General features: G+C 69.1%; 107 protein-coding genes, 1 tRNA gene, 1 other RNA gene and 1 riboswitch (1 of these 110 cut by a window edge). Of the genes, 52 read left to right on the top strand and 57 right to left on the bottom strand.

Annotation, left to right across the window (positions count from 1 at the left end):
- On the bottom strand, positions 1-741 hold the 5' portion of the coding sequence (locus ACS5Q7_RS17735; RefSeq protein ID WP_478340594.1) for an alpha/beta fold hydrolase. The gene continues 147 nt to the left of window position 1, outside the view; only the first 741 of its 888 coding nucleotides appear in the window; its start codon is at positions 739-741; its stop codon lies beyond the left edge, outside the window.
- Positions 742-873: 132 nt separating this feature from the next.
- On the opposite strand from ACS5Q7_RS17735, the gene ACS5Q7_RS17730 reads away from it, so the two are divergent.
- A complete protein-coding gene (locus tag ACS5Q7_RS17730; RefSeq protein ID WP_478340593.1) occupies positions 874-1,626 on the top strand; it encodes an SDR family oxidoreductase in 753 nt (250 codons plus the stop codon).
- A 124-nt stretch (positions 1,627-1,750) separates the two neighbouring features.
- Here ACS5Q7_RS17730 and ACS5Q7_RS17725 read toward each other — a convergent pair whose 3' ends face one another.
- Positions 1,751-2,722, bottom strand: coding sequence for a polyprenyl synthetase family protein (locus ACS5Q7_RS17725; RefSeq protein WP_478340592.1), 972 nt, complete (start codon positions 2,720-2,722; stop codon positions 1,751-1,753).
- Positions 2,723-2,764: 42 nt separating this feature from the next.
- Here ACS5Q7_RS17725 and mtgA point away from each other — a divergent pair, with 42 nt between their 5' ends.
- Positions 2,765-3,520, top strand: a complete 756-nt coding sequence (gene mtgA / locus ACS5Q7_RS17720; RefSeq protein WP_478340821.1) for a monofunctional biosynthetic peptidoglycan transglycosylase — start codon at positions 2,765-2,767, stop codon at positions 3,518-3,520.
- On the opposite strand, the gene ACS5Q7_RS17715 is transcribed toward mtgA, so the two are convergent.
- Complete coding sequence (locus ACS5Q7_RS17715; protein WP_478340591.1) at positions 3,521-4,759, bottom strand: argininosuccinate synthase; 1,239 nt, start codon at positions 4,757-4,759, stop codon at positions 3,521-3,523.
- A 199-nt stretch (positions 4,760-4,958) separates the two neighbouring features.
- Between ACS5Q7_RS17715 and ACS5Q7_RS17710 the strand changes: the two genes are divergently transcribed.
- The 7 genes from ACS5Q7_RS17710 (at position 4,959) to ACS5Q7_RS17680 (ending at position 11,735) form a co-directional block, all read left to right on the top strand.
- Positions 4,959-5,585, top strand: coding sequence for a DsbA family protein (locus tag ACS5Q7_RS17710; protein WP_478340590.1), 627 nt, complete (start codon positions 4,959-4,961; stop codon positions 5,583-5,585).
- Positions 5,586-5,641: 56 nt separating this feature from the next.
- Positions 5,642-6,325 carry a DsbA family protein gene (locus ACS5Q7_RS17705; protein ID WP_478340589.1) on the top strand — a complete coding sequence of 228 codons (684 nt, stop codon included), beginning with the start codon at positions 5,642-5,644 and terminating at the stop codon, positions 6,323-6,325.
- A gap of 237 nt (positions 6,326-6,562) precedes the next feature.
- Entirely contained in the window at positions 6,563-7,135 is a 573-nt protein-coding gene (locus ACS5Q7_RS17700) for a F0F1 ATP synthase subunit delta (protein WP_243957510.1), read from the top strand.
- Positions 7,136-7,194: 59 nt separating this feature from the next.
- The gene (gene atpA / locus ACS5Q7_RS17695; protein ID WP_478340588.1) at positions 7,195-8,727 is read left to right on the top strand and encodes a F0F1 ATP synthase subunit alpha; all 1,533 of its coding nucleotides are present in this window, start codon (positions 7,195-7,197) and stop codon (positions 8,725-8,727) included.
- A gap of 128 nt (positions 8,728-8,855) precedes the next feature.
- Positions 8,856-9,746 carry a F0F1 ATP synthase subunit gamma gene (locus ACS5Q7_RS17690; RefSeq protein WP_478340587.1) on the top strand — a complete coding sequence of 297 codons (891 nt, stop codon included), beginning with the start codon at positions 8,856-8,858 and terminating at the stop codon, positions 9,744-9,746.
- A 42-nt stretch (positions 9,747-9,788) separates the two neighbouring features.
- Complete coding sequence (gene atpD / locus ACS5Q7_RS17685; protein WP_243957524.1) at positions 9,789-11,246, top strand: F0F1 ATP synthase subunit beta; 1,458 nt, start codon at positions 9,789-9,791, stop codon at positions 11,244-11,246.
- Between the two features lie 87 nt (positions 11,247-11,333).
- Entirely contained in the window at positions 11,334-11,735 is a 402-nt protein-coding gene (locus ACS5Q7_RS17680; RefSeq protein WP_478340586.1) for a F0F1 ATP synthase subunit epsilon, read from the top strand.
- A gap of 58 nt (positions 11,736-11,793) precedes the next feature.
- Here the strand turns inward: ACS5Q7_RS17680 and ACS5Q7_RS17675 are convergent, their stop codons facing one another.
- Genes ACS5Q7_RS17675 through ACS5Q7_RS17640 form a run of 8 tightly spaced genes read right to left on the bottom strand, consistent with a single transcriptional unit; the run spans position 11,794 to position 19,269 of the window.
- The gene (locus tag ACS5Q7_RS17675) at positions 11,794-13,032 is read right to left on the bottom strand and encodes a CCA tRNA nucleotidyltransferase (protein ID WP_478340585.1); all 1,239 of its coding nucleotides are present in this window, start codon (positions 13,030-13,032) and stop codon (positions 11,794-11,796) included.
- Positions 13,029-13,286, bottom strand: coding sequence for a DUF6111 family protein (locus tag ACS5Q7_RS17670; RefSeq protein WP_243957530.1), 258 nt, complete (start codon positions 13,284-13,286; stop codon positions 13,029-13,031). The genes ACS5Q7_RS17675 and ACS5Q7_RS17670 overlap by 4 nt, the downstream gene beginning before the upstream one ends.
- Before the next feature lie 57 nt (positions 13,287-13,343).
- Positions 13,344-14,021 (bottom strand): CoA pyrophosphatase, encoded by a 678-nt coding sequence (locus ACS5Q7_RS17665; protein ID WP_478340584.1) that lies wholly within the window; start codon positions 14,019-14,021, stop codon positions 13,344-13,346.
- A complete protein-coding gene (locus tag ACS5Q7_RS17660) occupies positions 14,018-14,602 on the bottom strand; it encodes a DUF1285 domain-containing protein (protein ID WP_478340583.1) in 585 nt (194 codons plus the stop codon). The genes ACS5Q7_RS17665 and ACS5Q7_RS17660 overlap by 4 nt, the downstream gene beginning before the upstream one ends.
- 45 nt (positions 14,603-14,647) lie before the next feature.
- Positions 14,648-15,067, bottom strand: coding sequence for a PaaI family thioesterase (locus ACS5Q7_RS17655; protein WP_478340582.1), 420 nt, complete (start codon positions 15,065-15,067; stop codon positions 14,648-14,650).
- An 18-nt stretch (positions 15,068-15,085) separates the two neighbouring features.
- Positions 15,086-17,539, bottom strand: coding sequence for an ATP-dependent helicase HrpB (gene hrpB / locus ACS5Q7_RS17650; protein WP_478340581.1), 2,454 nt, complete (start codon positions 17,537-17,539; stop codon positions 15,086-15,088).
- A 42-nt stretch (positions 17,540-17,581) separates the two neighbouring features.
- On the bottom strand, positions 17,582-18,091 hold the full coding sequence (locus ACS5Q7_RS17645; RefSeq protein ID WP_342163321.1) for an OsmC family protein: 510 nt from the start codon (positions 18,089-18,091) through the stop codon (positions 17,582-17,584).
- A 56-nt stretch (positions 18,092-18,147) separates the two neighbouring features.
- Entirely contained in the window at positions 18,148-19,269 is a 1,122-nt protein-coding gene (locus tag ACS5Q7_RS17640; protein ID WP_478340580.1) for an aminotransferase class I/II-fold pyridoxal phosphate-dependent enzyme, read from the bottom strand.
- A gap of 81 nt (positions 19,270-19,350) precedes the next feature.
- Between ACS5Q7_RS17640 and ACS5Q7_RS17635 the strand changes: the two genes are divergently transcribed.
- From ACS5Q7_RS17635 to ACS5Q7_RS17620, 4 genes are all read left to right on the top strand, one after another.
- Complete coding sequence (locus tag ACS5Q7_RS17635) at positions 19,351-20,589, top strand: adenosylmethionine--8-amino-7-oxononanoate transaminase (RefSeq protein WP_478340579.1); 1,239 nt, start codon at positions 19,351-19,353, stop codon at positions 20,587-20,589.
- Between the two features lie 119 nt (positions 20,590-20,708).
- Positions 20,709-21,095 (top strand): response regulator, encoded by a 387-nt coding sequence (locus ACS5Q7_RS17630; protein ID WP_478340578.1) that lies wholly within the window; start codon positions 20,709-20,711, stop codon positions 21,093-21,095.
- A 188-nt stretch (positions 21,096-21,283) separates the two neighbouring features.
- Positions 21,284-21,814, top strand: coding sequence for a MarR family winged helix-turn-helix transcriptional regulator (locus ACS5Q7_RS17625; RefSeq protein WP_478340820.1), 531 nt, complete (start codon positions 21,284-21,286; stop codon positions 21,812-21,814).
- A gap of 131 nt (positions 21,815-21,945) precedes the next feature.
- Positions 21,946-24,072: a TonB-dependent receptor gene (locus ACS5Q7_RS17620; RefSeq protein ID WP_478340577.1), complete on the top strand. Its 2,127-nt coding sequence runs from the start codon at positions 21,946-21,948 to the stop codon at positions 24,070-24,072.
- On the opposite strand, the gene ACS5Q7_RS17615 is transcribed toward ACS5Q7_RS17620, so the two are convergent.
- Together ACS5Q7_RS17615 and ACS5Q7_RS17610 are read right to left on the bottom strand one after the other, a co-directional pair.
- Positions 24,056-25,438 (bottom strand): PepSY domain-containing protein, encoded by a 1,383-nt coding sequence (locus ACS5Q7_RS17615; protein WP_478340576.1) that lies wholly within the window; start codon positions 25,436-25,438, stop codon positions 24,056-24,058. The genes ACS5Q7_RS17620 and ACS5Q7_RS17615 overlap by 17 nt on opposite strands.
- Entirely contained in the window at positions 25,435-27,606 is a 2,172-nt protein-coding gene (locus ACS5Q7_RS17610) for a TonB-dependent receptor (RefSeq protein WP_478340575.1), read from the bottom strand. Before ACS5Q7_RS17610 ends, ACS5Q7_RS17615 begins: the two co-directional genes overlap by 4 nt.
- Before the next feature lie 233 nt (positions 27,607-27,839).
- Positions 27,840-28,038: riboswitch (cobalamin riboswitch) on the bottom strand.
- 102 nt (positions 28,039-28,140) lie between these two features.
- Here ACS5Q7_RS17610 and ACS5Q7_RS17605 point away from each other — a divergent pair.
- The 5 genes from ACS5Q7_RS17605 (at position 28,141) to ACS5Q7_RS17585 (ending at position 31,874) form a co-directional block, all read left to right on the top strand.
- Positions 28,141-29,445: an RluA family pseudouridine synthase gene (locus tag ACS5Q7_RS17605; protein WP_478340574.1), complete on the top strand. Its 1,305-nt coding sequence runs from the start codon at positions 28,141-28,143 to the stop codon at positions 29,443-29,445.
- A gap of 121 nt (positions 29,446-29,566) precedes the next feature.
- Positions 29,567-29,941 (top strand): hypothetical protein, encoded by a 375-nt coding sequence (locus ACS5Q7_RS17600; protein ID WP_478340573.1) that lies wholly within the window; start codon positions 29,567-29,569, stop codon positions 29,939-29,941.
- A 13-nt stretch (positions 29,942-29,954) separates the two neighbouring features.
- Positions 29,955-30,605: an HAD-IA family hydrolase gene (locus tag ACS5Q7_RS17595; protein WP_478340572.1), complete on the top strand. Its 651-nt coding sequence runs from the start codon at positions 29,955-29,957 to the stop codon at positions 30,603-30,605.
- Positions 30,606-30,647: 42 nt separating this feature from the next.
- Entirely contained in the window at positions 30,648-31,439 is a 792-nt protein-coding gene (locus ACS5Q7_RS17590; protein ID WP_478340571.1) for an ATP12 family chaperone protein, read from the top strand.
- Positions 31,440-31,571: 132 nt separating this feature from the next.
- Positions 31,572-31,874: a hypothetical protein gene (locus tag ACS5Q7_RS17585; RefSeq protein WP_478340570.1), complete on the top strand. Its 303-nt coding sequence runs from the start codon at positions 31,572-31,574 to the stop codon at positions 31,872-31,874.
- Here ACS5Q7_RS17585 and ACS5Q7_RS17580 read toward each other — a convergent pair.
- Entirely contained in the window at positions 31,871-32,356 is a 486-nt protein-coding gene (locus tag ACS5Q7_RS17580; protein ID WP_478340569.1) for a glutathione peroxidase, read from the bottom strand. The two genes, ACS5Q7_RS17585 and ACS5Q7_RS17580, sit on opposite strands and share 4 nt — an antisense overlap.
- A gap of 62 nt (positions 32,357-32,418) precedes the next feature.
- Positions 32,419-32,967 (bottom strand): hypothetical protein, encoded by a 549-nt coding sequence (locus tag ACS5Q7_RS17575; protein ID WP_478340568.1) that lies wholly within the window; start codon positions 32,965-32,967, stop codon positions 32,419-32,421.
- A gap of 107 nt (positions 32,968-33,074) precedes the next feature.
- Here ACS5Q7_RS17575 and ACS5Q7_RS17570 point away from each other — a divergent pair, with 107 nt between their 5' ends.
- Entirely contained in the window at positions 33,075-34,448 is a 1,374-nt protein-coding gene (locus ACS5Q7_RS17570; protein ID WP_478340567.1) for an aminotransferase, read from the top strand.
- Positions 34,445-35,380 carry a helix-turn-helix domain-containing protein gene (locus tag ACS5Q7_RS17565; protein ID WP_478340566.1) on the top strand — a complete coding sequence of 312 codons (936 nt, stop codon included), beginning with the start codon at positions 34,445-34,447 and terminating at the stop codon, positions 35,378-35,380. The genes ACS5Q7_RS17570 and ACS5Q7_RS17565 overlap by 4 nt, the downstream gene beginning before the upstream one ends.
- Positions 35,381-35,390: 10 nt before the next feature.
- Here ACS5Q7_RS17565 and ACS5Q7_RS17560 read toward each other — a convergent pair whose 3' ends face one another.
- Positions 35,391-39,461 carry a Pls/PosA family non-ribosomal peptide synthetase gene (locus ACS5Q7_RS17560; RefSeq protein WP_478340565.1) on the bottom strand — a complete coding sequence of 1,357 codons (4,071 nt, stop codon included), beginning with the start codon at positions 39,459-39,461 and terminating at the stop codon, positions 35,391-35,393.
- A 143-nt stretch (positions 39,462-39,604) separates the two neighbouring features.
- Positions 39,605-40,192 carry a histidine phosphatase family protein gene (locus ACS5Q7_RS17555; protein ID WP_478340564.1) on the bottom strand — a complete coding sequence of 196 codons (588 nt, stop codon included), beginning with the start codon at positions 40,190-40,192 and terminating at the stop codon, positions 39,605-39,607.
- 96 nt (positions 40,193-40,288) lie between these two features.
- Here ACS5Q7_RS17555 and ACS5Q7_RS17550 point away from each other — a divergent pair, with 96 nt between their 5' ends.
- The gene (locus ACS5Q7_RS17550) at positions 40,289-41,281 is read left to right on the top strand and encodes a polyphosphate kinase 2 family protein (RefSeq protein ID WP_478340563.1); all 993 of its coding nucleotides are present in this window, start codon (positions 40,289-40,291) and stop codon (positions 41,279-41,281) included.
- Positions 41,282-41,812: 531 nt separating this feature from the next.
- Here the strand turns inward: ACS5Q7_RS17550 and ACS5Q7_RS17545 are convergent.
- Positions 41,813-43,030, bottom strand: coding sequence for a serine hydrolase domain-containing protein (locus ACS5Q7_RS17545; protein WP_478340562.1), 1,218 nt, complete (start codon positions 43,028-43,030; stop codon positions 41,813-41,815).
- 82 nt (positions 43,031-43,112) lie between these two features.
- A complete protein-coding gene (locus tag ACS5Q7_RS17540; protein WP_478340561.1) occupies positions 43,113-43,343 on the bottom strand; it encodes a hypothetical protein in 231 nt (76 codons plus the stop codon).
- Between the two features lie 148 nt (positions 43,344-43,491).
- On the opposite strand from ACS5Q7_RS17540, the gene ACS5Q7_RS17535 reads away from it, so the two are divergent.
- Complete coding sequence (locus ACS5Q7_RS17535) at positions 43,492-44,964, top strand: MFS transporter (RefSeq protein ID WP_478340560.1); 1,473 nt, start codon at positions 43,492-43,494, stop codon at positions 44,962-44,964.
- 9 nt (positions 44,965-44,973) lie between these two features.
- Here ACS5Q7_RS17535 and ACS5Q7_RS17530 read toward each other — a convergent pair whose 3' ends face one another.
- Positions 44,974-45,213 carry a hypothetical protein gene (locus ACS5Q7_RS17530; RefSeq protein WP_478340559.1) on the bottom strand — a complete coding sequence of 80 codons (240 nt, stop codon included), beginning with the start codon at positions 45,211-45,213 and terminating at the stop codon, positions 44,974-44,976.
- Positions 45,214-45,445: 232 nt separating this feature from the next.
- A complete protein-coding gene (locus ACS5Q7_RS17525) occupies positions 45,446-46,453 on the bottom strand; it encodes a glucokinase (RefSeq protein ID WP_478340819.1) in 1,008 nt (335 codons plus the stop codon).
- Between the two features lie 224 nt (positions 46,454-46,677).
- Here ACS5Q7_RS17525 and mqo point away from each other — a divergent pair, with 224 nt between their 5' ends.
- A complete protein-coding gene (gene mqo / locus ACS5Q7_RS17520; protein WP_478340558.1) occupies positions 46,678-48,387 on the top strand; it encodes a malate dehydrogenase (quinone) in 1,710 nt (569 codons plus the stop codon).
- 7 nt (positions 48,388-48,394) lie between these two features.
- On the opposite strand, the gene otsB is transcribed toward mqo, so the two are convergent.
- Positions 48,395-49,138 (bottom strand): trehalose-phosphatase, encoded by a 744-nt coding sequence (gene otsB / locus ACS5Q7_RS17515; protein ID WP_478340557.1) that lies wholly within the window; start codon positions 49,136-49,138, stop codon positions 48,395-48,397.
- A gap of 180 nt (positions 49,139-49,318) precedes the next feature.
- Here otsB and ACS5Q7_RS17510 point away from each other — a divergent pair, with 180 nt between their 5' ends.
- Positions 49,319-49,522, top strand: coding sequence for a hypothetical protein (locus ACS5Q7_RS17510; RefSeq protein ID WP_478340556.1), 204 nt, complete (start codon positions 49,319-49,321; stop codon positions 49,520-49,522).
- A 41-nt stretch (positions 49,523-49,563) separates the two neighbouring features.
- The gene (locus ACS5Q7_RS17505) at positions 49,564-49,935 is read left to right on the top strand and encodes a DUF6894 family protein (RefSeq protein ID WP_478340555.1); all 372 of its coding nucleotides are present in this window, start codon (positions 49,564-49,566) and stop codon (positions 49,933-49,935) included.
- 4 nt (positions 49,936-49,939) lie between these two features.
- Here the strand turns inward: ACS5Q7_RS17505 and ACS5Q7_RS17500 are convergent, their stop codons facing one another.
- Positions 49,940-50,383 carry a DUF488 domain-containing protein gene (locus tag ACS5Q7_RS17500; protein WP_478340554.1) on the bottom strand — a complete coding sequence of 148 codons (444 nt, stop codon included), beginning with the start codon at positions 50,381-50,383 and terminating at the stop codon, positions 49,940-49,942.
- 204 nt (positions 50,384-50,587) lie between these two features.
- Here ACS5Q7_RS17500 and ACS5Q7_RS17495 point away from each other — a divergent pair, with 204 nt between their 5' ends.
- Complete coding sequence (locus ACS5Q7_RS17495) at positions 50,588-51,460, top strand: glycoside hydrolase family 25 protein (RefSeq protein ID WP_478340818.1); 873 nt, start codon at positions 50,588-50,590, stop codon at positions 51,458-51,460.
- 129 nt (positions 51,461-51,589) lie between these two features.
- Entirely contained in the window at positions 51,590-52,417 is an 828-nt protein-coding gene (locus ACS5Q7_RS17490; protein ID WP_478340553.1) for a Crp/Fnr family transcriptional regulator, read from the top strand.
- Positions 52,418-52,423: 6 nt separating this feature from the next.
- Here ACS5Q7_RS17490 and ACS5Q7_RS17485 read toward each other — a convergent pair whose 3' ends face one another.
- On the bottom strand, positions 52,424-52,801 hold the full coding sequence (locus tag ACS5Q7_RS17485) for a VOC family protein (protein WP_478340552.1): 378 nt from the start codon (positions 52,799-52,801) through the stop codon (positions 52,424-52,426).
- A 193-nt stretch (positions 52,802-52,994) separates the two neighbouring features.
- Here ACS5Q7_RS17485 and ACS5Q7_RS17480 point away from each other — a divergent pair, with 193 nt between their 5' ends.
- On the top strand, positions 52,995-53,921 hold the full coding sequence (locus ACS5Q7_RS17480) for a DnaJ C-terminal domain-containing protein (protein ID WP_478340551.1): 927 nt from the start codon (positions 52,995-52,997) through the stop codon (positions 53,919-53,921).
- A gap of 107 nt (positions 53,922-54,028) precedes the next feature.
- Positions 54,029-54,853 carry an enoyl-ACP reductase FabI gene (fabI, locus tag ACS5Q7_RS17475; protein WP_478340550.1) on the top strand — a complete coding sequence of 275 codons (825 nt, stop codon included), beginning with the start codon at positions 54,029-54,031 and terminating at the stop codon, positions 54,851-54,853.
- A 75-nt stretch (positions 54,854-54,928) separates the two neighbouring features.
- On the opposite strand, the gene ACS5Q7_RS17470 is transcribed toward fabI, so the two are convergent.
- The 7 genes from ACS5Q7_RS17470 to ACS5Q7_RS17440 form a co-directional block, all read right to left on the bottom strand.
- Complete coding sequence (locus ACS5Q7_RS17470) at positions 54,929-55,570, bottom strand: DUF2147 domain-containing protein (RefSeq protein WP_478340549.1); 642 nt, start codon at positions 55,568-55,570, stop codon at positions 54,929-54,931.
- A 251-nt stretch (positions 55,571-55,821) separates the two neighbouring features.
- A complete protein-coding gene (locus tag ACS5Q7_RS17465) occupies positions 55,822-56,031 on the bottom strand; it encodes a hypothetical protein (RefSeq protein WP_478340548.1) in 210 nt (69 codons plus the stop codon).
- 160 nt (positions 56,032-56,191) lie between these two features.
- Entirely contained in the window at positions 56,192-56,473 is a 282-nt protein-coding gene (locus ACS5Q7_RS17460; RefSeq protein WP_478340547.1) for a hypothetical protein, read from the bottom strand.
- 104 nt (positions 56,474-56,577) lie between these two features.
- On the bottom strand, positions 56,578-57,396 hold the full coding sequence (locus ACS5Q7_RS17455; RefSeq protein ID WP_478340546.1) for a TIGR00282 family metallophosphoesterase: 819 nt from the start codon (positions 57,394-57,396) through the stop codon (positions 56,578-56,580).
- Positions 57,393-57,995 (bottom strand): 5-formyltetrahydrofolate cyclo-ligase, encoded by a 603-nt coding sequence (locus ACS5Q7_RS17450; RefSeq protein WP_478340545.1) that lies wholly within the window; start codon positions 57,993-57,995, stop codon positions 57,393-57,395. The genes ACS5Q7_RS17455 and ACS5Q7_RS17450 overlap by 4 nt, the downstream gene beginning before the upstream one ends.
- Positions 57,985-58,141, bottom strand: a non-coding RNA gene (gene ssrS, locus ACS5Q7_RS17445) — 6S RNA. The genes ACS5Q7_RS17450 and ssrS overlap by 11 nt, the downstream gene beginning before the upstream one ends.
- Before the next feature lie 61 nt (positions 58,142-58,202).
- On the bottom strand, positions 58,203-59,321 hold the full coding sequence (locus tag ACS5Q7_RS17440) for an aminotransferase class V-fold PLP-dependent enzyme (protein ID WP_478340544.1): 1,119 nt from the start codon (positions 59,319-59,321) through the stop codon (positions 58,203-58,205).
- Positions 59,322-59,436: 115 nt separating this feature from the next.
- Here ACS5Q7_RS17440 and ACS5Q7_RS17435 point away from each other — a divergent pair, with 115 nt between their 5' ends.
- On the top strand, positions 59,437-60,651 hold the full coding sequence (locus tag ACS5Q7_RS17435) for a molybdopterin molybdotransferase MoeA (protein ID WP_478340543.1): 1,215 nt from the start codon (positions 59,437-59,439) through the stop codon (positions 60,649-60,651).
- A gap of 70 nt (positions 60,652-60,721) precedes the next feature.
- Positions 60,722-61,594: a 4-(cytidine 5'-diphospho)-2-C-methyl-D-erythritol kinase gene (locus ACS5Q7_RS17430; protein WP_478340542.1), complete on the top strand. Its 873-nt coding sequence runs from the start codon at positions 60,722-60,724 to the stop codon at positions 61,592-61,594.
- A gap of 60 nt (positions 61,595-61,654) precedes the next feature.
- Here the strand turns inward: ACS5Q7_RS17430 and ACS5Q7_RS17425 are convergent, their stop codons facing one another.
- A complete protein-coding gene (locus ACS5Q7_RS17425; protein ID WP_478340541.1) occupies positions 61,655-62,290 on the bottom strand; it encodes a transglutaminase-like cysteine peptidase in 636 nt (211 codons plus the stop codon).
- 390 nt (positions 62,291-62,680) lie between these two features.
- Between ACS5Q7_RS17425 and ACS5Q7_RS17420 the strand changes: the two genes are divergently transcribed.
- Positions 62,681-63,835 (top strand): dimethylmenaquinone methyltransferase, encoded by a 1,155-nt coding sequence (locus tag ACS5Q7_RS17420; protein ID WP_478340540.1) that lies wholly within the window; start codon positions 62,681-62,683, stop codon positions 63,833-63,835.
- A 10-nt stretch (positions 63,836-63,845) separates the two neighbouring features.
- Here ACS5Q7_RS17420 and lptB read toward each other — a convergent pair whose 3' ends face one another.
- From lptB to ACS5Q7_RS17380, 8 genes are all read right to left on the bottom strand, one after another.
- The gene (lptB, locus tag ACS5Q7_RS17415; RefSeq protein WP_478340539.1) at positions 63,846-64,700 is read right to left on the bottom strand and encodes an LPS export ABC transporter ATP-binding protein; all 855 of its coding nucleotides are present in this window, start codon (positions 64,698-64,700) and stop codon (positions 63,846-63,848) included.
- An 8-nt stretch (positions 64,701-64,708) separates the two neighbouring features.
- Positions 64,709-65,344 (bottom strand): LptA/OstA family protein, encoded by a 636-nt coding sequence (locus ACS5Q7_RS17410; RefSeq protein ID WP_478340538.1) that lies wholly within the window; start codon positions 65,342-65,344, stop codon positions 64,709-64,711.
- Complete coding sequence (lptC, locus tag ACS5Q7_RS17405; protein ID WP_478340537.1) at positions 65,341-66,072, bottom strand: LPS export ABC transporter periplasmic protein LptC; 732 nt, start codon at positions 66,070-66,072, stop codon at positions 65,341-65,343. Before lptC ends, ACS5Q7_RS17410 begins: the two co-directional genes overlap by 4 nt.
- Positions 66,073-66,255: 183 nt before the next feature.
- Positions 66,256-68,094, bottom strand: coding sequence for a molecular chaperone HtpG (gene htpG, locus ACS5Q7_RS17400; protein ID WP_478340536.1), 1,839 nt, complete (start codon positions 68,092-68,094; stop codon positions 66,256-66,258).
- 211 nt (positions 68,095-68,305) lie between these two features.
- On the bottom strand, positions 68,306-69,160 hold the full coding sequence (gene nadC, locus ACS5Q7_RS17395) for a carboxylating nicotinate-nucleotide diphosphorylase (protein WP_478340535.1): 855 nt from the start codon (positions 69,158-69,160) through the stop codon (positions 68,306-68,308).
- A 7-nt stretch (positions 69,161-69,167) separates the two neighbouring features.
- Positions 69,168-70,664: an L-aspartate oxidase gene (locus ACS5Q7_RS17390; RefSeq protein WP_478340534.1), complete on the bottom strand. Its 1,497-nt coding sequence runs from the start codon at positions 70,662-70,664 to the stop codon at positions 69,168-69,170.
- Positions 70,661-71,674, bottom strand: a complete 1,014-nt coding sequence (nadA, locus tag ACS5Q7_RS17385; protein WP_478340533.1) for a quinolinate synthase NadA — start codon at positions 71,672-71,674, stop codon at positions 70,661-70,663. The genes ACS5Q7_RS17390 and nadA overlap by 4 nt, the downstream gene beginning before the upstream one ends.
- A gap of 389 nt (positions 71,675-72,063) precedes the next feature.
- Positions 72,064-72,888 (bottom strand): aldo/keto reductase, encoded by an 825-nt coding sequence (locus tag ACS5Q7_RS17380; protein WP_478340532.1) that lies wholly within the window; start codon positions 72,886-72,888, stop codon positions 72,064-72,066.
- Positions 72,889-73,082: 194 nt separating this feature from the next.
- Here ACS5Q7_RS17380 and paoA point away from each other — a divergent pair, with 194 nt between their 5' ends.
- From paoA to ACS5Q7_RS17360, 4 genes are read left to right on the top strand one after another with little or no spacing between them, the layout of a single operon-like run.
- Positions 73,083-73,748, top strand: a complete 666-nt coding sequence (paoA, locus tag ACS5Q7_RS17375; protein WP_478340531.1) for an aldehyde dehydrogenase iron-sulfur subunit PaoA — start codon at positions 73,083-73,085, stop codon at positions 73,746-73,748.
- 10 nt (positions 73,749-73,758) lie between these two features.
- Positions 73,759-74,733: an FAD binding domain-containing protein gene (locus tag ACS5Q7_RS17370; RefSeq protein ID WP_478340530.1), complete on the top strand. Its 975-nt coding sequence runs from the start codon at positions 73,759-73,761 to the stop codon at positions 74,731-74,733.
- A 22-nt stretch (positions 74,734-74,755) separates the two neighbouring features.
- The gene (locus ACS5Q7_RS17365; protein ID WP_478340529.1) at positions 74,756-76,999 is read left to right on the top strand and encodes a molybdopterin cofactor-binding domain-containing protein; all 2,244 of its coding nucleotides are present in this window, start codon (positions 74,756-74,758) and stop codon (positions 76,997-76,999) included.
- Between the two features lie 29 nt (positions 77,000-77,028).
- Positions 77,029-78,555, top strand: a complete 1,527-nt coding sequence (locus ACS5Q7_RS17360; protein WP_478340528.1) for a class I adenylate-forming enzyme family protein — start codon at positions 77,029-77,031, stop codon at positions 78,553-78,555.
- 108 nt (positions 78,556-78,663) lie between these two features.
- Here the strand turns inward: ACS5Q7_RS17360 and mgtE are convergent, their stop codons facing one another.
- On the bottom strand, positions 78,664-80,034 hold the full coding sequence (gene mgtE, locus ACS5Q7_RS17355) for a magnesium transporter (RefSeq protein WP_478340527.1): 1,371 nt from the start codon (positions 80,032-80,034) through the stop codon (positions 78,664-78,666).
- Between the two features lie 462 nt (positions 80,035-80,496).
- Here mgtE and pqqA (ACS5Q7_RS17350) point away from each other — a divergent pair, with 462 nt between their 5' ends.
- Both pqqA (ACS5Q7_RS17350) and pqqA (ACS5Q7_RS17345) read left to right on the top strand, forming a co-directional pair.
- Positions 80,497-80,586, top strand: a complete 90-nt coding sequence (pqqA, locus tag ACS5Q7_RS17350) for a pyrroloquinoline quinone precursor peptide PqqA (RefSeq protein WP_007559225.1) — start codon at positions 80,497-80,499, stop codon at positions 80,584-80,586.
- A gap of 75 nt (positions 80,587-80,661) precedes the next feature.
- Entirely contained in the window at positions 80,662-80,751 is a 90-nt protein-coding gene (gene pqqA / locus ACS5Q7_RS17345; RefSeq protein ID WP_007559225.1) for a pyrroloquinoline quinone precursor peptide PqqA, read from the top strand.
- A 110-nt stretch (positions 80,752-80,861) separates the two neighbouring features.
- On the opposite strand, the gene ACS5Q7_RS17340 is transcribed toward pqqA (ACS5Q7_RS17345), so the two are convergent.
- Positions 80,862-81,479: a TetR/AcrR family transcriptional regulator gene (locus ACS5Q7_RS17340; RefSeq protein WP_478340526.1), complete on the bottom strand. Its 618-nt coding sequence runs from the start codon at positions 81,477-81,479 to the stop codon at positions 80,862-80,864.
- Positions 81,480-81,578: 99 nt separating this feature from the next.
- Here ACS5Q7_RS17340 and ACS5Q7_RS17335 point away from each other — a divergent pair, with 99 nt between their 5' ends.
- From ACS5Q7_RS17335 to ACS5Q7_RS17325, 3 genes are read left to right on the top strand one after another with little or no spacing between them, the layout of a single operon-like run.
- A complete protein-coding gene (locus ACS5Q7_RS17335; RefSeq protein ID WP_478340525.1) occupies positions 81,579-82,430 on the top strand; it encodes an SDR family NAD(P)-dependent oxidoreductase in 852 nt (283 codons plus the stop codon).
- Position 82,431: 1 nt separating this feature from the next.
- Complete coding sequence (locus tag ACS5Q7_RS17330; RefSeq protein WP_478340524.1) at positions 82,432-83,325, top strand: alpha/beta hydrolase; 894 nt, start codon at positions 82,432-82,434, stop codon at positions 83,323-83,325.
- Entirely contained in the window at positions 83,322-84,794 is a 1,473-nt protein-coding gene (locus ACS5Q7_RS17325) for a flavin-containing monooxygenase (RefSeq protein ID WP_478340523.1), read from the top strand. The genes ACS5Q7_RS17330 and ACS5Q7_RS17325 overlap by 4 nt, the downstream gene beginning before the upstream one ends.
- A 3-nt stretch (positions 84,795-84,797) precedes the next feature.
- Here the strand turns inward: ACS5Q7_RS17325 and ACS5Q7_RS17320 are convergent, their stop codons facing one another.
- Positions 84,798-86,759 carry a putative bifunctional diguanylate cyclase/phosphodiesterase gene (locus ACS5Q7_RS17320; protein ID WP_478340522.1) on the bottom strand — a complete coding sequence of 654 codons (1,962 nt, stop codon included), beginning with the start codon at positions 86,757-86,759 and terminating at the stop codon, positions 84,798-84,800.
- Between the two features lie 247 nt (positions 86,760-87,006).
- On the opposite strand from ACS5Q7_RS17320, the gene ACS5Q7_RS17315 reads away from it, so the two are divergent.
- Positions 87,007-87,465, top strand: a complete 459-nt coding sequence (locus tag ACS5Q7_RS17315; protein WP_478340521.1) for a nucleoside deaminase — start codon at positions 87,007-87,009, stop codon at positions 87,463-87,465.
- 21 nt (positions 87,466-87,486) lie between these two features.
- Here the strand turns inward: ACS5Q7_RS17315 and ACS5Q7_RS17310 are convergent, their stop codons facing one another.
- Both ACS5Q7_RS17310 and ACS5Q7_RS17305 read right to left on the bottom strand, forming a co-directional pair.
- Entirely contained in the window at positions 87,487-87,798 is a 312-nt protein-coding gene (locus tag ACS5Q7_RS17310; protein WP_478340520.1) for an ETC complex I subunit, read from the bottom strand.
- Between the two features lie 41 nt (positions 87,799-87,839).
- Positions 87,840-87,916 (bottom strand) — tRNA-Pro (locus tag ACS5Q7_RS17305).
- Positions 87,917-88,085: 169 nt separating this feature from the next.
- Here ACS5Q7_RS17305 and ACS5Q7_RS17300 point away from each other — a divergent pair.
- The 3 genes from ACS5Q7_RS17300 to tgt all read left to right on the top strand — a co-directional run bounded on the left by ACS5Q7_RS17300 (position 88,086) and on the right by tgt (position 90,815).
- Complete coding sequence (locus ACS5Q7_RS17300; RefSeq protein ID WP_478340519.1) at positions 88,086-88,472, top strand: exopolysaccharide production protein YjbE; 387 nt, start codon at positions 88,086-88,088, stop codon at positions 88,470-88,472.
- A 106-nt stretch (positions 88,473-88,578) separates the two neighbouring features.
- Positions 88,579-89,676: a tRNA preQ1(34) S-adenosylmethionine ribosyltransferase-isomerase QueA gene (gene queA / locus ACS5Q7_RS17295; protein WP_478340518.1), complete on the top strand. Its 1,098-nt coding sequence runs from the start codon at positions 88,579-88,581 to the stop codon at positions 89,674-89,676.
- Positions 89,673-90,815, top strand: coding sequence for a tRNA guanosine(34) transglycosylase Tgt (tgt, locus tag ACS5Q7_RS17290; RefSeq protein ID WP_478340517.1), 1,143 nt, complete (start codon positions 89,673-89,675; stop codon positions 90,813-90,815). Before queA ends, tgt begins: the two co-directional genes overlap by 4 nt.
- 4 nt (positions 90,816-90,819) lie before the next feature.
- Here tgt and ACS5Q7_RS17285 read toward each other — a convergent pair whose 3' ends face one another.
- Together ACS5Q7_RS17285 and ACS5Q7_RS17280 are read right to left on the bottom strand one after the other, a co-directional pair.
- Complete coding sequence (locus ACS5Q7_RS17285; RefSeq protein WP_478340817.1) at positions 90,820-91,827, bottom strand: hypothetical protein; 1,008 nt, start codon at positions 91,825-91,827, stop codon at positions 90,820-90,822.
- The gene (locus tag ACS5Q7_RS17280) at positions 91,827-92,300 is read right to left on the bottom strand and encodes a MarR family winged helix-turn-helix transcriptional regulator (protein ID WP_478340516.1); all 474 of its coding nucleotides are present in this window, start codon (positions 92,298-92,300) and stop codon (positions 91,827-91,829) included. The genes ACS5Q7_RS17285 and ACS5Q7_RS17280 overlap by 1 nt, the downstream gene beginning before the upstream one ends.
- 69 nt (positions 92,301-92,369) lie before the next feature.
- Between ACS5Q7_RS17280 and ACS5Q7_RS17275 the strand changes: the two genes are divergently transcribed.
- Positions 92,370-94,157, top strand: a complete 1,788-nt coding sequence (locus ACS5Q7_RS17275; protein ID WP_478340515.1) for a chloride channel protein — start codon at positions 92,370-92,372, stop codon at positions 94,155-94,157.
- Positions 94,158-94,302: 145 nt separating this feature from the next.
- Here ACS5Q7_RS17275 and clpB read toward each other — a convergent pair whose 3' ends face one another.
- Positions 94,303-96,921 carry an ATP-dependent chaperone ClpB gene (clpB, locus tag ACS5Q7_RS17270; RefSeq protein ID WP_478340514.1) on the bottom strand — a complete coding sequence of 873 codons (2,619 nt, stop codon included), beginning with the start codon at positions 96,919-96,921 and terminating at the stop codon, positions 94,303-94,305.
- A gap of 197 nt (positions 96,922-97,118) precedes the next feature.
- On the opposite strand from clpB, the gene ACS5Q7_RS17265 reads away from it, so the two are divergent.
- On the top strand, positions 97,119-97,889 hold the full coding sequence (locus ACS5Q7_RS17265) for an MOSC domain-containing protein (protein WP_478340513.1): 771 nt from the start codon (positions 97,119-97,121) through the stop codon (positions 97,887-97,889).
- Between the two features lie 142 nt (positions 97,890-98,031).
- On the opposite strand, the gene ACS5Q7_RS17260 is transcribed toward ACS5Q7_RS17265, so the two are convergent.
- Positions 98,032-99,213, bottom strand: coding sequence for a pyridoxal phosphate-dependent aminotransferase (locus tag ACS5Q7_RS17260; RefSeq protein ID WP_478340512.1), 1,182 nt, complete (start codon positions 99,211-99,213; stop codon positions 98,032-98,034).
- A 54-nt stretch (positions 99,214-99,267) separates the two neighbouring features.
- The gene (locus tag ACS5Q7_RS17255; RefSeq protein ID WP_478340511.1) at positions 99,268-99,459 is read right to left on the bottom strand and encodes a hypothetical protein; all 192 of its coding nucleotides are present in this window, start codon (positions 99,457-99,459) and stop codon (positions 99,268-99,270) included.
- A gap of 198 nt (positions 99,460-99,657) precedes the next feature.
- Here ACS5Q7_RS17255 and ACS5Q7_RS17250 point away from each other — a divergent pair, with 198 nt between their 5' ends.
- Positions 99,658-99,948, top strand: a complete 291-nt coding sequence (locus tag ACS5Q7_RS17250) for a hypothetical protein (RefSeq protein WP_478340510.1) — start codon at positions 99,658-99,660, stop codon at positions 99,946-99,948.
- 4 nt (positions 99,949-99,952) lie between these two features.
- Here the strand turns inward: ACS5Q7_RS17250 and ACS5Q7_RS17245 are convergent, their stop codons facing one another.
- Complete coding sequence (locus ACS5Q7_RS17245) at positions 99,953-101,329, bottom strand: ATP-binding protein (protein ID WP_478340816.1); 1,377 nt, start codon at positions 101,327-101,329, stop codon at positions 99,953-99,955.
- Positions 101,330-101,578: 249 nt separating this feature from the next.
- Here ACS5Q7_RS17245 and ACS5Q7_RS17240 point away from each other — a divergent pair, with 249 nt between their 5' ends.
- The 4 genes from ACS5Q7_RS17240 to ACS5Q7_RS17225 are packed head-to-tail and all read left to right on the top strand — an operon-like array spanning position 101,579 to position 104,247.
- Positions 101,579-101,902: an XdhC family protein gene (locus ACS5Q7_RS17240; RefSeq protein WP_478340509.1), complete on the top strand. Its 324-nt coding sequence runs from the start codon at positions 101,579-101,581 to the stop codon at positions 101,900-101,902.
- A complete protein-coding gene (locus tag ACS5Q7_RS17235) occupies positions 101,902-102,603 on the top strand; it encodes an XdhC family protein (protein WP_478340508.1) in 702 nt (233 codons plus the stop codon). The genes ACS5Q7_RS17240 and ACS5Q7_RS17235 overlap by 1 nt, the downstream gene beginning before the upstream one ends.
- Positions 102,600-103,625 carry a molybdopterin-binding protein gene (locus tag ACS5Q7_RS17230; protein WP_478340507.1) on the top strand — a complete coding sequence of 342 codons (1,026 nt, stop codon included), beginning with the start codon at positions 102,600-102,602 and terminating at the stop codon, positions 103,623-103,625. The genes ACS5Q7_RS17235 and ACS5Q7_RS17230 overlap by 4 nt, the downstream gene beginning before the upstream one ends.
- Positions 103,618-104,247 (top strand): nucleotidyltransferase family protein, encoded by a 630-nt coding sequence (locus ACS5Q7_RS17225; RefSeq protein WP_478340506.1) that lies wholly within the window; start codon positions 103,618-103,620, stop codon positions 104,245-104,247. The genes ACS5Q7_RS17230 and ACS5Q7_RS17225 overlap by 8 nt, the downstream gene beginning before the upstream one ends.
- Here the strand turns inward: ACS5Q7_RS17225 and ACS5Q7_RS17220 are convergent.
- The 6 genes from ACS5Q7_RS17220 to ACS5Q7_RS17195 form a co-directional block, all read right to left on the bottom strand.
- Entirely contained in the window at positions 104,202-104,354 is a 153-nt protein-coding gene (locus ACS5Q7_RS17220) for a DUF2256 domain-containing protein (protein ID WP_478340505.1), read from the bottom strand. The genes ACS5Q7_RS17225 and ACS5Q7_RS17220 overlap by 46 nt on opposite strands.
- Entirely contained in the window at positions 104,354-105,514 is a 1,161-nt protein-coding gene (locus ACS5Q7_RS17215) for an OpgC family protein (protein ID WP_478340504.1), read from the bottom strand. Before ACS5Q7_RS17215 ends, ACS5Q7_RS17220 begins: the two co-directional genes overlap by 1 nt.
- 3 nt (positions 105,515-105,517) lie before the next feature.
- Complete coding sequence (locus ACS5Q7_RS17210) at positions 105,518-106,441, bottom strand: alpha/beta hydrolase (RefSeq protein WP_478340503.1); 924 nt, start codon at positions 106,439-106,441, stop codon at positions 105,518-105,520.
- Between the two features lie 115 nt (positions 106,442-106,556).
- A complete protein-coding gene (ettA, locus tag ACS5Q7_RS17205; protein ID WP_478340502.1) occupies positions 106,557-108,209 on the bottom strand; it encodes an energy-dependent translational throttle protein EttA in 1,653 nt (550 codons plus the stop codon).
- A 152-nt stretch (positions 108,210-108,361) separates the two neighbouring features.
- Positions 108,362-108,634 carry a hypothetical protein gene (locus tag ACS5Q7_RS17200; RefSeq protein ID WP_478340501.1) on the bottom strand — a complete coding sequence of 91 codons (273 nt, stop codon included), beginning with the start codon at positions 108,632-108,634 and terminating at the stop codon, positions 108,362-108,364.
- 7 nt (positions 108,635-108,641) lie between these two features.
- A complete protein-coding gene (locus ACS5Q7_RS17195) occupies positions 108,642-109,535 on the bottom strand; it encodes a DNA/RNA non-specific endonuclease (protein ID WP_478340815.1) in 894 nt (297 codons plus the stop codon).
- Positions 109,536-110,110 lie beyond the last annotated feature (575 nt).

Genomic DNA, 110,110 nt, shown 5'->3' with positions numbered 1-110,110 from the left:
CTGGAGGGCGTGGTCGCGCTTTCCCCACAGGATCAGCGTCGGCATGCGGACGCGCGGCGCATCCCGGCGCGGCAGCTTCACCAGGGCGCGGTACCACGCGAGCATCGCGGTCATGGCGCCGGGCCTGGTCCATTCCCAGGCATAGGCGTCGAGGTCGGCCTTCGAGAACGTGTCCCTTCGGCTGGTGCTGACGAGCGCGCGGCGCAGCGCCTTCGCATCGTCGGCGATGAGCCATCGTTCCGCGACGCCTCGGAACTGGAAGAACCCGACATAGAGGCTGCGCAGCCACTGGCCGGGATGCTGGCGGATATAGGCGCCGACCACGCCCGGATGCGGGGCGTTCAGGATCGCGAGGCGGAGTATGTGTTCGGGGTGGAAGCTCGCCACCCACCACGCGACGAGCCCGCCCCAATCATGGCCCGCGAGATAAAGCCGTTCGGCCCCGCAGGCCCGTCCGAGGGCGACGACATCCTCGGCCAGACGGTCGAGGTGATAGGCCTCGATGCGCTTCGGTCTATCGCTGAGGCCGTAGCCGCGTTGATCCGGCACGATCACGCGGAACCCTGCTGCGGCCAGCGGCCCGACCTGCCGGTGCCAGCCGGCCGCGCTTTCCGGGAAGCCGTGGAGCAGGATCACCACCGGGCCGTCCGCCGGTCCGGCTTCGCCGACATTGAGCGTCACCGTGCCGAGGTCGACGCGGCGGAACGCAAGGCCGTGGGTGGTTGAAGGACGAGGTGTCATCACCCCTCTCGACGCGTCGTCCCGCCAAGCGTTCCAGCGGGCGACAATCCGGACCGTTCGCGACTCCAGGCGATTGCGTGCCGCGCAAGGCTCGCTCTACAGCCAGTCCATAACGAGAACCGGGAGGACGGAATGAGCGCAACGGGCAAAATCGCGATCGTGACGGGCGCGGGCACCGGCGTCGGTAAGGCAGCTTGCGTCGCACTGGCCGGCGCCGGCTGGAAAGTCGTGCTCTCCGGGCGCCGCCGCGAGCCCCTGGAAGAGGTCGCCGGGTTGATCGGCACAGAGAACGCCCTCGTCGTCCCGACCGACGTCACCGATCCTGCCTCGATCAAGGGTCTGTTCGACGCCACGGTCGAGCGCTTCGGCCGGCTCGACATGCTGTTCAACAATGCCGGGATCGGCGCACCCGCCGTACCGCTGGAGGATCTGCCGCTGGAATCATGGCGCCAGGTCGTGGACACGAACCTGACCGCGATCTTCCTGTGCACGCAGCACGCGTTCCGCATCATGCGCGATCAGACCCCACGCGGCGGACGCATCATCAACAACGGCTCGATCTCGGCCCATGCCCCACGCCCGAACTCCATCGCCTACACGGCGACCAAGCACGCGGTGACGGGCATCACCAAGTCGACCTCGCTCGATGGCCGCGCCTACGACATCGCCTGCGGCCAGATCGACATCGGCAACGCCGACACGGCAATGGGCGGCCGGATGAAACAGGGTGTCCCGCAGGCCGATGGGAGCGTCCGCGCCGAGGCCGTGATGGACCCGCTGCACGTCGGAGACGCCATCCTGATGATGGCCAACCTGCCCATCGAGGCGAACGTGCAGTTCATGACCGTGATGGCGACGAAGATGCCGTTCGTCGGGCGGGGGTGAACGATACCCGTCATCGCGAACAAAGTGACGCGATTCAGGGCAGCGGGACGGTTCCGAACCGTGGCGGATCCCTGGATTGCTTCGCTGCGCTCGCAATGACGACAGCGCGCGGGGAGGTCGACCCTCAGGTCTTCCGCGCCACGGTGAACCGCGCCGCGTCGCGCAGGACGCGGGCGCCCTCGCCCCACTGGGACACCGCATCCTCGCAGACCGCCACCAAGCGGTCGCACTCCGCGCGGGCGCCATCCAGGCCGAGGCGGTCCACCAGGGTCGCCTTGCCGGCATCCTTGTCCTTGCCGGTCGCCTTGCCCATCGCCTCGGGTGAGGCCTCGCGGTCGAGGATATCGTCGGCGATCTGGAAGGCCTGGCCCAGGGCGTGGCCATAGCGCAGCAGGGCGGCGCGCTGCGCCGTGTCGGCCCCGCCGACCAGGGCGCCGGCTTCCACCGAGAAGGCCAGGATCGCGCCGGTTTTCATCGCCTGCATCCGCAGGGTGTCGTCCACGTCGAGGTTCACGGCGCCGAAGCGGCCCTCGGCCGTGAGATCGAGCAACTGTCCGCCGACCATGCCGCCGAGGCCCGACGCGCGGGCGAGACCGAGGACCAGGTCGGCGCGGATCGCCGGATTAGGCTGCCACGCCGGATCGGCCACCACCTCGAAGGCCAGCGTCTGAAGGGCGTCGCCGACGAGGATCGCGGTCGCCTCGTCGTAGGCCTTGTGCACCGTGGGCTTGCCCCGGCGCATGTCGTCGTTGTCCATCGCCGGCAGGTCGTCGTGGACGAGGGAGTAGCAATGCACCAGCTCGACGCCCGCGCCGGCCGCCAGCGCCGCCGCCTCGGCCCCGCCGAGCATCTTCGCCGTCTCGATGGCGAGGAAGGGCCGCAGACGCTTGCCGCCGCCGAGCACCGCGTGGCGCATCGCCTCCATCAGGCGCGGCGGGCGGGTGATCTCGCCGGGACCGGTTTCCTCGCCCAGCCGCTCCACAAGGAAGTCTTCCACTTGCTGCGCAACCTGCGCGAGCCTGTGGGAAAAGTCGTTCGCGGAAGAGTTCGCCTTGACCGGACGGGCGTCCGAGGGCGTTGAGGGGTTCGGGTTCATCGGGCGTCGCGTCCGGATCTGGCCGTGCGGAGTGAGTCGAGCATCGGCGTGAGGGAGGAAAAGATCAGGGCCGAAAGGCTGTTGGAGGAGGCGCAACCGGGGCGACCGCTCGCCCGGCCGCGACGGGCGGCGCCGTTGCGGCGGCTGGTCGGGCTGCTGCTGCTGGTGCCCGCGCTAATTGTCGTCATCGTGCTCACGTTGGCGCTCGTCTATAGCGCGGTGACGCCGCCGTCGACTCTCATGCTTGGCCGTTGGTTGACGCTGCAACCGGTGGACCGGCAGGCCGTCCCCCTGGCGCGGATCGCGCCCGCCCTGCAACTCGCGGTGCTCACGTCCGAGGATCAGCGCTTCTGCCTCGACCACGGCGTCGATTTCGGCGCCATCCGCGATGTCGTGGAGGACGAGGATTCCCCCTCGCGCGGCGCGTCGACCATCGCCATGCAGACGGTGAAGAACGTGTTCCTGTGGCCGGGGCGGTCCTACATCCGCAAGGCGGTCGAGATCCCGCTGGCGCTCGCCCTCGACACCCTGTGGGGCAAGCGGCGGATGATGGAGATCTACCTCAACGTCGCCGAGTGGGGGGACGGCATCTACGGGGCGCAGGCGGCGAGCCGCTACTGGTTCCACAAGGACGCCGCCGACCTCACCCGCCAGGAGGCGGCCCTGCTCGCCGCCGTGCTGCCGAACCCGATCCTGCGCAGCGCCGGCCGCCCCTCCCCCGGCGTGCGCCGACGGGCGGCGCGCATCCAGGGGATGATGGGGCGGACGGAGGGTCTGGCCGCCTGCCTGCGGCGGTGATCAGCCCTCGCGCTTCTTGCGCTGGGCCAAGGTACGCAGGCGCAGGGCGTTGAGCTTGATGAAGCCCGCCGCGTCGCGGTGGTCGTAGGCCACGGCGCCCTCCTCGAAGGTCACGAGGTCCTGATCGTAGAGGGAGTGCGGGCTTTCCCGGCCGATAACGTGGATGCCGCCCTTGTAGAGCTTCAGCCGCACGGTGCCGGTGACCTTCTCCTGGCTCTTGTCGATGAGCGCCTGGATCATCTCCCGCTCCGGCGAGAACCAGAAGCCGTTGTAGATCAGCTCCGCGTATTGCGGCATCAGCTGGTCCTTCAGATGCGCCGCGCCGCGATCCAGGGTGATCGATTCGATGGCCCGGTGCGCCGGCAGCAGGATCGTGCCGCCGGGCGTCTCGTACATGCCGCGGCTCTTCATGCCGACGAAGCGGTTCTCCACGAGGTCGAGGCGCCCGATGCCGTTCGCGCGGCCCAATTCGTTGAGCTTGGCGAGCAGCGTGGCGGGCGACATCGCCTCGCCGTCGATGGAGACGGCATCGCCCCGCTCGAAGCCGATGGTGACGATGGTCGGCTGGTCGGGCGCTTCCTCCGGTGAAAGCGTGCGCGAGTAGACGTAATCCGGCACCTCGACGGCCGGATCCTCCAGCACCTTCCCCTCGGAGGAGGCGTGGAGCAGGTTCGCATCCACCGAGAACGGGCTCTCGCCGCGCTTGTCCTTGGCGATCGGGATCTGGTGCTGCTCGGCGAAGGCGATCAGCTGCTCGCGGGAGCGCAGGTCCCACTCGCGCCAGGGGGCAATGACGATCACGTCGGGCTTCAGGGCGTAGTAGCCGAGTTCGAACCGGACCTGATCGTTCCCCTTGCCGGTGGCGCCGTGGCAGACGGCATCGGCGCCGACGCGCTCGGCGATCTCGATCTGCTTCTTGGCGATGAGCGGCCGGGCGATGGAGGTGCCGAGGAGGTAGACGCCCTCGTAGACCGCGTTCGCCCGGAACATCGGGAACACGTAATCGCGGACGAACTCCTCGCGGAGGTCCTCGATGTAGATGTTCTCCGGCTTGATGCCGAGCAGCTCGGCCTTGCGGCGGGCGGGCTCGAGCTCCTCGCCTTGGCCGAGATCGGCGGTGAACGTCACCACCTCGCAGCCATAGGTGGTTTGCAGCCACTTCAGGATGATGGAGGTGTCGAGGCCGCCCGAATAGGCGAGCACGACCTTCTTCACGGCAGGCTTGGCGGGATCGGTCATGCGACGTCCGGTAACGGGAGGGCGTGGATCGCGGCGGCTTATCGCGGGCGACACGCGCCTGCAACCGGCATGCCGTCTTGAGCGTATGCCCCTGTGAGGATGGGCGCGAATCGACACGCCGGACGCCTTGAGCCCTGGCGTCGACGGCCCAACTTGGCCAGAGCGATACCCTTGAGACGCACACCGAGAGGCCGAACAGATGGCGCGCCAGCCCGTGTTGGAGTTCTGGTACGAATTTGCCTCGACCTATTCGCACCTCGCGGCACAGCGCATCGAGGCGGCGGCGGAGAAGGCCGAGGTGAGCGTGCGCTGGCGACCGTTTCTCGTCGGCCCGCTCTTCGCCTCGCAGGGTTGGACGACGTCGCCGTTCAACCTGTTCCCGGCCAAGGGCCGCAACATGTGGCGCGACCTCGAACGCCAGGCGGCGACCTACGGATTGCCGCCGATCACCAAGCCCGACCCTTTCCCGCAGAACAGCCTGAACGCGGTGCGGGTGGCGATCTTCGGGCAGGATCAGGACTGGCTGGTGCCGTTCTCGAAGGCGGTGTTCTCCGCGAGCTTTTCGCAGGGGCGCTCCATCTCCGAGCCGGCGGCCGTGGTCGCGATCCTCGATTCGCTCGGCCTCGACGGGACGCAGGTCCTGAAGGCCGCCGCCTCCGACACGAACAAGACGAAGCTCCGCGTCAGCGTGGAGGAGGCCCGCTCGCGCGGCATCTACGGGGCGCCGACCTTCCTGACCGACGATGGCGAATTGTTCTGGGGCAACGACCGCCTCGAACAGGCTTTGGCCTGGGCCAGCGGCGACCGGCCGCCCGGCTTAAGGTGATGCGAACCGGCCGATGGCCATAAATGCGCCATCTGACGCCGCTCGGTTCCGCAGCCATGATGATGACCCGTCGCCGCCTCCTCGCGGCCTCCGCCGGCCTCGCCCTCGCGGGCCCGGCCGCCGCACAATCCTACGGCCAGCGCGTCGCCGTCACGGGCGATGACGGGAAGGCGGTGGCTAACTCGATCCTCCCCGGCGAGATCACCGGGCAGATCCCCGCCCTGCGCGGCGTGACCTATGCCGGGCCGAAGGACGGCGAAACGGTCCTCTACGAGTTCTTCGATTTCAATTGCCCCTGGTGCCGGAAGGCCGCTGCCGACGTGGTCGCCCTGCACGAAACCGATTCGACCCTGCGCATCGGCCTCGTCCACAACCCGATTCTGTCCCCGGAATCGGCGCAGGCCGCCAAGGTGACGCTCGCCGTGCAGCGCAAGCTCGGCTCGGCGGCGGCGTTCGGCTTCTACCGGACGCTCCTGTCGAAGCCCGGCCGCATCGACGGCCCCGGCGCGCTGACCGCCGCGACGGCCCTCGGCGTGCCGCAGGCCGAGATCGAGGAGATCGCCGACAGCGACGAGGTGCGCCTCGCCCTGCGCAGCCACATGCGGATGGCGGCCGATCTCGGGCTCTACGCGACGCCCTCCTACGTCCTCGGCAATTCCGGCATCCTCGGCCATCCCGGCGCGAAAGCGATGGCCAAGATGATCGCCAGCACCCGCCGTTGCGACCGGCTGGCGTGTTGAAAACAACGTAAAACCCGTCGTCACACTTCTGCCGCCCTGTCGCGCAGCCGCCAGCGTCGCCTTGCGCCCATCCGCTGAGCCATGCTAGGCGGTCGCCGCGCCGGACGGGGGTGATGGAAGTCCTGTCCGATCCCGGCGCGATCCAAAAACCATTGCCCAGGGCCGAAAGGTCTTGCGCAGCGCGCGGACGGGCTTCAAACACCCGGCCACGCGGGCAACGAGAGAAGAGAGCGACGGGTGGCGCAGAACGGTTCCGAGGCTGGTCCCCTGGTCGCAGGCGTGTCGGGCCGGTACGCTTCCGCCCTCTTCGAGCTCGCGCGGGACGAGCGCCAGCTTGACGCGGTGGCCGAGGCCCTCAATCAATTCGACGGGTTGCTCAAGGAGAGCGCGGATCTCCGCCGCCTCGTGCGCAGCCCGGTCTTCAGCGCCGAGCAGCAGGAAGCCGCGATCAGCGCCATCCTGGAAAAGGCCGGCATCACCGGGCTCGCCGCGAACTTCATCCGCCTCGCGGCCGCGAACCGCCGGCTCTTCGCCCTGCCGGGCATGATCGCCGCCTTCCGCTCGCTGGTTCAGGATTCGAAGGGCATCGTCCGCGCCGAGGTGCGTGTCGCCGAGAAGCCCTCCGATGCGCTGATCGAGGAGATCAAGGCGTCGCTGAAGGACGTCGCGAAGGCCGATGTCGACATCGACCTCGTGGTCGATCCGAGCCTGATCGGCGGCCTCGTCGTGAAGATGGGCTCCCGCATGGTCGACGCCTCGCTCAAGACCAAGCTCAACGGTATCCGCCTCGCGATGAGGGCTGCGCGCTAAGCGCGCCACCACCCCGCGACCCGCAATTCGACAGACGCTAAAGCCACAGGGGCACGAGCATGGACATCCGCGCCGCCGAGATCTCCGCGATCCTCAAGGACCAGATCAAGAACTTCGGTGAGGAAGCCGAAGTCTCCGAGGTCGGTCAGGTTCTCTCCGTCGGTGACGGCATCGCCCGCGCCTACGGCCTCGATAACGTTCAGGCCGGTGAGATGGTCGAGTTCGAGTCGGGCGTCCGGGGCATGGCCCTGAACCTCGAGCAGGACAACGTCGGCATCGTGATCTTCGGCTCCGACCGTGAGATCAAGGAAGGCCAGACCGTCAAGCGCACCGGCTCCATCGTGGACGTGCCGGTCGGCAAGGGCCTGCTCGGCCGCGTCGTTGACGCCCTCGGCAACCCGATCGACGGCAAGGGCCCGATCCAGTCCACCGAGCGTCGCCGCGTCGACGTGAAGGCGCCGGGCATCATCCCGCGCAAGTCGGTGCATGAGCCAATGGCAACGGGCCTAAAGGCCATCGACGCCCTGATCCCGGTCGGCCGTGGCCAGCGCGAGCTGATCATCGGCGACCGCCAGACCGGCAAGACCGCCATCGCCCTCGACACGATCCTGAACCAGAAGCCGGGTCATACGGCGGGCGGCGACGAAAAGTCGAAGCTGTTCTGCATCTACGTCGCCATCGGCCAGAAGCGCTCGACGGTGGCCCAGTTCGTGAAGGTCCTCGAGGACCAGGGCGCCCTGGAATATTCCATCGTCATCGCCGCCACCGCCTCGGACGCCGCGCCGATGCAGTTCATCGCCCCGTTCGCCGGCTGCGCCATGGGCGAGTACTTCCGCGACAACGGCATGCACGCCGTGATCGTGTACGACGATCTGTCCAAGCAGGCCGTCGCCTACCGCCAGATGTCCCTGCTGCTGCGCCGCCCGCCGGGCCGCGAGGCCTACCCGGGCGACGTGTTCTACCTCCACAGCCGCCTGCTCGAGCGCGCCGCCAAGATGGGCGACGCCGCCGGCAACGGCTCGCTGACCGCCCTGCCGGTCATCGAGACCCAGGCCAACGACGTCTCGGCCTACATCCCGACCAACGTGATCTCGATCACCGACGGCCAGATCTTTCTAGAGACCGACCTGTTCTACCAGGGCATCCGCCCGGCGGTGAACGTCGGCCTCTCGGTGTCGCGGGTGGGCTCCTCGGCCCAGACCAAGGCGATGAAGAAGGTCGCCGGCAAGATCAAGGGCGAGCTGGCGCAGTACCGCGAGATGGCGGCCTTCGCGCAGTTCGGCTCCGATCTCGACGCCTCGACCCAGCAGCTGCTGAACCGTGGCTCGCGCCTCACCGAGCTCCTGAAGCAGCCGCAATTCTCGCCGCTGAAGATGGAAGAGCAGGTCGCGGTGATCTACGCTGGCGTGAACGGCTACCTCGACAAGATGCCCCTCGCGAAGGTGCGCCCGTTCGAGGAGCAGCTGCTCAGCACCCTGCGCAGCAAGCACAAGGACCTGCTCGATTCGATCGCCGCCTCGAAGGACCTCTCGGACGAGAACGCCGGCAAGCTGAAGAGCGTCGTCGAGAGCGTGGCCAAGTCGGTCGCCTGACCCAAGACCCTCTGATCCCGGGATCGCCCGGGATCAGGTTTGCGCTCGCCTGACCGGGGCGGGCACGATCCGCCTCCTCCCTCCGCGAGGGAGGAGAGGCCCCTAGGAACGGACCTGGACCTCACTCGATGGCGAGCTTGAAGGACCTGCGGAACCGCATCACCTCGGTGAAGGCGACGCAGAAGATCACCAAGGCCATGCAGATGGTCGCCGCGGCCAAGCTGCGCCGCGCCCAGATGGCCGCCGAGGCAGGCCGCCCCTTCGCCGAGAAGATGTCCGGCGTGCTGGGCAACCTCGCCGGCAACATGATCGGCGGGAACAACGCGCCGAAGCTCCTCTCGGGCACCGGCGCGGAGCAGGTGCACCTGCTCGTCGTCTGCACGGGCGATCGCGGCCTCTGCGGCGCGTTCAATTCCTCGATCGTCCGCCTCGCCATCCGCGAGCATGCCCTGAAGCTTCAGGCCGAAGGCAAGACGGTCAAGTTCATGACCGTCGGCAAGAAGGGTCTCGACCTCCTGCGCCGCCAGTACCGCGACCAGATCGTGGAGAGCATGGACATCCGCGGCAACAAGCCGGTGGATTACGCCTTCGCCTCCGAGATCGCGCAGAAGATCGTCGCGCGCTTCGATGCGGGTGAGTTCGACGTGGCGACGCTGTTCTTCGCCGAGTTCCGCTCGGTGATCTCGCAGATCCCGACCGCGCAGCGCCTCATCCCGGCCGAGCTTCCGGCCACGACTGAGACGACGGCCAAGCCCGGTGGCAACGCCGCGCTGGAGTTCGAGCCCTCCGAGGAAGCGATCCTGGAGACCCTGCTGCCGCAGAACCTCGCGGTGCAGGTGTACCGGGCGCTCCTGGAGAACGCCGCCTCCGAGCAGGGCGCCCGCATGAGCGCGATGGATTCCGCCACCCGCAACGCGGGGGAGATGATCAAGAAGCAGACGCTGGTCTACAACCGGACCCGTCAGGCGATGATCACCAAGGAGCTCATCGAAATCATCTCCGGCGCCGAGGCCCTCTAAGGGTATCGGCACCGTCCGCACAGATTGAAGGGTAGGCAGACAATGGCGAACACCGCACTCCCCGGCGCCGGCTCGAACAAGGTCGGCAAGATCACCCAGGTCATCGGCCCCGTGGTCGACGTGCAGTTCGAGGGCCACCTGCCCGAGATCCTGAACGCCCTGGAGACCAAGAACAACGGCGCCCGCCTCGTCCTCGAGGTCGCCCAGCAGCTCGGTGAGAACACCGTCCGCTGCATCGCCATGGACACGTCCGAGGGCCTGACCCGCGGCCAGGAGTGCACAGATACCGGCGAGCCGATCAAGGTGCCGGTGGGCATGAACACCCTCGGCCGCATCATGAACGTCATCGGCGAGCCGATCGACGAGCTCGGCCCGGTGCAATGCGACACCTACCGCGCCATCCACCAGCCGGCCCCCTCCTACGCCGACCAGTCGACCGAGGCGCAGATCCTTGTCACCGGCATCAAGGTGGTGGACCTGCTGGCCCCCTACTCCAAGGGCGGCAAGGTCGGCCTGTTCGGCGGCGCCGGCGTCGGCAAGACCGTGCTCATCATGGAGCTGATCAACAACATCGCGAAGGTGCACTCCGGCTACTCGGTGTTCGCCGGCGTCGGTGAGCGCACCCGCGAGGGCAACGATCTCTACCACGAGATGATCGAGTCCAAGGTGAACGTCGATCCGAAGGAGCATGGCGGCTCGGCCGAAGGCTCCAAGTGCGCCCTGGTCTACGGCCAGATGAACGAGTCCCCCGGCGCCCGCTCCCGCGTGGCCCTTACCGGCCTGACCATCGCGGAGCAGTTCCGCGACGAGGGCCAGGACGTGCTGTTCTTCGTGGACAACATCTTCCGCTTCACGCAGGCAGGTTCCGAGGTGTCGGCGCTTCTCGGCCGCATCCCCTCGGCGGTGGGCTACCAGCCGACGCTCGCCACCGACATGGGCGCCCTGCAGGAGCGCATCACCACCACCAACAAGGGCTCGATCACCTCGGTGCAGGCCATCTACGTGCCGGCCGACGATCTGACCGACCCGGCGCCCGCCGCCTCGTTCGCCCACCTCGACGCCACGACCGTGCTGTCGCGCTCGATCGCCGAGAAGGGCATCTACCCGGCCGTGGATCCGCTGGACTCCACCTCGCGCATGCTCTCGCCCGCCATCCTCGGCGAGGAGCATTACGACGTGGCCCGCCGCGTCCAGCAGACCCTGCAGCGCTACAAGGCCCTGCAGGACATCATCGCGATCCTGGGCATGGACGAGCTGTCCGAAGAGGATAAGCTCACCGTGGCCCGCGCCCGCAAGATCGAGCGCTTCTTCTCGCAGCCCTTCACGGTGGCCGAAGTGTTCACCGGCTCGCCGGGCGTGCAGGTGCCGCTCGAGGACACCATCAAGGGCTTCAAGGGCCTGGTGAACGGCGACTACGACGACCTGCCCGAGGCCGCCTTCTACATGGTCGGCACCATCGAGCAGGCCCAGGAGAAGGCCAAGAAGCTCAAGGCGGCGTAAGCCGGCAAGTCGTCCCCTCCCCGCTCACGGGGAGGGGCCACGCTTCCCGTGATCGGGAAGAGAGCTTGAGGCGGGAATTCTGAGACGATGGCCACCTTCCACTTCGATTTCGTCGGCCCCGAGCGGACGCTGTATTCCGGCGAGGTGAACGCCGTTCAGTTGCCCGGCATCGAGGGCGAGATGACCGTGATGGCGGGGCACGCCCCGGTCCTCACCTCCCTTCGGGTCGGCGTCATCGTCGTCACCGAGAGCCAGGGCTCCGGCAAGCGCATCTACGTCCGTGGCGGATTCGCCGATATCGGGCCGAAGGGCGTAACGGTCCTGGCCGAGCGCGCCGCTCCCATCGAGGAGCTGAACGCCGCGTCCCTCGATCGCGACATCGAGGCGGTCCAGATGCAGTACGACGCCACCGAGGATCTGCAGAAGCGCGAGGATCTGAATGCTCAGATCGTGCAGCTGCGCGAGACCAAGGCGCTCCTGAAGCTCTGAGCTTCGCCGCATCGTCGGATTTTTGTAGCGTCCCCGTCCAATCGGCGGGGACGTTTTTTTATGGGCGCGCGGCCTTCAGCGCCCGCGCCAGCAGGGCTTGGCGCGCGGCATCATCCTCCGGGCATCCGAGCGCCAGCCATTCGGCCTTCGCCGCCGCGAGGCCCTTTCCGATGGCGCGGCCGGGGGGAAGACCCTCTTTGATCAGATCACCGCCGGTCAGGGGGAAGACCGGATCGCTCGTCCCGTCCGCCAAGCGCGCGGCTTCCGCCAAGGCGGCTTCGTCGGGGCGCGGGCGGGGCTCGCCCGCGAGAATCGCCAACGTCTCCGCCACCATGCGTCCGCCATGGACGGACGCGAGGGCACGGACGTCCTTCGGGCCCAGCGCCTCACGCCCGTGGAGTGTCGCGAGGAGCGCGGCGTAGGTGTCCAATTGCGCCGTCTCGGCATTCGAGAGGCGCAGGCTGTCGCGCAGGCGCAGCTCGTCGTGGGCGGCGTGCACGCACAGCGCCGAGAGCCGCATCGTGGCCCCCTGCCCTGCCGCCGTGCTGCGGGCGAGGCGCCCCAGTTCCGCGACGCCGCCACTGATCCGCTGCAACAGACCCGTCCCGGACAGCAGCGTCACCACGGGGACGCAGCCGGGGGCGAGCAGCAGCTTCAGGAATTCGCTGCGCACCCGCTCGCGGGACAACCCGTCGATTGCATCACGGGCGGCGATGCAGGCGGCGAGCGCCTGCCGATCCGGCTCGGCCTCGGCGAAGCGGGCGTGAAAGCGGAAGAACCGCAGGATGCGCAGGGCGTCCTCGCGGATGCGCGTCGCCGCCTCGCCGATGAAGCGGACGCGGCCGGCGCGCAAGTCGTCCAGACCCCCCACCGTGTCGTGCAGCGTCCCGTCCGCGCCGAGGGACAGGGCGTTGATGGTGAAGTCGCGCCGGGCGGCGTCCTGCGCGAAGTCGCCGCCGAACCGCACCACCGCGTGGCGCCCGTCCGTCTCTATATCCTCCCGGAGGGTCGTGACCTCGATGGGCTCCTGCGGCGTCACCACGGTGATCGTGCCGTGCTCGATGCCGGTCGGCACGGCCTTCAGCCCGGCGCGGCGCGCGTGCTCCATCACCGCCTCAGCCCGGAGCGTCGTCGCGAGGTCGATGTCGGAGACCGCCGAGCCCAGCAGCGCATCGCGCACGCAGCCGCCGACGAGGCGTGTCTCCTCACCGGGCGCGGCAAGGGCGGCGAGGGTGGCGCGCACGCCGGGCCGGGCGAGGAGCGCCGCCGGACCCGCCGTGTCGAGGCTGCGGCTCACCGGAACTGCCCCGGCACGAGGCGCCCGTTCTCCATATGCGGCGGCACGTAGCCGGTTTCGCTGCGGGTCGAAAACAGGCCCTCGTAGACGAGGGAGGCGATCACCACGAACAGCCCGGCCAGGACGAGCCGCGTGCCCTGCCTGGTCCAGTGGTGCAACCGGAACGGATTGTGCCCCGTCACCACAAGCAGGACGAGGAACAGGCCGAAGGGAATCAGGAAGAGGCCGAACTCTTCGATGAAGCGGCGAAGCATGGATGTGTCGGCTTGAGGATGTTTCGCGGGGCGAAAGGCTGCGATACGAAAGCGAGACTAGCGCGGCCGGTCTCCGCTGTCGCCGGAAACCGGTGGATCCTCGGGATAAAGCCGCTCGCGCAGGTTATTGAGGATGCCGGCGGTGACGCCCCAGATCAGCCGCTCGCCGAACGGCAAGGCGTAGAACCAGCGCTGCCGCCCCTTCCATTCCCGCGATTGAAGGACGTACCGCTCCCGGTCCATCAGGAAGGAGAGCGGCACCTCGAACACCTCGGCGACCTCGGTGGGGTTCGGGCGGAACGGCGCGGAGGGCGCGGCGAGGCCGATGACCGGCGTGACGAGGAATCCCGTGCCCGAGAGATAGGGGTCGAGATAGCCGAGCACCCGCACGTCCTGCGGCGCCAGGGCGATTTCCTCCTGCGCCTCGCGCAAGGCGGCCTCGGCGGGTCCCGGATCGGTCGGGTCGATCTTGCCCCCCGGCAGGGCGACTTGGCCGGAATGGTCGCGCAAGCCGCTGGCGCGCTGCGTCAGCACGAGGGCGGGGCCCTCGGGACGGTGGAGCACCGGTAGCAGCACCGCCGCCCGGCGATGGGGCGGGGGTGGAATCACCGCCGCGCCGTCCGGATCGATGCTGTGGTCGCCGCGCGGGTTCGAGGTCGGATCGTCCGGGCCGGGCGGCACGCGCGAGAGGCCCGCCTCGGCACGGGCCAGGAAGTCGGAGAGGGCTGCGGTCACGCTTGGTCCACCGGAGCGATCCGGTGGAACGTGCCCCCGGCCGCGATCCCGAGCCAGGCTTGGCCGTCGATCTCACGCTCCTCGGCGAGCTCCACGAGGTCGTAGGTCAGGGCGCGGGTCACGAGCGCCCAGAGGCCGCGCCGGACATGGAGGTAGGGCTTCAGCCCGCCCTCCGAATCCTGCTCGAAGCGCAGGGCATGGTCGGCATCGAGGCGCACGAGGTCATCGACGTTGGTGCGGAAGGCGATGCTGCGCTCCGGCCCCTCGCCCTCCACCGCCATCTCGACGGCGAGGAACGGCGCGTCTTCCACAACGATGCCGACGCTTTCCACGGGGGTGACGAGGACGGTGCGTCCGTCCTCCTCGCGCCGCAGGATCGTCGAGAACAGGCGGACGAGCTTCTCCCGGCGGATCGGGGAGCCGTTATGGTGCCATGTCCCGTCGGCGGCGATGCGGATGTCGATCTCGCCGCAATAGGGCGGGTTCCATTGCTCGACCGGCGGCAGGCCGCGCTTGGGCAGGGTGCCGAGGGCCGCGCTCAGGCGGCTGAGGGCCGGATCGGGGGCGGCGTCTTCGCTCATCGCTGCAAGATAGCGCCGAGCGGGCGCCTCAACCATGGGCGAGCCTCAGCCTTTGCGGCTGCGGAGGATCTTCCACACGCCATCCGCCGTGGCGACGAGGCGTTCGCCGTCGCGGACTTCGCCGCGCATGAAGACCAGGGAGCCGGTGCGCTTCACGACAATGGATTCGCAGGTGAGCCAATCGTCCATCCGGCCCGCCTCGAGGAACTTCATCTCGAGCTGGATCGTCACGCAGCTCGCCCCGTCCGCCGCCGCCATGGCGGTCACGCCCATGGCGCGGTCGGCAAAGCTCATCAGCATGCCGCCATGCACGACGCCGATGAGGTTGGCGTGCTTCTGCGAGGCGCGGAAGGCGTAGACGCCATCGCGCACGTAGAGCGGCCCGACCGTGGCGATGAAGCCCTCGTCCTCGATATGGACCCAGCCCGAGGCGGCGGGGTCGTCGCGTTCCGTCGTGTCGGTCATCGCATCCTCGTGGGTGACTCAGGTGCCCCGTGGCTTTGCCCGGCGGGTCGGCGCCTCGGCCAGGGGATCCTCCGGCCAGGGGTGGCGGGGGTAGCGCCCGCGCATCTCGGCGCGGACGGCGGCCCACGATCCGCGCCAGAAGCCCGGCAGGTCGCGGGTGATCTGGATCGGGCGCTGGGCCGGCGAGAGCAGGTGCAGCACCAGCGGGCGCCCCCCGGCGCTCGGGTGCCTGTCGAGGCCGAACAGCTCCTGCACCCGCACCGACAGGGCGGGCTCCTCGGCGGCGTAATCGATGGCGATGCGCGAGCCGGTCGGCACTTCGACATGGGTGGGGGCGGCGGTGTCGAGGCGGGCGCGCAATTCCCAGGGCAACAGGCCGTGGAGGGCGTTGGCGAGGTCGTCGGCGGTGATCGCCCCGAGGCTCGTGCGGCCGACGATCGACGGCGCGAGCCATTCGCCCGCTGTGGCGGTGAGCGTGGCGTCCGAGAGGTCCGGCCACGCCTCGCCTTCAGCCGCGTGAAGGAAGTTCACGCGGGCGCGCCATTGCGAAAGGGCCGATGTCCAGGGCAACCGCTCGATCCCGAGCCGGGCGATGCCCTCGGCCAGGATCGCCGCCGAAGCCTCGTCGGCCGGAACGGGCAAGGTCTTCTCGCCGAGATTCACCGCGCCGAGGCGGCGCACCGAGCGGGCGCGCAGCGAGGCGGCTTGCGAATCGAACGTGACTTGCGTGACCGCCTCGATCCGCTCCGCGAACAGGGCCTCGATTTCCTCGGCCGCGATGGCGGCGGCGGCCAGGATACGCGCGTTGGCGGCACTTCCCGCCAGATCGGCCACGACGATGTATTGTCCGCGCGCCAGCGGGCTCGCGGCATCGAGCCGCCCGGCCCGGCCGCTCGCCATCACGAACTCGCCCTCGCGGCCCCTGGCGCGGGCGACGCGATCCGGAAAGGCCAGCGCCAGGAGCGGCCCCGCCGGGCTGGGCTCGGACGGTCCGCCCGCGCCCGCGATGCGCGCCCAGTTCTCCGCGAGGCGGCGCATGTCCGTCGCCCGGCCGCCCCGGTCGCGGGCGAACCGCTCGACGCGCTCATCGAGATCGACGGCATCGCCGCCGAGGCCGCGCTCCACCAGCACCGCCGCCAGATTCGCCGCCGCCCGGCCGCGTCCGTCTTGCGCGGCCGTCGCCACCATCCGCGCGAGGCGGGGCGGCAGCGGCAGGGCGCGCAGGCGCCGGCCGATCTCGGTGAGGCGCCCGTCGGCATCGAGGGCGCCGAGCCCGTCGAGCATGGTGCGCGCCTCGGCGAGCGCCGGGGCCGGCGGCGGATCGAGGAAGGCGAGGTTGCGCGGGTCGGGCACGCCCCAGGCGGCGCAATCGAGGAGCAACCCGGCGAGGTCGCTCGACAGGATCTCCGGCTTGGCGAAGGCCTCCAGGGCGCCGTTGCCGGCCTCGGCCCACAGGCGCCAGCAGATGCCGGGTTCGGTGCGGCCCGCGCGGCCCCGGCGCTGGTCCACCGCCGCCCGCGAGGCCCGCGCGGTGACGAGGCGGGTGAGGCCGAGGCCGGGCTCGTAGACCGGCACCCGCGCGAGGCCGGAATCGACCACGATGCGCACGCCCTCGATGGTCAGCGAGGTTTCGGCGATGGAGGTGGCGAGCACCACTTTGCGCTGGCCGGGGGGCGCGGGGCTCACCGCCCTGTCCTGCTCGGCCGGGGTGAGCGCGCCGTAGAGGGGCGCCAGGATCACCTCCGGCCCGACCTTTCCGGCCAGAGCCTCTGCCGTGCGGCGAATCTCGGCCTGACCCGGCAGGAAGACCAGAACCGATCCGGGATCGGCCCGCAGCGCCCGCAGCACCGCTTCCGCGACGCTGTCCTCGATCCTGCGATTCGGATCGCGGTCGAGGTAGCGGGTCTCCACCGGGAAGGCGCGGCCCTCGGAGGCCACGACCGGCGCGTCGTTCAGGAGCCCCGCCACCCGCGCCCCGTCGAGGGTCGCAGACATGACGAGGATGCGCAGATCCTCCCGCAGGCCGCCTTGGGCGTCGAGGGCCAGGGCGAGGCCGAGATCGGCATCGAGGGAGCGTTCGTGGAACTCGTCGAACAGCACCGCGCCGATGCCGGTGAGTTCGGGATCGTCCAGGATCATCCGGGTGAACACGCCCTCCGTGACCACCTCGATCCGGGTGCGCGCGGAGATCTTGGAGCCGAGGCGCACGCGCAGGCCCACCGTGCCGCCGACCTCCTCGCCCAGCGTCTTCGCCATTCGGGCGGCGGCGGCCCGCGCCGCGAGGCGGCGGGGCTCCAGCAGCACGATCTTGCCCTTGCCGAGCCAGGGGGCGTCGAGCAGGTCGAGGGGAACGCGCGTGGTCTTGCCGGCGCCGGGGGGCGCCACGAGCACGGCGGCGTTGCGGGCCGCGAGGGCTTGTCGGAGATCGGGAAGCGCCGCCTCGATCGGCAGCGCGTGGTGCGGGTCGGCCATCGCCGCCGCTGATGCAGCGGCGCGGCCGTCCGCGCAACCTCCTCAGGCGGTGGTGAGCGCCACCGACAGGGCCGGCTTGTGGTTCAGGGTCTGGAACACGACGCAGTAGCGCTCGGTGAGCTTCAGGAGCTGCGCCAGCTTCTCCTCCGAGGCGTCGGTGTCGAGGGTGAAGGACAGGCGGATATCGCGGAAGCCGACCGGGGCCTCCTTGTCGACGCCGAGCGTGCCCCGGAAATCGAGATCGCCCTCGGCCGAGACGGTGCCCGCGCGCAGGGGGATTTCGAGGGCGGTGGCCACGGCCTTCACCGTCACGCCCGCGCAGGCGACGAGGGCTTCGAGCAGCATGTCGCCGGAGCAGAGTTCGGCGCCGGATCCGCCGGTCGCCGGGTGCAGACCGGCCACGGCCAGGGCGCGGCCGGTCTCGACCTTGCAGGCGATGCTGCTGTCGTCCAGCGTGCCCTTCGCCTTCAGGGTGATGACGGCCGAATCCGGGGCGTTGCGATACTGGTCCTTGAGGGGGGCCTGGAGGCTGCGCAGGGTCGTGGCGTCCATGGGGTTCGTTTCCTCTCTCTGGTTGGTGCCTCGCGTAGCGCCTCGCGAAGCCGGGCTCAACCGGTGGTGAACCGCGCCACCGCCTCCGCGAGGGCGTCGACCTGCGATTCGCTGTGCGCCGCCGAGAAGGCCACCCGCAGCCGCGCCGTGCCGGCGGGCACCGTCGGTGGGCGGATCGCCACCACGAGGAAGCCCTCCGCTTCGAGCTTCGCCGACAGGTCGAGGGCCTTCTGCGCGTCGCCGACGAGAACCGGCACCACGGCGCTCTCGGCCTCGGGCAGGCCGAGCCGGGTGGTGAAGCGGCGGGCGAGCAGGATCGGCCTGGCGCCGCGCTCCGGCTCCTCTTCGAGGATCGCCAGGGCTTCCAGCGCCGCCGCCGCCGAGGCGGGGGGCAGGCCCGTCGTGTAGACGAAACTGCGGGCGCGGCTGGTCAACAGGTCGATCACCGGCTGCGAGGCGCAGAGATAGCCGCCATAGGAGCCGAGCGACTTCGACAGCGTGCCCATTTCGAGGGGGGCACGCGGGCCGTCCTCGACCATGCCGAGGCCGTGCGCATCGTCCACCAGGGTCCAGGCCTCGTGGTCCCGTCCCACGGCGAGGATGTCCTGCATCGGCGCCCGGTCGCCATCCATGGAGAAGACGCGCTCGGTCAGGATCAGCGCCCGTCCGTGGGCGGCCCGCTGGGCGCGCAGAATCGCCGCGAGGTCGGCGACGTCGTTGTGGCGGAAGGTGAGCACCGTCGCGCCAGAGAGCCGCGCCCCCGCCCACATGCAGGCATGGGAGAGTTCATCGAGAAGGACCAGATCGCCCCTGCCCGCGAGGGCCGGGGTGATGCCGAGATTGGCGAGGTAGCCGCTGCCGAAGACGAGGGCCGCGTCCTTGCCCTTGTGCGCCGCGAGCCGGGCTTCGAGGGCGGCGAGCACCGCGTGGTTGCCGGTGACGAGGCGCGAGCCCCCCGCCCCGGCGCCATGCGCCCCCAAAGCCGCCTGCGCCGCCGCGATGACACGGGGATGGTGCGACAGGCCGAGATAATCGTTGCACGAGAACGAGACGAGCGCCCGCCCTCCCCGCGCGGCGGCGGCCTCTGGCCCGCGCCCGGTGATCGTGAGCCGCCGACGCAGGGCGCCGGCTTCGAGCGCGGCGAGCTTGTCCTGCGCGAAGGCATCGAGGCTGTTCATGGGGGCGAGAAGCCAGGGCGGCGGGGTGGCGTCAAGGCTCCGGCGGTTGACCCCGGCGGCGGCTCTGTCCATCCCCCGCCCATGACCACGCATCTCTGGCGCCCCTACACCCAGATGAAGCACGCCGCCCCGCCGCTGGAAGCGGTGGCGACCGAGGGCACGCGCATCCGCCTCGCCGACGGGCGGGAACTGGTGGACGGCATCGCCTCGTGGTGGACGGCGGTGCACGGCTACAACCACCCGCACATTGCCGAGGCGGTGTCGCGCCAGCTCGCCGCCATGCCCCACGTGATGTTCGGCGGTCTGACCCATGCGCCGGCCGAACGGCTCGCCGCCCGCCTCGCCGCCCTGCTGCCGGGCGATCTGAACCACGTCTTCTTCAGCGATTCGGGCTCGGTGGCCGTCGAGGTCGCGCTGAAGATGGCCGCGCAATACTGGCTGAACCGGGGGGTTGCCGGCCGTACCCGGGTGCTCGCCTTCCGGGGCGGCTACCACGGCGACACGATGGGGGCGATGTCGGTCTGCGATCCCGACGAGGGGATGCACCGCCGCTTCGGCGCGTACCTGCCCGAGCAGATCTTTTGTGACCTGCCGCGCACCGCCGACCAGACAGACGCTCTCGATGCCGCGCTGGCCCGGCACCGCGATACCCTCGCGGCGGTGATCGTGGAGCCGCTGGTGCAGGGGGCGGGCGGGATGCTGATGCATCCGCCCGAGGTACTGGCGACCATCGCCCGGCTCGCGGCCCGGCACGGACTGCCGCTCATCGCGGACGAGATCTTCACCGGGTTCGGCCGCACGGGCACCCTGTTCGCCTGCGAGCAGGCCGGCATCGTGCCCGACATCCTCTGCCTGTCGAAGGCGCTGACCGGCGGCACCATGGCGCTCGCCGCCACGGTGGCGCGCTCCGGGATCTTCGAGGCCTTCTGGTCCGACGACCCGGCGGCGGCGCTGATGCACGGCCCGACCTTCATGGCGAACCCGCTGGCCTGCGCCGCCGCCAATGCCAGCCTCGACCTGTTCGAGCAGGAGCCGCGCCTTCCCCAGGCCCGCGCCATCGGCGCGCGCCTCGCGGCGGGGCTCGCGGACCTGAGGGGCAAGCCGGGGGTGGCGGATGTGCGGGTGCTCGGCGCCATCGGATGCGTGCAATTCGCGCAAGCGCCGGACCTCGCCGCCCTCAAGGAACGGCTGCTGGCGCGGGGCGTCTGGGTGCGCCCGTTCGGCGACATCCTCTACCTGACGCCCGCCCTCACCATCGCCGAGGCCGATCTCGACCGGCTGATCGCGGCCGTGGTTGAGACCGTGCGCGAAAATCGCTGATCTCGTACGCGAGAGGTGCCTCGGGCCTGCAACTACAGGGCGTTTGTCCCGTTGGGCTTACGGCCGGGGAGGCCGCGAACCGGCTGCGCCGGAGGGTTGGCGGCGGGGAGGAGCATGACGTGACGAGTGAGCAGACGGTAGTGGACGACCGGCCGGTGATCCTCCTCGTCGAGGATGAGGCGTTGACCATCATGGACCTCGGCGACGTGCTCGAGGAAGGCGGCTACGATACCATCCAGTGCGCCTCGGCCGAGCGCGCCCTGAGCATTCTCCAGACGCGCCCGGACATCTGCGGCCTCGTCACCGACGTGCAGCTCTCGGGCAAGACGGACGGGTTCGACCTCGCCAGCTCCGTCGCCGAGGCGCGCCCGCAATTGCCGATTCTCATCGTCTCGGGACGCGCCGCGCCCGATCCCGACCGGATGCCGCAGCACGCGGAATTCATTGCCCGGCCATGCAGCGGCGAGGATATCCTGCAGCGGCTCCGCCACCTCATGCATTGCTGACCGGCGAACGCGCCGCCGCTCTGTCATCCCATCGTCACCGGTTTTCCGCCAAGAGCCACGGGCTGGCAGAAGAACGGGAATCGAAGGTGCAGGTCTACGATCTTCCGGTGCTTGTCGCCGGGTCCGACGCAGCCTCGCTCGCGGGCGAGAAGGCCAAGCCCGACCGCGAGGCGGATACGGAAGGTGCCGTGTTCGATCCGGATTCGAAGAAACTGCGCCCTCCGGGGTCGCGCAGCGTCGGCTGGGCGCTGGTCCAGGCGGCGCGCCTCCATCGGGCGCGGACCGGCGACCGGCTGGCCAAGATCGGCCTGTTCGCGGGCCAGGAGCAGGTGGTTCAGGTGCTCGCCGCCGCCGGCACCATGACGATGGGCGATCTCGCCGCCCTCCTGCGGGTGCGCCCGCCCACGGCCTCCAAGACCGTCACGCGCCTCGCGGCCCTCGGCATCGTCGAGCGCCGTGCCGAGGCCGGCGATGGCCGCGTGGTTCGGGTGCGCTTGACCGAGGTGGGCCTCGTCAAGGCCCAGGCCATCGAGGCGATCCAGGAAGAGGTCGAGGCGGAACTGCTCGACCATCTCGACAAGGGCGACCGCCGCCGCCTGCGCAAGCTGCTGCGCAAGGCCGCGAAGGGCCTCGCCGAAGCGGCGGGCGCGGCAGGACAGGCGACGGAGATCGACGCCGAAATCGAAGGCGAGGACGAGGCCGACGCGCTGGCGCCGTAAGCGCCACAGGCACAGCAAATCTGTTGCAACTGTGTAACGTTTCACAGCCATTTACGCCACGTCCCCGAAGCGGCCTTGCGGGGACAACGTGTGGCGCGGCATTGAAACGTTATAACACGTTGTGAGTCTCTATGTCTGCGCCGCGCCATTCCGTCGTCCCTGCCCTCGCCTGCGCCGCGCTGCTCGGCACCGGGCCTGCCCTGGGTCAGAGCGCCGTCACCCTGGACCAGATCAGCGTCACCAGCCCGACGCCGGTCCAACCGAGCCGCGCCGCCGTCACGGGCGACGCGACCTTCCCCATCGGCATTCTGCCGGTGGCGACGGACACGTTCTCGCCGGTCACGGTGGTCACGCAGCAGCAGATCCAGCGGGACCAACCGCGCACGTTGGGCGACGCGCTATTCGACCGGCCGGGCATTTCCGGCACGACTTACGCCCCCGGCGCCGCCTCTCGCCCGATCATCCGGGGCCTCGACAATGCGCGGGTGCGCATCCAGGAGAACGGCATCGTCAATGGCGGCGTGTCGGACCTCGGCGAGGACCACGCGGTGCCCGTGAACCCGCTGGTGTCCGACCGGATCGAGGTGATCCGGGGTCCGGCGACCCTACGCTACGGATCGGGCGCCATCGGCGGTGTCGTCTCGGCCGACAACAACCGCGTGCCGACCTTCATCCCGGCGAACGGCGTGCAGGGGCAGGTGACGAGCGGCTATTCGACGGTCGACAACGGGCGGCTCGGCGCCGCAACGGTCGATGCGGGCGGCGACGGCATCGCCGTGCACGCGGACGGGTTCAAGACCGCCGCCGACAGTTATGCCATCCCCGGCGGCATCCAGCGAAACTCCTACAACGAATCGCAGGGTGGGGCCTTCGGCATCTCGGCCATCGGCGACCGAGGGTTCGCCGGCATCTCGTTCAGCCATTACGATGCGATCTACGCCATCCCCGGCGGCGTCGCGGAGCAGGACCGCACCCGCCTCACCCCGAACCAGGACCGTATCCTCAGCCGGGGCGAGTATCGCCCGCTGGACGGCCCCATCGAGGTCATCCGCTACTGGGCGGGCTACTCGGTCTACAAGCACAACGAGATCGGGATCGGCGGGGACGGGATCGAGGGAATTCAGGCCACCTTCAAGAACCGCGAGGCCGAGGCTCGGCTCGAATTCCAGCACGTTCCCGTCTTCACCGAGATCGGCAAGCTGACCGGCGCGCTCGGCTTCCAGTCCGACCGGCGGGTCATCAACACCGCCCTCGAAGCCTTCCTGCCGAAGACGGAATCCCGCGCCAACGCGGTGTACCTGTTCGAGGAACTGGAATTGCGGCCCGGCACGCGGCTGCAGGCGGCGGGCCGCTACGAGGTCGATCGCATCTCCGGCACGGCGGCGCAGTTCCCCGGCGATTATCTCCCCGTGAACGGCGAAGACCCGCTGCAATACGCGCGCACCCGGCGCTTCGCGCCGAAGAGCGTGAGCGTCGGCGCCCTCCAGGATCTGCCCTTGGACTTCGTGGCGAGCCTGACCGGCTCCTATGTCGAGCGCGGCCCGAGCGGCTACGAATTGTTCTCGCAGGGGCCGCACGACGCCACGGCGACGTTCGAGATCGGCAACCCGAACCTGAAGCGCGAGCGCGCCCGCACCATCGAGGCGAGCATCCGCCGCGCGGTCGGCCCGCTGCGCCTCGACGCCACCGGCTACTACACACGCTACACGGGCTTCATCTACCGCAACTACACGGGCGTGTTCTGCGACGACGACTTCGCCTCCTGCGGTACGGGCACCGACAATCGCCAGATCGTCTACCAGCAGCAGAACGCGACGTTCTACGGCGCCGAGATCATCGGCCAGTACGACATCCTGCCGATCGGCGACGGGTTCGCCGGTGTGGAGGCGCAGTTCGATGCCGTGCGCGCGCAGTTCGACGACGGCACCAACGTGCCGCGCATCCCGCCCTACCGCGTCGGCGGCGGCGTCTATGTGCGGGCGGATGGGTGGTTCGCGCGGGTGAACCTGCTCCACGCCTTCGACCAACGCCGCATCGCCGCGTTCGAGACACCGACCGCCGGCTACGACGATCTGCGCGCCGAGGTGAGCTACACCGCGCCCCTCGATCCGAAGGTCTACGGTGCGACTTCCGTCACCCTCGGCCTGCAAGGGCGCAACCTCCTCGACGCGGATATCCGCAATGCGGCCTCGTTCAAGAAGGACGAGATCCTGCTGCCCGGCCGCAACGTGCGCCTGTTCCTCACCGCGCGGTTCTGACGAGCCGCCGCCAGCCGGCGACGACGCTGGTCGCCGCGATGCCCATCGCGAACAGATTCAGCAGCCATTGCGTCGCTTCGCGGCCCGAGGGGCGCAGGGTCAGGCCCGGCAGGTCGAGCCGGTGCGGTGCATCGAACAGCCAGCGGTTCACCCGGCCCGAGCGATCGAGCCGGTTCAGCATCGCGCCGTCGCGCGGGTCGATGTGGAGCCATGTCGCGGCCGGGTCGTCGTAGACGAGGCGCAGGATCGGCAGCGGGCGAGCGTCGCCGTGGGGATACCAATAGGCATCGTAGGCGGTGATCCGCTCGGCCGAGACGAGCCTTCCACCGTGTACGGATGCGGCCGCGACGATGGCGGCGTCATCCAAACCGGCGGCGACACCATCACGGATGACGAACCAGCGCCCGCCGATGGCAGCGACCCGCAACGCTCTGGCTCCCGCCCCCGCGATCCGCCGCAAATCGTCGGCCGAGAGACCAATGCCGCCGGGTGTGCCGGCATAGGCGACCTGCACCGCGTCCGGCACGGACAGCGAGGAGAACCAGCGGTTCGGGTTCATCGAGAGCCAGCCACTCACGATGAAGCCGACGAGGCCGATTCCGCCGACGAGGCCGAAGGCGTGGTGCCAGAGGGCGAGGCCGCGATAGGGGCTCACCGCGCCACCGCGATAGCGCCGCCGCAGGCGCATCCGCCAGATCCCGATGGCGAGGCCGGTGAGCGCCGTGACGCTCGCCGCACCGGAGAGCCAGAGCACCACCTGCCGCCACGTCTCCGGCCGGGCGCGCAGCGGCGTGAGGTAGACCCAGTGAACCACCGACCCGACCCAGTTCCATCCGCGCTGCCAGCGCGTGGTGACGAGGGCGATCTCGCCAGTCGGTTCGGAGACGTAAATTTCGGTGCCCGCCGCATCGTCGGCGGCCACCTTCAGGAACGGGCGCAGGGGATCGTACCGCGCCGTGACCGTCCACTGGTCGCGCCACACCCGCTCGACCTCCCCGCCGCCCGCGATGGACGCGGCTTCATCCGGGCCGATGGCCCCCAACCGCTCGCCCGTCTCGGCCGAGACGGTGACGCGCCCTCCATCGGGGGCAGCGAGGCGATAGACCGGCCTGTCGCCGCGCATTTCCAGCCGGATTTCCGTCGCCCTCACCAGCGCGAGGGCGGCGTCGGGGCCGAGCTTCACCCTGTCCCAATCGAGGGGCGCGAGGCGGGCGAGCCGTTCCGCCTCGTCGAGGCGCGGGAACGGCATGTAGAGCATCACCAGCCCTGAGCCGATCCACAGGGCGAAGAGCAGGGCCGTGCCGATCCCAAGCCAGCGATGGCCCAGGATCAGCCAGCGCTTGGCGCGTTTGCCGAAGGCCCTCACCAGCTCACCGTGTAGGCGACCTCGACGGAGCGCGGGCGGCCGAGCAGCCAGTTGGTGCCGACACCGTCCACGGCGTTGCCGCTGATGGCGTAGACCTTGTCGAACAGGTTGTAGACCCGCAGCGACAGGCGCGAGTCCGCCGTGACCTGCCGGTCGAGGACGAGGTTCACGAGGTTGTAGCCGGGGCGCCGGGCCGTGTTGCCGAAGTCGCTGAAGACCTCGCCCACGTTCTGAAGGCCGACGCGCACGGCCCAGTCGCGTGTCGGCTCCCAGGTGAGCCACAGGTTCGCCACCCGCTCCGGCACGTCGATGGGCTGCCTCCCGGCATAGGAGACGGCCGCGCCGTTCACCACCTGGGTGAAGCTGTCGTATTGCGCGTGCAGGAGGGCGAGGTTGCCGTCGAGCCGCCAGCCCGGCGTGAACCGCCAGCCCAGCGCCAGCTCGACGCCCTGCGAGGATTGGCTCCCCACCTGCACGCCGACCGCCGACGAGCCGGGCAGGCGCGAGATCAGGTTGTCCTTCACGATGCGGTAGCCGGCAAGCGTCCATTCGAGGGCGCCGTCGAAGGCCAGCCCCTTGGCGCCGACCTCGATCTGGTCGCCGGTCGCGAGCTTGAAGCCGGCGAGCGACTGCGACAGCGTGATGAGGCTCCCCACCGGATCGGTGGCGTAGCTGTATTGCGCGTAGAGGGCGCTGTCGGGGGTCGGGTTGTAGACGAGGCCGAACCGGTAGCCGAGCGCCTGGAAGCTGCGGTCGAACTGCGCGCCGGTCTGGAGGTCCTCTCGGTGCAGCGTCGGCAGGTCGAGGCGCGCGCCGGTCAGGAACGACAGCTTGTCGGTGAGGACCAGCCTGTCCTCGGCGAAGAACGAGGCCTGATTGGTCTGCGTGGCATAGGCCGGGATCGCCCGGCCGTTCTGCGGGAACAGGCCGGGATCGTAGCCGGTGAGGGGCACGCTCGTGGTCTGGTCGAAGTAGAAGTTGTTCGTGTGCCGGAAGTCGATGTGGTTCACATCGAAGCCCGCCGAGAAATCGTTCGGCCGCCCGAACAGGGCGCCCCGGAACGTGGCGTCCAGGCGGTTACCGACCTGCTCCTGATTGTGGTAGATTTCCAGGTAATCGGAGCGGTCGACGAGGCCGGTGCCCCGGTTGAACGCGTATTGCTCGACATCCAGCCAGTGGCGACGGCTCGTGAGCCTGTAGGCCGTGTTGCGGATGGTGATGTCGGCGGTGGGCGACCATTCGGTCTTCAGCGCGGTCCAGTTGTCGGCCCAGGTGATCTTCGGATCGCGGACGTTGTAGTTGTTGAACCGGATCAGATCCGGGATCCGGCCCTCGACCAGCGGGGTGCCCCAGTAGCGCATCGGCTCCTGATAGCCGAGGTCGTGCGAGAGGGTGATGGCGAGGTCGGGGCTCGGCCGGAACAGCAGGGCCGCCGACACCGCGAGGTTGCGGAAGTCACCCGCCTGATTGAGCCAGCCATCCGCCCGGTTGCCGCTGACGTTGAGCCGGTAGGCGAAGGTGTCGCCGTATTCGGCCTGCGCGATGCCGCCGCCCGAATCGAGGGCGAGCCGGGCGATCCCGTCCGAGCCGACCACCGCCCGCGCGGTGTTGATGGGCACGAAGGTCGGCTTCTTCGGCACGACGTTGATGATGCCGCCGATGGCCCCATCGCCGTAGAGCACGGAGGACGGGCCGCGCAGAACCTCGATGCGCTCGACGTTCCACGTATCGAACGGGAACGTCACCGTGCCGGCGCCGACGTAGAAGCGCGTGCCGTCATAAAGCTGCTGGATCGAGTTCGGCCCGGCAAAGCCCCGGCTGGTGAAGGCGCCGTTGCCGTTGCCGGGCGAGGCGATGGTGGTGATGCCGGTGGCGTCCTGTGTCACCGCCTCGGCGATGGTGTCCTGGCCGCGCAGCCGCGCGGTTTCGCCGGAGACGATATCGACGCTGGCCGGCGTTTCGAGGGGCGTCAGGCCAAGTCGGCTCGCCGTGCGGTCCGGGGTGCGCAGGTTGAGGCCGGTGGGCGAGGCGCGGGTGAGGCTCACCTCGCCCTCCCCTTCGACGGACAATTGATCGAGGGTCACGGCCTCCTGCGCCGAGGCGGGGGACACGATGGCGAGGGGGGCGACAAGAGCCAAGAGGCGGCGTCTGGAACGGGAAACGGACATCGATGGACGGACTCCGGCGCGGCGGATGCCGGCCTCACCCCAAATGCAATGTAACAACATTACATGTCTAGCCTGTCGCGAAGGCTTGGGCAGAACCTTGGCGGATGGCTGGAATGCGGGCATGGCGGACGCGGGCGCGCTGCTGTGGCACGTCACCGCGAACGAGGCCTCGGCAGCGCCGCTGAAGGCGCTGCGTCGACACCCGCCAGGACACCCCGCCCGGCGCGTTTCGCGTGTGACCACGGCTGAAGGCAGGTCTCCTGGCTCACGGGTCGTCGCCGTTCCACCGTCTTCCCGGGCGGACTGGCCCAGTGACGTGAATGGTGGAAAAGCTCGCCGCTTACAGTTGCGGGGGCAGCCGCGGCTTCGGGTTGCCCCTCACCGCGTTCCCTTTTGATCCCCGGAAGGGGAACCGTCACGGCCAAGCTAGGCGACGGGGCGGGCCGGCGTCAACGCGCGCGAGGGTGCTATCCCGGGCGAAGGCTTTGCCGGGTGCGGCCAGCGATGCTATGCGGCGGGCATTCCAGGAAGATCATGACCACACGACCTCCCCGCCGCGGCGGCCCTTCCGGCGGCACTGGCCGCCCCGATGGACGGCCGGGCCGCAAGCCGCCCTTCGGCGCCAACCGCGCCCGCACCGGCCCGCGCACCAGCGCCCACGATGCCGCCGAGCGCGCCGCCCGCGCCCGTGGCGACGATTCGAGCGAGCGCTCGCCGTGGATCCCAGCGGCTGCGCCGGAGCCGCGCGAGCCGCGTAAGCCCAAACCGAAGCCCGAGCCCGTGGCCCCTCCCCCCGGCCCGAGCAAGCGGGAGCAGCGCGCCGAAGCCTCGGCGACCCTCGCCTCCGGCGTGCAGACGCTGACGGTGGAGGCGGACGAGGCCGGGATGCGCATCGACCGCTTCCTCACGGTGCGGTTCCCGCAACTGCCCTTTACCCGCGTTCAGAGCATCGTCCGCAAGGGCGAGCTGCGCGTCGATGGCAAGCGCGCGAAGCCGAACGACCGGCTTGAGCCGGGGATGAGCGTGCGCGTGCCGCCGCTGCGCCTCGACCAGCCGAACGACCGCCCGCGCAGCGCCGCTCGCGATTCGGACGATGCCGCCTTCCTGAAGAGCCTCATCCTCTATGAGGATGCGGAGATGATGGTGCTGAACAAGCCCTTCGGCCTCGCCGTGCAGGGCGGTTCGGGCACCGTCCGCCACGTCGATGGCCTTCTCGAATCGCTGATCGGACCGGATGGGCAGAAGCCCCGCCTCGTCCACCGGCTCGACAAGGACACGGCGGGCTGCCTCATCATCGCGAAGACGCGGCTCGCCGCCTCGACCCTGGCCAAGAGCTTCCGCTCGCGCAACGCCCGCAAGATCTACTGGGCGCTCTGCGCCGGGGTGCCGCGCGTCAAGCAGGGCCGGGTGTCGACCTATCTCGCCAAGGACGAGCCCACCGATGCCGACGCGCGGATGCGGATCGCCAAGCACGGCGATGAGGGTGCGAGCCACGCGCTCACCTACTACGCCACGGTCGATCAGGTGGCGCAGAAGCTGTCCTGGCTGTCGTTCAAGCCGGTCACGGGGCGCACGCACCAGTTGCGCGCCCACGCGGCCCATATCGGCCATCCCATCGTCGGCGATCCGAAATACTTCTCGGTCGAAAACTGGGAGCTGCCCGGCGGCATCCAGAACCGCCTGCACCTCCTGGCGCGCCGGATCGTGATCCCGCATCCGCGCACCGGGAAGCCGGTGGACGTGAGCGCGCCGCTGCCGCAGCACATGTTGCAGAGCTGGAATCTGCTCGGCTTCGATGCCGGCCGCTACGATCCGGTGGTCGACGCGCCCGAAGATTGAACGCGCCCGCATCCCTCCGGCGGGCGGCCAAGCCTTGGCAACCGCGCCGCCTGCCTCATATGCTGCTGTGCTCGGCCGCGCGCCTGCCTGCCGGGACATCCGACGGTCGAGACCCTGGGACATGAAGCTCGCGACTTTGGCCTGCCTCGCCGCCCTGTGCCTGACGGCGCCCCTCGCGCACGCCGCGCAGGGCGATGGCGCATCAGCCCCGCAGAAGCCGGCGGCCAAGCCGGAAGCTCCGAAGGCGGAGGCCCCGAAGGCGGAAGCGCCCGCCGCCCGCGCCGAGGCGCGGCCCGCCGGAGCGGCTGTATCCGTCGGACGCGACAAGCGGCGGCGCTCCTACGCCGCCTGCAACCGGGCCTCGCACCAGCGCGGCCTGCGCGGCGGCAAGCGCCGCCGTTTCCTCATTCGCTGCCGCCTCGGCTACGAGCGCACCCGCCATCCGCAGCAGCAGCAGGCGCCCGCCCCCGCGCCGGCGCCGGTCCGCAAGCCATGAGATGGGGCTGCCGATGAGGCTCGTCGTCTTCGACGTGGACGGCACCCTCGTCGACAGCCAGCACCTGATCGTCGCCGCGCAGGGCGTCGCCTTCGCCGAAGTCGGCCTGCCCGCGCCGGAGCGGCGCATCGCCCTGTCGGTGGTCGGGCTGTCACTGCCGCAGGCGTTTCGCCGCCTCGTCGGCGAGGACGGGCCGGTGGCCGAACTCTCAGAAGCCTACAAGCTCGCCTACAACCGCCTGCGCCTGGACCCCGATTACGAGGAGCCGCTGTTTCCCGGCATGGCCGACCTGCTCGACCGGCTTCAGGCGAATCCGGGGGTGATGCTCGGCATCGCGACGGGCAAGTCGCGCCGGGGCGTGGACCGGCTGATCGAGCACTACGGCTGGGAGGGCCGCTTCGTCACGACGCAGACGGCGGACGACGCGCCCTCGAAGCCCGATCCCGCCATGCTGCATCAGGCCATGAAGGACGCCGGCACCGGCCCCGACGGCACGGTGATGATCGGCGACACGACCTACGACATCGGCATGGCGGTGGCGGCGGGCGTCGCGCCCATCGGGGTCGCCTGGGGCTACCACGCGCCGGGCACCCTGCTTCGCGCCGGGGCGGTGACGGTGGTGGAGAGCGCCGCCGCGCTGGAACCCCTGCTCGGCCTCGCCTGAACCCCCTCGCGCGCGGGCGGTGAAACGCCTATGTGCACGCCCATGAGCGACGTGACGCGAGACTGGCTCGGCGAACCGGGCGACGAGGCCCGGCCCGATCCAATGCGGGCCGCACGGTCGGGTGCCAAACCCGCCCTCCCCCGCCGGTTCTATAAGGAAGCCGGCTTAGCCCCGGCCGAGGGCGGCTTCCGCCTGACCCTCGACGGGCGGTCCGCCAACACCCCGGCCCGCAACCCCCTGATGCTGCCCTCGCAGGCGCTGGCCGAGGCCGTCGCGGCGGAATGGGGTGCGCAGGAGACGCAGATCGATCCGGCGATGATGCCCCTCACCCGGCTCGCCAACACGGCGATCGACGGGGTGACGCACCGCCTCGATGCCGTGGCCGACGATCTCTGCGCCTACGCCCAGACCGACCTCCTCGCCTATCGCGCCGCCGAACCGGACCGGCTCGTGACCGCGCAGGGACAGGCGTGGGATCCGGTTCTGGAATGGGCCTACGAGGCATTCGGCGCCCGGATCATCCTCAGCGAGGGCGTGATGCACGTCGCGCAGCCGCCTCAGGCGGTGGAGGCGCTGTCCGCAGCGGTGCGCCGGGTGCGCGACCCGTTCAAGCTCGCGGCCCTGCACACGCTGACGACCCTGTCCGGCTCGCTCATCCTCGCCCTCGCCGTCCTGCACGGGCGGCTCGATCCGGAGGAGGCCTGGACGGCGGCGCACGTGGACGAAACCTATCAGGCCGATGTCTGGGGCCGGGACGAGGAGGCCGAGGCACGGCTCGCGGTGCGCCGGGCCGAATTCGAGGCCGCCGCGCGGGTCATCGCGACATTGCCGTGAGCGCTGTCACGGCGATGCAATCCAGCAACATCGTAGCCCGGTTTTCACCATAATCGGCGGCCCGCAAAACAACCCCTGGCGGAACCGGCCCGCATCGTATTAGCATCGTGGCATCAAGTTTTCGGTCGCCCAATGTCCGCCCTCTCGACTGACGAAATCTCTATTATCGAGGACCTCACCGAGATCTTTCGCCTTGCGCGGGGTCATCGGGAACGCGAATCGCGCATCGCGCTGTTCGAATCGCTGTCCCTTCTTGAAAAGCAAGCATATCTGCGTGGTGCGTCGGACTGTATCGTGAAGCGGGTTGCCGAAAGCCGCTTCCTGGCGGGCATCCTGCGCGAGGCGGTCTCCCCCGTCCGCTACCAGAGCGTGCGCGGCGCGCGGCAAGTCTGGACGGCCGCGCCCGACCTGCGCACGAGCCACGAGCCCGCCTAACCCTTCAGCGCCGTGTCGATGGCGCCGACGAGCCCGGCGGGCCGATCCTTCGGCGCGAACCGCGCGATCGGCACACCGTCGCGCCCGACGAGGAACTTGGTGAAGTTCCACTTGATCGCCGCCGTGCCGAACAGGCCCTTCTTGGCGCGGGTGAGATACACGAAGAGCGGATCGGCATTCGGCCCGTTCACCTCGACCTTGCCGAGGACGGGGAACGTCACGTCGTAGCTCAGCGAGCAGAACTTCGCGATCTCCGTCGCGTCGCCGGGCTCCTGCTTGCCGAACTGGTTGCAGGGGAAGCCGAGGACCGTGAGCCCGGCATCGCGCCGCTCGCGCCAGAGGTCTTCGAGGCCGGCATATTGCGGGGTGAAGCCGCAGCGTGAGGCGGTGTTGACGATGAGGAGCGCCTGACCCCGGTATTGTGCCAGCGGGTGCGGAGTCCCGTCCGCCGCGCGGACGGTGAAATCGTGGATCGTGGTCATTCCGGCCCGCTTCCGATGGCTTTCGCGATGCATAGAGCATCGTGCCACCCGGCCGAAGAGGTTCAGGCCGGCTGCGGCGACGGGCGCATCTTCTCCACATCGAAGGTGAGGCCCTGGGGCGTCATCCGCTCGCGGGCGACGATGCGCTCGTCGGGCGCGACAACGCCCAGCGGCACGTCCCTATCGGGCAGGACCACCGTCGTCGTCTTGTTGACGTGGACGAGGACGTGCCGACCCTTGGCCGCCGAGGCCACGGCCCAGCGGCGCAACTGGCCGTAATAGGGCTCGCGCTTCCACGCATTCGCCTGCCCCGGATCGACCTGCACGTTCATGTTGCGGGAGGCGGGATCGAGGCTCAGCACCATCTTGGCGCGCTCCGGCTTCCATTCCGGGCCGAGCCAGGCTTCGGTCATCCAGAGGCAGTGGAAGGCGCGGCAATGGTCGGGCCGGGTCTCATGGATCGCGCAGCCCCGGCCGGATCGGGTGTGCCGACACCATTGCCCGGCGACGCTCTCCACCGCCGGCACGTCGTAGACCTTGCAGCACAGGGTGCAGGTGCCGCATTCGCGGCCGGGAGCGGGGTGCGCGACAACGAGGTCGGGACTTTGCATCGGATGGTCCGGCATGCGTCCGGTGAGGAGGAATGCCGGACAACGCATCTATCTGCGCATCCATCGTGCCGGTAGTGTGGCACGGCCCACTCGTCAGGAGCGCCTGCATGCTCTCGAACCTCGCGACCCGCGACGTCGAAACTCTGCTCCACCCCTACACGCACCTTGCGAACCACCGACGCACCGGCCCGCTCGTGCTGGAGCGCGGCGACGGCGTGCATGTCTACGACACGGAAGGGCGGCCCTATATCGAGGGCATGGCGGGGCTGTGGTGCACGGCGCTCGGCTATTCGAACGCCGAACTCGTCGAGGCGGCGCGGGTGCAGATGGGCCGCCTGCCCTTCACGCACCTGTTCTCCGGCCGCAGCCATGACCCGGCCATCGAGCTGGCCGAGACGCTGAAGGAGCTGATGCCGGTTCCGACCTCGAAGATCTTCTTCTGCTCGTCCGGGTCCGAGGCGAACGACACGCAGGTGAAGCTTGCGTGGTACTACAACAACGCCCTCGGGCGGCCGAACAAGAAGAAGATCATCGCCCGCAAGAAGGGCTATCACGGCGTGACCATCGCCAGCGCGTCGATGACCGGCCTTCCGGCCAACCACATGGATTGGGACCTGCCGCTGCCGGGCTTCCTCCATGTCTCGACCCCGCACCATTACCGGGGCGCCGAGCCGGGCGAGAGCGAGGAGGCCTATTCGGCCCGGCTGGCCGCCGAGCTCGAGGAGACGATCCTGCGCGAGGGGCCGGAGACGGTCGCCGCCTTCATCGCCGAGCCGGTGATGGGCGCGGGCGGGGCGATCGTCCCGCCGAAGGGCTACTTCCCGGCGATCCAGGCCGTGCTGACGAAATACGACGTTCGCCTCATCGCCGACGAGGTGATCTGCGGCTTCGGCCGCCTCGGCACGTGGTTCGGCTCCGAACCCCTGGAGATGCGGCCGGACACGATCTCCTTCGCCAAGGCCGTGACCTCGGGCTACGTGCCGCTCGGCGGCCTCAGCATCGATCCGGCCCTGTACGACGTGTTAGTCGGCCAGAGCGAGAAGCTCGGCGGCTTCGGCCATGGCACGACCTATTCCGGCCATCCGGTCGCCTGCGCCGTCGCGATCAAGGCCATCGAAATCTACAAGCGCGATCGCGTCATCGAAGGCGCCGCCGAGAAGGCCCCGCAATTCCAGCGTCGTCTTTCGGCGCTGGTCGAGCACGATCTCGTCGGCGAGGCCAAGGGCATCGGCCTGATCGGCGGCTTGGAGATCGTGGCGGACAAGACGAGCCGGCGCCAGTACGACCCGAAGATGGGCGTCGCTGCCCGCTGTGTCGCCTTCGCCCAGGAAGAGGGACTGATCGTCCGCTTCCTCGCGGGCGACCGGGTGGCGGTTTGCCCGCCGCTCATCATCACCCCGGACGAGATCGACACGCTGTTCGACCGCCTGACGCGGGCGCTCGACCGGACCCGCGACTGGATCCGGGCTGAGTCGCCGTGACCTTCGTCCCTCGGTTCGCGTTCTCGACCGACGACGTCCCGGAGCGGGAGCGCCTCGATGCATGGCGCTCCATCTTCGCCGCCCACGCGCTCGATGCCGATCCGCTGGGTTTCTCCGGGCGGATCGAGTCGACTCAGGTCGGCCCGATGTCCCTGCGCATCATGAACGCGGCGACCCAGGCACCCGCACGCTCCCGAATGCAGGTCCGGCGCGATGGGCTGGATTCCTTCGTCCTGCACCTCAGCCGGCACAATTACAGCGTCGAGACCGAGCGCGGCATTGTCGACGTGCCGGCGGGATCGATCAGCTTCAACGACATGACGCAATCCTATCGCCGCTCCCTGGTGGCGGAAACGGATTCGGTGATCCTCGTGCTGCCGCGCGCATCGATTGCGGCCGTGCTGCCCAACGAGGATGTGCTGCACGGGCTGGTGATGCGGGGCGGCGCCGGCCTCCTGCTCGCCGACCATTTCCGCAGCCTCGCGGCGCACAGCCACGCGATCACCACGGTGGATGCGGGCCATATCGCCCAGGCGACGCTGCATATGCTCGCGGCCTGCGTGCGTCCGAGCCTGGACGCCTTCGCACAGGCGAGCGCGCCGCTCAACGCCGCCCGCCTCAGGGCCGCGAAGCGGTTCGTCCGCGCCCACCTCGCCTCGCCGATCCGGATCGACGCGATGGCGAAGGCGCTCGGCATGTCGCGCTCGCAGCTCTACCGCCTGTTCGAGCCGGAGGGCGGGGTGGCACGCTACGCGACCCGCCAGAGGCTCGAATCCGTGCGCTCCGCCCTGGACAATCCGCTGGAGCGACGGTCCATCGGCGAGATCGGTGAGGCCTTCGGCTTCACCAACGGCGCCGTCCTCGCCCAGGCCTTCCGCCAGGCCTTCGGACTGTCCCCGCGCGAGTACCGGGCGGGCGTTCGGGGCTTCTGACCGGCGCGGCCTATCTCGCCGCGTGAATCACCGGCACGGCGGGGGCGCCCTCCCACTCGGTGTTGGCCGGGATCGACTCGCCCTTCATGACGATGGTGAGCGGGCGCAGCCGGGCGAAATCGCCGACCTTGGTGTCGTAGAGCACCGTCGAGAACGACCCGACCGAAACGCCGCGCCCGACCACGACGCGGCCGATCTTCATGATGCGGTCCTCGTAGAGATGGGTCTGCAACGCCGAGACGCGGTTGATGGTGCAGAAATCGCCGATCTCGACGCAGTCGAACTCGGTGATGTCGGTGGTGAGCATGCACACCCCCTGGCCCACCTTCACGCCGAACAGGCGCAGGACCCAGGGCAGGAACGGCGTGCCCTGCAGGTGTTCGAGCAGGACCTTGCCGGCGAGCCCCCAATAGGCCACCGCGATGGCCTCGGTGCGCATGGCCCACCACGACCACATCGGCTGCATGCCGGGGCGGTAGACGCCCATCAGCACCCACTTCATCGCGATGACGGCCGAGGATTGGATCAGCGCGATCACCACGCTCACCGTGATGAAGCTGACCGCCAGTCCCGACCAGTCGCGCTCCAGGATCGCCGGGTAGAAGTACCAATCGATCGAGGTGATCGCGAGGGTGATGTAGAGCATCGGCGAGAACGAGGTCGAGAACGCCTCGAACACGCCGCGCCGCACCTTCGGCCACAGGCCGGGCTCGTAGGTCTGCGCGGCCGAGCCGAGATCGACCCGCTGCCGCGCCGGCAGGCGGATCGGCGGGGAGCCGAACCACGTCTCGCCGGGCGCCATCGCGTCGTTGGCCGGGGGCTTCGACTTGATGCCGATGAGCACGTCGTCCGGGATCACCGCGCCCGGCGGCACCACCGCGTCGTTGCCGACGAAGACGCGCTTGCCGGTCTGGACCGGATCGAGATGCATCCACCCCCGGCGGATCTCCTCCTCGCCGAACACCACCTCGTCGGCGATGAAGTTGCGGGCGCCGACCTCCGCGAGGTCGTAGCGGCCCGCGAGGTTGGTGGAGATTTCCGCGCCCTCGCCCATCCGGGCGCCCATCAGGCGGTACCACGCGCGCATGTAGACGGTGGCGAAGAGGGAGGCCAACGTCTCCAGCGTCACCTCGACGGCGAGCGCCAGCGACCACTTCCGCAGGTAGAACAGGGAGTGGATCGAGTAGGTGCCGTGCCGGGTGCGCGGCAGGATCGACCAGCGCAGGCCGGTGATGAGCAGCACCGTTCCGGCCGTCATCAGCATGGCGGTCGGCCATGTGAGGATCGGCAGGTAGAAGTGGTAGTCGATGTCCGTGATGTCGGAGAGCGAATCCGAGATCTGGTCGAAGATGAAGAAGGCCGGGAAGATCGGCAGCAGTCCCACCGCCGGGATCGCGCCGAGCAGCAACACGTAGATCAGCCCGAAAGCCAAGCGCCGCCGTGGGCTCGCCATCGAATGCGCGGGCAACTCGTCCGTCTCGGCCATGCCGACCTTGCGGCCGGGCGACCCGTCCCACCGTTCCCGGGCGCCGACGCGGGTGCCCGAGGGGATGGTGGTCAGGTCGGCCACCTCGGCCTGAGGTCCGATCACCGTGTCGTGCGAGATCACGCAGGACGTTCCGATGGCGGAATCCGCGCCGATCTCGACCTTCCCGATGACGAGTTCGTTGCCGACGATCTCGGCATTGGCGATGACGAGGCGGCCCCCGAGCGACGCGCCGTCGCCGATGGTGAGGAGATCGGGGGCGCCGATCTCGATATCCGAGATCAGCGTGTCCTTGCCGACCTTGGCGCCCATCAGGCGCAAGTAGCTGGCGATGGCCGGTGAGCCTTGAAGCCACTTCACGTGGACCAGCGGCGCGAGGCGCTGCGCCAGCCACCAGCGGTAATAGTACACGCCCCAGAGCGGGTAGCGGCCGGGTTTCGTCCGCCCGAGCACCAGCCACTTGCCGGCCACCGCGATGGCCGCCGTCACCGCGTTGATGGCGATGTAGACGAGCAGCAGCACGCCGAGTTCGGCGAAGAAGCTGAGGCCGCCGCCGGTCAGCAGCAGGTAGGTCACGAAGATGCCGAGCCACTGCACGGTGGCCAGCGCAATGAGGAAGGGCAGCGCGACAGCCTGGGCGAGGCCGCACAGGGCCCGGCGCAGGAGCGGCGGCGGCGCAAAGCTCAGATCCCTGATGGCGGCTTCGGCACCGACGCCGCCCGTCCGCTCGATCAGCGCGTCGGCCATCGCCCGCAGGGTGCGCTTGGCGTAGACGTCCGGCAGGGTGATGCCGGCGAGCGCGGGCGTCTCCCGCACCGCCGACACGAACCGCGCGGCCAGCAGCGAATGGCCGCCGAGATCGGCGAAGAAGTCGCCCTCCAGGGGGATTGGCTGCGCGCCGAAAACCTGCTTGGCGGCGGCAAGCAACGCCGCCTCGGTGTCGTTCTGCGGCGGCTCCTGGTCGCTATCGGCCGAGACGACCGTCAGGGGGGCGATCTTCAGCGCCTTGCGGTCGACCTTGCCGGAGGTGAGGCGCGGCAGGGTCTCCGCCACCTCGAAATGGCCGGGCACCATGTAGGGCGGCATCTCTGCCGCCAGCCGCTTGCGCAGCGAGGGCGTGTCGAGGCTCTGGCCGCGCTCGGGGATGAGAAAGGCGACGAGCCGGTCCACCCCGTCATCCGAGCGCAGCACCACCGCCGCCTGATTCACTTCCGGAACGGCGCGGATGCGCGACTCGATCTCGCCCAGCTCGACCCGGAACCCCCGGATCTTCACCTGATCGTCGATGCGCCCGTGGAAGAGGATGCGCCCGTCCGCGTCGAGGGAGACGGCATCGCCCGAGCGGTAGAGGATCGGGTCGGACCCGTCCGAGGCGAAGGGGTTCGCGATGAACTTCTCCGCCGTCAGTTCCGGCCGCTTCAGGTAGCCGGCCGCGACGCCGGGGCCGCCGATGAGCAGTTCGCCCTGCTCGCCGTGCCCGAGCAGGCGAAGGTCCTCGCTCGCCACGTAGACGGAATAGTTCGGGATCGGGCCGCCGATCGTCACCGGCTCGCCGGCATGCATCTCGGCGGCGGTGGCCACCACGGTGGCCTCGGTCGGCCCGTAGGTGTTGAACAGCTTGCGCCTGGCCGTCGCCCATTTGGCGATCAGCGGCTCGGGCAGGGCCTCGCCGCCCAGCAGCACGAGGCGGACCTTGGGCAGGTCCCCGGTGATCATGGCGAGCAGGGTCGGCACCGTGTCGAGAACGGTGATGTTGTTGTTGGCAATGATGCCGGGAAGCGCCTCGACATCGCCCATCATCGACGGGCTCGCGACGAACAGCGTCGCGCCGACGAGGTAGGGAACCCAGATCTCCTCCATCGACAGATCGAAGGCGACGGAGGCGCCCTGGAACACCACGTCGTCCGCCCGCATCCCGTAGAGCGCGTTCCCCGAGCGCAGGAAGTGGCAGATGTTGGCGTGGCTGATGACGATGCCCTTCGGCACGCCGGTCGAGCCGGAGGTGTAGATCAGGTAGGCCGGATGGCCGGGGGTCAGGCCCTTCGCCCGCGCATCGGGCACGGCGGCGTCGGCGGGCGTGTCCCTGTCGAGGGCGGCCGGCGTCAGGGCCGGGGTGCCGGCGGGCGCCTGGGCTTCGAGCGCCGGGGAGACAAGGAGCGCCTTCGCGACCGCATCCCCGAGGCAGATGCCGACCCGGTCGGCGGGGGCCTCGGCGTCGAAGGGCAGCCACGCGGCGCCCGAGAGGGTGATGCCGATCTGCGCGACGAGGAGATCCGGCCCGCGCGCCATCCAGAGGCCGACCACGTCGCCCGGTCCGATGCCGCGATGGGCCAGCCCGGCGGCGATCCGCTGCGCCCGTGCCACCACCTGGGCATAGCTCAGGTGCGGATGCAGCCCGCCCGCGCCGACGCTCGCTCCGTCGATCAGGCAGGGATGATCACCCCGCGACCGTGCGGACGCGAGGAAGATTTCGCCGAGCACTTCATCGCGGATCAGGTCGGGACGCCGGTCCCCGTACAGGACCGCCCCATCCTTCGACGGCCGCGCGCCCATGGCCGCCGTCGCGGGCAAGGACTTCTCGGCGAGGTCGCTCATGCGCTGCTCCGCTGCCCGGCCATACCCGCCGGCGCTCATCATCCTCGCGCCCTATAGCCCGTGGATCGTGCCGTTAGCGAGGCGGCTTTCCATGCGATGGCCCCTGCGGTGATGATGAATTCCCGACCGTTGCTTGTGGGTCATCAGGCCCAGCGCCAGCCCGCGGCATCGACCACCAGCACCTCGCCCTGGCGGATGCCGAGGCGCGGGGCGGCGTAGATGTCCAGCTGATCGAGGGCGACCAGCATGGCACGGGCGACGCCGCCATGGGCGACGATCACCGAAACCGGTGGGAGTTCCGCGAGGAACGGCGCCACGCGCTCCACCAGCATCGCGTAGCTCTCGCCGCCGAGGCCCGGCGGACGGTGGTGCCAGCGGTTCCGGTCCCGCTGGCTGGCCCCCGCCGCGTCGCGCCGCCGGATCTCCGCCCAGGTCGAGCCCTCCCAGGCACCGAAGCCGATTTCGCGCAGGCGCGGATCGGTGGCGTAATCCTTCGGCGGCAGCCCGAGCGCCTCGCGGAGAATCTCCATCGTGCGCCGGGTCCGGATCAATGGGCTCGCGATGTAGGTCGCCTCCGCCAGGGCTGTGCCGGCGACGGCCTTGAGGCGCGGCGCCACCGCCGCAGCCTGCGCCTCGCCGATGGCGTTCAGGTCGATATCATGGGCACCCTGAAGACGGCCCTCCGCGTTCCAGCCGGTCTGGCCGTGCCGGATGAAATAGATAGTTCGCAAACCGAACGTTCCTTACGAGGAACACGGCGACCGGAACGAGGCCTCAGCCCAACCGTTCCGATGCCGCTCAGCAACGCCCCCCACAGGCCTCACCGGATGTCCAAGAAGCACGGCAAGCATGATCGCGGCCAGCCCGTTTCCGGCAGGCAGGTATCAGACCGGGACGAACTCTCCCACGGACATTTGCTCCCACCCTCGACATCCCTGTGGGCGAACGCCGCCGGGATGATCGCCGGGGAACGGCCAGACGCGCTCGGCGGGCAGGTCTCCGGCTCGGTCGTGCCGGCGCAGGGGATCGTCGCCGTGCCGCCGGGTGCGCCCTTCGATCTGGCGGGTGTCGACACGCGCGAGGATGGCGGGCTCGACAAGACGTGGGCCGAGGAGCACCTGCGCAAGGAGCGGGCGCGGATCTCCGACCTTCAGGAGAAGCTCTATGCGGAGCGGCGGCGCAGCCTGCTCATCGTGCTCCAGGCCATCGACACCGGCGGCAAGGACGGCACGATCCGCGCCGTCCTGAAGGGCGTGAACCCGCAGGGCTGCGCCATTGCTTCGTTCAAGGTGCCCTCGCCCGAGGAATTGGATCACGATTTTCTCTGGCGCTATCACCGCCGCACCCCCGGCAAGGGGATGATCGGGGTGTTCAACCGCAGCCATTACGAGGACGTGCTGGTGGTCCGGGTGAAGGGCCTCGTGCCCGATGAGGTTTGGCGGGCGCGCTACGGGCTCATCAACGATTTCGAGCGGCTGCTCACCGAAAGCGGCACGACGATCCTGAAGTTCTTCCTGCACATCTCGAAGGCGGAGCAGAAGGAGCGGCTGGAAGCCCGCATCGCCGATCCGTCCAAGCATTGGAAGTTCGACCCGGCCGACCTCGTGGAGCGCAAGTCTTGGGATTCCTATCAGGACGCCTTCGCGGACGCGCTCGGCCGCTGCTCGACCCCGCATGCCCCCTGGCTCGTGGTACCGGCCGACCGGAAGTGGTTCCGCAACTACGTCGTGGCCAAGACCGTGGCCGATACGCTCGAGGCGATGGACCCGCAGTTTCCCGAGGGGCCGAAGGACATCGCGGGCCTCAAGGTGCCGGATTGAGCCTGTGACCTCCCGGCGTCGCGTGTTCGCTCGCGATGGCGGCGTGGGCGGTGGAAACGCTGTAACCTCGGACTCGCCTCCCGGCGGGTTCTGTAGTCAGTCGAACTGCAATCACACCGCGCCGCACCAACATCGAGCGCAAGCCGTTCAATCCGCTGCACGATGCCTCTGTGAAGGCGCGCTACTCACGCCATTACACGATCACCCGCGAAGAGTTGGACTAGATCGTGGAACGCCCGACATCGGCCTCAGCCTAAGTCTCCGGCCGAGAGGTTCGAACTCCCCTCTCCCCGCTTGCGGGGAGAGGGCCGCGACGACCCCGTCGTCGTCGCGGCGAGGCGGCAGCCGATGGTGAGGGGGCGTGCCGAACGAGGCTCCTCCGGTAAGCCCCCTCACCGCCGCTTCGGCTTCGCCTCCGCTTCCGGCTGGCACGACAAGGTGCCAGCGGGCCTCTCCCCGCTTGCGGGGAGAGGGGTTTCCCGCGCCTTTTCGGCCAGTCTTACAGAATGAAATCGGCGACGGCGCGTTCGGTCAATCCACCAGCGCCGCGTAGGTCAGCACGCGCAATTCCTTGCGGATCGGCAGGGCCGAGGACGGGACGAGCTGCGTCATGAGCACGACGGCCAGATCCTCCTTGGGGTCGATCCAGAAGGCGGTGGAGGCCATGCCGCCCCAGGCGACCTCGCCCGGCGTGCCGACGATCTGCGCCTTGGCCGGATCGAGCATCACCGAAAAGCCGAGGCCGAAGCCGATCCCCGTGTAGGAGGTTTCCGCGAAACGCGGCGTGCCCATGGCCGCCAGATCACCCGGCAGGTGGTTCGACGTCATCAGCGCGACGGTCTTGCGGCCGAGGAGCCGGCGCCCGTCGATCTCGCCGCCATTGAGGATCATCCGGCAGAAGCGGTGATAATCCGCCGCCGTCGAGACGAGCCCGCCGCCGCCCGAGGCGATGGCCGGCGGCTGCGCGAAACTGCTCTCGACGGAGCCGTCGAAGGGCCGCAGCTTGCGCTCGCGGTCATAGGCGTAGCAGGCGCAGAACCGGTCCAGCCATTCCGGGTGAACGTGGAAATCCGTGTCGACCATGCCGAGGGGCGCGATCACCTCCTCGCGCAGGTAATCCGCGAAGGGTCGGCCGGAGACGATAGCGACGAAATGGCCGAGCACGTCGGTGGCCACGCTGTAGTTCCAGGCCGCGCCGGGCTGGGCCAGCAGCGGCGCCGAGGCCGCCCGCGCCGTCATCTCGGCCAGGGTGCCCTCGCGAGAGAGGAAGTCGATGCCCCTCTCGCGATAGACCGCATCGACCAGGGTCGCTTCCATGAAGCCGTAGGTCAGGCCGGCGGTGTGGGTGAGGAGATCGCGCACGGTGATCGGCCGCTTGGCCGGTTCGGTCTCGATTCTGGCGCGGTTGCCGCCGACCGCGACGCGCATCTCCGCGAATTCCGGCAGGAAGCGGGAAACCGGGTCATCGAGCTGGAACAGGCCCTGCTCGTAGAGCTGCATCACCGCCACCGAAGTGAGCGGCTTCGTCATGGAATAGATGCGCGTCACCGTGTCGAGGGTGAAGGGCGTGCCGCGCGCGAGGTCCGCCTGCCCGCAGGCGCGGGCGAAGACCGTCTTGCCGCGCCGCTGCATCGACACCGAAAGGCCCGCGAGCCGCCCATCCGCCACGAGCCGGTCCATCCACGGCGCAATCCGGGAAAGTCGCTGCGGGCAAACGCCCGCCTCGCGCAGGTCCGTGTCGGTGGTCATGCCCATCCGCTGCTCCTTCCGCTCGTCGTCCTCCCCGACGCTGTACGCGCTCCGATGGGCCGGCGCGAGCGCAAGAGCGGTCTCAGCGCGGTTCGACGAGCGGCTGGTAGACGATGCGGACGGCGCGTCGGGGCGCCTCTCCGGCAGACGCGAACAGCGCCGTCACCGAGTCGGACGGACGCAGCGTCCAGCGCTCCTCCGCGCCCACGAGGATGCGGGGCTTGGGAGCGGGCAACGCGGAATCCGCCGCCCCGGTCGGGAAGGAGGCGAAGCCGGTGACGACGACAAGAGCGAGAAGCAGGCGGTTGGACATGGCGACCACGCGTTGCGAGCGAAGCCAGGGTGACGCGCGCCAATGAAGACGAGATCGAACCGAATCGGTCGGGTGATTGTTGCGAACAGCAATTCGGAGTTGCGGTTTATCGCTTCTCACGACTTTTGGTGAATGAGGAACGCGCGGAATGGCGACCAAAGTGGAGGGGGTGGCCGGCACGCCCGAGCGCGCCGAGGTCGGCAGCGTCGTCGATACGGACATCGCGGGGCGCCTCGACCGCCTCCCCTGGGGTCGCTTCCACGTTCTGGTGATCGTAGCGCTGGGCATCACCTGGGTGCTCGACGGCCTCGAGGTGACGCTGGCCGGCTCCCTCGTCGGGGCGCTGCGCCAGCCGCCGATGTCCTTCACGGAGTTCGATGTCGGCCTCGCGGCCTCCTCCTACCTCGTCGGCGCCGTGACAGGCGCGGTGGGCTTCGGCTGGCTGACCGACCGCATCGGCCGCAAGAAGCTCTTCTTCATCACCCTGGCGCTCTATCTCGTCGCCACGGCGGCCACCGGCCTGTCCTGGAACGTGGTGAGTTTCTGCTTCTTCCGCTTCCTCACGGGCGCGGGCATCGGCGGCGAATACACCGCCATCAACTCGACCATTCAGGAACTCGTGCCGGCGAGCGCACGGGGCTGGACGAACCTCGTCATCAACGGCTCGTTCTGGATCGGCGCGGCGCTTGGCTCCTTCATGTCGATCGTGCTGCTGAAGCCGGAAGTGATCGACCCCGCCTGGGGCTGGCGCGTGGCCTTCCTCACCGGCGGCGCCATCGGCCTCGTGATCCTGTTCCTGCGGCGATGGATTCCCGAAAGCCCACGCTGGCTCGCGACCCATGGCTATGTGGCCGAGGCCGACCGCGTCGTCACCGGCATCGAGAAGCGCTTCACCGATGCGGGCGTGACCCTGCCGCCGCCGGACCCGAAGAAGCACACCAAGGTTCGCGTCCGTCACCACACGCCCATCACGGAAGTAGTGAGATCGATGTTCGTGACGAGCCGCAAGCAGACGGTGGTGGGCCTGTGTCTGATGGTGGGGCAGGCGTTCTTCTACAACGCCCTCTTCTTCACCTACGCCCTGGTGCTGGAGAAGTTCTATCAGGTGCCCGGCGGGCAGGTCGGCTGGTATCTGCTGCCGTTCGCGCTGGGCTCGTTCCTCGGGCCGGTCGCCCTGGGGCGGCTCTTCGACACGGTGGGCCGGCGTCCGATGATCGCCTTCACCTACGGCATCTCCGGCGTGATGCTGGCCGGGGCCGGCTACCTGTTCCTCATCGACGCCTTCGGCCCCGTGGGCCAGACGGCGGTGTGGATGGCGGTGTTCTTCTTCGCCAGCGCGGCGGCATCGTCGGCCTATCTCACGGTGGCGGAAACCTTCCCGCTGGAGATCCGGGCGCTCGCCATCGCCGCCTTCTATGCCATCGGCACGGGAGTCGGCGGCGTTTCGGGCCCGCTTCTGTTCGGCACGCTCGTCGAAAGCGGCTCGCGGGAATACGTCTTCGTCGGCTACCTGCTCGGCGCGGTGCTGATGATCGTCGCCGCCGTGGTGGGCGGCATCTGGGGGACCGCCGCCGAAGGGCGGTCCCTCGAAGATGTGTCAAAGCCGCTGGCCGCGGCCTGACCCGTCGGCTTAGCGGTTGGCGACGTCGATCCGGGACGCGGCGGCCGAGAACGGGCGCGGCGTCTCGGCGGTCGGGACCGGCTGGGGCGTTACGGTGAAGTCGCCGGCCGGGTGGACGGCGCGAATCTCGCGGGCATGTTCGCGGCTGATCGGCGGGGTCACGTTGATCCGGTCGTCGGCCGTGGCGACGCCGGCCGCGAAGGTCGCCGCGGCGATAGCGGACGACGCGAGAACGATAATCGTGCGCATTGTGTGCTCCGATGCGACACCGGGGAATTCCGGCACGCAAAAGAAAACACAGATTTGGTGCGCTGCGGTTTGAAAAATTCGCAATGCAACAAAACGCGGAGCGTCAAGCCGCCCTGCGCTATGGTTCCCATTGCCGAGGCAAACAGACTGCCGCCCTTGTAACAAGATATGCGTTCAGCGCATGAGTTGCGCTATGTCAAATGTATGACATGTCCGACGCGGGCAGCTTGGATCACGCCGGGCGACGCCAGACCTGGCCGTGATAGACGAACTTGTCGCCCTCGCTCGCCAGGGCGGACAGCCCGTTGAACGCCGGATCCTGCACGGTGATGACGCTGGTGGGGATGCCGCGCATCATCGCCGCGAAGGGGGCCTTCCGCTCGAAGGCAGCACGAAATCCGCTTTCTTCCAGCACCCCAATGATGCGGGGCGCGATGCCCCCGCCGATATAGACTCCGCTCGTGGCGAGGAAGGTTAGGGCCAAGTCGCCACACACGCGCCCAAGCAGACGGGCGAACAAGGTCAGTGTCTCGACCGCGTGGGGATCGGAGGCGTTCAGACCCGCCTCGGTGACGGCGGCGGGATCGATCTTGTCATGGGGACGCCCGGTGCGGACCTGAGCCACCGCCGCGTGCAACCGCGCGAGGCCGGGCCCTGACAGAACCGTCTCGACGGTGATGCGATCCTCGACACGGTCCAGGGCGTGCCAGACCTGTTCCTCGAAGTGATCGGCCGGGCCGATATCGGTGTGTCCCGCCTCGGTCGAGACGATGGCGAGGCTGGAGGCGTAGGGCACCAGGGCCGCCGCGCCGAAGCCGGTGCCCGGGCCGAGGACGACGCGGGCGCCCCCCACGACGGGCGGGCAATGGCCGATCGGCGTCAGGTCGTGCGGCTCGATCTCGGCCGCGCCCGCCGCCACCGGCACGTAATCGTTGACGATCACCGCCGAGGACAGGTCGAAATCCCCCGCGATGCGTTCGCCGCTCACTTTCCAATGGGCGTTGGTGAGCTGGATCTCCGGTCCGTCGACGCGGCCGGCGATGGCGAGGATGCTGGAGCGCGGCGCGGGCGCATCCTGCCCGGCTTTGCCGAGGGCGGCGCGGATCGCGGACGAGGGATCGGGATGGTCCGCCGTCGCCTCGTGCGAGAGCGTGCGTGGCTTCGCGCCCTTTCGCTCCAGAAGTCCGAAGCGGGCATTCGTGCCGCCGATGTCGCCGATGAGCACCGGGAACTCGAACATCGACATGATCCTCTCCACCGCACAGTCGCGGCTACCCACGACCTGTGTGGCAAATGACGCCCGCCACGGGAAGAGCACGGGCCAACCCTTGCGCCCGACGCGGCCCCCCATTGCACCGCACAAGGCTTGAGCATTGCGCCGCGTTCGGCGAGGAGCGCGGCTGTAAATTACGCTTTCAGTGTCTGAAAATAAAATTTAACTCTCGCAGAGATTCACCGGTAGCAATGATCGAGAACGGCACCTGCTCTCCCTCGCGTTATGGGAACGATAGTTCCGCAGACATCAGCCGCCGGCAACTTATCGGTACTGCGCTGACCGGGGCAGCCGTCGCCGCCGTGCCCGCGACGATTGCGGAAGCAGCCGGCAATACTCGCAGGGTCGACGTATTGCTGATCGGCGGCGGCATCATGAGCGCCACCCTCGGCGTGTGGCTGCGGGAGCTCGAGCCCGACTGGTCGATGGAGATGGTCGAGCGTCTCGACGGCGTCGCGCTGGAGAGTTCGAACGGCTGGAACAACGCCGGCACCGGCCACTCCGCCCTGGCCGAACTCAACTATACGCCCGAGGACACGAAGGGTCGCGTCACGATCGACAAGGCGGTCGCGATCAACGAGGCGTTCCAGATCTCCCGGCAGTTCTGGTCCTGGCAGGTCAAGAACGGCGTCCTGAAGAATCCGCGCAGCTTCATCAACTCGACGCCGCACATGAGCTTCGTGTGGGGCGAGGAGAACGCCTCGTTCCTCAAGCGCCGCTTCGAGGCGCTGAAGGCGAGCCCGCTCTTCGCCAGCATGCAGTTCTCGACGGATCCCGAGCGCATCAAGGCCTGGGTGCCGCTGATGATGGAGGGCCGCGATCCGCAGCAGAAGATCGCCGCCACCTGGGCGCCCATCGGCACCGACGTCGATTTCGGCGAGATCACGCGCCAGTTCGTCGGCCACCTTACGAGCGGGCCGAAATTCGATCTGAAGACCGGCACCGAAGTCGAGGCCCTGACCCGCAACGGCGACGGCTCCTGGCGCGTGACGACCCGCAACGTGAAGACCGGCGCCGAGGATACGGTCGATGCCGCGTTCGTCTTCATCGGCGCGGGCGGGCGGGCGCTGCACCTGTTGCAGAAGTCAGGTATTCCCGAAGCCGAGGATTACGCCGGCTTCCCCGTGGGCGGCTCGTTCCTGATCAACGACAATCCGGACGTCACGTCGCTGCACCTCGCCAAGGCCTACGGCAAGGCCTCGGTCGGCGCCCCGCCGATGTCTGTGCCGCACCTCGACACCCGCATGCTCGGCGGCAAGCGCGTGATCCTGTTCGGACCGTTCGCGACCTTCTCGACCAAGTTCCTGAAGGAAGGATCGTATCTCGATCTGCTCTCCTCCACGACCACGAGCAACGTGTGGCCGATGGTGCGCGTCGGCATCGACCAGTACCCGCTGGTGGAATACCTCGCCGGCCAGCTCATGCTGTCGGACGAGGACCGCTATCAGGCCCTGCGTGAGTACTTCCCGAACGCCAAGAAGGGCGACTGGCGCCTGTGGCAGGCGGGCCAGCGGGTGCAGATCATCAAGCGCGACCCCGAGAAGGGCGGCGTGCTGAAGCTCGGCACCGAGATTGTCAGTGCGAAGGACGGCAGCATCGCGGGCCTGCTCGGTGCCTCGCCGGGCGCCTCGACCGCCGCGCCGATCATGCTGTCCGTGTTGGAGAAGGTCTTCGCCAAGAAGGTCGCGACGCCGGAATGGCAGGAGAAGATCCGCCGCATCGTCCCGAGCTACGGCACGAAGCTCAACGACGATCCGCAGAAGGCCTTCGAATCCCTCGCCATGACGAGCGAGACGCTGCAGCTCACCCCGCCGCCGCGCATCGAGGCTTCGGTGCCGGTGCCTGTCGAGGCCCCCGCCGAGGACGCGGTGGTGAAGCCCGTCCCCGACATGGCGCCGTAAGCGCCGCTCAGGCTGGCGGCAGCGCGTCCGGGTCGATCGGCGCGCCGGCGGCCCAGGACGCGAGGAGCGCCCGCACCGCCGCCGGGTCCGGCAGGCGGCGGGCGGCGGCGGTCTCGCCGTCGCCGACGCGCACCGCCACGCCACCATCCTCGCTGACGCTCGCGAAGGCGATCTCGTCGGTCTTGTCGTCGCCGAGGAAGATGGCCCGTCGCCCCGCGTAGGGCGGCTCTTCCATGAACGTGCGAATGGCGACGCCCTTCGTCGCGGTGGCTGGGACGATCTCGCCCACCGCCTTGCCGAGTTGCAGCCGGTAGGCACTGGTCAGCACCCGCGCCGCCTCCTTCACCAACGCCTCGGCCCGCTGTGCGTCATCCGGGCTGGCCAGCCGCCAGTGGACGGCGACCGACGCGCCCTTGTCCTCGATCAGCACGTTCGCCAGAGCTTCCGAATCCGCGTGCAGGCGCGCGACCTGACGGCGCAGCTCCGGGTGATCCTCCGGCCGGCCGCCGACGATCTCGCCTTCGCGCCTCCGCTCGACCCCATGCAGACCGGCCGCGTCCAGCACGGCGGGGCTGAGGAAGCCGTCGATCTGCGTGATCGGGCGGCCGCTGACGATCGCGAGCGCTCCGCCCAGCCGCGTCCGCAGCGCTTCGAGGTTGTCGATCAGCCCCGTTTCGACCGTCACGGCATCGGGCCTGGGCGCGATGTCGACGAGGGTTCCGTCGAAGTCGAGGAAGAGGGCGAAGTCCATCGCTGCGGTCCTGAGCGTTGAGGGCGGCCGGTGCCGGAGGTAGCGCGCAGGCCGGAGGGCGCAACAGGAAGCGTGATCGAGCCGGCGATCCCCTCAATCCACAGCAATTTACCGGCCGAAGACACGACATGGTAACGAGACCGGCCGAACCTGCCCGCATTCCTTCGCCGGACAGCGGACATGATGACAAGCCAGCAACTCGCCGAGGAACTGAAGCGCATCGCGACGGCCCAGGTGAGCGACATCACGCGGGCTGTGAAGGAAGGCCAGAAGTCGATCGCCCTCAACGAGGTGCGGGACATGGCCCGGCGCATCGGCCTGCTCGCCGACGCCTTCGATCCCAAATCGGCCCCCGAACCCACCCAGGACGTCGAGGCCGCCTGAACCCGGCCGCCCGGCCTCACTCGTAAGAAAGCCTCGCCCTCATGCGTGCCTTCTTCAACATCGTCGTCAACGGAAAGGTCATTTCGGATCGCGTCGGCCAGGACGTCGCGGATGCGGCCGCCCTGCGCTTCGTCGCATCGACGGTGGTGCGCGGCCTCGTCCAGCGCCATGGCGGCGAGGCCAAGCTCCTCGACGCCGCGCTCCTCGTCACCGACGAGGCCGGCGCGCGGCTGATGGAGATCTCGTTCTTCGAGGCGCTCTACCTGCCGGTGGCGCCGGAGGCCGATCCGAACCGGCGCCGGCCGGAGGCACGCGCCGAGCGCCCGAACGCGCTGCTCGGCGCCGCGCTGAAGCCGATGCGGCGCTTCGCGGACGCCGTCAGCGCCCGCGTCCAGGCGATCGCGCAGCCCTGAGGCTTCAGCCGAACAAGTCCTCGACCACGAAGCCGCGCGGCGCCAGCCGCTCGGCCAGCAGGCGGCGATGGCAGCGCGACGGATCCCGCTCGAAGCAGAGCAGGCACGTCGGTGCCTTCTCCGCGAGGATGGCCAGTTCGTCGAGCGCCGCGATGCCCGCGGACGTTTCCAAGACTTCCTCGCAGTAGATGCGCTTCAGGAGCGCGGCATCGTCGGCGCGGGCGGCCTCGCGGCCGGATTTCGGCGTGCCGAGCGCCCGCAGATGCGCATAGCCGAGCCCCGCCTCCTCCAGCCCCGCCTTCAGGGCCCCCTTCGAGAAGCCGCGCTTGCGCGAATTCGCCACGGCCCGGACATCGGCCAGCACGGCGACCCCGGCCGAACGCAGCGCATCGCGCAACCGCTCCGGGTCGAGGCCTTCGTAGCCGATGGTAAACACGGTGTTGCTCACGCCGAGGCGTCCCGACTTCCCTTGCTTTGCCGGGACTTAGGCGCTTCCGGCGCCGTCTCCAAGTCCAACAGGCTGTGAGTATGTCGCTGGCCGGCAACGCATCCCGGAATTCCGCCGCATTGATCGCAAAGGTCCGTTAACTGCACAGGGGTCATCGAATAGGCCTGTCGTAAGCGCTTTTCTGAGAAACGGGCGGTGGCGCTGATGTCGCGGGATCGAGTTTCTGCACCGTACTTCGGGGACGCTCTGGGGGCGTCGCTGTCGGCATGGGTGCGGACGGCACGTCGGGCGCTTGCGGTGGCGACTTTCGCCGGGCTCGCCGCCTGTTCCAACAACCCCGATTTCTACCCCACCAAGGGCGACGTGAAGCCCCACCCGGGCGTGGCCAAGGCCAAGCTCCACCCGATCCAGGGCATCGACATCTCCAAATGGCAGGGGAACGTCGATTGGGCGTCCGTCCGCGCCGCAGGCACTCAGTTCGCCTTCATCAAAGCGACCGAGGGTGGCGACCACGTGGACGAGCGCTTCCGCGCGAACTGGGATGGCGCCGCCGCCGCCGGCATCCCGCGCGGGGCCTACCATTTCGTGTTCTGGTGCCGTTCGGCGCGGGAGCAGATGAACTGGTTCAAGAAGAACGTCCCGAACGACCCGACCGCCCTTCCCCCGGTCCTCGATGTCGAGTGGAACGGCCACTCCCAGACCTGCCCGCGCAAGCTCCCGAAGGAGCAGGCCTTGGCGATGGTGCAGGAAATGCTGGAGGAGATGGAGCGCTATACCGGCAAGCGCCCGATCATTTACACCGACATCACGTTCCACAAGGACGTTCTCGAGGGTGAGCTGCCGGATTACCCGCATTGGCTGCGCTCCACCGCCGCCGAGCCGGAACAGCGCTTCGTGAACCGTCGTTGGATGCTGTGGCAGTTCACCTCAACCGGCCGCGTCCCAGGCGTTCGCGGAGACGTCGACCGCAACGCCTTCTACGGGACACCCTCCGATTGGGCGTCCTTCCTTTCAACGGACTGTGATCCGAGAGAACACAAGCGTTTGTCGTCGCAGGGCGTTTGCACGGATAAGTAGCATTCAGGTGACGACTTGCCAAAACTTTTATGAATTAGCAAAATTTGTCAGTTCATGGTCTAATGTTGAACAGACGCCACTCTGCGGGATGGCTAGGGAGTAGGAATTACAGACGCCAAAAACAACGCGATGCCCGCCGAACCGACCGCCCGCCTCGAAACCAATCTGCTGCTGAAGGCGCTGCGCGGCTTCGACCGCGAACTCTTGGTGCCGCACCTCGAACCCGTGAGCTACGCCAAGGGCGCCACGATCTTCGAGGCGGGCGCGCCCGTGACGCACATCACGTTTCCCTGCGACCACGCCGTGGTCACTCTGGTGATCATTACCCGAGACGGCCGGAGCGCCGAGACGGCGACCATCGGGCATGAGGGGGCGGTCGGCGGTATCGTCAGCCAAGGCTATGTTCCGGCCTCCACGCACGCCGTCGTGCAGATCGCCGGGCCGATGCTGCGGATCGAGTCCGCGGCCCTTCAGGAGGCGAAGCGCCAGTCGCGCTACATCCGCGACCTGTTCGCCCGCTACTCGGATTGCCTGCTCGCCCAGGTGCTGCAATCCTCGGCCTGCAACGCCCTGCATCCGATCGAGCAGCGCTGCCTCCGCTGGCTTCAGACCCTCCACGACCGGATTGGTTCTCCGGTCCTGCCGATCACGCACGAGCTCCTGGCGGCGATGCTCGGCGTCCAGCGGACCTATCTCACCCGTATCCTGCGGATCCTGCAGGAGCAGGGGCTGATCAAGGTCGGTCGCGGTCGCATCACCATCCTCGACCGAACCCGGATGGAAGCCATTTCCTGCGACTGCCATGCCCGTGTGAGGGATCATTACCAGACGGTGCTCGGCGCCATTTACAGCGACGCCGGACTGGTGGAGATCGACCCACCCCAGAACCGCTTCGTCGCGACCGATCCCGAGAGCGAACGGCGGACCCGCTGCGTCGAATCGAGCACGGGCGGGTAGCGGCGATCAGCGCCGTTCGAGCAACTCGATGACCGCCCCGTCGGGGGCGTCGAGGAAGGCGATGCGCAGGTTGGGGCCGCGCTCGATGATATCGGTGCGGAACGCCACGCCGCGCCCTTTCAGCTCCGCCATCGCGGCCTCGATGTCCTCGACCGCCAGGCCGATATGCTCGATGCCGAGACAAGGCGACGTCAGCGGCGGATGAACATCGGCGGTCGCCTGCTCGATGAAGATCGTCAGGCCGCCGAGGTCGAGGATCATCCGCTGCACGGGGTCGTCACCCACCCGGCCGGTCTCCCGCGCGCCGAACATCGCGGTGTAGAAAGCGGCGGCCGACACGGGATCGCGGCTGCGCAAATGGACGTGATCGCAACGGTAGGTCATGGCTTCCGGCATCGATGGTGGATCGGAAGAGCTTACGCCTGCACACCCACCATGGCGATGCGCGGGAGGCGCTATTCCGACGCTTGACGGCGGCCTGTTTCGCGCAGACTTTCGCTGATACGACCGTTGCAGAGATGCAACACGCGTCTTACATGCGTGGCAATCCCGCTTCGCCGAAAGCATTCTACGACCGATGCGCAACCCATACGACGTTCTGGGCGTGCCGAAGGCCGCGAACGAGGCCGACATCAAGAAGGCCTATCGCAAGCTCGCCAAGGAGTTCCACCCCGACCGCAACAAGACCGATGCGAAGGCCAAGGACCGGTTCGCGGAAGTGAACTCGGCCTACGAGATCCTGGGCGACGCCGAAAAGCGCAAGCAGTTCGACCGTGGCGAGATCGACGCCGATGGAAAGCCCCGTGCCACCGGCTTCGAGGGGTTCGGCGGCTTCGGCGGCGGTGGCGGGCGCGGCTTCGATTTCGAATCGATGGCCCGCAGCCAGCGCACGGGCGGCATGGGCGCGGGCGGCATGGGCGAGGATATCTTCTCGCACATCTTCAGCGAGGCCTTCCGTGCCGGCGGCGCCGGACCGGGGCCGCGTCAGGCCGCACGCGGGGAGGATGTCTCCGCCGAGTTGATCGTGAGCCTGGAACAGGTCGGCGGCGAGGAGAAGCTGCGCCTCAACCTGCCGACCGGCCGCGAGGTTGACGTGATGATCCCGAAGGGCGTGGTGGACGGTCAGACGATCCGCCTGCGCGGCCTCGGCCATCCCGGCGGCCCGCGCGCCGAGCCGGGCGACGCGCTGCTCACCATCCGCATCCAGCCGCATCCGCGCTTCAAGGTCGAGGGGGCGGACCTGCGGGCGAGCGTGGACGTCCCGCTCGACGATGCGATCCTCGGCGGGACGATCAGGGTGCCGACCTTGACGGGCGCCGTCGAGATGAAGATGCCGCCCATGACCAGTTCGGGCCGGACGTTCCGCCTGCGGGGCAAGGGCCTGCCCAAGAAGGACGGGACACGCGGCGATCTCTTCGCCACCACGGCGATCGTACTGCCGGCCGGTGACGACGAGGCCCTGGCCGAGTTCGCCCGCGCCCGCCGGGCCGCCAGAGTCGGCTGAAACCTTCAATCCGGCCCGCTCCGTTGCGGGCCGGACTTCCGTCACCGACGCGCCTCCGCTAAGGGAACCCCCGGCGCTACCGGCGCCGCGTTACTCCGGGAAGCGTCATGGCGGAACACGGGCACGGGATTCTGGCAGGCAAGCGGGGGGTGATCCTTGGGGTCGCCAACAACCGTTCGATCGCCTGGGGCATTGCCCGAAGTGCCCGCGCCCATGGCGCCGAACTGGCCTTTACCTACCAGGGGGACGCCCTGCGCAAGCGCGTGGAGCCCCTGGCGAAGGAACTGGACGCGCAGGTCATCGGCCATTGCGACGTCACCGACGCCGCCTCCATCGACGCGGTCTTCGCCGAGGCCGGGCGCATCTTTCCCGAGGGGATCGATTTCGTCGTCCACTGCATCGCCTTCTCCGACAAGGACGAACTGACGGGGCGTTACCTCGAAACCTCCGAGGAGAACTTTACCAAGTCGCTGCTGATCTCCTGCTACTCGTTCACGGCAGTGGCGCAGCGGGCGGAGAAGATCCTGCGGCCGGGCGGCTCGCTGCTGACGCTGACCTATTACGGCGCCGAGAAGTGGATGCCCCATTACAACGTCATGGGCGTGGCCAAGGCGGCGTTGGAAGCCTCCGTCCGCTACCTCGCTGCCGATCTCGGCCCGAAGAACATCCGCGTCAACGCGATTTCGGCCGGGCCGATCAAGACGCTGGCCGCCTCCGGCATCGGCGACTTCCGCTACATATTGAAGTGGAACGAATACAACGCGCCCCTGCGGCGCACGGTGACGATCGGCGAGGTCGGGGAAACGGCCGCCTACCTCATCTCCGGGATGGCCGCCGGCATGACCGGCGAGATCCTGCACGTCGATGCGGGGTACCACGTCGTCGGCATGAAGAATCCCGAGGCGCCGGACATGTCCCTCGACAAGGACTGATCGCCCGGCATCCGCGCAAACGAAAAGGCCTGCCCCGGGGGACCGGGGCAGGCCTTTTTCGTGAAGCGCGGTGGCTCAGTCGTCGTCCTGAGTGGCGGCCGCCGGAGCCTGAGCGGGCGCGCCCGCAGCGGCGGGCTTGGCCGCCGGAGCCTTTGTGCCCGGCTTCGGGGCAACGGCCGCCTTCGGCATGTACTCGGGATCCGTGCGCGGGCCGTTCGGGCCGTTGGTCGGCCCGCCGAGCTGGCCGGGGATGAGATCGCTGACCTTCGTCCAGGTCTGCGACTTGCACAGGAAGGCGATCAGGCAGCCCTTCACGGTCAACTCACCGGGCGCCTCGGTCCAGATCGTGACCTTGTAGAACTTGCCGTCCTCGGAATTGTAGATCTGCCCTTCGTAATGGGCTTCGTCATTGGGCTTCAGGCCCATGATGAGCTGGTGGCCGAGCGACGGACGGGCCTGCTTCTTCGGATCGGGATTCTTGAAGTCGGTCCGGGGCTCGCCCTTGTCGTTCAGCGGAACCTTCAGCCACACGACATAGCCGCAGAGCTTGTCGTTGGCGGCGCCGCACTTCTCCAGGCGAACGCGGGCGCGCCCATCCTCGGTGAGATAGGTGCCGCTGGGATCGGTCGGTGTGGCCGCACGGGCCGGGCCGGCGAAGGCTGCCAGCGCGAGCAGCGCGACAGGCGCGGCGCGGCGACTGAGGGTACGAAACATCATCCCTGAACTCTCCTCCATCGCGAGCCGCGGGCCATGGGGAGGCCCGGCCGGGAGGCCGGCGGGCCAGATGCCAAAGCCGACGCGCGGCGCCGATGCTGCCGGTGCCGTCTCACGCCCGAAGTTGGCCGGATGATGACAGCAAGCGCGGTTCGGCACGCCATCCTGCGTCAGGCGCAACCGTGGCTGCTCAAAAGCGAAGGGGCCGGTGCGTTGGCACCGGCCCCTTCAAACACGTTCCCGTGACGCGCCGCTTACTCGGCGGCGGTCATTTCGGCGGTGAAGTGGCCACACCAGTCGCTCGTGGCGACGACGGGCCAAAGACCCTTGGTGTCGGGACCCGGCTGGCTGATCGGCGGGTTGAAGCGGCAGAGGCCTTCGTCGGCCTTGGCAACGGCGCCGTTGCCCTTGTGCTCGTCGTAGAAGCGGCAGCTCTCGCAGGACGCATTCGCAGTACCGGCCATGCCCACTCTCCCTGAAAATGTCTGGCGAAGCCGCTCCCGGCGCCGCCCGTAGTTCTTAATTAGAACAACTCTAATGACAGGTCAATGACAGGCCGGAACGCAAAAGGCCCGAGGCGGTGAGCCCCGGGCCAACGGCCATCTGGTTTGTGCTAGAAACGGATCAGGCGGCGGTGCGCGCCGCCTCGACCGGCTTGTCGCGGAACAGGGCGGTGCAGCCGGAGCCGCGGTGCATGCTGAGAATCGAGGCGCGGTCGATCTCGGAATGCCGGGCCAGCACGCCCTGCACGCAGGAGACCACCTTCTCGTATTGCACGGGATCGAAATTCGGCTCGAGGGGGCTCACCGCGATGTAAGTCTCGACCACGAGCACGCGCTCGGCCCGCTCGCGCCCGACCTCGACGGCGATCCACGACGACTTGATGAGGCTCGTGCTCTGAAGCATGAGACTTTCCTCCAGCTGCGCCGTCCATCCGCATCTGGCGTGTGCGGTTCGGCACTTGCCGGCATAGTACGCCCTTGGGCCGATCTGCCAAGGGCCGGACGGGACTACTCCCAGAAGGAGGGTCGACACTCTTCGAGATTCGGACCGATCCGCACGGCCGCGACCTTCGTCGCGAGGCCATTCGGCCCCGTTTCGATCGCGATTCCGCTGAGCGTACCGGAGCCGGTGGCGACCTCCCAGCGGGAGCCGGGCGTCTTCTGGATCAGCCGCCGGATCGGCTCCTCCTTCTGCATGCCGATGACCGAATCATAGTCGCCGCACATGCCGGCATCGGACATGTAGGCGGTGCCGCCGGGCAGGATCCGGTGGTCGGCCGTCGGCGTGTGGGTGTGGGTGCCGACGACGAGGCTGACCCGCCCGTCGAGATAATGGCCGATCGCCTGCTTCTCGCTCGTCGCCTCGGCATGGACATCGACCACGATGGCATCCGCCGCCGCGCCGAGCGGACAGGCCGAGATTTCTCGCTCAACCGCCGCGAAGGGATCGTCCATCGGGTCGAGGAAGACGCGGCCCATGACGTTGACCACCAGCACCCGCGCGCCGTTGCCCGTTTCCACGATGGTCGCGCCCCGCCCCGGCGTGCCGGGCGGGTAGTTCGCGGGCCGGATCAGCCGCTCCTGACGGCCGATGAAGACCAAGGCCTCGCGCTGGTCGAAACTGTGATTGCCGAGGGTCACGGCGTCGGCGCCCACGCCGATCAACTCGTCGCAGATCGCCTCGGAGATGCCGAAGCCGCCGGCCGCGTTCTCGCCGTTCACGACGACGCAATCGAGGCGCCACCGTTCGCGCAGGTCCGGGAGCCGGTCGAGCACCACGGCCCGGCCGGGCCGCCCCACCACGTCTCCAAGGAACAGGAGCCTCATCCGCGCGCGCCCTCGAAATGGAACGCCCCAGCCTCGGTGACGATGGCCGAGAGCGATTTGTCGTGAGGCTCCACCGGCACCTCCTGCACCTCCTGCGCGGCGTAACAGATGCCGATGGTCAGCAGGTCGCGTCCTTCGGACAGCCGGGCGATGGCGCCGTCGTAATAGCCGCGCCCATATCCGAGGCGACGGCCGGCTCGGTCGAAGGCGGCTAGCGGAACCAGAAGCGCGTCGGGCGCGACCTCCGGCAGGGACGGATCGGGCTCGCTCAGGCCGAAGCCGCCGCGCACCAGCGTCGCGCCGGGTGTCCATTCGCGGAAGACGAGGCCATCGGGGGTGACGTGCGGCAGGGCGATGCGCGTGCCGCGCTCGGCCAGGGCATTCATCACCGGGCGGGGATCGACCTCGCTGCGGATGGGCCAATACCCCGCCACCAGCTTCGCGGCGAGGAGCGGCGCCATGGCGAGCAGCGTGGTGGCGATGGTCGCGCAGGCCTCGCGCCGTGCGTCGGGATCGAGGGCGTCGCGGGCGGCGAGCGCCGATCGGCGGATCTCGGCCTTGCGGCCCGCCAGGGAGGTAGGATCAGGGTGCGGAGCCACGTGAGCCGTTGGAGGATCGATCCCGGGAAACCTACAGCGTAGGTGGGCGCCGTGTTGGCCAAGTCCAGGGACGAGGCCAGTGACAGCTCCCGAGGGAGTCGATAAGGCCCCGGGGATAGTGCTCCTGACGAACTCTGCAGCCCCGCTCCCACTATGTAGCCTCGCACCCATCCCGGCACCAGTGCCGCGTGCGAGAAAACGCGGTGTTCACAGAAGCGCGCCGAGCGCCGCGATGCAGGACTCGATGTCGTCCGCGTTCGCCCAGACATGCGGGCTGAAACGCAGGCCGCCGCCCCGCGCGCTGGCATAAACGTGACGCTCGGCCAGCCGGGCGATCATGGTTTCCGGCAACACGTTCGGCAGCCTGACCCCGAGGATGTGCGGCACACGGCCAGCGCGGGGCGGCACGCGGAGACCGAGGGTCGCGCACCCGTCCGCGAGGCGCTGCGTGAGGTCGCCGAGAGAGCGTGAGATCGGCTCCGCGCCCCAGTCCACGATGAGCGCCATGCCCTCGGCGGCCATCGGCAGGGCGACGGGATCGTGCAACTCGCCCCGGTCGTAGCGCCGTGCGCCCTTCGCCGGAGGACGGTTGCCGCTGTTCTCTTCCAACGGAAGCCCATCCTGGCGATGCGGCGCCGCGTAGAGGAAGGCGAGGCCATAGGGGCCGAGCGCCCACTTGTAGGTCGGGAAGGCCAAGAAGTCCGGCCGCCAGCGGGCGACGTCGACGGGCATCGCGCCGGCGGCCTGGGTCGCGTCGATGACGAGGCTCGCTCCGGCCGCATGCACGGCGGGCGCGAGCCGGTCGAGATCGATGAGCGTGCCGTCCGTCCAATGGGCGGGGGTGAGCGTCGCGATTGCGAGCGGTGGCGCGCCCTCCCGGGCGATGGCGGCGAGCAGGGCCGCCGTCCAATCGCCATCCGGGGGCCGCGCGATCACCTCGACGGTCAGGCCCAGGCGTTCGGCCAGCCGGTCGAAGGGCAGGCACAGCGAGGGAAACTCGTCATCCACGCGCAGGATGCGCCCGCCGGGCTCCGGCTTCAGGTTTTGGGCGACGGTCGCCATCGCGTGGCTGACCGAGCCGACGATGGCGATGTCGTCGGCCGAGGCGCCGATGAGCCGCGCCGCGAGCGCACGGGCCCGCTCGGTCTGCTCGGGGAAATCAAGCCGGGAATGATCCCATGGCTGGGTCTTGGCGTGGATGCCGGCTTCCCCGGCCGCCTTCACCGCGCGTGGCAAAGGCGACCAAGCGGCGGCATCGAGGTAGCTCACGCCGTCCGGCATCGCGAAGTGATGTCGTTGGCAGGCGAGGACGGAGACCGATTTCATGGGTTGAGCTTAAGGGATTGTCGCGATGGCGCGATACCCGCGCCGGGCTTGATCCCCGGTTGCGCATGCCGCAATCCGTGGTGACACCACCCGGCCCCTCTGTCAGTTCCGTGCCATGACCTCTCGGAGTTGCGACGCCCCCGCGCCGATGCGGGTCTCCGACGCCCTCGCGCTGATCCGCGAGCGGCTCGCGGTCGTCGCCGAGGCCGAGACCGTGCCCGTCAGCGAGGCGGTGAACCGCATTCTGGCGGCCGACGTGACGGCGCCGCTCGCGCTGCCGCCCTTCGATAATTCCGCCGTCGACGGCTACGCCTTCCGTTTCGCTGACCTCGGGGACGAACCTCTGCCCGTCGCCGCGCGCGTGCCGGCCGGCAAGGCCGTGCCGGAGATCCCGCCCGGCAGCGCGGCGCGGATCTTCACCGGGGCGCCCCTGCCCCCCGGTGCCGACACCGTCGCGATGCAGGAGGATGTTCGCCTCGATGGCGAGAGGGTGAGGCTCCCGGCGGGGATCGCGCAGGGCGCCAATCGCCGCCGCGCCGGTGAGGATGTCGCGCGCGGCAGCATCGCCCTCCCCGCAGGCCGGCGGATCGGCCCGCGCGACCTCGCCCTCGCGTCGGCCCTCGGTCTTCGCGAGATGATGGTGCGTCGGCGGCTTCGGGTCGGCGTCTTCTCGACGGGCGACGAAGTGACCGCCACCGGCCACAGTCTCTCGCCGGCCGGCATCCACGACGCCAACGGCCCGATGCTGGCCGCGCTCCTCTCACGATGGGGCGCCCTGCCCCACCCGCTCGGCATCCTGCGGGACGAGCCATCGGCCCTCATGACCAGATTGGCCGAGGCGGCGGAGGAGTTCGATCTGATCGTCACCTCCGGCGGCGTCTCCGTCGGCGAGGAGGATCATGTCCGCTCGGCGGTGAGCGAGGCCGGCGCCTTGACCCTGTGGCGCCTCGCCATCAAGCCCGGCCGCCCCCTGGCCTTCGGTGACGTCGGCGGCACGCCCTTCATCGGCCTGCCCGGCAATCCCGGCGCGGCCTATGTGACGGCGCTGGCGATCCTGCTCCCGGTGCTCCGGCACCTGAGCGGTGCGGGGGCGGAACCGCCGCTCCCCCTGGTGCGCAGCGGCTTCGCCATGACGAAGCGCCTCGGGCGGCGGGAATATCTCCGGGTCTGCCTGCGCACGGGCACGGATGGCCTATCCGAGGTCGTGCCCGCCCCCGGCGGTGCCCTCTCGGGACTAGCGGCGAGCGATGGGCTCGCGGAACTCACCGAGGAGATCGAGGCGGTGCGCCCCGGAGACCTGCTGCCCTTCCGGGCGCATCCCCTCGACTGAGACAACCTTGCCGCCGGTCCCTCCGGCCTGTACCCCGACCGCGCCTGACCACTTTGCCGGCGGACTCCCCGTGACCCTCCTGACCGACCGCGCCCCCGCCAAGGTGAACCTGACGCTGCACGTCCTCGGACGGCGCCCGGCGGATGGCTACCATGTGCTCGAAAGCCTCGTGGCCTTCGCCGGCATCGCCGACCGGCTCACCCTGCGTCCGGGCGCGGACTTGTCCCTGACGGTGAGCGGTCCGACCGCCGGCCCGGCCGGGCCGGACGCGGACAACCTCGTGATCCGCGCGGCGCGCGGCCTCGCGGCCAAGGTGCCGGATCTGAAGGTCGGGGCGTTCCATCTCGTGAAGCGCCTGCCGGTGGCGGCGGGGATCGGCGGCGGATCGTCCGATGCGGCGGCGGCCCTGCGGCTCCTTGCCCGCCTCAACGGGCTCACCCTCGACCATCCCGCGCTCGTGGAAGCGGCGCGGGAGACCGGCGCCGACGTCCCGGTCTGCCTCGACCCGCTGGCGCGCATGATGTGCGGCGCGGGGGAGGATGTCGGCGTCGCCCTCGGCATCGCGCCGCTGCCGGCGGTGCTGATCAATCCCGGCGTGCCAGTGCCGACGGCGCCGGTCTTTAAGGCGCTCGGGCTCTCGGTGGGCCAGACCCTGAGCGGCACCAACCATCCGTTCATCCCGGCCGATGCGGATGCCGATACGCTGCTGGCGTGCATCGCCCCGGCGCGAAACGACCTCGAAGGGCCGGCCCTCACGGTGGCGCCGGTGATCGGGGAATGCCTCTCGGCCCTGCGCGGCCAGAACAGCCGGCTCGCGCGCATGTCGGGTTCAGGCGCGACGGTGTTCGGCCTCTTCGCGGACCGTCAGGCGGCGATGGTCGCGGCCAAGCGCCTGCGCGCCGCCCATCCGGGCTGGTGGATCGCCCCGACCTTCCTGCGTTAGAGCATTTTCCGCCGAAGTGGATGCCGGTTCGGCGCAAGAAAATGCCGAAACTACAATGCGTTAGCGGTTGGCGGTGGTGACGGGCGAGGTGGCGCCGCCGAGCGACACCCACGCCACTGCATCCTGGCTCTCGCGCTTGATGAACACGTAGCCGGTGCGGTGCCACGGCAGGATCGCGTTGGTCTTGTTGTCGAGCACGAGGTCGCCGCGATCCGTGATGAGGGTGAGCACGGCGTGGCCCTCGCCCTTCTCGTCGATGACGACGGTCATCCGCATGGCCCGGCGCGGCAGACCGGCCTCGGCCAGCAGGTGACGCTTCAGGAGCTGGAAATCCTCACAATCGCCGATGCCGTCCTCGGCGAGGTCCCAGCGATCCGCGACGTGGAGGTGTTCCATGTCGGTCATCGGCTCGACCGACTTGTTGATCCGGCGGTTGACGGCGACGATCGTGTTCCAGATGGCGGGCGTGAGGGTGATGCGCGCCGGCTCGGTCCGGTCGATGGCGCATTCGGCGGCGTAATCCTGGCAGAAGGTGCTCCAGGCGGCGATCGGCTTGGCATCGCCCCGGATGCGGGCTCCGACATCGCCGTTCGGAAGGCTCGCCAGCGCCTGGGCGGAGGCCGCACCGGTGAGAGCGGCCGTGGCGAGGGCGAAGACGGCCAGACCGCGCCGAAGCGCCGTGGCCGCATCCCTCATCGTGTTCGCCGCGAACCGCATCGCCGTGACCCAACCGTTTAGCTCTCGTTAACGAAAGCTCTCACGACGGAGGCCTGACGGCAATCGGCCCCTTAACAAAAGGTTAATGCTGTGAGCAGCGGGCAGCGCCTGAACTTTCCTTGCCCCGAGCACTCCCTTCGTTAACTTTGGTTAACGGCGCACGCCGACAGTAACGGCTTGTTCGCCAAGGGCTTGACGACTTGAACGCCATTCACGGCCGCCGGAGCGCTGCCTTTCAGGGCTTGCTTAACCACAGCTTGCATGAAGCGACCCGACGCGGCCGGCGAAAGATCCGTCCACGGCTCTCTCGCCTGCGGCGTATAGGCAGCGTACAGACCACCGAACCCCGAAGACCGGAGCCGAGAGCGCGTGCGCCTGACCCAGATCACCCATCACGACCTCGACGGCTACGGCGCCTCGACCGTCGCTGCCGCCTGCGCCGAGATGGACCGCGTCATCCACGTTCCGCGCTACAGCGATGTCGGCCCGGTCTTCGAGGAAGAGGTGAAGCGGCTCGGCAAGACGCAAGCGGCCGAGACGCTGCTGATGACGGATCTCGGCCTCGAAGAGCAGACCATCGCCGGCCTGAAGCGCTTCGCGGCGATGAACAAGAAGCGGGAGGGCGACAAGCACAGGCTCGTGGTGCTCGATCACCATGCCTCCTCCAGCGAGCAGCTGGCGCGCCAGGGCCTGGAGCCGGCCCCCGTGGCCGAGCGCCCCGGCCTGTCGCGGTCCGATCTGGGCGATCCGGCGATCACGGTGCTGATCGAAGAGGATTCCTGCGCGACGGCGATGACGATGACGCATCGCGCCCTCTTCGCCACGCACGAACCCGAGCGGGCGGAGGATCTAGCGGCGCTGATCGCTGCCATCGACGCCCTCGATCTGTGGCGCAAGGAGAGCGCGGCCTTCCCCGGCGGCATCGCCCTCGACGAGATCTTCTGGGAGAACGCCACCGGCCTGATCCCGCCCGGACATCCCTGGCACGACCGGTTCGTTTCGGCCCTCCTCATCGCCGCCGGCACGCGCCTGCGCGAGGGCGCCACCCCGGCGCAACTGGAGCAGGATGCGGTGACGATCCGCACGACCATCGTCGACGATCTGCTCAAGAGCGAGCCCGACGACGATTCCGGCCTCACCACCCGCTCGCGCCTTGCCCGCGCGCTCGCGCGCTCCGACACCTTGTTCCGCCCGCTCAAGGACGGCACGCTCCTGTCCTTCGGGCTCGATTCCGGCATGTTCCAACGGGTGTCCGACCGGATCATGGAGGCCGGGCGGACGAAGCGCGTGGTCAACGTTCAGCGGATGGGCACGCTCTCCTTCCGCTCGGTCGACGGCACCGCGCTCGATGGCGCGCGCCTGTTCCGGGGCGGCGGACACCGGGACGCGGCCGGAGGACGGTTGCAGAGCGGTTCGGCCTTCTCGCTGGCCGACGCGATTGCGCAGGTCGAGCCGGTGCTGAACCCGGACAAGCCGGCGGGCTCGGACAGCCCCTTCGCGGCGCTTAAGAACTGGAAGGGCTGAGGCTCGGCAGTTAGAGCCGGAAATCCTCGCCGAGATAGAGGCGCCGCGCGTCCGGGTTCGCCACGATCTCCTCGGGCGTGCCCTCGGTGAGGATCCGGCCCGAATGGGCGATGTAGGCGCGGTCGATCAGGCCTAGAGTCTCGCGCACGTTGTGATCGGTGATGAGAACGCCGATCCCGCGTTGCTTCAGGTGCTTAACCAGATCCTGGATATCGCCCACCGCAATCGGGTCGATGCCGGCGAAGGGCTCGTCGAGGAGCATGAAGGTCGGCGAAGAGGCCAGCGCGCGGGCGATCTCGCAGCGCCGCCGCTCGCCGCCCGAGAGGGCGATGGACGGTGACTTGCGCAGACGCGCGATGTCGAACTCCTCCAGCAGGGATTCGAGCTTGCGCGCCCGCTCCTTGCGGTCGGGCTCGGCCACCTCGAGCACCGCGCGGATATTGTCCTCGACGGAGAGGCCGCGAAAGATCGAGGCTTCCTGCGGCAGGTAGCCGATGCCGAGACGCGCCCGCTGATACATGGGCAGGTGGGTGATCGGGAGGCCGTCGAGGGTGATATCACCCCGGTCGGCGGCGACGAGGCCGGTGATCATGTAGAAGATCGTGGTCTTGCCCGCGCCGTTCGGCCCGAGCAGCCCCACCGCCTCGCCGGTATGGACCGTCAGCCCCGCCTCATGGACCACGGTGCGCGCGCCGTAACTCTTGCGCAGGCCGCGCACGCAGAGGATGCCCGGGCCGCCATCGGCCTGGGCCGCGACGGGCTCGGCCTGCGCCTCCACGCCCTGCGGCGGCGGCGCCTTGCGGCCGAACAGCCGCGACAGGAGAGAGGGGCGGGCCGCTGCCGCCGGCCCGGCCTGGAAAGCCACGGCGTCGCTCAATTGGCTTGCGCCCGCGGCTTCGCCGGGGGCACGGAGCAACCCTTCGCCTTGGTTTCCTTGCCGTCGGACTTTTCGCCCGGCACGAACATCGCCGAGACGCGTCCGCCGGCGACGGGGTCCATGTTCGCCCGGCCGCTCGCCATGTCGTAGACGAGCCGCTGGCCGCGCGTGACGTTCTGGCACTGGCTCAGCACGACGTTGCCGGTGAGCACGATGCGCTTGGCATCCTGATCGAACACGGCGTTGTCGCCGGTGGCGACCTGATCCTTCTGCGTCACCGTCACCGGGCCGGCGCACTCGACCTTCTTGATGCCGTTCTCGGCCGGGTTCTTCGGTGCCGGCTCGTCGCCGCCCTCGGCCTTGTCCTTCCCGCGCTTGTAGTAGACCGTCATGGTCGTGCAGCGGATCGTGCTCTCGCCCTGCACGGCGACGACGTTGCCGGCGAAGATTGCCTTGTTTTCCTTGTCGAAAACGTCGAGCCGGTCGGCGTCGATCTTGATCGGCTCCTTGCCGCCGCCGCCGATGTTGCCGAACGCGGAGGACGTATCCTTGGCCGGCTTTTCGGCATGAGCCGGAGCGGCGAAGGCGAGCCCCAGCGCCAGCGCGGCGGCGACCGTCTTCAGCGCGCTCATGGCCGCCGCTCCACAGGCTCGGCATCCGAGGTGAGGATCGTGCCCTTCAGCGCGTCACCCTTGGCCGCGTCCGCGCCCTGCCCATTGATGAGCACATGGACGTTGCCGATGAACGAGATGACCTTGCCGTTCTCCACCACGTCGAGCCCGTCCGCATCGACGACGCCCTTGGGTGTCGTGACGGTGACGGGCTCCTTCGAGACGATGGAGCCGGTCTTGAAGGCGATGGCCGCCGTCCTCAGGCGCGCTTCCTCGCCCTTGTCGGTCCAGACGCGGATGTCGTCCTTGAGGTCCAAAGCCTCGCGGGCGCTGTCGAACAGGCCGGACGCCGCGGAGAGCCGGGCGAGCCCGCCCTGGTCGTCGGTGGCGATGTGGCCGCGCATCTGCTGCAGCTCGATCTGGCTCGGCTTGCGCACGTCCTGCAACGCGGCATCCGCCGTGACCTCGTAGGCGCGGTTGCCCTTGCGGAAGCCGGAGAGGCGGGGATTCTCCATCCTCACCTTGGAGCCCGCGAGCGTCACCGGCCCCACGGACACGCCCGAGATGCCGCTCGCGAACGGGTTGAAGAGATAGGCAAGCAGCACCGCCGTGGCACCGCCGGCCACCACGGGGATCAACCGCCGCAGACGCCGGACGCGTCCGCTGTGGCGATAGGCATGGGCGTGGACACGGCTGCGCGCTGCCGCGACCGCCTGTCCATTGCCGGCTTCAGCCTCGACGAGATTCATGTCGCGTCCAATGGGCGGGACTTTTGATCCTCGCCGTGGAAATCAGAGTGCGCCTGCGGCCCCCACCGCGCCCGCGCATCCGGTCGGAATGACCCCGACCGGTGGCGAAGTTATGGCTCCTACGTTTCGGAATGATCAATCACGACGGGGCGCGGCAGGTGCGCCCCGTCACGCCTTATCCCCTTACGCGCCTACGGAGCGGGCCGATGCGAGGGCCGCAGCGACCTTCCGCGCGAAGGCGGCGGGGTCGCGGGGGCTGTCGCCATCCTGGATCCGCGCGAGGTCGAGGAGCATGCCGGCCGACTCGGGCAGATCTGATTCGGGGGCAGCTGCGAGCGAGCGGATCAGCGCGTGGCGCGGGTTGATTTCCAGCGCCGGCTTGCCGGCACCAACCCGCCCGGCCCGCCGAAGCAGCCGCTGCATCTGAAGGTCGGGTCCGGGGCCGCCGGCGGACAGGACCACCGCGCTGTCGACCAGACGGTCGGTGACGCGGACATCCGCCACCTCGTCGCCGAGCGCCGACTTCACCGCCGCCACGAAGGCGTCGATCCCCTCGGCCGGCTCCGCATCGCCCCCCTCGGGGGCGAACTTCGACAGGTCGAGATTGCCCTTCGTCACCGAGGTCAGGGACTTGCCCTCGTAGGTGCCGAGCTGCTCCGGCCAGAACGCGTCCACGTGGTCGGACAGGAGCAGCACTTCGAGCCCACGGGCCTTGAAGCCCTCCAATTGGGCCGAAGACTTCAGTGCCTCCTGATCGTCGGCGACGAGGTAGTAGATCGCATCCTGCCCGTCCTTCATGCGGGCGATGTAATCGGCCAGCGACGTCCAGCCCTCCACCGCCGAGGAGCGGAAGCGGAGCAGCGGCGCGATCTCCGAGCGGCGCTCGAAATCCTCGTAGATGCCTTCCTTGAGGACCGGGCCGAAATTCTCCCAGAAGCTCTCGTAATCCTCGCCCTTCTTGGCGCGGTTCGTGAGCTCGGTGATCACCCGGCCGGTGACGGCCTTGCGGATTCGGGCGAGCGCCGGAGTGGTCTGCAACATCTCGCGGGAGACGTTGAGGGGCAGATCCTCGGTGTCCACCACGCCCTGCACGAAGCGCAGCCACGACGGCAGCAACTCGGCCTCGTCGGTGATGAACATGCGCCGGACATGCAGGCGCACCTTGCTGTTCCGGTCGTTCTCCAGCGGCTGGAACGGCTTCGAGCCCGGCACGAACAGCAACGCCGAGAATTCGAGCTGCCCTTCCGCACGCCAATGCAACGTCGCCCAGGGCTTGTCGAAGTTCATGCCGACCGAGTGATAGAACTCGGTGTACTGCTCCTCGGTGATCTCGGATTTCGGCTTGCGCCACAGGGCGGTGCCCTGGTTCGCCGCCTCGTCCTTGCCGTCGCGCACGATGGCGACGGGGACGGTGATGAAGTCCGCCCATTTCCGCACGAGGTGATCGAGCCGGTAGGGTTCGAGATACTCGTCCGCGTCTTCCTTGAGGTGGAGGACGATGTCGGTGCCGGGCTCGGCGCGGGTGCCGGGTTCGAGGGTGTAGCTGCCCTGGCCCTCGGAGGCCCAGGTCCAGGCCTCGTCGGCGCCGACCTTGCGCGACGTGACGGTGACGCGGTCGGCCACCATGAAGGCGGAGTAGAACCCCACGCCGAACTGGCCGATCAGGCTCGGCCGGTCCTCGGCCTTGGCGGCTTCCAGCGATTGCGAGAAGGCGCGGGTGCCCGAGCGGGCGATGGTGCCGAGGCTCGACGCGAGGTCGTCCTTGGCCATGCCGATGCCCGCATCGGAGATGGTGAGGGTGCGGGCTTCCTTGTCGGGGGCGATGCGGACCTTCGCATCCGGCGGCAGGGCGCTCGACGCGCTGGTCAGGGCCTCGAAGCGCCGCCGGTCCATGGCGTCGGCGGCGTTGGCGACCAGCTCGCGCAGGAAGATTTCGCGGTCGGAATAGAGCGCGTGCACCACGAGGTCGAGGAGGCGGCCCACCTCCGCACCGAATTCGTGCCGCTCGATCGTCTCGCTCACGGAATGAACCTCCGGGTCAGGTTGGGAAATCGCGCCGGGCATATGCGCGCGAGCGCGGCCGTTTTCAATGCGCTACGGCCACTCCCGTCATTGCGAGGCGGAGCCGAAGCAATTCAGGGCGCCCCCTATCTGGATAAGGCGGTGCCGACTGGATTGCTTCGCTGCCGCTCGCAATGACGGTGGAGGGTTGGAGGCAGCGACGGCCTGACTGTCAGGCCGCGTCCAACCCGAGGTCGATGATCGCCGCCGAGTGGGTGATCCAGCCGCAGGAGATCAGGTCCACGCCCGAGCCCGCCACCGCGCCGACGGTCTCGACGGTGATCCGGCCGGATGCCTCGGACAGAGCCCGGCCGTCGATCATCGCCACGGCACGGGCGAGAGTCGCCGGGTCCATGTTGTCGAGGAGCACGGCATCGATGCCGACCGACAGGGCTTCCTGCAACTGGTCGAGGGTGTCGACCTCGCACTCGATCTTCACGAGGTGCCCGGCCCGCGCCTTGGCGCGCTCGATGGCCTCGCGGACACCGCCCGCCACCGCGATGTGGTTGTCCTTGATGAGCACCGCGTCATCGAGGCCGAAGCGGTGGTTCGAGCCGCCGCCGGCCCGCACCGCGTGCTTTTCCAGGGAGCGCAGGCCCGGCGTCGTCTTGCGGGTGCAAACGATGGACGCCTTGCCGTGCGGCCGGGCCGCCTCGACGAGGCCGTTCGTGGCCGTGGCGACGCCCGACATCCGGCACAGCAGGTTCAGCGCCACCCGCTCGGCGGTGAGGATCGCCCGCGCGGGACCGTCGAGGCGGAGCACCACGTCGCCGGGGGCGACCTTCGTGCCGTCCCCGCGCTCGACGGTGACGCTCACCTCGGGATCGACCAGGGCGAAGGCGATGGACGCCGCATCGGTGCCGGAGATCACACCTGGCTGACGGGCGGCGATGACGCCCTTCATCCGCGCGCCCGGCGGCACGATAGAATCGGTGGTGATGTCGCCCGCCCGGCCGAGATCCTCGACCAGGGCCGCGCGGACGATCGGCTCCACGAGGAGCCTCGGCAGGGGAAGGATCTCGGTCACGGCTGTCTCACTCCGCAAGAGCGGGCGCGGCGACGCTGGCGGGCGTCGTCTCGGTGTGGCGGGCGGGCGCCGGATAGGGATGGTCGCTACGCCAGTGGGCGCCACGGCTCTCCTGCCGGGACAGCGCGCTCGATGCGATCAGCGAGGCGACCAGGGCCGCGTCGCAGGTCTCGGCCAGCGGCGACAACTCGGCCACGGCAGCGGAAAGGCCCACCTCCTCGCGCACCACGCCGACCTTCGTCTCCATCACCGCGCGGATTGCCGCGAGGTCCGAGCCCGCGCGGCGGTGGGCGGTGTCGGGCAGGATCCGGCGCGGCGGCGGCACGTCGAGCCCATCCGCGATGAAGCCGGCATAGGCCAGACCTTCGAGGAGCGAATTGCTGGCGAGCCGGTTCGCCCCGTGCAGGCCGGTCGAGGACACCTCGCCGCAGGCATAGAGGCCGGGCACGCTCGACGCGCCGTGGGCATCCACCTTCACGCCGCCCATGTGGTAGTGGGCCGCCGGCCGAACCGGGATCGCCTGTGTCGCCGGGTCGATGCCCGCCGAGGCGCAGAGGGCCGCGACGGTGGGGAAGCGCGTCGGCATCGCGGCGCCGAGCGCCCCGCGCGTGTCGAGATAGACGGTGCGCCCCCGTTGCAGCGCCTGGAAGATGCCGCGGGCAACGACATCGCGCGGAGCCAGATCGCCTCCCGCGATGCCGGCCATCACGGCGGCGCCGGTCTCGTCGATGAGGCGGGCGCCCTCCCCGCGCAGGGCCTCGGTGGCAAGCGGCATGGGATCGCGCCCCGCCGCGATGGCCGTCGGGTGGAACTGCACGAACTCCATGTCGCGGAGCGTCGCCCCGGCCCGCGCCGCCAGGGCGATGCCGCGCCCGATGGCGCCGGGCGGGTTCGTGGTGGAGGCGTAGAGCCCTCCGAGCCCGCCCGTGGCCAGCACCACCGCGCGGGCGGGGATGCGGAAGCGTGCTCCGTCGCTCTCGGCGACGACGCCCGCCACCGCGCCGGACTCGTCGCGGAGCAGATCGGTGACGGCGGCGCTCACCACCTCGACCCACGGCGCGTTCAGCACCGCCGCGACGAGGGTTTCGAGCACCCGTGCGCCGGTCGAATCACCGCCGGCCCGCACGATGCGGCGGCGGCTGTGGGCGGCTTCCAGGCCCAGCGCCAGCGCGCCGTCCTCGCTCCGGTCGAACGGCGCGCCGAGGCTCACCAGCCAGTCGATCAGGCGCGGCCCCTCGGCGGCGATGCGGAGCGCCACGTCCGGCTCCGTGAGGCCGGCGCCGGCCAGTTCCGTATCGGCGGCGTGCAGCGCCGCCGAATCGTCGGCGCCCATGGCCGAGGCGATGCCACCCTGCGCCCAACCGGTGGCTGTGCCGAGGCCCAGCGGAGAGGCAGTCACCAGCGTGACGGGACGGGGGGCGAGGCGCAGGGCGGTGCTGAGGCCGGCGACGCCGCCGCCGACCACCACCACCCGGTCCGCCGGGTTGCGGGAGAAGGCGTTCATCGCGTCCTCACTGCCAGCATCCGTTCCACGGCGGCCCGCGCCCGGTCGGCGAGGGCCGGATCGACCGTGACCTCGTGGGTCAGGGTTTCGAGCGAGCGGCGGATGTTGCGCAGGCTCATCCGCTTCATGTGCGGGCACATGTTGCAGGGCTTGATGAACTCGATGTCCGGATTCGCTGCCGCGATATTGTCGGCCATCGAGCATTCGGTGACGAGCACCACCTGCGCCGGCCGCTTCTGCACCACGAAGTCCATCATCATCGCGGTCGAGCCGGAGAAGTCCGATTCGGCCACCACGTCCGGTGGGCATTCGGGGTGGGCGATGACCGTGACGCCGGGGTAGCTCTCACGCACGTCGCGGATGTCGGCGGGCGTGAAGCGCTCGTGCACTTCGCAATGCCCGGCCCAGGTCAGGATCTCGACCTCCGGCACCTCGGCCTGGACGTTCTGCGCCAGGAACTCGTCGGGGATCATCAGCACGCGGGGCGCATTCAGGGAGCGCACCACCTGCACGGCGTTGCCGCTGGTGCAGCAGAGGTCCGACTCGGCCTTCACCGCCGCCGACGTATTGACGTAGGTGACGACCGGCACGCCCGGATACTTCCGGCGCAGGGCGCGGACGTCCTCGGCCGTGATGGAATCGGCGAGCGAGCACCCCGCGCCCATGTCGGGGATGAGCACCGTCTTCGACGGGTTCAGGAGCTTGGCGGTCTCGGCCATGAAGTGGACGCCCGCCAGCACGATGATGTCCGCATCGACCGTCACGGCCTCACGCGCCAGGGCGAGGCTGTCACCGACGATATCCGCCACCGTGTGGAAGATCTCCGGCGCTTGATAATTATGCGCCAGGATCACCGCGTTCTTCTCGCGCTTCAGGCGCAGGATCGCCTCGATGTCCGGCGCTAGCGCCGGCCATTCGATGGCCGGGACGTGACGAGAGACCCGCGCGTACAGGTCCGGCAGAGGAAGGGCCCCCGGCATCCGGGAGGCGGGCGCGATGGTCGCCGTCATGGCGTCCTCCAATTATGCTCACTTTGAGCATTGTGCCGCCTAACTTATGGGTGCCGGATGCCTCTGTCTAGATATGCTAGCTTTGAGCATAAATCTTTTGCGGCGCGATTGTCAGGTTGCATCGCAGCATCCCGACAAGCGCGTCCGCGACCATTAGTAGGCTGCCGAGAAAGTCTGCGAGGGAGATGAGCCTTCGTAGGATACGGCGCTAGCATGCGACCGCTGCCGTCTTTGCGAGCGATAGCGAAGCAATCCAGGGACGCGCCTCATTCGGAAACGACCCGCTGACCCTGGATTGCTTCGCTGCGCTCGCAAAGACGGAGAGGGTGTGGTCGGCGAAGGAGAACTCTCTTCTCCTCGACAAGACTTTTCTAGCAGCCTACTGAAGCTCAGCAGAAGGTGGCGGGGTCGGGTCCGATCCGCCCGCCCGGCTTATCGAGCTTGCTGATCCGCGCCATCTCCTCCGGGCTCAACGTGAAGTCGAAGATCGAGATGTTCTCGACGATCCGCTGCGGGTTGGCGCTCTTGGGGATCACCACCACGCCGATCTGGATATGCCACCGCAGGATCACCTGGGCGGGGCTCTTCCCGCGTGCCTTGGCGATCTCGGCGATCACCGGATCCTTCAGTTCCTCGCCCCGGCCGAGGGGGCTCCAGGCCTCCGTCACGATGCCGCGATCCTTGTCGGTGGCGCGGGCATCCTGCCGCTGGAAGTAGGGGTGCAACTCGATCTGGTTTACTGCAGGCGTCACCCCGGTTTCCCCGACGAGGGTGGCGAGGTGTTCGTCCGTGAAGTTCGAGACGCCGATGGACCTGATCTTCCCGGCATCGCGCAGGGCGATCATCGCCTTCCAGGTCTCAACGAAGAGCCGGCGCTGCGGGCACGGCCAGTGGATGAGGTAAAGATCGACGTAATCGAGGCCGAGCTTGGCGAGGCTTTCCTCGAAGGCCTTGGCGGCGTCGGGGCCCTGCCGGTCGTTCCAGAGCTTCGTCGTCAGGAAGACTTCGTCGCGCGGCACGCCCGAGTCGCGGATGCCTTTTCCGACCCCGGCCTCGTTGCCATAGGCGGCGGCCGTGTCGATCAGCCGATAACCTGCCTTCAGCGCATCGCCCACGAGGCCCGGTGCCTTGTCCTCGGGGATCTGCCAGCAGCCGTAGCCGATCTGCGGGATGCTGCGGCCGTCGTTCATCGTCAGCGTCGGGATGGAAGCCATGCCGGGCCTTTCCTGCCTGTGAGGGATCGATCCTCACCTGTGGCGACAACGCCGCCATCGCCAGGGCGAGCCCGAACCCCGTGCGGATCGGGCGCAGTCTGGAGTGGATCCAGCCTGGGCCATGCGACGTTGCCCTGACGCTTTCTGGATCACGCCGCGCGGTCGCGCTGGCTGTCTCTCAGCGGATTTGCAGCATGACAGACCACTCACCGGGCAAGGCGGGTGCGCCGACGCGCCGTGCGGTCGTGGAAGGATGCGCCGTCGTCGGCGCCCTCGGCCTCGGCGGCTTCGGCCTGCCCACATCCTCCGCGCGGGCGGAAACCCCCGCCGCCGGAGACCCGGCGCCGCAGACCATGCCGGTGCGCCTCACCATCAACGGGCAGGCGCACGACCTGAACCTCGACACCCGCACCTCCCTGCTCGACACCCTGCGCGAGCATCTCGCGCTCACGGGCTCGAAGAAGGGCTGCGATCACGGCCAGTGCGGCGCCTGCACGGTGCTGGTGAACGGGCGGCGCATCAATTCCTGCCTAACTCTCGCTGTCATGCACGAGGGCGACGACATCACGACCATCGAAGGGCTGGCCCAGGGCGAGACGCTGCACCCGATGCAGGCCGCCTTCATCCAGCACGACGGCTTTCAGTGCGGCTACTGCACGCCGGGGCAGATCTGCTCGGCGGTGGGCATGCTGAACGAGGTCAAGGACGGCTTTCCGAGCCACGTCACCGACGACCTCACGGCCAAGGCCTCCCTGAACGACGCCGAGATCCGCGAGCGGATGGCGGGCAACATCTGCCGCTGCTCGGCCTACCCGAACATCGTCGCGGCGATCCGCGACACCGCCGGCACGAAGCTGTGAGGGTCGGACAATGAAGGCCTTCACCTACGAGCGTCCTGCGACCGTGCAGGAGGCGGCGAAGATCGTCGCCGAGCGGCCGAACGCCACGTTCATCGCCGGCGGCACCAACCTCCTCGACCTGATGAAGCTTCAGGTCGAGACGCCCGCCACCCTGGTCGACGTCAACCGCCTGCCCCTGGCGCAGGTCGAGGACACGCAGGACGGCGGGCTGCGCATCGGCGCCCTGGTGCGCAATGCCGATCTCGCCGCCCATCCCCGCGTGCGGAAGGATTACGCGGTGCTCTCGCGGGCCCTGCTCGCCGGGGCCTCGGGGCAGTTGCGCAACAAGGCGACCACCGCCGGCAACCTGCTTCAGCGCACCCGCTGCTACTACTTCTACGACACGTCGATGCCCTGCAATAAGCGCGAGCCGGGCTCGGGCTGCGCGGCCATCGGCGGCTTTAACCGCATCATGGCGGTGGTCGGGGCGAGCGATCAGTGCATCGCCACCAACCCGTCCGACATGAACGTCGCGATGGCCGCCCTCGACGCCACCGTCGAGACGATGAACCCTGAGGGCCAGACCCGCCACATCGCCATGGCCGATTTCCACCGGCTGCCGGGCGACACGCCGCAGATTGAGACCGATCTGAAGAAGGGCGAGATCATCACGGCGGTGATGCTGCCGAAGCCGATCGAGGGCACGCACATCTACCGGAAGGTCCGGGACCGGGCCTCCTACGCCTTCGCCACCATCTCCATCGCGGCGGTGATCGCGGCGGAAGGCAAGGGCCGCATCGGCACGGCGCGTCTCGCTTTCGGCGGCCTCGCGCACAAGCCGTGGCGCGTGGCGGCGGCCGAGGAGGCGCTGGTCCGCACCGGCTCCGCCGACGAAGCCGCCGACCGGGTGCTGAAGGGCGCCCGCGGCTACGGCGCCAACGACTTCAAGATCCCCCTCACCCGCAGGACCTTGCGCGCCGTCGTCGCGCAAGCGACCCGCGCCTGACGCCGAACGCAGGACATCCGCCATGGAGATGAACCAGCCGATCGGCCGCACGCCGCTCGATGACCGCGCCGACGGCCTCGTCGGCAAGCCCCTCGACCGCGTCGACGGGCCGCTCAAGGTGACGGGCCGCGCGCCCTACGCCTACGAGAACCGTGCGCTCAAGAACCCGGCCTACGGCTACATCGTCACGGCGACCGTCGCCGCCGGGACGATCAAGGCCATCGATGCCGAAGCCGCCCGCAAGGCGCCGGGCACGATCCTCGTGATGACCCACGAGAACGTGCCGGAGCAGGGCGAGAAGAAGGAACAGGTCTGGCCGCAGCTGCAGGGCCGTGAGGTCTCGTTCTACGGCCAGCCGGTCGCCTTCGTCGTCGCGGAGACCTTCGAGCAGGCCCGCGCCGCCGCCATGCTGGTGAAGGTGAGCTACGACGCCGCCAAGCCGAAGGGCCTGCTGAAGCCGAACCTCGGCGCGGCCTACGAGCCGAAGCCGATGGGGACATCGCCCGGCGTTAAGCCGGATTCCGCCCTTGGCGATTTCGACGGCGCCTTCGCCAAGGCGCCGATCCAGATCGACGTCGAGTACACCACGCCGACGCAGATCCACGCGCAGATGGAGCCGCATGCCACCATCGCGGAATGGCAGACGGGGCCGGACGGCGATGCCGTGGTGCTGTATTCGGCCAACCAGATGCCGAACCGGGGCCAGCCGCCGCTCGGCTCGGTGCTGAAGCTCCCGCCTGAGAAGGTGCGGATCGTCACGCCCTATATCGGCGGCGGATTCGGCTCGAAGCTTCAGGCCCTGCCCGAGGCGACGCTCGCCGCCCTGGCCTCGAAGGTCGTCAAGCGGCCGGTGAAGGTCGCGATGACCCGTCAGCAAGAGTTCCACGTCGGGACGCACCGCACCGACACGATCCAGCGCGTCCGCCTCGGAGCCGATCAGGACGGACGTCTCACGGCCATCGGCCACGAATCGTGGTCGGACACGGCTATCGGCGATGCGTTCTACGAATCTGCCGCCAACGTGACGCGCTCGCTCTACGCGGCGCCGAACCGCATGACCGCGCACCGGCTGGTCAACCTGAACCTGCCCATCGCTTCCTCGATGCGCGCGCCCGGCGAGGCCGTGGGTCAGCTCGCGTTCGAATGCGCCATGGACGAGATGGCCGAGCGGCTGAACATCGACCCGATCGAGCTGCGCGTCCGCAACGAGCCGAAGGAGGATCCGGAGAAGAAGATCCCCTACTCCACCCGCCGCCTCATCGATTGCATGAAGGAGGGCGCGGCACGGTTCGGCTGGGACAAGCGCGCCAAGCCGGGCACCACCCGCGATGGGCAATGGCTCGTCGGTATCGGCATGTCGGCGGCGGCGCGGCAGAACCCGCTGAAGCCGTCCTCGGCCTCGGTGCGCCTCGGACCGGACGGCGTGCTCGTTGTCCGCATGGCGATGACCGATCTCGGCACAGGCACCTACACGATCCTCACCCAGATCGGCGGTGAGATGATGGGCCTGCCCGCCGACAAGGTGCGCGTCGAACTCGGCGACACGAACTTCCCGAAGGCGTCTGGCTCCGGCGGCTCGTTCGGCGCCGGCTCGGCCGGCTCCGCCCTCTACGTCGCCTGCGACAACCTTCGGAAGGCGCTGGTCGAGAAGGCGGGGCTCGGCTCCGGCGATGCGACCTTCGCCAATGGCTCGGTGAGCGTCGGCGGACGCTCGGTGGCGCTCAAGGACATCGTCGGGTCCGAGGGTCTGGAGGCCAAGGGCGAGATCAAGCCCGGCGAGATGGAGAAGAAGTTCTCGCAATACTCCTACGGCGCGCATTTCGCCGAGGTGGGCGTGGACGTCGATACCGGCGAGATCCGGCTGCGGCGGATGCTCGGCTGCTTCACCGGCGGGCGCATCCTCAACGAGAAGACGGCCAGGTCTCAGGCCATCGGCGGCATGATCTTCGGCGTCGGCGCGGCGCTGATGGAGGATGCCGTGATCGACCCGCGCTACAGCTACTACGTGAACCACGACCTCGCGGAGTACCACGTCTCCACCCATGCCGACGTGCCGAACGTCGACGCGTTCTTCCTGCCCGAACTCGATGACAAGGCGAACCCGCTGAAGAGCAAGGGCTTGGGCGAACTCGGCATCTGCGGTGCGGGCGCCTCGGTCGCGAACGCGATCTACAACGCCACGGGCATCCGCATCCGCGATTACCCGATGACCCTCGACAAGGTGCTCAAGGGGCTGGAAGAACGGGAGACCCAGCGGCGGACGTAAGATCCGCCGCCACCCTAGAGAGACGCCCGTTGAACGAAAGCCGCCAGCCGCCCGCCCGCTTCAACGCGGCCCGCTATTGCATCGGCGAGAACGCCCGCCTTCGGCCCGAGAAGACCGCCCTCATCCTCGTGGGCGACGGGACGGAGGCGCGGCTCACCTTCGGCGAGGTGGACCGGGCGGTGCGCGGCATCGGCGCGGGGCTTCTGCGGATGGGGCTCAAGCCCGGCGACCGGGTGATGATCCGCATGGGCAACGACGCGGATTATGCGCTCCTCCATTTCGGGGCGATGGCGGCGGGGCTCGTCTCGCTGCCCTCGTCGCCGCAGCTGACGGAGGGCGAGGCTGCCTTCCTGATGGAGAATTCCGGCGCGGCGGCGGTGGCGCTGGCCGGCGGCTGCACCGTCGAGCCGGATGTCCTGGCCGGGCGCATCGTCCTCGACGCCGCCGCCATCGCGGCGTTGAAGACCGGCGAGCCGCTGGCAGACTACGCCGACACGGCTGCCGACGACCCGGCCATGCTGATCTACACCTCCGGCACGACCAGCCGGCCGAAGGGCGTGCTGCACGGCCACCGGGCGACTTACGGCCGCCGGCCGATGCTTGCCCACTGGATCGGCATCACCGAATCCGATGTGATGCTTCATGCCGGCACGATGAATTGGACCTACACGCTCGGTGTCGGCCTGTCCGACCCGTGGTCGGTGGGCGCGACGGCGGTGCTCTATAACGGCCCGCGCGATCCGGGCGTCTGGCCCCGGCTGATCGCCCGCTACGGCGCAACGATCTTCGCCGCCGTGCCGACCCTCTACCGGCAGATCCTGAAATACGGCGACCTGCCCGCCCACGACCTCACCAGCCTGCGCCACGGCTGCACGGCGGGCGAACCGCTCTCCGTCGAGTTGCTCGACGCCTGGACCGAGGCGACCGGCAAGCCGCTCTACGAAGCCCTCGGGATGAGCGAGATCTCGACCTACATCTCCAGCGGACCGACCATCCCCGTGCGTCCGGGATCGCCGGGCAAGCCGCAGCCGGGGCGGCGCGTGGCGATCCTCCCCGTCGAGGGCGAGCCGGAGCCGTTGCCGGTGGGCGAGAGTGGGCTCCTCGCCGTCCACCGCTCCGAGCCGGCGCTGATGCTCGGCTACTGGAACCGGCCGGACGAGGAGGCGGAGGTGTTCCGTGGCGAGTGGTTCGTCGGCGGCGACCTCGCCCGGTTCGATGAGGACGGCTACCTCTGGTTCGAGGGCCGCAACAACGACCTGATGAAGGCGATGGGCTACCGCGTCTCGCCGAACGAGGTCGAGGTGGTGCTCGGCGCGCACCCCATTGTCGCCGAGGTGGGCGTGGCCGAGTTGCCGGTGCGCGCCGACGTGTCGGTGATCTGCGGCTTCGTGGTGCTCCAACCGGGCGCCACCCCGGATGCCGGGGCGCTGCTCGACTGGTGCGCGGACCGCCTCGCCGCCTACAAGCGCCCCCGCGAGATCCGCTTCCTCGACGCCCTGCCGAGGACCGCCAACGGCAAGGTGCAGCGGAAACGGCTGGTCGACGCAATTCGCTAGGCGCTCCCGTCTTTGCGAGCATAGCGAAGCAATCCAGGGCAGCGGGCCGCCTCGGAATGAGGCGCTTCCCTGGATTGCTTCACTGCGTTCGCAATGACGGCGGTGGGTTCACAGCAGCGTCCCGCGCAGGATCAGCAGCGCCACCGAGAAGTAGATCACGAGCCCCGTCACATCGACGAGCGTCGCCACGAACGGCGCCGAGGCGGTCGCGGGGTCGAATCCGATGCGCTGAAGCAGGAAGGGCAGCATCGAGCCGGCGAGTGATCCGAAGGTCACGATGCCCACGAGGGCTAGCCCCACCGTCGCCGCTACCAGCGGCCAGTGCTCGCCGTAATCGTAGAGGCCGAGCTTCTGCCACGCGACGATGCGCACCACGGCGATCACCCCGAGGATGCCGCCGAGCACCAGTCCGGTGGGGAGTTCGCGCAACGCCACCTTCCACCAGTCGCGCAGGCGCACCTGATGCAGCGCGAGGGCGCGGATGAGGAGCGAGGTCGCCTGCGAACCGGAATTGCCGCCCGAGCTCATGATGAGCGGGATGAACAGGGTGAGGACGATGGCCTTCTCCAATTCGCCCTCGAAGCCCTGCATCGCCGAGGCGGTCAGCATCTCCGAGAGGAACAGGGCGCAGAGCCAGCCGGCCCGCTTCCGGATCATCGTGAGGAAGCCGATATCCATGTAGGGCTCGGGCAGCGCCTCCATGCCGCCGAAGCGCTGCACCTCCTGCGTCTGCTTCTCGATCATCGCGTCGATCATGTCGTCCACGGTGACGATGCCGATGACGTGGCCCACCGCATCCACCACCGGCAGGGCGAGGAGATCGTATTTCGAGATGAGGCGCGCGGCCTCGTCGCGGCTGGCCGTGGGCGAGACCGCGAGCGGCGCACGGCCCGGTGCCACGGTGAGCACGTTGTCCTCCGGGTTGCCGGAGATGAGCCGCCGCAGGGGCACCGCCTTCGTCAGCGCCCGGGTGCGCGGATCGAGGACGAAGATCGAGTAGATCGTCTCCCGCGTCTTCTCGACGTGGCGGCAATATTCGAGGGTCTGACCCACCGTCCACGTGCCCGGCACCGTGACGAACTCCGTCGTCATCAGCGAGCCGACGGTCTCCTCGCCATAGGCCGAGAGCCGGTCGACGGCGCCCCGCGTCTCGGCATCGAGGCGGGCGCGCAGGTCGGAGCGGCCGGGCTCCTCGATCTCGCGGAACACGTCGGTCACGCGGTCGGCGGACATGCCCGACAGGAACGAGGCCACCCGGTCGCGGGGCAGCATCTCGATGATCTCGCTGGCACTCTCCAGCTCCGGCTGATCGAGCACCTCGACCGCCTTCTCGATCGGCAGGCCGAGGAGGATCGCCGCGGCGACCTCGGGCGCCTCGTTGTTCAGCGCCTCGACGATGTCGGGTGCGCGCTCGTCAGCCAGCCTTGCGGCCAGGGCTGCGGGTTCGACGCGGGCGTCGAAGGGAGCCATGTCGTTCATGACGCGCCTCATGGGACGAGGCGGCGCGCCTCAGGATGTCAGGCCGCTCCCGGGCCGCTCGCCGGTCCCGCAGGCCGGCGCGAAGACGGCTTAGCGGAAGCGACGGCGCAGGGCCGGGCGCGGCAGGCACGATCGGTCGGGCACGTCGCTTCACGGGTCTGGGATTGGAGGAACCGCAGCCCCGCCTGGGCAGTGCCGCGCGGCTGCGTCGTGCGCTGCCCCGCAGCGTCCGTCAAGCACAAAGCAGCAACCGAGGGTTATCGGATCGCCGGTGTGGCTGTGAGAAATATAAGCTCGTGTCCGCTTGTATTGCGCGCCAACAAACGGTTATATCCTGCATATCGCAGGGCCGACAGGCACAGCGCTCCGGGAGACCGGATTGCGGGCCTTTCGGGATGACTGCGGCAAAATCAGACGGTCCGTTCGCCGGACCGGTGGCTCTAACACTTGAGGATGGTTCAGATGGCTTGGTCTGCCCCCGTCGTGTCCGAGATCTGCGTCGGCATGGAAGTCACCAGCTACGAGTCGGCCGAGATCGACACCTTCAACTAAGCGGTTCGCGATCTTCGGATCGCAGCCCGGTTGACGCTACACACCCAACCCGAAGTCTTATCAGGAGGAATTATAATGGCTTGGTCTGCTCCCGTCGTGTCCGAGATCTGCGTCGGCATGGAAGTCACGAGCTACGAGTCCGCTGAAATCGACACCTTCAACTAAGTCGATCGGCGACCGTTAGGTCTCTGGGCGCCGCCTCCTTCGGGGGGCGGCGTTTTTCGTTTGGGCCGTGCTGCGCGAATGCCCCTCGATTCTTGGGAGCGGAGCGGTCTTCAGGTCGGCGCGGCGATGTAGGGCAGGAACAGCGCCCTCACCTGATCGAACCCCCATTCGAGGTCGGCCGCATCGAGATCCGCTTTGCCCTGCAAGCGGAAGCTCATCCAGTGGCTCGACACGATCCAGGCATTGTCGAGCAACCGCGTCAGCGTCTCGGAATCGATGCGCAGGCGCCCCGCCTCGGCGGCGGCCTCGAACACCCCCCTGGCCAGGGCCTGCGTCCGCTGCCGCAAAGCGCGGACCTCGCCGCGCAGAGCGGGCGCGATCTCCACCATGGCGATTCCATCGCGGTAGATGCAGCGGTAGCGCCAGATCAGGTCGAACCACGCCCGCTGATAGGCCGTCAGGGCATCGGCCTGCGCGAAATCCGCCGGGAGGCGCCCCGCCACCGCTTCCGCCTCGGCCGCGAAGGCGGCGAAGATCGCCTCCACCAGCAGGCTCTTGCGCGGGAAATGGTAGTGCAGATTCCCCTCGCGCATGGACGAGGCGGCGGCGATCTCGGCCGTGGTGACGCGACCCATCCCACGGGCGTTGAACAGCGCGAGGCTCGCCGCGACGATCCGGTCGCGGGTACGCGGGGCGGCAACGCTCGGGCTCGGAGTCGCGCGGGTCATCACGCAACGTCTTTAGGGTATCCACCCTAGACAGGGAAGCCCACCGGGCCTATCACCGCCGCGGATCCGGCACCGCCGGAGGGAGGCCGGGAGAGCAGCTTGGCTCAACAATTCCGCCTGCAGGGAAGCGTCGCCCTCGTGACAGGCGCCGCCAGCGGTATCGGCGCGGCCCTGTCCACGGCGCTCGCGGCGCGGGGCGCTTCGCTTATGCTGATCGACCGCGACGGGGAGGGCTTGGCCGCCACCGCCACGCGCGCAAAGGCGGCCGGCGCGGACACCGAGTGCCGCATTCTCGACCTCGCGGATGCCTCGGCCATCGCCGCGCTGCCCGAGGCGGTCGCGCAGCGGTTTGGCCGGCTCGATCTCCTGGTGAACAATGCCGGCGTCGCCTTGGGCGGGCGCTTCGAGGAGACGCATCTCGACGATTTCGAGTGGGTGCTCGACGTGAACCTGCGGGCCGTGATCCGCATGTGCCACGCCTTCCTGCCGATGCTGAAGGAGCGGCCCGCCGCGCAGATCGTGAACATATCCAGCCTGTTCGGGCTGATCGCGCCGCCCGGTCAGGCGGCCTATTGCACCAGCAAGTTCGGGGTGCGCGGCTTCACCGAATCCCTGCGCCACGAATATGCCGGCACGGGGCTCGGTGTCAGCGTCGTCCACCCGGGCGGCGTGGCGACCTCCATCGCCCGCAACGCCCGCAACCCGCGCCCGTCCCACGATCCGGCGGAAGCGGAAACGATGCGGCAGGCGGCGGAGGCCGGGCGGATCGCCTTCGAGAAGCTGCTGACCCTGCCGGCGGACGATGCCGCCGCCGCGATCCTGCGGGGCATCGAGCGGCGCGCGCCGCGCATCGTCGTCGGCAAGGATGCGCGCAATGCCGCGCTGATCCAGCGCCTGCTGCCCGCCGGCTATTGGCGGGCGATCATGCGACTCTCCGGCGGAAAGGTCTGAGATGGCGAGCCTGCGTGCGTATATCGGCTCCTGGATGGTCCGCCGCCGGGTGAAGGCCCCCCTGGCGGGCGCCAAGAGCATCGACGACGTGCGCCGCATCCTCGGCGGCGCCTCGTTCCCCGACCCGCGTGACGCGACCTTCGAGGCGGGCAGCCTCGGCGGCGTGCCGGGCGAATGGATCCGGCCGGTGTCGGGAAAGGCGTCGCGGCGGCTGTTCTATGTCCATGGCGGCGGCTTCGTCGCCTGCTCGCCCCGGACGCATCGCCCGGTGACGGGCGCCTTCGCGCGGCGGGGCTTCGAGGTCTTCGCGCCGGATTACCGGCTGGCGCCGGAGCATCCGTTCCCGGCCGGGCTCGATGACGTCATCGCCGCGTGGAGCGCATTCCGCGCGGCGGGGCCGGCGAGCCTCGCGGGCGAATCGGCGGGCGGCAACCTCGCCCTGGCGCTCCTGCTCGCGGCGCGGGACCGGGGCCTTCCCCTCCCCTCGGCGGCCTGCCTGTTCTCCCCCGTCACCGACCTTGTGACCGTCGACGGCTCGCGCGTCTCGAACGGAAGCCGGGATGCCATGTTCCACGCCCGCTCCATCGTGGAGGTGGCGCCCGTCTATGTCGGCGAGGGCGATCCGCGCACGCCCCTCGCCTCGCCGGTCTATGGCGACCCGACCGGCCTGCCGCCGCTGCTGTTCCATGTCGGAGACCGCGAGATCCTGCGCGACGACGCCGTGCGCATGGCCGAGCGGGCCCAGGCGGCCGGGGTCGAGACGCGGCTGCGGGTCTTCCCCGTCGTCGCCCATGCGTGGCAATTTGCGGATCACGTCCTTCCGGAAGCCAAGGCCTCCCTCGACGAGGCGGCCGAGTTCCTGAAGCACCATGCCGGCCGGGAGACTCACGCATGAGCGCCCCCACGGACACGGACGGCGTGCTCGCCGTGCTCATCGTCGGCGCCGGCTTCTCCGGCGTGGCGATGGCGATCCGCTGCCGGCAGCAGGGCATCGGCCCGATTTCGGTGATCGAGAAGGGGCCCGGCATCGGCGGGACGTGGCGGGAGAACACCTATCCCGGTGCCGCCTGCGACGTGCCCTCGCATCTCTACTCCCTGTCCTTCGCGCCGAAGGCCGATTGGAGCCGGCTCTACGCCAAGCAGCCGGAGATCGAGGATTACCTGCGCGGCGTCGCCGAGCAGTACGGGCTGATGCCGCTGATCCGTTTCGGCACCACCCTGCGCCGGGCTGTCTGGGACGAGGCCCGCGCCCTGTGGCGGGCAAAGACAGATCGCGGCGAGATCCTGGCCCGCGCCATCGTGTCGGGCGCGGGCGGGCTGCATCACCCGGCCATGCCAGACATTCCCGGCCGCGCGGATTTCGCCGGCCCGAGCTTTCATACGGCAGCCTGGGACCATTCCGTCGACCTGAAGGGCCGCCGGGTCGGCATCATCGGCACGGGGGCGAGCGCGATCCAGGTCGTGCCGGAACTGGCGGGCCATGCCGGACACCTCACGGTGTTCCAGCGGACGCCGCCCTGGATCATGCCGAAGAACGACAGGGCGATCCCGCAGGAGCGCAAGGCGCGTTACGCCCGTTTCCCCATCCTGCGGCTGCTGGAACGGTGGCGCCTGTTCTGGCGGCTGGAATTCCCCGCGCTCGTCGGGTTCACCCGCGTGTCGAAGGTGACGGCGCAGGCCGAGGGCTTGGCGAAGCACCATCTGCGCAAGGCGGTGCCCGACAAGGCCCTGCGCGAGAAGCTGACGCCGCGCTACCGCTTCGGCTGCAAGCGCGTCCTCCTGTCGGACGATTACTACCCCGCCCTCCAGCGGGACGACGTGACCCTGGAGACCGGCTCCATCGCCCGCATCCTCCCCGACGGGGTCGAGATGGCGGACGGGACGAAGCACGGACTCGACGCCATCGTCTTCGCCACCGGCTTCGACGTGCTCGGCGGATCGCTGCGCACGGAGGTGGTGGGCCGGCAGGGGCGCCGGCTCGCCGAGGCGTGGGCGGACGGGATGCAGGCCTTCCAGGGCATCACCGTCTCGGGCTTCCCGAACTACTTCATCCTGCTCGGCCCCAACACCGGCATCGGCCACAACTCGATCATCGCCATGATCGAGATCCAGGTCGATCACGTGATCGATTGCCTGAAGGCGCTGGCTAAGGGGCGGCAGGCCATCGAGGTCAGCGAGCCCGCGCAGGAGCGCTTCGTCGAGCGCATCCGCAACAGGATGAAGGAGAGCATCTGGCAGGCCGGCGGATGCCGCAGTTGGTATCTCGACAACCAGGGCCGCAACACGACCCTGTGGCCGGATTCGGTGCTGGCCTATCGGCGCAGCGCCCGCCGAGCGCGGATGTCCGATTACCGCCTGCGCTGAGGCTCAGGCGACCTTTCTGAGCGGCGCCGCGAAGGTGTCGAGCATGGCCTCGCCCGGCATCGGGCGGCCGAGATGGTAGCCCTGCGCGAAGGGGCAGCCCATCTCGCGCAGGGCGATGAGGTCGGTCTCGGTCTCGACGCCCTCGGCCACGACTTCGAGGCTCAGCGCCTTGCCGAGGTCGATCACCGCCTTGACGAGCCCGCGCTTGTCGCCCGCCTCGTTGAGGCCGGTGACGAGGCTGCGGTCGATCTTCACGCGGTTCACCCGCAATTGCCGGATCCGAGACAGGGACGAATAGCCCACACCGAAATCGTCGATGGCGATGCTGACTCCCGCCCGCGACAGAGCGGCGAGCTTGTCGGATACGGCGGCGGCGTCGAGGGCGGTGTCCTCCGTCAGTTCGATCTCCAGCCAGTCCGCCGCCAGGCCGAAGGCTTCCAGCTTTTCGAGGATCAGCACCTCGATCGGTGTCTGGGTCAGCTCGCGCGGGCAGACGTTCATGGCGATGCGGATGTCGTCGACGCCCCGCGCGCTCAGGGCGAGCTTCGTCCGGTAGACGCAATCGAGGATGTAGCGGAGCAGCGCCTCGGACAGACCGATCACGCCGGCGGCGGCGATGATGTCCGGCGGCGGGACCCAGCCGTGGCGCGGGTGGCGCCAGCGGACCAGCGCCTCGAGCCCGGCGAGGTCGCCCTCATGGACGCGGAAGATCGGCTGGAACCACACCTCGACCGCGCCCTCGGCCAGGGCATCGGGTAGGTCGCGTTCGGCGTCACGGCGCATATCGAGGCGCGCGCGCAATTCGTCGTCGAACACGCGGGAGCGATTCCGGCCGGTGGACTTGGCCGCGTAGAGCGCCTCGTCGGCACGCACGAGGCGTTCGGTGAGGCTCTCCCCCGCGCCGATATGGATGCCGATGCTGATGCCGACCCGGTCGGTGTCGAACCGGTCGAACGGTTCGGCCACCGCCGCGATGATCGCTTCCGCGAGTTCGCTGACGGACACGCCCGTGGCGGCGGGATCGTAGAGGATGGCGAATTCATCGCCGCCGAGCCGGCCGACATGGCCGCTCGCAGGCACCTGCGCCCGCAGGCGGCGGCCGACCTCGGCCAGAACCTGATCGCCGGTATTGTGGCCGTAGATGTCGTTGACCGATTTGAAGCCGTCGAGATCGAGCAGCATCAGGCACGGTGCCGGCGTGAGATCCGCCTGTTCCACGAAGCCGGCACGATTGAGGAGGCCGGTGAGCCCGTCGCAGATCGCACGGCTCGCCATGCGCGCCGCCAGGGCCTTGGCCTCGTTCTTCAGTCCGCTGGTGCGGCGGAAGTTCGACTCCGTCTCGAGGCAGGTGCGCATGAGCGCCAGCAGGTAGACGAGCGACGTCGCGGCAAGGCAATCGCGCTCGAACCCGCCGGTCGTGAGCAGGCATCCGACCACCGTCAGAAGCGGCGGGGTGATGAAGAACATCGGGATGCGGGCGAAGGACGTGCCGTAGCTCACCGCTCCGGCGGTGATGCCGCAGGTGACGACGAGGTAGAAGATCGCCTGCGCCGAGGTGAAGCCCGCGCACAGGAAAGGCAGGCACGCCCAGACCACCCCGGACGCGAGGGCGCCGAGCGCCATCAGCTCTAAGCGGCGCTCGATGGCTGCGGCGGCGTCATCCGACTCGATCGGCGTGTCGTCATCGAGGCCGATGCAATGCGCCCTGCACAGATAGACCCGCAGGAGATTGGCGCAGGTCGAGGTCGCGAACCAGAGGCCACCCATCGCTCCGTGGCCCGCGCGGACCGCGACGGCGAGGCAGGTGAGGCCGAGGACGAAGTTGATGATGAGGGCGCGCAGGACGCTTCGTCTGGCCGCGTCCAGCTGATCGCGCCGAATGGCGCGCTTGAGGATCCGCTCCGAAGGAGCGTCGATCTCGAAATCAGCACTCGGCTCTAAGCTTGTGCCTGCTTTCGCGGCCATCGCCCCGTTCCCTGCTCGATGGTCGGAATACAGACCGAGCGTAAATAATTCATACAGTAAGCGTGCCTTGCGAACGGTGGCGTGAACCGTGCCTTTCCTCCGACGTTCTGACGTTCGGGCTCGAAAGGTCGCAGGCACCGCCCTCGTTGCTTGGCTCTAAGGGCAAAGACGGGGGGTGCTCGATGTGGCGCCACAGCCTTCTCGGCTCAGCCGTGACGACGTCTTGCGTGAGAACGGAGAAGAAGCGATGGGGCGGCACGAAGAGTACATGGCCGAGGCGGTACGCATCGCCCGGGCCAACGTGGCGGAGGGCGGCACGCCCTATGGCGCGGTGATCGTGCGCGACGGCACCGTCGTCGCCACGGCGCCGAACACGGTCCATCTCACCAAGGATGCCACCGACCATGCCGAGATGGTCGCCATTCACAAGGCGAGCCAGGCGCTGGGGCGCAAGAACCTCTCGGATTGCGTGATGTACGCGAGCGGGCGTCCTTGCCCAATGTGCCACGCGGCGATGCGCCTCGCCGGCTTCAAGGAGGGCTACTTCGCCTTCAGCGCGGAGGAGGCGCAGGAATGCGGCGCGGGCAGCGCCGAGATCTATGCGGAACTCTGCCGTCCGCTCGACGAGCAGCCGATGCAGCTCAAGCAGATGCGGCCGGACGGACCCTCGCCCTATCCGGAGTGGGAAGCGCGCCAGAAACGCTGACGCGCCGGCACCCGGCGGCGCTCAGTGGGTCCAGGGCGCCGTGCGGTTGAACTTGAAATTGTCGGAGTAGGACAGGCCCTTGCGCGCCGTCTCCTTGCCCGGCTCCTCGACGCGGTAGGTGATGCCCTCGCGCTGGGCATAGGCCACCGCCTCCTCCCGCGTGTCGAATTCCAGGCGCACCTGCTGCATCATGTCCTTCGAGCCGTACCAGCCCATCAGCGGGTCGGTTTCGCGCGCGCTCGTCTGATCGAAGACCAGCACCCATTGCTTGGTGCGGGCAAGGCCCGATTGAGACGCATCCTTGGCGGGGCGGTAGATGCGGGCGCTCGGCATGGGTCCTTCGAAAGCTCCTGGTTGGTCTGCCCTGCGGAGGATGGTCGGGGCGATAGGATTCGAACCTACGACCCCCTGGTCCCAAACCAGGTGCGCTACCAGACTGCGCTACACCCCGACGGCCATCCGCGGCCGGAAAGCCGTAACCGTTCGGCCCTCCCTGGGCAAGGAGGACGATGCGACCGCGCCGCCAACCTGCATCATAGCTCATTCGGGAGGATTGTCTCGGAACTTCCGGGCACATCAAGCCATTGCTTCTGCGATTACAACTTTTGGAGGAAAACCCGATGAAGGTTACTCGCGCGCTTGGTGCTGCCGCCGTTCTCGTCATGATGTCTGGCGCTGCCTATGCTGCCCCGTGCAGCACCGGCACCACGGCCTCCAAGTCGCCGGACAAGCAGGTCAATCCGAAGAGCTCGGATGTGGACAAGTCGAGCGCGAACCTCGCGGGCGGCAACCAGCCGGCTTCGCCGGGCACCGTCGGCGCGATGAACAATGCCGGCTCGACGCAGGCTCCGACCGCGACCGCCGGCACCGCCAGCAAGGACAACACCGATCCGGCCTCGAAGAACATGGCCGGTGGCAACCAGCCGGCCTCGCCGGGCACCGTCGGCGCGATGAACAACGCCGCCGCCGCGAAGGCCACCACGAACATGGCCGACAAGGACTGCTGATCGGGCTTCGTCCCTCGTTCGACAGGAACCCGCCCGGCGTAGGCCGCGGCGGGTTTCTTTTTGGGTGCGGTTGAAACGCGGGGGCGTTCGGTGCACGCACCCTGCGATGCGTGTGGACCTCTTCGATTTCGAACTGCCGGAGGCGAGCATCGCGCTCCGTCCCGCCGAGCCGCGGGATGCGGCGCGGATGCTGGTGGTGGCCCCCGGCGAGCCCCTGTCCGACAGGGCGATTCGCGATCTCCCGTCCCTGCTGCGGCCGGGTGACGCCCTGGTCTTCAACGACACCCGCGTGATTCCGGCGCGTCTCCATGGCATCCGCACGCGCCCCGGTGCGCCGGGGCAGCGTACGGAGGTGATGCTCCACATGCGCGAGGCCCCCGACCGCTGGCGCGCTTTCGCCCGCCCGGCGAAGCGCCTCGCCCCCGGTGACGACCTGACCTTCGGCCATGCCTCCGAGGGTACCGTCTGCGAGGCTACCCGCCTCCGCGCGAGTGTCGTGGAGAAGGGCGATGCGGGTGAGATCGTCCTACGCTTCGAACTGGCGGGGCCGATCCTGGACGAGCGGATTGCCGCCCTCGGCGAGTTGCCGCTGCCGCCCTACATCGCCGGCAAGCGCCCGGCCGATGCCCGCGATGCTAGCGATTACCAGACGGTCTATGCGCGCGAGCCCGGCGCCGTTGCCGCGCCGACCGCTGGGCTGCATTTCTCCGATGCGCTGCTCGGCGCAATCGATGCCGCAGGGCTGACCCGCCACCACGTCACCCTGCATGTCGGCGCGGGCACATTTCTGCCCGTGAAGGCCGACGACACCGAGGGCCACCGGATGCACAGCGAGGTCGGCCATCTCGACGCCGACACCGCCGAGGCGTTGAACCGCACCCGGGCGGCGGGCGGGCGCATCGTCGCCGTGGGCACCACCGCCATGCGACTCCTAGAAAGCGCGGCGAGCGAGGACGGGCGGATCGCCCCCTTCTCCGGCCCCACCGACATCTTCATCACGCCGGGCTACCGCTTCCGGGCGGTCGATGCGCTGGTCACGAACTTCCACCTGCCGCGCTCGACGCTGTTCATGCTGGTGAGCGCCTTCTCCGGCCTCGAGACGATGCGCGCCGCCTATGCGCATGCCATCGCGACGGGCTACCGTTTCTACTCCTACGGCGATGCGAGCCTGCTGTTCCCGGCCGCGCCCGGAGCCATGCCATGACCTCCGAGAATCCGGCGACGTTCGGCTTCGCCCTCCACGCACAGGACGGCGCCGCCCGCACGGGCGCGATCACCATGCCGCGCGGCACGATCCGTACGCCGGCCTTCATGCCGGTCGGCACCGCCGCCACGGTAAAGGCGATGTATGCCGATCAGGTGCGCGATCTTGGGGCCGATGTCGTTCTCGGCAACACCTACCACCTGATGCTGCGTCCCGGCGCCGAGCGGATGGCCCGCCTCGGCGGCCTGCACAAATTCATGCAGTGGTCTGGGCCGATCCTCACCGATTCCGGCGGCTTCCAGGTCATGTCCCTGTCGGCCCTGCGCAAGATCGACGAGACCGGGGTGACCTTCCGCTCGCATATCGACGGGACGGCCCATGCCATGAGCCCGGAGCGCTCCATCGAGATCCAGGGCCTGCTCGGCTCGGACATCCAGATGCAGCTCGATGAATGCGTGCGCCTGCCGGCCGAGCGCATCGAGGTCGAGAAGGCGATGCGCCTGTCCCTGCGCTGGGCCGAGCGCTGCAAGGTGGCCTTCGGCGAGCAGCCGGGCAAGGCGATTTTCGGCATCGTGCAGGGGGGCGACCTGCCCGACCTCCGCGCCGAGAGCGCCCGCGCCCTCGTGGATCTCGACCTCAAGGGCTATGCCATCGGCGGCCTCGCGGTGGGCGAGCCGCAGGCGGTGATGTTTGCGATGATCGAGGCCACCGAGCCGCACCTGCCGCAGGGCAAGCCGCGCTACCTGATGGGCGTCGGCACGCCGGACGACATCCTCGGCTCGGTGGCGCGGGGCATCGACATGTTCGATTGCGTGATGCCGACCCGCGCCGGCCGCCACGGCTTGGCCTATACACGCCACGGCCGTGTCAACCTGCGCAATGCCCGCTGGGCCGAGGCCATCGAGCCCCTGGACGAGCAATCGACCTGCCCCGCCGCCCGCGACTATTCCCGCGCCTACCTCCACCATCTCGTCCGCTCGAACGAGATCCTGGGGATGATGCTGCTGACGTGGAACAACCTCGCCTACTACCAAGACCTGATGGCAGGCGCCCGCGCCGCCATCCGCCAGGGGCGCTACGCCGATTATTGTGCAGAGACCCGCGAGGGATGGGCTCGCGCCGAGCGTCAGGCCGCCTGAGGGCTCAGCGCGCCAGAACCCAGTAGAAGCCCTGCGGGTCGTCGGCGCCGCCGTGCCCCGCGTCCCTCAGCCCGGCGACGACCCGCGCCGCGATGGGCAGGCGGTAATGCAGCGCGTCCCAGTAGTTCGTGTTCTCGGTGGTGACGGGCGAGATCCGGCGGAAGTCGATGACGAGGGCGTGGCGCCGTGCGCCGATCTCGGCAGCCTTTACCTTGCACGCCTCTTCGCGTCGGCCGGCGGGCGTGCCGGGCTGGCCCTGCGCGCGGGCGTGGACCGGCATGAAGGCGATGATCTTCGTCGTATCGGACGGCAGTGAGGCCAGCACGGTATCGAGGGCATCGAGGGCGGGGAACGGTGCCTCAGCCGGGTCGGCGGGTGCATTCGGATCGCTCGCGCCCGCCGCGATATGGGCGCTGGCGCGGGCGGCGTCGTAGCTCGCCTCCGGGGGCGTGAACACGCCGTAGCCGTCGCCCCGGATCCGCGGGCGTCCATGCCCGAACCGCACTTGCACCGCGTTCACCGCCGCCGTCAGCCCGCGCAGGTTCGCTTGGTGAAAGATGCCCCAAGGCGCATCCTTCTCGTAGAGCCAATCCGGAAAGGCGTGATCCGTGCGCGCCGCCGGACGCGCGGCGCACCAGGGCGCATCGAGGCCGAACAGCACCGCCTTCACCGGCCGTCGGGCGAGGAACAGGGCGGCGAGGCGCATCTGCTCGTCGGGTGTCGCAGCATTTACCGCAAGGTTGGCGAAACGCGCATCGAATGCCGCATCGAGGGCGGACGGATCGAGGAGCCGCGCCGTCGAGGTGCCGAACAAAGCCGCGTCGAAATTGCCGCCCCGCGCGATGGCCGGGTAGGACAGCCGCTGGTTCGTGTCGACGATGGGCCCCGGCGGATGCCCCGGCGCCGCCCGGAGGCCATAGGGATCGGCCCACGCGATGAAGGCGACGATGGCGAGCCCGGCCACAAAAGACGCGACCAGCGTCCAGCGGACGAAGCGCGACCAGGCCTCCATTAGTTCTGACTGCGTTTCCACGCATCGCCACTCACCGGCGATTGCGTCTCTTTTTCGGCGCCCTCCGACAGGGCCGCGATGAGGGCGGGACCGAGGTCGCGCAATTCGCGCAGATGCGCCTCGGTCAGATCACGGAGCAGATCGGAGGCGTGCGGCGTGAGCGAGAGTTCGGCGCGCCGCCGGTCCTGAGTGCCCCGCGCCTTAGTGAGAAGCCCGGCCTCGACCATCCGCGCCACCAGCTCGGCGGCGGTGTGCGGTGCGATCAGCAATTGCTCGGCGAGAAGCCCCACCGTGGCAGGACCACCACCTTCGTGCCCCGCAAGCGTGAGCAGCGCCTGATGCTGTTGCGTGGGCAGGCCGTGCTTGGCCGCCTCGGCTTCACTGAAAGCGAGGAAGCGGCGCAGCCGGTACCGGAACGCAGCCAGCGCCGCGTATTGCCCCTGAGAGAGCCCATCGTCCCGCTCGGCTCTCATACCTGCCTCCAAGCCTCCCGCACTGGAATATATCGTAACACGATGTATTTCCCTCCGCAGGAGGTTGGAATGGCTATGACACCGATGAGGGCGACAGGGCACAGCCCGGTTCGCCGCTCGCTCTCTGATTTCACCGTCGACCGGCGGATCCTTCTGCTCACCGGCATGGCGGTCGTCGTCGGCTCGGCGGCGGTCGGGGCCGCCTGGGTACTCCTGGCGTTGATCGGCCTCGCGACGAACCTCGCATGGTTCGGCCGGGTCGACACCGCGCTGACATCCCTGGCCACGGCGCCGCGCGGGGTGTGGATGGTCGCGATCCCGGTCGTCGGTGCGCTCATCGTCGGGCTGATGGCGCGGTACGGCTCGGAGAAGATCCGCGGCCACGGCATCCCGGAGGCGATGGAGGCGATCCTCATCGGCGGCAGCCGGATGTCGCCCAAGGTCGCCGTGCTGAAGCCGCTCTCGTCGGCGGTCGCCATCGGCAGCGGCGGGCCGTTCGGCGCGGAGGGGCCGATCATCGTCACCGGCGGGGCCATCGGCTCGCTCTACGCGCAGTTCTTCCACCTGTCGGCCATCGAGCGGCGGACGCTGCTGGTCTCCGGCGCGGCCGCCGGCATGACCGCGATCTTCGGCACGCCCGTCGCGGCAGTGCTTCTCGCGCTGGAAGTGCTGCTGTTCGAATGGCGCCCGCGCAGCCTCGTGCCGGTGACGGTCGCCGCCGCGACGGCCATGGCCTGGCGCCCTGCCCTGTTCGAGACCGGGCCGCTCTTCCCCTTCAGCGACAACCCCGCCCTCCCCTGGTGGGGCCTGCCGGCCTGCGTCGCCCTCGGCCTTGCCTGCGGAGTACTCTCGGGGCTCCTGACCCGCCTGCTCTACGGGCTGGAGGATGCGTTTCGGCGGCTGCCCATTCACTGGATGTGGTGGCCGGCATTGGGTGCCATCGTCGTCGGCCTCGGCGGGCTCATCGAGCCCCGCGCCCTCGGCGTCGGCTACGACGTGATCCGGGGCTTCCTCGACGGGCACATGGCCCTGTCGGCGGTCGCCACGATCCTCGCGGTGAAGGCCGTGATCTGGCTGGTGGCCCTCGCCTCCGGCACGTCCGGCGGCGTGCTGGCGCCGCTGCTGATCCTCGGCGGTGCGTTCGGTTCGCTCGCGGCGGCCGTGCTGCCCGGCGCGCACGGCTTCTGGGCGCTCCTCGGCATGGCCGCGATGCTCGGCGGCACCCTGCCCGCGCCGCTGACGGGAATCGTCTTCGCGGTGGAGGCGACGGGCGATGCCGGTGCGCTGGCGCCGCTGCTCGCCGCCACCATGGCGGCCTATGCCGTCAGTGTGCTGCTGCTGAAGCGCTCGATCCTCACGGAAAAGATCGCCCGGCGCGGCCTGCACGTGACGCGGGAATACGGGATCGACCCCTACGAGTTCACCCGCGTCGGCGCGGTGATGACGAAGGACGTCGAAACGCTCGCTGCGGACCAGACCGTCGCGGAGGCCGCTGCCGCCATCGAGGCCGGCACTCACGAGGCCTACCCCGTCACCGACGCGGCGGGCCGCCCAGTGGCCATCGTCTCGCGGGCCGAGATCCTTCTTTGGACGGCCGAGAGCGACGGCGAGAGCGCGGACGAGACGCTGGGAGAGCGCCTCTCCGATGCGAGCCTGCCGGTGGTGCATCCGGGCGACGTGGTCTCCCACGCCCTCGACGTGATGCTGGCCGATGGAAGCGGTCGCCTTCTCGTCACCGAGCCGGAGAACGGCGCACTGATCGGCATCCTGACCCGTCGCGATCTGCTGCGCATCCGCGCCGCCTCCCTGCGGGCCGAGGGCGAACGGCAGGCTTACCTGCGACGGAGGCGCGGGTAGTTCCGACTGGTCGCGTCATTGCGAACGAAGTGAAGCAATCCAGGGGCGGAGGCTCGCTATCCGGCCGTGGCGCTTCCCTGGATTGCTTCGTTCCTCGCAATGACGATCCGAGAAGAGGGGGGTGTCATGCCCCCTCTTCGTTCGCTCAGTTCAACGTGGCATCCGCAGGGCGCCGCTCGGCGCCCACCGACACATCGCCGATCATCAGGCCGAGCGGGCCGAGATGGACCGGCACGTGCTCGCCGTCGTGGATGGTTCCCGCGAGCAGCAATTCGGCCAGCGGATCCTGGACGTTCTTCTGGATCACCCGCTTCAGCGGTCGCGCCCCGTAGGCCGGGTCGTAACCCTTGTCGGCGAGCCAGTTGCGCGCGTCCTCATCGACTTCGAGGACGATCTTGCGCTCGTCCAGGAGCTTCTGGAGCCGCCCGAGCTGGATCTCCACGATCGACCCCATTTCCTCCCGCTTGAGGCGGTGGAACAGGATGATCTCATCGACCCGGTTCAGGAATTCCGGCCGGAAGTGGCTGCGGACCACGCCCATCACCTCGTCGCGCACGGCCTCCGTGTCCTGCCCGGCGGGCTGGTTCACGAGGTATTCCGCCCCGAGATTCGAGGTCATGATCAGGAGCGTGTTGCGGAAATCCACCGTCCGCCCCTGCCCGTCCGTCAGGCGTCCGTCGTCGAGCACCTGCAGCAGGACGTTGAACACGTCCGGGTGCGCCTTCTCGACCTCATCGAACAGCACGACCTGGTATGGCCGGCGCCGCACCGCCTCGGTCAGCGCGCCGCCCTCCTCGTAGCCGACATAGCCGGGAGGCGCGCCGATCAGCCGGGCGACCGCGTGCTTCTCCATGTACTCGGACATGTCGATGCGCACGAGCGCGGTGTCGTCGTCGAACAGGAAGCCGGCCAGCGCCTTGGTCAGCTCCGTCTTGCCGACACCCGTCGGGCCGAGGAACATGAACGAGCCGATGGGCCGGTTCGGATCCTGCAACCCGGCGCGCGCCCGGCGGACCGCGGTCGCCACGGCCTCGACCGCCTCGCGCTGGCCGACGACGCGCTTGCCCAGCGCCGTCTCCATCGCCAGCAGCTTCTCGCGCTCGCCTTCGAGCATCTTGTCGACGGGCACGCCGGTCCAGCGCGAGACGACGCCCGCGATATGGCTGGGCGTGACCGCCTCCTCCATCAGGCCGCGACCGTTCTCGGTGCTCTCGGTGTCCGCGAGCTGCTTCTCCAACCCGGGGATGATGCCGTAGGCGAGTTCGCCCGCGCGCTGGTACTGCCCCTGCCGCTGGGCGGCGGCGAGTTCGTTGCGCGCTTCATCGAGCTTCTTCTTGAGGTCGGCCGCCGTGCCGAGCTTGTCCTTCTCGGCCTTCCAGCGCGCCGTGATCGCGGCCGAGCGCTCCTCCAGGTCGCCGAGTTCCTTCTCGAGCCGTACGAGGCGGTCGCGGGAGGCGGAATCGGTCTCCTTCTTCAGGGCCTCGCCCTCGATCTTGAGGCGCACGATCTCGCGGTCGATGGAGTCCAGCTCCTCCGGCTTCGAATCGACCTGCATCCGCAGCCGCGAGCCGGCCTCGTCCACGAGGTCGATGGCCTTGTCCGGCAGGAAGCGGTCGGTGATGTAGCGGTTCGAAAGCGTCGCGGCCGCGACCAGCGCCGAATCCTGGATGCGCACGCCGTGGTGCTGCTCGTACTTCTCCTTCAGGCCGCGCAGGATCGACACCGTGTCCTCCACGGTGGGCTCCGAGACGAAGACCGGCTGGAAGCGGCGGGCGAGCGCCGCGTCCTTCTCGACGTGCTTGCGGTACTCCTCAAGGGTGGTCGCGCCGACGCAGTGCAACTCGCCACGGGCCAGGGCGGGCTTCAGCAGGTTCGAGGCATCCATCGCCCCATCCGCCTTGCCCGCGCCGACCAGCGTGTGCATCTCGTCGATGAACAGGATGATCCCGCCCTCGGCCGCCGTGACCTCGGAGAGCACGCCCTTCAGCCGCTCCTCGAACTCGCCGCGATACTTCGCACCCGCGATCAGCGAACCCATGTCGAGGGCGAGCAGGCTTTTCTCCTTGAGGGATTCGGGCACGTCACCATCGACGATGCGCAGCGCCAGACCCTCCACGATGGCGGTCTTGCCGACGCCCGGCTCGCCGATCAGCACCGGGTTGTTCTTGGTGCGCCGGGACAGGACCTGGATGGTGCGCCGGATCTCCTCGTCCCGGCCGATGACCGGATCGAGCTTGCCTTCACGCGCCGCCTCGGTGAGGTCGCGGGCATACTTCTTCAGCGCATCGTAGCTGTTCTCGGCGCTGGCATTGTCGGCGGTGCGACCCTTGCGCAGGGCGTTGATCGCCGCGTTCAGCGACGCAGGTGTCACCCCGGCGGCCTGAAGCGCGCGGCCGGCTTCGGAGTCCTTCTCCACCGCGACGGCGAGCAGAAGACGCTCCACGGTGACGTAGGAATCGCCGGCCTTCTGCGCGGCGCTCTCGGCGGTGTCGAACAGACGCACGAGTTCGCGCGTCGCCTGGGGAGCCGCCGCGTTGCCGGACACCTTCGGCTGCTTGGCGAGCCACTGCTCGGTCTGCGCCAGGGCCACGCGGGACTGGCCGCCGGCCCGGTCGATGAGGCCGGCGCAAAGACCCTCGGGATCGTCGAGCAGGACCTTCAGCAGGTGGCCCGGCTGCAATTGAGGGTGCCCTTCGCGCATCGCGAGGTTCTGCGCCGCCTGCACGAAGCCGCGGGCCCGTTCTGTGTACTTCTCGAAATTCATCCGTTGCCTCTCCCGTACCGGCATCCGCCGCCCACGCGAGGCGCGGCGCCACCGAAACGTCGCCCTCCGGCGTTTCGCCGAGCGAGGGCATCGACGCCACACGGCCGCCGACCTCAAGGATGTGGTGTTGCATATGCGCACCACAAGGCCTGCCCACGCTCTTGCGCACCCTCTTAATTTAGGGACACAATCCGCGTATGACCGATTTGATTCATATCAGCGCCCTCTACCGTTATCCGGTGAAAGGCTTGAGCCCCGAGAGGGTGGAGCGCGTCGATCTGGAGACGAGCGGGTTCTTCCCCGGCGACCGCCTCTATGCCATCGAGAACGGACCGTCAGGCTTCAATCCGGTGGCCTACCTGCACCAGCCGAAGACGAAATACCTGATGCTGATGCGGGACGAAGCCCTCGCCCGGCTGCGCACCCGCTATGAGGACGAGACCGCCACCCTGCATGTCGAGGGCAACGGCGAAACGCTCGCCGCCAAGCTCGACACGGCGGAGGGGCGCGGGGCGCTGGAAGACTTCCTGCGCCGCTTCGTGCCCAATTCCCTCAAAGGCGAGCCGAAGGTGCTGGAGGCGCCGCCGCAGCACCGGTTCACCGATTCGCCGATCGGCTACGTCTCGCTCATCAACCGGGCGAGCGTGCAGTTGCTGGAGGACGAACTCGGCGTGCCGGTGAATCCCCTGCGCTTCCGGGGCAACCTGCTGGTGGAGGGTTTGGCGCCCTTCGCCGAACTCGAGATGCTCGGTCGGGTGATCGAGGCGCCGAGCGGGCTGCGGTTCAAGGTGACGAAGCGGACGGTGCGCTGCGCTGCCACCAATGTCGACCCGGACACCGGAACCCGCGACCTCGACATTCCCTGGACCATCGACAAGCACCAGGGCCACCGCGACCTCGGCGTCTACATGGAGATCATCGCCGGGGGTGCGCTGGCGGTTGGGGACGATTTGCGGGTGGTGGGGTAGAGCGGTTTCGGTTTGATTGGGATCGCCTGCTCGACCGTCTTTGCGAGCGACAGCGAAGCAATCCAGGGCTGCGGGACCTGACCGGATATGGCGGATCCCTGGATTGCTTCGCTCCGCTCGCAACGACGATGCGCTGCGAAGGCTAACCCGCCGTCCGGCTTTCCAGGAACTCCTTCATCCTTTCCAGCGCGCGGCGGATGTTCTCCGCCGAGTTGGCGTAGGACAGGCGGATGAAGCCTTCGCCGTGAATTCCGAAATCCGGGCCGCCGATCGTGGCGACGCCCGCTTCGTCCAAGAGCGCCGAGGCCAGCGCCTTGGCCTTCCAGCCGGTGCGGGAGACGTTCGGGAAGGCGTAGAAGGCGCCCTTGGGCACTATGCAGGAGATTCCCGGCAGGGCGTTCAGGCCGTCGACCACGATGGAACGGCGCCGGTCGAACTCGGCCACCATCTCGGCCACGCAATCCTGCGGGCCGTCGAGGGCGGCAATGCCGGCCCATTGCGTGGCGGCGTTGACGCAGGAATGGGCGTTCACCGCGAGCTTGCGCGCATTGTCGTAGAGGGGCTTCGGCCACACCGACCAGCCGAGCCGCCAGCCGGTCATGGCGTAAGTCTTCGATGCGCCGTCGAGATAGATCAGCCTGTCGCGGATCTCGGGATACTTGAGCAGGGAGTGATGCGCCTCCCCGTCATAGGTCATGGTGCCGTAGATCTCGTCCGAGAGCACCGCGACATCGGGATGATCGGCGAGGCCCTTCACGAGAGCGTCGATCTCCGTCTTCGGACTGACGCCGCCGCACGGGTTGGCCGGCGAGTTGACGATCAGGAGCCGCGTCTTCGGCGTGATGAGCGAGAGCGTTTCCGCCGCCGAGAAGGCGAAGCCGTTCTCCTCGCGGATCGGCACCGGCACCGGCGTCGCGCCGGTGTACTCGATCATCGAGCGGTAGATCGGGAAGCCGGGGTCCGGGTACAGGATCTCGGCGCCCGGCTCACCGAACATCAGGATCGCCATGAACATGGTGACCTTGCCGCCCGGTACCACCATCACCGATTCGGGCGAGACCTCGACGCCGTGGCGGCGGAGGATGTCACGCGTGATCGCCTCCCGCAGGGGGAGGATGCCCGTGGCCGGCGTGTAGCCATGGTGCCCGTCGCGCAGGGCCTTGATGCCGGCCTCGACCACATGGGCCGGGGTCGGCATGTCGGGCTGGCCGATGCCGAGGTTGATGATATCGCGCCCCTGCGCCGCCAACGCCTGGGCGCGGGCGAGCACGGCGAAGGCGTTCTCCTCGCCGATGCGGGAGAAGGCGGGAACAACGTGGAGCATGGCGGCCTCCGGGCCGGAAACGTCGTCTACGAAAGCCGAGCCGCCTGAGGCGCCTCAGGGCTTCGTGCGCTCGGACAGCTTCATCGCCGCAAAGGACATGCCGACCGAGACGGCGCCGAGGATGATGAAGGTCTTCACCGAGGCGTAGAACAGCGCCGGCTCGATGCCCGTATCCGTGTAGAGCACCAAACCGATCGCCGTGAGCGGCAGGCAGATGAGGATGAACAGCGGGACGAGCGGGTTCATGCGGGGCACTCGGTAACTGGCGCGAAGGGCGCCTCAGGCTGTGAGGTATCCTGCATAGCATCGCACGGCGACGGTTGGCACCCCCCGTGCGGCGGGAGATTGGCCGGAGCGGCGGCATCGCGGCACTGGATGTCGATGCAAGTGATTTATTTACAGGAGCTGCTTCAAAACAGATCACGAGGAGACAGGGGGATTGCTATGCAGTTTTCGTCCGCGAATCGGTCGGGTTCTCCCAGCGGATCGGGCGACCTCGATTCCCTCGTCCGCCAGATCGCGCGCCTCGTGCGGCATCCTGCCTACCGGCGGAATCGGGTGGTGAGCCCGCTGCTGCTGCGCCACCTCCCCTTCGATCACGGCTATGCGTGGCAGGGCGAGGCAAGCCTCCTCGAGCGCCTGACCCGGGCGCGGCTCGATCCCGCGAGCATCCATCACCTGATGGGCAGCGTCCAGAGCGAATATACCCGGCTGCGCGGTCCCGCCGACGCCTGAGCGATCAGGCCGGCACCCGGACGGTGGCGCGCAGGCCGCCGAGGGGGCTGTCGTGCAGGGTGATGTCGCCGCCATGGGCGCGGGCGATGTCGCGGGCGATGGCGAGGCCGAGGCCGGACCCGCCGGCATCCTGCCGCGCGTCGTCGAGGCGAACGAAGGGCTTGAACACGTCCTCCCGGCATTCCGGCGGAATACCGGGGCCATCGTCGTCGATGGAGACGAAGAGGCTGCGGGTCTCCAGCTTGCCGGTGATCGACACCGTTTCGCCGTAGCGGGCGGCGTTGGAGGCGAGGTTGAACAGGCAGCGCCGGAAGGCATCGGGCCGGACGGTCACGAAGGGGCGGCCCGCCAGTTCGACCTCCAGCACATGGGCGCCCAGACGCTCGACATCGGTGCGCAGGTCTTCGAGGAGGGCACGCATGTCGGTCTGCGTGGCGGTCTCCGCGGAATCGCCCCGCGCGAAGGCGAGGTAGCCTTCGAGCATCCGGCTCATCTCATCGACGTCGCGCGTCAGGTCGTCGATCTCGTCGCTGCTCTCGAAGAGCGCGAGCGAGAGCCTGAACCGCGTGAGGATGGTGCGCAGGTCGTGGCTGACGCCGTTGAGCATCGTCGTGCGCTGCTCCATCGCCCGCTCGATGCGCCGTTTCATCTCGATGAAAGCGTGCCCGGCTTGGCGCACCTCGCGGGCGCCGCGGGGGCGGAACTCGATCTCGCGGCCCTTGCCGAAGCCCTCCGCCACGGCGGCGAGCCGCAGGATCGGCTTGATCTGGTTGCGCAGGAACAGGATCGCGACGCCGAGCAGCACCAGCGACGACCCCATCATCCAGACGAGGAAGATGTGCGAGTTCGAGGCGTAGGCCTGGCTGCGCCGGGCGGTGATGCGCATCACCCCCTGGGGAATCGCGACGCGGATCTCGATCAGGTTCGAGCGTCCCACCGTGTCGATCCAGAACGGCCGCCGGATCTGCCGCTTGATCTCGTCCGAGAGCGCCTCGTCGAGAATCGAGAAGAACGGCCTCGGCCCCGGCGGCGGCAGCTTGGCGCCGTCGAGGATGTCGAGATCGAGGTTCAAGCGCTCGCCCGCGATCCGCGAGAGGGTGTCGGCGTCCTTGTCCTGCGGATAGCTCTCGTAGATGTCGATGAGCGCCGCGACATCCGCCACCACGGACGCGGAGAGCCGCTTCGTCACGAGCTGCCAGTGGCGCTCCATGAAGGTGTAGGCAATCACCGATTGCAGCAGCACCATCGGCGCGATGATGATGATGAGCGAGCGCGCGTAGAGGCCCTTGGGCAGGGCATCGCCGATGGCCCGGGACAGGCGCTTCAGCTGGCGGCGCGGGGCGGACAGGGCACGGGCCGGCGTCTCGGCCGCACGCCGCATGCGCGCGAGGGCGGGATCCTCGGCGTTCACGTGCCGCGTCCCCGGCGGCGGGTGATCTCGGCGTTGAACGGCATGGGCTCCGGCCCCAAGCGGGATCACCAAGCGGGATCACCTTCTACCGGCCGGCGCATGAGGCGCCAAGGTCGGGCGCCAAGCTCGGGCGTCAAGCTCGGGCGACTTGCGCTGCGGCGCGGCGGCCATACCTCTGTCCGAGCGGGCCCGGCCCGCCTCCCGACAAGGCGCGCGGCCATGCTCAGCACCGATACCGACATTCTCACCGCCGCCCAAACCTGGCGGCACGAGGGCCGCGACGTCGCCCTCGCCACCGTCATCGAGACCTGGGGCTCGGCGCCCCGGCCGGTGGGCAGCCATCTCGTCATCGACGGAGAGGGCAATTTCCTCGGCTCGGTTTCCGGCGGCTGCGTCGAGGGCGAGGTGATGGTGGAGGCCGCCGACGTGATCGAGAACGGCCAGCCGCGCGTGCTCGAATTCGGTGTCGCCGACGAAACGGCGTGGCGAGCGGGCCTCTCCTGCGGGGGGCGCATCCGCGTCTTCGTGGAACGGGTCGACTGATGCGCGCCGCAATTCTCGCTGCCCTGAATGAGGAGCGCGCCGCCCGGCGGGCGTCCATCCTCATTACGGCGATCCCGGATGGACGCCAGCGCCTCGTGCGCGAAGCCGAGATCGAGGCCGATCCCCTGGCTGAAATGCTGCGCAGGCACCTCGCCTCCGGCAAGAGCGGCCTCGTCGAGACCGGCGAGGGGCAAGCCTTCCTGACCGTGCAGGTGCCCCCGGTGCGGCTCGTGGTGATCGGCGCCGTCCATATCTCGCAGGCGATGGCCCCGATGGCTGCCGCCCTCGATCTCGCGCTGACGGTGATCGACCCGCGCACCGCCTTCGCCACGCCGGAGCGATTCCCCGGGGTCGACCTCGTGGCGGAATGGCCGGATGCCGCGTTCGGCGGTCGGGTGCCGCCCCTCGACCGCTATTGCGCCCTGGCCGCCCTCACCCACGATCCGAAGATCGACGATCCCGCCCTGGCGGCGGGCCTGCGGGCGGGCTGCTTCTATATCGGCGCCCTCGGCTCGCGGAAGACCCATGCCGCCCGCGTCGCGCGGCTCACCCAAGCCGGATTCTCGGACGCCGAGATCGGGCGCATCCACGCGCCGATCGGCTTGGCCATCGGCGCGGTGAGCCCGGCCGAGATCGCGCTCTCCGTCCTCTCGGAGATCGTTGCGGAGTTGCGGCGCGCTCCCAGGCCGGAGGTCGCGTGAGGTTCGGTCTTGTCCCGGTGGCGGAATCCGCTGGGCTTATCTCCGCGCACTCCCTGCGCAGCGGCGGCGAAACCCTGCGCAAGGGCTCGATCATCACCCCGGACATAGCCTCCAAGCTGGCGGCGGACGGCGTGCGCGACGTGGTGGCAGTCTCCCTCGACGCCGACGACGTGGGCGAGGACGCGGCAGCGGGGCGGCTCGCCGCGATCCTGGCCGGCGAGAACCTGCGGGTGGAGGAGCCGTTCACCGGCCGCTGCAACCTCTTCGCGATGGCGTCGGGCATCCTCCTCATCGACCGGGGGCGGATCGACGCCGTGAACGGCGTGGACGAATCCGTGACCGTCGCGACATTGCCGGCCTACAAGCCGGTCGCCGAGGGCGAGATGGTCGCCACGGTGAAGATCATCCCCTACGCGGTCGGCAGTGCGACGCTGGCCCGTGCCTGCGCCGAGGGCGAGGCCGGCGCCGTCGCAGTGGCGCCCTACAGGCGGCGGCGCGTCGGCGTCGTCTCGACGCGGCTCGCCGCGTTGAAGGATTCGACCATCGACAAGACGCTCCGCGTCCTGGCCGAACGCCTCGCGCCGGCCGGTGCGGAGATCGTCTCCGAGACACGGGTCGCTCACACGGCGGATGGCGTCGCCTCCGGCCTCGCGGAGGTCATCGACGGCGCCGGGGCCGACCTCGCCGTCGTGTTCGGCGCTTCGGCCATCGCGGATCGGCGCGACGTGATCCCGACCGGAATCGAACAGGCCGGCGGGCGGGTGGATCATCTCGGCATGCCGGTCGATCCCGGAAACCTTCTGCTTCTGGGCTCGCGGGGCGACGTGCCGGTGATCGGCGCGCCGGGCTGCGCCCGCTCGCCCAAGGAGAACGGCTTCGATTGGATCCTTCACCGCCTGCTCGCGAACGTGGCGGTCGGCCGGGCGGATATCGTCGCGCTGGGCGTCGGCGGGCTGCTGATGGAGATCGTCTCCCGGCCCCAGCCCCGCGCCGGCGGCACGGCGGCCGGCGACGATGAGTAGGATCGGCACGATCCTCCTCGCCGCCGGGCACGGCAGCCGGTTCGGCGCGGAGCCGAAGCTCCTCGCAATGCTCGACGGCGTTCCCCTGGTGCGGCGGGCGGCCGAGGCGGCCCTCGCCGCCCGGCCCAGGCCGGTGGTCGCAGTGCTCGGCGCTCATGGCGCGGCGGTGGACGCGGCCCTCTCGGGTCTCGATCTCACGCTGGTGCGAAACGGCGCCTATGCGGAAGGGCTCTCCACCTCACTGAAGGCCGGACTAGCCGCGCTGCCCGAGTGCGAGGCTGTAATCGTCATGCTCGGCGATATGCCGCTGGTGCGCCCCGACCTCATCGACCGGCTCGCGCAGACCTTTGCGCAGGCAGTGCCGAAACCCGCAGCCATCGTGCCGGTCCATGGCGGGCGGCGGGGCAACCCGGTCCTGCTCAACCTGCATCTGCTGCGAGACGAGATCGGCTCGCTCGCGGGCGACAGGGGCGCCGGCCCGCTTCTCGCCGGGCGCCCGGATGTCGTCGAGATCGACGGCGATGCCTCGACCTGCCTCGACATCGACACGCGGGATACGCTCGCGGAGGCGCAAGATCATTTCGCCCGCTTGGCCTCGCTGCGGCAGCGGTCGGAGCAGTAGCGAACCTCGTCCCAGACACGCTCCCACTTCTTGCGCCACGCGAAGGGGCGACCGCATTGCGCGCAGATCTTCGTGGGCAAGTCGCCCTTGCGGCGCATCGGCGGCATCAGGCCCTCTCTTTCCGGGCGGCGCGGCGCTTCTCCCGCGCATCGAACCAGAGGCCGAGGCCCAGCATCAGCGCGAGCCCGCCTGCGTTGACGAGGATCTGCAACCACCAGAGCGGCTCGAAGGTCCGATAGAGGATGCGGCCGATCAGGGCGGCGAGGCATCCCGCCGCGAAGATCTCCAGCGAATGCTTTCCGCAGGCCTCCGCCGCACGCAAGAACGGCCGCTCCGACAGCGCGCGGATCGCCGGGAAACAGAAGAGCAGGTAGCCGAGCGCCAGGATGTCGATGAGCCGCAACGGCACGACATGGCTTTTGTCGGGAGGCTCCATCGCAAAGGGCCGGAGGTCGGGCAGGCCCCATTCGGCCCAGGATCCGGCCTGGAAGAACGAGAAGATCAGGTAGCAGGCGGCCAGCACGATCAGCACGGGGTATCGGGGCAGGAAGCCCCCGCCGTTCCGCACCGCCACGGCGAGACAGGCGCCGATCACGAACAGGAACTGCCACGCGAACGGATTGAAGTACCACCCGTCATCGACGGCGGCGGCGTTCGGCAGGTTGAGCTGGTGATCGACATTGGCCGCGAGCCAGATCGTCCCCGATAGCGCGAGCGCCCCCCACATGCCCCGCGTGATGCCGAGATAGACGAGGGGGAACAGCGCCAGCAGGATGATGTAGAGCGGCAGGATGTCGAGATAGTTCGGCAGGGCGTTGAGGGAGAGGCCGCGCAGCATTCCCTCCCACAGCCCCATTTCGAGCAGCGGCTTCACCCCGAAGCGCGGCACCAGACCGGTCATGTTCATCCAGACGCGGACGATGAGCAGCGTCGCGATCAGCAGCCCCGCCTGAAACAGGTAGATCCGAAAGCAGCGCTTCGCGATCCGCTTCAGCGTGGTCGCGATGCCCGCTCTTCGGAACATCCCGCCATAGGCCACCATCGAGGAGTAGCCCGCGAGCAGCACGAAGATTTCGGCGGCGTCCGAGAATCCGAGATTATGCAGCGTGAAGTTCGCCGGCACGTTGCGCGGAATGTGGTCGATGAAGATCATCAGCAACGCGAGTCCGCGCAGCACATCGACCCGCGGATCGCGCTTGCGCGCCGCCTGCTTGGGGGCCGCATCGATCCATGCGCCGCCCGTCCTGTTCGGTGCCGGGGCGTCCATCACTCACCGCATCAGCGCGATGCTGGAGAGCCACAGCCTGCACAGGCGGGGCCAGAGGGCGACGGGGGTGTCCGACTGGCCGATCCCAAATCCGTGACCGCCCACGGCGAAGCGGTGATACTCCACCGGCACCTGGGCCGCCTTGCAGGCCGCATCGAGAATGCGGCTGTGCTCGGCGCTGATCACCTTGTCGTCGTCCGCCTGGACGAGGAAGATCGGCGGGCAGCCGGCCCGGACATAGGTCTGCAGCGACCATGCCTCGCTGTCCGCTTGGCTCGGTGTCTCGCCGACAAGCGAGCGGCGGGTGGTGGTCCTGTCGTTCGGCGCCTGCACCGAGACGACCGGATAGATGAGGCTCGCGAAATCCGGCCGGGCCGAGCCCTCGTCCGCCGCATCGACGGGCTCATACGAGCGGAAGGCCGAGCGGGCGGCGGCCATGCCGGCGAGGTGGCCGCCGGCCGAGAAGCCCATCACCCCGATGCGCGCGGGATCGATGCGGAACCGGTCGGCCTGCGCGCGGATCAGGCGAAGCCCACGCTGCACATCCTGAAGGGAGACGATCGGTCCGTCGTTCCAACCCTCGCGCGGCAGGCGATAGGTGAGGACGAAGGCGGTAATCCCCTGGGCGGCGAGCCAATAGGCGGCCGGATAAGCCTCCTTCACGAGGCCGATCCGGGCATAGCCGCCACCGCCCGCGACGAGCATGGCGACGCCGGTCGGCTTCTCCGGCACGAAGGCTTCGAGAATGGGGATCGAGATGTTGCTCGCGGCACCGCTGTCGTCACGGCGCAGCGGACCCATGGGCCCTCCCCCGCCGGGGGGCGTCGAGGGCCACAGGCTTATGCGTTCCGGCGCGCCGACCGCCCGCGCGGGCGACACGGCCAGGGCGGCCGCGAGGCCGAGGAAGAGTGAACGGCGATCCGGCATGCGGCTGTCCAACGGCCGCTGCATCCCGTCGCCGCCGCCGCCAAGCAAGCCCGGCGGGCCATGAAGGTTCCGCGTAAACGGCCCCGGCGGCGCGATGCCGCCGGGACTTGGCGCCTCAGCGGGAGAACCGCTTGTACTTGATCTTCTTCGGCATGATCGAATCCGCGCCGAGGCGGCGCATCTTGTCCTGCTCGTAATCCGAGAAGTTGCCCTCGAACCACTCGACGTGGCTGTCGCCCTCGAAGGCGAGGATGTGGGTCGCGATGCGGTTCAGGAACCAGCGATCGTGGCTGATGATCACCGCGCAGCCGGCGTAATCCTCCAGACCCTCTTCGAGGGCGCGGAGGGTTTCCATGTCGAGGTCGTTGGTCGGCTCGTCGAGGAGCAGGACGTTGCCGCCCTTGCGCAGGGTCGCGGCGAGGTGGACGCGGTTGCGCTCGCCGCCCGAAAGGGTGCCGACCTTCTTCTGCTGATCGGGACCCTTGAAGGCGAAGGCCGCGCAATAGGCCCGCGAATTGATCTCGCGCTTGTTGAAATACAGGATGTCGTTGCCGCCCGAGATCTCCTGCCAGACGGTCGAGTTGGGGTCGAGGGCGTCGCGGCTCTGGTCGACGTAGCCGAGGTGGACGCTTTCGCCGACCTTGATCTCCCCGTCGTCGGGCTTCTCCTGGCCGGTGATCATCTTGAACAGGGTGGTCTTGCCGGCGCCGTTCGGGCCGATCACGCCGACGATGCCGCCCGGCGGCAGCTTGAACGACAGGTCCTCGATCAGCAGGCGGTCACCGAAGGCCTTCGAGAGCTTGTTGAACTCGATGACGTTCTGGCCCAGCCGCTCGGTGATCGGGATAACGATCTGCGCCGTGGCGTCGACCTTCTGTGCCTGCTTCGCCACGAGTTCCTCGTAACGGGTGATGCGCGCCTTGGACTTGGTCTGGCGGGCCTTCGGAGAGGCCGAGATCCATTCCTGCTCGCGGGCGATGGAGCGCTGGCGGGCCATGTCCTCGCGGCCCTCCTGCTCCAGGCGCTTCTGCTTCTGCACCAGCCAGGAAGAGTAGTTGCCCTCGTAGGGGATACCCTTGCCGCGATCCAGTTCGAGGATCCAGCTCGTCACGTTGTCGAGGAAGTAGCGATCGTGGGTCACGATCAGGATGGCGCCGGGATACTGGCGCAGGTGGCCTTCCAGCCAGTTCACCGTCTCGGCGTCGAGGTGGTTGGTCGGCTCGTCGAGGAGCAGAAGCTCCGGCTCCCACAGCAGCAGGCGGCACAGGGCGATGCGGCGGCGCTCGCCGCCCGAGAGGGTGGCGACGGGCTGCTCATCGCTCGGGCAGCCGAGGGCCTCCATCGCCTGATCGACCTTCGAGTCGAGCTCCCACAGGCCGAGGGTCTCGATCCGGTCCTGAAGCTCGGTCATCTCGTCGGCGGTTTCCTCCGAGTAGTTCATGGCGAGCTCGTTGTAGCGGTCGAGCATCGCCTGCTTCTCGGCCACGCCCTCCATCACGTTCTCGCGGACCGACTTGTTCGGATCGAGATGCGGCTCCTGCGGCAGGTAGCCGACGCGGGCGCCCTGGGCGACCCAGCCGTCGCCGGTGAAATCCGTGTCGATGCCGGCCATGATCTTGAGCAGGGTCGACTTGCCGGCGCCGTTGACGCCCAGCACGCCGATCTTGGCATCGGGGTAGAACGACAGGTTGACGTTATCGAGGATCTTCTTGCCGCCGGTATAGGCCTTGGTCAGCCCCTTCATGTGATAGATGAATTCGCGGGCCATCGCGGGTCGTCCTTGCGTTCGGGGTAAGGTTCGAGTCGCGGCGTGCGGCGGCGGGCATCTCGGCCGGCCCTGTCGCGCGAGTCAGAATTTATGATCCGCCCCGAGTATCAGGACGGTCGGAGAGCGGCAAGGATCGCTCCCGCCCTCCCCGCTCAGGCGAAGGGGTTCTTCACCTCGCGCGGCGGCGCCTCGGCGGCTTCGGCCACCTGCTCCGGCAGGTCATGCCCTTCGAGACTGCGCACGATGGCGTCGAACGTCTCGCGGAGCGTCCGTGCCGCCGCGAGCCCCGCTTGGTCGCGGGTGATGTCGAGGGACCCGTGCAGGGCGATCCGCTCCGTCCCGTTCTCGATGGACAGCCCGCCGATACTGCGCACGGAGGCATCGTCCGCGAAGGGTTCGAAATGCTCGGCCTTCGATTTCGTCATCGTCGCCTCAGAAGATGCCACGCAACAGATCGCGGATGGCCTTTCTGACGATCCGCATCGCCTCGCGCCACAGCCAGTCGCGCCAGGCGGTCTCATGCGTCCCGTTCGGTCGTCGCTCCCCGCCTTCGCGCGACAGGGCACGAGGCTCCGGGAGAGGCATCGCCTTCGCCTTTGCGGCTGGCGGGAGATTTGGAAACACGTCGACGCCCGTCGCCGTGCGAAGCTCTTCGAGGGACAGGGTCCGATAGTCCCGTCCGGCGGCATTCGCGACGAGATAGGCGCCCGCCTCCCCGCTCGCGGGGTCGTAGAGCGCCTTGTAGAGCTGCGTCGGCACGAGGACGCCCGCGCCGATCTCGCGCAAGGACTCGCCTCCGAAGACCACGCCGGTCACGACATAGAGCGAACCGCGCCGGGTCGCGAGGCGGCGGGTGCCTTCCTCGATGTCGCTCCAGATGCCGCGGTTCATCGTCCTGTCCTGCGGAACGATGTTGGCGAGGCTGAAGGATTGTGCCTGCGCCGATTCCGTCGGCATGTCGCCGGCCGGGGAGAGATGGCCCCGGTCGAAGCCGCTGCGGACGTAATCCTCCAGGCGCGCGCGCCATTCCGGGGGCAGGCGTGTCTCCTCGTGGAAGGAATCGTCCCGCGCAACGCTCCGCGCGGCGGCGACGCTGTCGCGGGTCAGGTGTTCGGCGGAGTAGAGTGGCGTCCGGGTCACACCGGAATGCAGCACCGCGAAGGCCTCGAAGCACAGGGCCTGCGTGCGCTCGACGAGCTTCGGGTTGACCAGTACCGGCGCCTGCCCGTCCGCGAACAGCGCGGGGCAGGTCTGCGCCGCGGCCGTTTCTGTGAGCGTGACGGCGGCGAGGACAAGGACCGCGAAACGGACAATCCTCACCAGCAGGCCCTGACGTGGCGCGTGCCCTCCGGGGTCGGCCGGTCGCGGCGGGCGCAGGGCCGGCCGAGGCTGTCGACAAAGGGCCGCACATCACGGTCGGGGCCGCCCGGTACCGTGCGGGCGGGGCAGAGGCCGAGGAAGTTACACGGAAAATCCAGGTTGCCGTCCGGCGCGCGTGGTTCGGCCAAAGCTTGGCCACAGTATGGGAAGACTGAGATGAGCAGGATCTTGCACAGACGAGCGACGCTCAACGGATGACCTCATGTGGCGGCAAGGGCACTAAACTGGAAAAAAGCGTCTCTCCGACATTGATCCAGGCGCCGATCGTTCGTAACTGGAACTATCCTGATAGCGGCGGCATCCGGGATCTCATACGGTTTCGCCCCGCTCAAGGCCCGTGCGGTGTTCGGTCTGGATCGGCGCGACGGGCGGCACAATAGACAAGCGAGTGCGAGCATTGGCGATCACCCCTGAGCAATCAGCGTTGCTGGATCGTGTGAACGAGCCGTCGGATCTGCGGACGGTGCCGGAAGGCGAGCTGCAGGCGGTGGCCGATGCCGTGCGCGCCGAGATGATCGACG

This window comes from Methylobacterium sp. Gmos3 (assembly GCF_056430985.1).
The sequence above is the reverse complement of the archived record's forward strand: the minus strand, read 5'-3'. Positions and strand labels throughout refer to the sequence as shown.

What these genes read in the sequence shown, in the direction of transcription:
- ACS5Q7_RS17730 (WP_478340593.1), top strand. Translation starts at nt 874, where the DNA reads ATGAGCGCAACGGGCAAAATCGCGATCGTGACGGGCGCGGGCACCGGC.
- ACS5Q7_RS17725 (WP_478340592.1), bottom strand. Translation starts at nt 2,722, where the DNA reads ATGAACCCGAACCCCTCAACGCCCTCGGACGCCCGTCCGGTCAAGGCG.
- ACS5Q7_RS17715 (WP_478340591.1), bottom strand. Translation starts at nt 4,759, where the DNA reads ATGACCGATCCCGCCAAGCCTGCCGTGAAGAAGGTCGTGCTCGCCTAT.
- ACS5Q7_RS17710 (WP_478340590.1), top strand. Translation starts at nt 4,959, where the DNA reads ATGGCGCGCCAGCCCGTGTTGGAGTTCTGGTACGAATTTGCCTCGACC.
- ACS5Q7_RS17705 (WP_478340589.1), top strand. Translation starts at nt 5,642, where the DNA reads ATGATGATGACCCGTCGCCGCCTCCTCGCGGCCTCCGCCGGCCTCGCC.
- atpA (WP_478340588.1), top strand. Translation starts at nt 7,195, where the DNA reads ATGGACATCCGCGCCGCCGAGATCTCCGCGATCCTCAAGGACCAGATC.
- ACS5Q7_RS17690 (WP_478340587.1), top strand. Translation starts at nt 8,856, where the DNA reads ATGGCGAGCTTGAAGGACCTGCGGAACCGCATCACCTCGGTGAAGGCG.
- atpD (WP_243957524.1), top strand. Translation starts at nt 9,789, where the DNA reads ATGGCGAACACCGCACTCCCCGGCGCCGGCTCGAACAAGGTCGGCAAG.
- ACS5Q7_RS17680 (WP_478340586.1), top strand. Translation starts at nt 11,334, where the DNA reads ATGGCCACCTTCCACTTCGATTTCGTCGGCCCCGAGCGGACGCTGTAT.
- ACS5Q7_RS17670 (WP_243957530.1), bottom strand. Translation starts at nt 13,286, where the DNA reads ATGCTTCGCCGCTTCATCGAAGAGTTCGGCCTCTTCCTGATTCCCTTC.
- ACS5Q7_RS17660 (WP_478340583.1), bottom strand. Translation starts at nt 14,602, where the DNA reads ATGAGCGAAGACGCCGCCCCCGATCCGGCCCTCAGCCGCCTGAGCGCG.
- ACS5Q7_RS17655 (WP_478340582.1), bottom strand. Translation starts at nt 15,067, where the DNA reads ATGACCGACACGACGGAACGCGACGACCCCGCCGCCTCGGGCTGGGTC.
- hrpB (WP_478340581.1), bottom strand. Translation starts at nt 17,539, where the DNA reads ATGGCCGACCCGCACCACGCGCTGCCGATCGAGGCGGCGCTTCCCGAT.
- ACS5Q7_RS17645 (WP_342163321.1), bottom strand. Translation starts at nt 18,091, where the DNA reads ATGGACGCCACGACCCTGCGCAGCCTCCAGGCCCCCCTCAAGGACCAG.
- ACS5Q7_RS17640 (WP_478340580.1), bottom strand. Translation starts at nt 19,269, where the DNA reads ATGAACAGCCTCGATGCCTTCGCGCAGGACAAGCTCGCCGCGCTCGAA.
- ACS5Q7_RS17635 (WP_478340579.1), top strand. Translation starts at nt 19,351, where the DNA reads ATGACCACGCATCTCTGGCGCCCCTACACCCAGATGAAGCACGCCGCC.
- ACS5Q7_RS17620 (WP_478340577.1), top strand. Translation starts at nt 21,946, where the DNA reads ATGTCTGCGCCGCGCCATTCCGTCGTCCCTGCCCTCGCCTGCGCCGCG.
- ACS5Q7_RS17610 (WP_478340575.1), bottom strand. Translation starts at nt 27,606, where the DNA reads ATGTCCGTTTCCCGTTCCAGACGCCGCCTCTTGGCTCTTGTCGCCCCC.
- ACS5Q7_RS17605 (WP_478340574.1), top strand. Translation starts at nt 28,141, where the DNA reads ATGACCACACGACCTCCCCGCCGCGGCGGCCCTTCCGGCGGCACTGGC.
- ACS5Q7_RS17600 (WP_478340573.1), top strand. Translation starts at nt 29,567, where the DNA reads ATGAAGCTCGCGACTTTGGCCTGCCTCGCCGCCCTGTGCCTGACGGCG.
- ACS5Q7_RS17595 (WP_478340572.1), top strand. Translation starts at nt 29,955, where the DNA reads ATGAGGCTCGTCGTCTTCGACGTGGACGGCACCCTCGTCGACAGCCAG.
- ACS5Q7_RS17590 (WP_478340571.1), top strand. Translation starts at nt 30,648, where the DNA reads ATGAGCGACGTGACGCGAGACTGGCTCGGCGAACCGGGCGACGAGGCC.
- ACS5Q7_RS17585 (WP_478340570.1), top strand. Translation starts at nt 31,572, where the DNA reads ATGTCCGCCCTCTCGACTGACGAAATCTCTATTATCGAGGACCTCACC.
- ACS5Q7_RS17580 (WP_478340569.1), bottom strand. Translation starts at nt 32,356, where the DNA reads ATGACCACGATCCACGATTTCACCGTCCGCGCGGCGGACGGGACTCCG.
- ACS5Q7_RS17575 (WP_478340568.1), bottom strand. Translation starts at nt 32,967, where the DNA reads ATGCAAAGTCCCGACCTCGTTGTCGCGCACCCCGCTCCCGGCCGCGAA.
- ACS5Q7_RS17570 (WP_478340567.1), top strand. Translation starts at nt 33,075, where the DNA reads ATGCTCTCGAACCTCGCGACCCGCGACGTCGAAACTCTGCTCCACCCC.
- ACS5Q7_RS17560 (WP_478340565.1), bottom strand. Translation starts at nt 39,461, where the DNA reads ATGAGCGACCTCGCCGAGAAGTCCTTGCCCGCGACGGCGGCCATGGGC.
- ACS5Q7_RS17550 (WP_478340563.1), top strand. Translation starts at nt 40,289, where the DNA reads ATGTCCAAGAAGCACGGCAAGCATGATCGCGGCCAGCCCGTTTCCGGC.
- ACS5Q7_RS17545 (WP_478340562.1), bottom strand. Translation starts at nt 43,030, where the DNA reads ATGACCACCGACACGGACCTGCGCGAGGCGGGCGTTTGCCCGCAGCGA.
- ACS5Q7_RS17540 (WP_478340561.1), bottom strand. Translation starts at nt 43,343, where the DNA reads ATGTCCAACCGCCTGCTTCTCGCTCTTGTCGTCGTCACCGGCTTCGCC.
- ACS5Q7_RS17535 (WP_478340560.1), top strand. Translation starts at nt 43,492, where the DNA reads ATGGCGACCAAAGTGGAGGGGGTGGCCGGCACGCCCGAGCGCGCCGAG.
- ACS5Q7_RS17530 (WP_478340559.1), bottom strand. Translation starts at nt 45,213, where the DNA reads ATGCGCACGATTATCGTTCTCGCGTCGTCCGCTATCGCCGCGGCGACC.
- ACS5Q7_RS17525 (WP_478340819.1), bottom strand. Translation starts at nt 46,453, where the DNA reads ATGTTCGAGTTCCCGGTGCTCATCGGCGACATCGGCGGCACGAATGCC.
- mqo (WP_478340558.1), top strand. Translation starts at nt 46,678, where the DNA reads ATGATCGAGAACGGCACCTGCTCTCCCTCGCGTTATGGGAACGATAGT.
- otsB (WP_478340557.1), bottom strand. Translation starts at nt 49,138, where the DNA reads ATGGACTTCGCCCTCTTCCTCGACTTCGACGGAACCCTCGTCGACATC.
- ACS5Q7_RS17510 (WP_478340556.1), top strand. Translation starts at nt 49,319, where the DNA reads ATGATGACAAGCCAGCAACTCGCCGAGGAACTGAAGCGCATCGCGACG.
- ACS5Q7_RS17505 (WP_478340555.1), top strand. Translation starts at nt 49,564, where the DNA reads ATGCGTGCCTTCTTCAACATCGTCGTCAACGGAAAGGTCATTTCGGAT.
- ACS5Q7_RS17495 (WP_478340818.1), top strand. Translation starts at nt 50,588, where the DNA reads ATGTCGCGGGATCGAGTTTCTGCACCGTACTTCGGGGACGCTCTGGGG.
- ACS5Q7_RS17490 (WP_478340553.1), top strand. Translation starts at nt 51,590, where the DNA reads ATGCCCGCCGAACCGACCGCCCGCCTCGAAACCAATCTGCTGCTGAAG.
- ACS5Q7_RS17485 (WP_478340552.1), bottom strand. Translation starts at nt 52,801, where the DNA reads ATGACCTACCGTTGCGATCACGTCCATTTGCGCAGCCGCGATCCCGTG.
- ACS5Q7_RS17480 (WP_478340551.1), top strand. Translation starts at nt 52,995, where the DNA reads ATGCGCAACCCATACGACGTTCTGGGCGTGCCGAAGGCCGCGAACGAG.
- fabI (WP_478340550.1), top strand. Translation starts at nt 54,029, where the DNA reads ATGGCGGAACACGGGCACGGGATTCTGGCAGGCAAGCGGGGGGTGATC.
- ACS5Q7_RS17470 (WP_478340549.1), bottom strand. Translation starts at nt 55,570, where the DNA reads ATGATGTTTCGTACCCTCAGTCGCCGCGCCGCGCCTGTCGCGCTGCTC.
- ACS5Q7_RS17465 (WP_478340548.1), bottom strand. Translation starts at nt 56,031, where the DNA reads ATGGCCGGTACTGCGAATGCGTCCTGCGAGAGCTGCCGCTTCTACGAC.
- ACS5Q7_RS17460 (WP_478340547.1), bottom strand. Translation starts at nt 56,473, where the DNA reads ATGCTTCAGAGCACGAGCCTCATCAAGTCGTCGTGGATCGCCGTCGAG.
- ACS5Q7_RS17455 (WP_478340546.1), bottom strand. Translation starts at nt 57,396, where the DNA reads ATGAGGCTCCTGTTCCTTGGAGACGTGGTGGGGCGGCCCGGCCGGGCC.
- ACS5Q7_RS17440 (WP_478340544.1), bottom strand. Translation starts at nt 59,321, where the DNA reads ATGAAATCGGTCTCCGTCCTCGCCTGCCAACGACATCACTTCGCGATG.
- ACS5Q7_RS17435 (WP_478340543.1), top strand. Translation starts at nt 59,437, where the DNA reads ATGACCTCTCGGAGTTGCGACGCCCCCGCGCCGATGCGGGTCTCCGAC.
- ACS5Q7_RS17425 (WP_478340541.1), bottom strand. Translation starts at nt 62,290, where the DNA reads ATGAGGGATGCGGCCACGGCGCTTCGGCGCGGTCTGGCCGTCTTCGCC.
- ACS5Q7_RS17410 (WP_478340538.1), bottom strand. Translation starts at nt 65,344, where the DNA reads ATGAGCGCGCTGAAGACGGTCGCCGCCGCGCTGGCGCTGGGGCTCGCC.
- lptC (WP_478340537.1), bottom strand. Translation starts at nt 66,072, where the DNA reads ATGAATCTCGTCGAGGCTGAAGCCGGCAATGGACAGGCGGTCGCGGCA.
- ACS5Q7_RS17390 (WP_478340534.1), bottom strand. Translation starts at nt 70,664, where the DNA reads ATGAACGCCTTCTCCCGCAACCCGGCGGACCGGGTGGTGGTGGTCGGC.
- nadA (WP_478340533.1), bottom strand. Translation starts at nt 71,674, where the DNA reads ATGACGGCGACCATCGCGCCCGCCTCCCGGATGCCGGGGGCCCTTCCT.
- ACS5Q7_RS17380 (WP_478340532.1), bottom strand. Translation starts at nt 72,888, where the DNA reads ATGGCTTCCATCCCGACGCTGACGATGAACGACGGCCGCAGCATCCCG.
- paoA (WP_478340531.1), top strand. Translation starts at nt 73,083, where the DNA reads ATGACAGACCACTCACCGGGCAAGGCGGGTGCGCCGACGCGCCGTGCG.
- ACS5Q7_RS17370 (WP_478340530.1), top strand. Translation starts at nt 73,759, where the DNA reads ATGAAGGCCTTCACCTACGAGCGTCCTGCGACCGTGCAGGAGGCGGCG.
- ACS5Q7_RS17365 (WP_478340529.1), top strand. Translation starts at nt 74,756, where the DNA reads ATGGAGATGAACCAGCCGATCGGCCGCACGCCGCTCGATGACCGCGCC.
- mgtE (WP_478340527.1), bottom strand. Translation starts at nt 80,034, where the DNA reads ATGAACGACATGGCTCCCTTCGACGCCCGCGTCGAACCCGCAGCCCTG.
- pqqA (WP_007559225.1), top strand. Translation starts at nt 80,497, where the DNA reads ATGGCTTGGTCTGCCCCCGTCGTGTCCGAGATCTGCGTCGGCATGGAA.
- pqqA (WP_007559225.1), top strand. Translation starts at nt 80,662, where the DNA reads ATGGCTTGGTCTGCTCCCGTCGTGTCCGAGATCTGCGTCGGCATGGAA.
- ACS5Q7_RS17340 (WP_478340526.1), bottom strand. Translation starts at nt 81,479, where the DNA reads ATGACCCGCGCGACTCCGAGCCCGAGCGTTGCCGCCCCGCGTACCCGC.
- ACS5Q7_RS17330 (WP_478340524.1), top strand. Translation starts at nt 82,432, where the DNA reads ATGGCGAGCCTGCGTGCGTATATCGGCTCCTGGATGGTCCGCCGCCGG.
- ACS5Q7_RS17325 (WP_478340523.1), top strand. Translation starts at nt 83,322, where the DNA reads ATGAGCGCCCCCACGGACACGGACGGCGTGCTCGCCGTGCTCATCGTC.
- ACS5Q7_RS17320 (WP_478340522.1), bottom strand. Translation starts at nt 86,759, where the DNA reads ATGGCCGCGAAAGCAGGCACAAGCTTAGAGCCGAGTGCTGATTTCGAG.
- ACS5Q7_RS17315 (WP_478340521.1), top strand. Translation starts at nt 87,007, where the DNA reads ATGGGGCGGCACGAAGAGTACATGGCCGAGGCGGTACGCATCGCCCGG.
- ACS5Q7_RS17310 (WP_478340520.1), bottom strand. Translation starts at nt 87,798, where the DNA reads ATGCCGAGCGCCCGCATCTACCGCCCCGCCAAGGATGCGTCTCAATCG.
- ACS5Q7_RS17300 (WP_478340519.1), top strand. Translation starts at nt 88,086, where the DNA reads ATGAAGGTTACTCGCGCGCTTGGTGCTGCCGCCGTTCTCGTCATGATG.
- queA (WP_478340518.1), top strand. Translation starts at nt 88,579, where the DNA reads ATGCGTGTGGACCTCTTCGATTTCGAACTGCCGGAGGCGAGCATCGCG.
- tgt (WP_478340517.1), top strand. Translation starts at nt 89,673, where the DNA reads ATGACCTCCGAGAATCCGGCGACGTTCGGCTTCGCCCTCCACGCACAG.
- ACS5Q7_RS17285 (WP_478340817.1), bottom strand. Translation starts at nt 91,827, where the DNA reads ATGGAGGCCTGGTCGCGCTTCGTCCGCTGGACGCTGGTCGCGTCTTTT.
- ACS5Q7_RS17280 (WP_478340516.1), bottom strand. Translation starts at nt 92,300, where the DNA reads ATGAGAGCCGAGCGGGACGATGGGCTCTCTCAGGGGCAATACGCGGCG.
- ACS5Q7_RS17275 (WP_478340515.1), top strand. Translation starts at nt 92,370, where the DNA reads ATGGCTATGACACCGATGAGGGCGACAGGGCACAGCCCGGTTCGCCGC.
- clpB (WP_478340514.1), bottom strand. Translation starts at nt 96,921, where the DNA reads ATGAATTTCGAGAAGTACACAGAACGGGCCCGCGGCTTCGTGCAGGCG.
- ACS5Q7_RS17265 (WP_478340513.1), top strand. Translation starts at nt 97,119, where the DNA reads ATGACCGATTTGATTCATATCAGCGCCCTCTACCGTTATCCGGTGAAA.
- ACS5Q7_RS17260 (WP_478340512.1), bottom strand. Translation starts at nt 99,213, where the DNA reads ATGCTCCACGTTGTTCCCGCCTTCTCCCGCATCGGCGAGGAGAACGCC.
- ACS5Q7_RS17255 (WP_478340511.1), bottom strand. Translation starts at nt 99,459, where the DNA reads ATGAACCCGCTCGTCCCGCTGTTCATCCTCATCTGCCTGCCGCTCACG.
- ACS5Q7_RS17250 (WP_478340510.1), top strand. Translation starts at nt 99,658, where the DNA reads ATGCAGTTTTCGTCCGCGAATCGGTCGGGTTCTCCCAGCGGATCGGGC.
- ACS5Q7_RS17245 (WP_478340816.1), bottom strand. Translation starts at nt 101,329, where the DNA reads ATGCGGCGTGCGGCCGAGACGCCGGCCCGTGCCCTGTCCGCCCCGCGC.
- ACS5Q7_RS17240 (WP_478340509.1), top strand. Translation starts at nt 101,579, where the DNA reads ATGCTCAGCACCGATACCGACATTCTCACCGCCGCCCAAACCTGGCGG.
- ACS5Q7_RS17235 (WP_478340508.1), top strand. Translation starts at nt 101,902, where the DNA reads ATGCGCGCCGCAATTCTCGCTGCCCTGAATGAGGAGCGCGCCGCCCGG.
- ACS5Q7_RS17225 (WP_478340506.1), top strand. Translation starts at nt 103,618, where the DNA reads ATGAGTAGGATCGGCACGATCCTCCTCGCCGCCGGGCACGGCAGCCGG.
- ACS5Q7_RS17220 (WP_478340505.1), bottom strand. Translation starts at nt 104,354, where the DNA reads ATGCCGCCGATGCGCCGCAAGGGCGACTTGCCCACGAAGATCTGCGCG.
- ACS5Q7_RS17215 (WP_478340504.1), bottom strand. Translation starts at nt 105,514, where the DNA reads ATGGACGCCCCGGCACCGAACAGGACGGGCGGCGCATGGATCGATGCG.
- ACS5Q7_RS17210 (WP_478340503.1), bottom strand. Translation starts at nt 106,441, where the DNA reads ATGCCGGATCGCCGTTCACTCTTCCTCGGCCTCGCGGCCGCCCTGGCC.
- ettA (WP_478340502.1), bottom strand. Translation starts at nt 108,209, where the DNA reads ATGGCCCGCGAATTCATCTATCACATGAAGGGGCTGACCAAGGCCTAT.
- ACS5Q7_RS17200 (WP_478340501.1), bottom strand. Translation starts at nt 108,634, where the DNA reads ATGACGAAATCGAAGGCCGAGCATTTCGAACCCTTCGCGGACGATGCC.